Below are 111,227 nucleotides of genomic sequence, written 5' to 3'. Positions count from 1 at the left end.
TGATCAAGGTGCTGCACCCCGACATGAACGGCGGCGACCGCAGCCAGGAAGACCAGTTGCAGGAAGTGGTCTGGGCCTGGGATCAGATCAAGGACAGCCGCAATTTCAGATAAACGTCGCGCCCGGCGGTTGCGGCGGAATTCGGGTATTCGAGACCAGAAAGAAGCAGGCCTGTTCGAGTCATCGGACGGGCCGTTTCTCAGGTTCTGATATAGGCCGTCGATGCGTTCGGGTCGGGCTGATAATCCCACGCGGTCTCGTTCGCCGCCATGGCCGCGTTGACCACCTGTTTCTGTGCCAGCCGCGCCCAGACATCGCGTTCGATGGCATCCAGATCGAAGCGATCGGTGATGATCGCCGCCATCTCGCGTTCGATATCGGCGGCTTGCGGCGCTCCGGCCAGGTTGGTCCACTCGCCGGGATCGGCGTCGATGTTGAAGAGTTGTGGCCGGGAGCGGTGGCAGTAGAGGTATTTCCACGCACCTTTGCGGATCATGAAGCTGGGGCGCATGATGCCTTCGCCGTGATATTCCGAGATCACCGGCACCTCGTCCTGCGGCTCGCCGCGCAGCGCGGGCATCAGCGAGCGCCCCTCCATCGGGCGGGCGGGCGTGGCGCCGACCAGATCAAGGAAGGTGGCGGGCAGGTCGATCAGCGAAACGGGCGTGTCGACGCGGCGGTACCCGGCGCCGGGAAGGTCGATGATCAGCGGGATGCGGACGGACCATTCATAGTGGCTGCGTTTCTGGATCAGGCCCTTTTCGCCCAGCATCTCGCCATGGTCCGAGGTGACGATGACCATCGTGTTGTCGCGCGGGCCCTGTTCATCGAGCACGTCGAGCAGCTCTCCCAGCTTGTCGTCGATGTAGTGGGCGAGCGCGGCAAAGCCGCGGCGCATCGCGAGCAGGTCGGTTTCATTGCGGATGCTTTTGCGGTTGAGCCCGTACCAGCGCAAGAACGCGCGGTCGAAATCCGAATAATGCGCATCCATGTCCGCCGGGTAATGCGGCAGCGGCAGGTCGGCATCCTTGTACATGTCCCAGTATTTGCGGGGCACGATATAGGGCGGGTGCGGGTTGGTATAGGACACCGTCAGCATGAAGGGCCGGTCGGGGGCGTGGCGCAGGTATTCGAGCGCGCGGAAATGGGTTTCCTCGTCATATTGCAGCTCGGCGCTCCAGCCTGCGCCGATATTGCGGGCCTGGTACTGGGGCGCGAAATCGAAGGCCATCGCGTTGGGGTCGTTTTCATCGAGCAGCGGGTAGGACCAGATGAACCCCGAGGGGTAGATGTCGGTGTTGAGCCGCCGCCGGAAGCCGTGCAGCTGGTCGGCGCCGATGAAATGCATCTTGCCCGACAGCACGGTGTCATAGCCCGCGTTGGTCAGGTAATGGGCGAAGGTCGGGATGAAGCTGTGATAGGGATCGCCGTTGTCGTAGCAACCGGTGGTCGAGGTGTGCAGCCCGGTCATGAAACACGACCGTGCAGGTACACAGATCGGGCTGGGCGTATAGGCGGTGGCAAAGTTGACCGCCCGGTCGGCCAGCGCCTTCATGTGTCTGGTGCGCGCGACCCGGTGGCCGCAGGCCTCGAGCATGAAGGGGGTCATCTGGTCGGCCATGACCAGCAGGATATTGGGGGTGTCGTGCGGCATTGGTCTCCACCGGCAGGGGTCGGGGCGTCCGGAACGGTAGAAGTTGAGAGCAGCGCTGTAAATCCCGCGCGCGGCGGGTGGGGCACCGGTTGCGGTTCAGAACACCTTGGGCGGTTTGGCGTGCGGCACCCATGTCTCGGGGTCCGGCAGGCCCACCGATGACCAGGCTTCCTGAAGCACGCGGGAATTGGCGCAGGTGGTGCGGGGCAGATCGTCGAGGATGTCGAGCCACGGCATGCGGCTTTCGATGCCGCTATGGGCGGCGGGCGCGTATTTGCCCGGCTCGTCAAGGCTGGTCGTCATCACCACGAGATAGGCTGCGCGCCTTGGCTGCACCAGCCGGTAGGTGAGGCTTGATCCGCAATCGGGACAGAAGCCGCGCTCGCCGATGGGAGACGAGGAAAAATACCGGGGCTCAGCCCCGGGAAACCGTACGCCCGAGGCGGGAAACGCCGTCCACGCGCTCATCGCCGCGCCGGTGAACCGTTGGCAAAAGCGGCAATGGCAATAGCCGGTACTGATCGGCGGCAGGCTGATTTCGTACCGGATCGCACCACACAGACAGCCACCTGTGGCCGACATCGCCGCCAATGCGTCTTCGTCGAAATCGAACAGCCCGCGCGCGCGGTTCTCGCCATGCTCGCGCGTCATGTAGACGTGGATCGGATCATCGGAGTCCTTGACCCGCTGGTGGCCGCAATCCTGCAGCGGAAGGTCGATCTTGCCCCGGATCTGGCTCATGATCTCGCCCGACACGGCGATGCCGCCCGGTTCCGCCAGCGCCTGAAGGCGGGCAGCCTGATTGACTCCCTCGCCCAGCAGATCGCCGTCCTGCACGACGACGTCACCTACGGAAACCCCAAGCCGCAGGCGCATCGGTGTGGTGTCCCGGTCGCGCGCGCCGTTGATGGCCATGGTTCGCTGGATCGCGACCGCGCAGTGAACCGCCTCGATCGTGCTGGAAAACTCGGCCAGAAACCCGTCGCCCATGGCCTTGAACACGCGGCCGCGATGGGCCTCGACCTGCATCCCGATCACCTCGTGACGCAGCTGTTCCACCCGCCTGAGCGTTCCCTCTTCGTCGCGGACGATCATGCCGGTGAACCCAACGACATCGGCGGCAAGAATGGCCGCGAGCTTGCGGTGCATGGACCCCTCCTGTCGATATGCGCATATGCAGCGTAGACGCAGAGCGGTGGGCTGTCACGCGCCCTGCAACGGAACCTCGCGGGGTCGAAAAAAGGACGCCCGGTCGGGGCGCCCTTCTGTGAGTGGTGGGGTTTTTGGCCGTTTCAGCCGCCCTGATTGGTCTGCAGGGTTTCCAGAACCTGGTCGATCGAGAAGCTCGCGGGTTTCTGGCGCGGCGGGTATTTCTCGAACGTGCCAAGGAACTGCGCCACAAAGGCCTGGGCGGGAACCAGAAGATAGGCCCGTTCCAGCCGCCATTGCGGATAGTTGATCGCCTCGTGGTCGGCCTTTTCGAACGGATCCGAGAACATGTTGAACACCTTGGGCAACCGCAAGGGGGTCAGCGGATCCTGCCAGACATCGAAGCTTTCGGCGCGCTGTTCGGCAAAGACCACTTTCCACTGGTCATAGCGCAGGTTCATCAGGTCGCCGCCGTCGGAGAAATAGAAGAACTCGCGCCGCGGCCCCTTGTCGGCTTCGCCGCGGAAATACGGCATGAAGTCGTACCCGTCCAGATGCACCGGCTCGTTGCCCTCGCCAAAGGGGGCTTCGGTCAGCATCTTTTCCTTCATGTCCGCATCGCCCAGCGCCGACATGAAAGTCGGGAACCAGTCGAGGTGGCTGATGATCGTGTTCGACTTGCGCCCCGGCTCGATCACGCCGGGCCACTTGATGATCATCGGCACGCGGAAGCCGCCATCCCAGTTCGAGTTCTTCTCGTTGCGGAACGGCGTGGTGCCGCCATCGGGCCAGCTGAACACTTCGGCCCCGTTGTCGGTGGAATACATCACCACGGTATTGTCGGCGATGCCCAGTTCGTCGAGCTTGTCGAGCATCTCGCCGACCATGCCGTCATGTTCGACCATGCCGTCGGGATAGATGCCCAGCCCGGTGACACCCCGGCTTTCTTCCTTGAGGTGGGTGAAGATATGCATCCGGGTGGTGTTGTACCACAGGAAGAACGGCTTATCCTCGCTGACCGCGCGGTCAATGAAATCGAGCGCCCCGGCGGTGACTTCCTCGTCGATGGTTTCCATCCGCTTGCGGGTCAGTGGCCCGGTATCCTCGACCGTGCCGTCGACATTCGAACGGATTACTCCGCGCGGGCCGAATCTTTCCTTGAACTCGGGGTTCTTGGGATAGTCGGCATTCTCCGGCTCTTCTTCGGCGTTCAGGTGATAGAGATTGCCGAAAAACTCGTCAAAGCCGTGGTTGGTCGGCAGATGCTCGTCCAGATCGCCAAGGTGGTTCTTGCCGTACTGGCCGGTCATGTAGCCCTTGGACCGCATGTATTCGGCGATGGTCGGGTCCTTCTCACTCATCCCTTCTTTGGCGCCGGGCAGGCCGACCTTGAGCAGACCGGTGCGGAAACCTGACTGACCGGTGACGAAACTGGCGCGCCCGGCGGTGCAGGACTGTTCGCCGTATGCGTGGGTGAACAGCATGCCTTCGCTGGCGATGCGGTCGATGTTGGGGGTCTCATAGCCCATCATGCCCTGATTGTAGGCGCTGATGTTCCAGTATCCGACGTCATCCCCCCAGATGATCAGAAAGTTCATCGGCTTGTCCTGCGCCGCCGCCACGGTCGCGGTGAACATGCCCGCGCAAATCATCGCGGCAGATGCCGTCGCCTTCAGCCGCCTTAATGTCTTGAAAGCAGTCATATTATACTCCCCCAGATCGTCGTTGAAATAATTCATTGTAATATTACGATGTTTGCAGGAAGATGCTTAGCATTTCCGGCCAAAAAGAGTTCAGCGGCAATCTATCGATCAGTGAATTGACGTTTTCAGAAAACCGGACAGGAGAAGCGGTATGATCCGTCTCGATCTCGTATTTGCCCCTGCCCTGCGCCCGGTATTCGGTGCGGCGGACATGCCAAGCAGCAAACTGGAACGGCTGGCCGAGCGGGCCGGGCTTCCGGGAAACATCGTGGACGAACCTCATGGGTATGTCCCCCTGCACGCGACCGAACTTTTTCTGGAATTGGTACAACGGGAGAACGGGCAGAACAATTTCCTGTTCGACAGTCTTTCCATGGACCCGACAGAGCGCGCGCAGACCCATTCCGTGGCGGGTGTTCCTTTGCCCACCGGAATCACCAACCGGGAATCGCTCGAGGCCATGACGCGGGTCTTCAACGGCTTCATCACTGGCGCCCGTTTTTCCTGCGAAATCCGCGGCCAGCAGGTCTGGGTGCTGCGCACCACATCCGCGACCGATTGGTCCGACCGGTGGTCGGTGCTGCAATATAACCTGAGCATCATGCTGTCAGGGGCGCGACGCATCCTTGCGCCGGGCCTGCAGCCGGTTGCGCTTCGGCTGCCAATCGCCCTGCGCTCGGGTGACCTGCCGGAGAACCTGAAAGACCTGCCCGTGGAACCGGATACCGACCATTTCGGTCTGGCCTTCGATCTTGGCACGATCATCCGCGCCGACGTGGCCTTGTCATCCCCGGTCGCAGGGCACGGAACACCCGAGGCGCGACAGCCGGAGCAGGCGCTGAAAGCCTGCATCACCAAGTTCCTGGCCTCATCGCCTGTCGACATCTCGGCGCGCCGCGTTGCCGCTGCCTTTGGAATGAGCGAACGCAGCTATCGACGGAAACTGGCCGCGTTCGGGACGAGCCATTCGGACCTGCTGTCACATGCCCGTCTGGACATCGCACGCAGGATGCTTGCCGTGCCGGAATACAACGTCACCGATGTCGCTTATGAAACGGGTTACGGCAATCCCGGCGATTTCACCCGGTTCTTCAAACGCCGGATGGGATGCACGCCGCAGGATTACAAGCGGTTGCACAGCTAGGGTCGGCGCCGCTCAATCCAACCTGCCGTCCGCTACGGGAAAAGCCATATGGTTCTCGGTGTGCCGGTCAGTCAGCCCATAGCCCTGAAAACACTTGCCTCGTACCGCTTCAGGCAGGGCAGGCGCGTCACCGGCAGGCGCGCCGGATCGTGGCCCGACACTTCGGGAAACAGGTCTTTCAACTCGGCCACGTCGGCCCGGTCCAGCGCCATCAGGGCCGCATCGCCGGGAAACAGGGTTTCGGTCTTGAGGCCGCGGGACAGAACCACCTCGTGCCGGGCGCAGGCCACGTGGACATAGGTGACGGGGCCATCGGGCATGATCTGCCGGATGCGGCTGTCATCGACCAGATGAATGGCGGCGGCAAAAACCTGATCCGCGCCGAAATGAAGCTGCGCGCGCCATCCTTCCAGCACGATGCGGTGTTGGGGCGAGACCAACAGATCATGGGTTGGCAAGCCGGGGCCAAGCGCGTCGCGGCTGATCCGCACCGGGCACAGACGCGGCAGGGCGCAAAGCTGGTCGGGATGCAATGTGCGTTGCCCCACCCAGGTGACAGCGGCCAGCCCGCCATCCGCAAGCCGGAGTTGGTCGCCGGCGGTAATGTCTTCGACCGGGACCGGCCCTGCGGCGGTTTCCAGCAAAGTTCCAGCCACAAAGCAGGGCACGATACCATCCGGCAGCGCGACCGTGACGATCAGAGAGCCGTTGTTGCCCACTCCCGGCCCGGTCGTCGCGTTCACTCGCAGCGTAAAGGTGGCGTCGGGATCGACAAAAATGCCGGGTTCCAGCGTGACGGTCAGCAACCCGGTGCTGGAGATCGTGACCGTGTAATCCGAGGGCGACAGCCCCCCGGCATCCAGAACGTCGACGCTCCACGCCGCCCCGAATTTTGACGCGGTATATTGCGCGCTGGTGGTATTCGTGGTCGATCCGATCGAGATCGAGGTTGGGCCGAAAATATCCAGCGCCATGTTGATTTCTCCTGCGTTCAGGACGTATCTGAATTTCAGAATAGCTTGGAACAAGTTGACTTCAAACAAGACTTGGCCGGACCATGCTGCCCCCGCGGAAAACCGCCGCCGGGCATTGGCGCGATCATCGGTAAGGCCAGTTTGGAAAGAAACGCCGTATCAGTCGCCGGACCGCGCGCCTTTCCCTTGCCCTTGTCCGCAATATGTTGCACCACACACGGGCTCAAACCCGCCAGGCGGGGCACAGGATAAGGACGAGGCGCATGGCTGACGGATCGATCGACATCAACGCAAAACCCACCGAAGAGATCTCGGTCCGTGACGTGTTCGGCATCGACACCGACATGATGGTCAAGGGATTTTCCGAAGCCTCGGACCGGGTGCCGGCGATGGACCACACCTACAAGTTCGACCCGGAAACCACGCTGGCGATCCTGGCCGGCTTTGCCCATAATCGCCGGGTTATGATCCAGGGCTATCACGGCACCGGCAAATCGACCCATATCGAACAGGTCGCGGCGCGGCTGAACTGGCCTGCGGTGCGCGTCAACCTTGACAGCCATATCAGCCGGATCGACCTGATCGGCAAGGACGCGATCAAGCTGCGCGACGGCAAGCAGGTGACCGAATTCCACGAGGGCATCCTGCCCTGGGCGCTGCGCAACCCGGTCGCCATCGTGTTCGATGAATACGACGCGGGCCGTGCCGACGTGATGTTCGTGATCCAGCGCGTGCTGGAACATGACGGCAAGCTGACCCTGCTGGACCAGAACGAGATCATCACCCCGCACAAGTATTTCCGCCTGTTTGCCACCGCCAACACCGTGGGTCTGGGCGATACCACCGGTCTTTATCACGGGGTGCAGCAGATCAACCAGGCGCAGATGGACCGCTGGTCGCTGGTCTCGACGCTGAACTACCTCAGCCACGACGCCGAGACGATGATCGTGCTGTCGAAGGCGCCGCATTACAACACCGCAACAGGCCGCAAGACCGTCAGCCAGATGGTGACCGTCGCCGACCTGACCCGGACGGCGTTCATGAATGGCGATCTGTCCACGGTGATGAGCCCGCGGACGGTGATCAACTGGGCGCAGAACGCCGAGATCTTCCGCGACGTGGGCTATGCCTTCCGCCTGAGCTTTTTGAACAAATGCGACGAACTGGAACGCCAGACCGTGGCCGAATTCTATCAGCGCTGCTTTGACGAGGAATTGCCGGAAAGCGCCGCGAGCGCGAGCCTGGGGTGAAAAGGTTTGCAGCCATCGCTGCCACTTTGTCTGCGCTCCCCGTTTGGGTGGGCGCAGACGCGGAAAGTGAAGCACTAATCAATTGCGCTGCCCTAGTTAGTGCTCGGTATTCCGATCCACAGTTCTCTCAGCAAGAATACTCGTCAATTCCACTCACAGTTAGCCTTATGCTGGAAATCGCGACAGGCTCCACTACGCAATTTGATGCTCAAGAAGGCAACAAAATATTCAAGGAACGCAACAGCAATTATCGTGCTCGTTTAGGTAAGGTTGCTCCTGTGGACGCCGAGGCAGGCAATCTACCAGATTGGGCGGTTGAGGAATCCGCACTTTGTCACGAATTGATGCGCGGTTACAAAGATGAGATGAAGGCACTCATCGCGAAGAGGCTCCAAGAACAATGAGCAAATCTAACGACAACCCTGCCGATCCCTTCAAGAAGGCCTTGGCCGAGGCCACCAAGGTCATGGCCGATGATCCTGAGCTGTCGGTAACTTATACGGTCGATCCATCGGGTCTGTCGGGTGAGTCGATGCGGCTGCCGCAGGTGTCTCGGCGTATGACGCGGGAAGAGGTTCTGCTGGCGCGCGGCACGGCGGACGCTTTGGCGTTGCAGCGCCGGTATCATGATGACGCAACCCATGCGCGCTATGCGCCTCCGGGGGATATGGCGCGGGACTTGTACGAGGCGATGGAAACGGCGCGCTGCGAGGCGATGGGCGCGCGCGACATGCCGGGCACCGCGTCGAACATCGACGTCAAGATCAGCCACGAGGCGATCCGGCGTGGCTATGACCAGTGCAAGCAACCCGCCGAGGCGCCGCTGCCGGTGGCCGCGGGCTATCTGATCCGGCATCTGGCCACGGGGCGCGACCTGCCGCCCGCCGCCGAGAACGTGATGAACCTGTGGCGCGGCTTCATCGAGGAACAGGCCGGCGGAACGCTGGAAAACCTTGACGATATCCTCTCGGATCAGGCCGAGTTCGCCAGGTTCGCGCGGCAGGTGATCAAGGATCTGGGCTATGGCGACCAGCTGGGCGACGACCCGGACGAACTGGACGAGGATCAGGATGATCAGGCCGAGGACGACGCCGACGAACAGCCCGATCCCGACAGCACCGGTCAGGACGACCAGGAGGATCAGGACGCCGACGCTGACCCCGAACAGGCCCAGGAAGAACAGCAGGATCAGTCTCAGGCCCAGGTCTCGATGGACGAGATGGCCGAAGACGACATGGGCGACGAGATCGAGATGCCCGAGGGCGAAGCGCCGCAGGAACCTCCTGCCCCGCCGCCCGCCTCCGAGGCCGATCCGGATTACAAGATCTACCTCGACACCCATGACGAAGAGATCGCGGCCGAAGATCTGGCCGAGCCCGCCGAACTGGAACGGCTGCGCGCCTATCTGGACCAGCAGCTTGAGCCTTTGAAAGGGGCGGTTTCGCGCCTTGCCAACAAGTTGCAGCGCCGGTTGCAGGCGCAGCAGAACCGCAGTTGGGAATTCGACCGCGAGGAAGGCATTCTGGATGCGGGCCGTCTGGCGCGTGTTGTGGCAAACCCCACCACACCGCTGAGTTTCAAGGTCGAGAAGGATACCGAGTTCCGGGACACGGTGGTGACGCTGCTGCTGGACAATTCCGGGTCGATGCGGGGGCGTCCGATCTCGATCGCCGCGATCTGTGCCGATGTTCTGGCGCGGACGCTGGAGCGTTGCAATGTGAAGGTCGAGATTCTGGGCTTTACCACGCGGGCGTGGAAAGGCGGACAGGCGCGCGAGGCGTGGCTGAACGATGGCCGCCCGCAGCAACCCGGCCGTCTGAACGACCTGCGCCACATCATCTATAAGGGCGCCGATGCCCCGTGGCGGCGGGCGAGACCCAATCTGGGCCTGATGATGAAAGAGGGCCTGTTGAAGGAAAACATCGACGGCGAGGCGCTGGAATGGGCGCATCGCCGGATGATCGCGCGGCGGGAGCAGCGCAAGATTCTGATGGTGATTTCGGATGGCGCCCCGGTCGATGATTCAACGCTCAGCGTGAACCCCGCCAACTATCTGGAAAAGCACCTGCGCGATGTGATCGCCATGGTGGAAAAGCGCAAGATGGTCGAGCTGCTGGCCATCGGGATCGGCCATGACGTGACCCGCTATTACGACCGCGCAGTGACGATCACCGATGTCGAACAGCTGGCCGGCGCGATGACGGAACAACTGGCGGCCCTGTTCGACAGCGACCCGCGCGCGCGGGCGCGGGTGATGGGGATCAGGAAGGCGAGCTGATCCGCCCCGCCCACCAGTCGAGATGACGCCGCACACTGTTCCACAAGGTGCGGCGTTTTTCATTGACCGCCTCTTCGGCTTGTCTGGCTGCGACGCGTTCGGTGCGCGAAGGGGGCTGGTGCCTGTCGGCGGTGTGGCGAAGCAATGCGGTGTCAAACGGCGCCATCATGGTCGGGGTCCTCCAATAGTGATGCTGTCAGGATGGCGCACCTCGCCCCCCTGCCGCTTGAAGACGGTCCTTGGATTTCCCTTAGAAACCCCTGTTTTTGCGGTAACACCTTGCCGGATCGGCAAAAGACGGGTGTTATCCCGACATGCGGTACGGTTTCGACACCTATGTTCTGGACGCCAGGGAGCACCTGTTGCTGTGCGACGGCGCGCCGGTTGCGGTGGAACCACAGGTGTTCGACCTGTTGCATCTGCTGGTGCGCAACGCCGGGCGGCTGGTCAGCCGGGACGAGATCGTCGAAGAGGTCTGGCATGGCCGGATCGTGTCCGACTCGGCCATCAGCGCCCGCATTGCCGCCGCCCGCAAGGCCGTGGGCGATGACGGCAAGTCGCAACGGGTGATCGCCACGGTTGCCCGGCGGGGGCTCAAATGGGTAGCCCCTGTTGCCGAGGTCGGGCAGGACATGCCCGCACCGGCATCGGTGCAACGCATCCGGTACACGCAGACGCCCGAGGGGAAATCGCTTGCCTATGCCGTGACCGGATCGGGGCCGCTTTTGGTGCGCGGCGGATACAACACGACGGATATCGAGGCCGAGTGGAACACACCATCCGAGCGCGCGCTGTTCGAGGCAATTGGCGCGCATCACACGCTGTTGCGTTTCGATCCCATCGGGTTTGGCCGGTCGGATCGCGCGCTTGAGGAATTCTCGTTCGACGCTCTGGCCGAGAACATGATAACCGCGGCAGACGCCGCCGGGTTCGAGCGTTTTGGACTGTTTTCGGAATCCGGCGGTGCCTTGTCGGCGGTGCGTGTTGCCGTGAAACACCCCGACCGCGTGCGCCGCCTTGTCATCGTCGGCGGTTATGCCGAAGGGCGCGGGCGGCGGTCGCCGGAACTGAGTTCGGACGCGCTGCGCGCGCTGGCTGCCGAAGGGTGGAGCGCGCCTGAGATCAGCTTCGTTTCCGCCATGATGCTCAGCTATTTCCCCGAAGGGCCGCTGGACGCCGTACACGACATGGCGCGCAACATGATCGGTGCAAGTTCACAACAGACGATCCTTAAGGTGCGCGACGCCATTCACCGCGAGTCGCTGCTGCCGCTTCTGCCCCAGGTCCGCTGCCCGACGCTGATCATCCACGCGCGGCACGACAATGTTCACCCCCTGTCCGAGGCTCAGAAACTTGCGGCAGGCATCCCCGATGCCGAGCTGATGGTTCTGGAAACCGCAAACCACATACCGATGCCGGGCAACGCGGTGTGGGATGAATACCTTGGGGCGCTGCTCGGCTTTTTTGCCGAATGAGCGCACGGCTTTGCGACTGGACTTTCCCCGCGTCGCGCCGCACCTTTCGGCCGAAGACAAGTGACGAACGAGGCCTCCATGTTCCAGACATTCGAAGTGACCGCCCGCCCGGAACAGGGGCCGCCGCGGCTGGCCGCGCTGCGCGGGCAGATCGAACAGCACGGGCTGGACGGCTTCCTGATCCCGCGTGCGGACGCCCATCAGGGGGAATATGTGGCGGCCCATGACGACCGGCTGGCCTGGTTGACCGGGTTCACCGGCTCGGCCGGGTTCTGTGCCGCCCTGAGGGGCGTGGCGGGCGTATTCGTGGACGGGCGCTATCGCACACAGGTCAAGGCGCAGGTCGCAGCGGCGTTTACCCCGGTGCCGTGGCCGGATGTCAGCCTGACCCAATGGCTGAAGGAAAAGCTGCCGGATGGCGGGCGCGTGGGGTTCGATCCGTGGCTGCATGCGGCGGGTCAGATCAAGGGCGCGCTGGCGGACCTGGACGGCACCGGTATCGAACTGGTGCGCTGCGAAAACCTGGTGGACCGGGTCTGGCCCGATCAGCCCGCCCCGCCAATGAACCCGGTCAAGGCGCATCCGATCGAATTCGCCGGCGAAAGCTCTGAGAGCAAGATCGCCCGTCTGGCCGGGGATATGACCACGGCGGGGCGCAAGGCTGCGGTGATCACCCTGCCCGATTCGATCATGTGGCTGCTGAACATTCGCGGCTCGGACATTCCGCGCAACCCGGTGGCGCATGGCTTTGCCATTCTGCACGGCGATGGCCGGGTTGACCTGTTCATGGCGGCAGAAAAGCTCGGCGAGGTGCGCGGGCATCTGGGGCCGCAGGTTTCGGTACACGATCCCGACGGGTTCCTGCCCGCGGTCAAGGCCCTGGCTGGGCCGGTGCAGGTGGACATGGGCACGGTGCCGCAGATCGTGGCGGATACACTGGGCGACCGGCTGGTCGATGGCGGCGACCCCTGCGCCCTGCCCAAGGCACGCAAGAACGCCGCCGAGATCGCCGGAACTGCCGAGGCACATCTGCGCGATGCGGCGGCAGTTGTGGAACTGCTGTGCTGGCTGGATGGCCAGGCGCCCGGAACCCTGCGCGAGACGCAGGTGGTCACCCGGCTGGAAAGTTGCCGCCGCAAGGACAATGCGTTGCAGGAAATCTCGTTCGACACCATCGCTGGCACCGGCCCCAATGGCGCGATCATGCATTATCGGGTGACCGAGGACACCGACAGCGTGCTGGAAAACGGCCACCTTCTGGTGCTGGACAGCGGCGGACAGTATCTGGACGGCACCACCGACATCACCCGCACCATTGCCATCGGCGAGGTCGGGGACGACGAAAAAGCCTGTTTCACGCGCGTGCTGAAAGGCATGATCGCCATGTCGATGCTGCGCTGGCCCGTCGGGCTGGCCGGGCGAGATATCGAATGCGTGGCGCGCGCACCGCTGTGGCTGGCGGGACAGGATTTCAACCACGGGGTCGGGCATGGCGTCGGCACCTATCTGAGCGTGCACGAAGGGCCGCAGCGCCTGTCGCGCCTCAGCCACGTGCCGCTCGAGCCGGGAATGATCCTGTCGAACGAGCCGGGATATTACCGCGAGGGAGCGTTCGGCATCCGGATCGAGAACCTCGTCGTGGTGGAAGAGGCCCCCACCCTGCCCGGCGGCGATGCCGAACGCGCCATGTTGCAGTGGCGCACACTGACCTATGTCCCGATTGACCGGCGGCTGATTGTGGTGGATATGTTGAGCGCGGATGAACGGGCCTGGCTCAACGCCTATCACCGCGACGTTGCGGAAAGGGTCGGCCCGAGGCTTGGCGCACAGGCCCGGCTGTGGTTGGATGCCGCGACCTCAACGATCTGACATCTGCATGTCACAGGAAAAGGGCACGAACGAGGCTCTGATACGTATACGGAAGGAACAGGAATGACTGATCACATCAAGATTCGGAAGGCTCCCGGTAAATGGAGCGTACGTTCGGGCGGAGCAATCCTGGGCGAGACGACCAATGCGCTGGAGCTGAGCGAAGGTGATCTGCCGCCTGTCATCTATTTTCCCCGTGCCGACATCGCGATGGCATTTCTGGACCGGTCGGAAAAGGTCGCCAGTTGCAAACACAAAGGCGAGGCGACCTATTTTCACATCGTCAACATGTCGTCCGTCACCAATGACGCGGCATGGAGCTATGAAAACCCGGACGCGCCCGTGGCCGAGATCAAGGATCACGTGGCCTTCGTTCTCAGCGACTCGGTGAAGGTGGAGCAGCTCTGACCGATCACGAATGCTCCTCGGCCGCGGTGGCGGCCAGGGCGCGGTTATAGGCCTTAAGCGCGTCGATGTGATAAAGCACGCCAACCGGTGTTTCGGTGCCGTCCTCCTCGCGGATCACCACCGGAATGCAATCCACGTCGTCACGGTCGAAGAAGGGCATCGCGGCCTCAAGCGTCGAGCTGGCGCTGATGCAAAGGCCCTGAGCGGCCAGTTCACGGCACTCCCCGGCGCTTAGCGCGCGCGGATCGCCCAGCGGGCGCATCACCGCGCCCGCGCGCAGCATCGCCAGCAGATAGGCCTGCGGACCTGCGGCCAGATGCACGTCGCGCCGTTCCAACTGGGTCAGGAAAAAGGACCGGTCCACCAGCCGCGAGGCCAGCGCGGTGGACATCGAGATCGACACCATCACCGCAAGACCAATCTGCCAGTCACCGGTCAGTTCGAACACGATCAGAGTTGTCGAGATCGGCGCGCCCAGCACCGCCGCCGCAACCGCACCCATGCCCGCAAAGGCGTAAAGCGCATCGGTGCCCGACACGGCGGGCAGAAACCCGGTGGCGATATGTCCGAATGCCAGCCCGGTCAGCGCCCCGATCATCAGCGACGGGGAAAATACGCCGCCGCCCATGCGCCCGCCCATGGTGATGGCCAGCGCCACGGTCTTGACCACCGCGAACACGATGGCCGTGGTCAGGGCCAGCTTGCCACTCAGCGCAAGGATCGTCGTTTCATAGCCCACGCCGATGATATGCGGAAACCAGATGGCGATCAGGCCCAGCATTGCGCCCGACACCGCCGGACGCAGCCAGCGCGGCAGCGACAGGCGGTTCTGGATGTGGGTACCGATATCCTCGGCAAAGAAGATCGAGCGCATCAGCAGCAGCGACACCAACCCGCAGATCAGCCCCAGCAGCAAAAAGGCGGGCAGTTCGACGTAGAATTGCAGCGAACCGGGCGTGTCCAGAACGAACTCGGTCACGTCGCCATATTCCAGCCGGTTGATCACTGTCCCCGCGACAGCGGCGATGACGATCGGGGCAAAGGCGTGAACGGCAAAATGGCGCAGCACCACCTCAAGCGCGAACAGCGCGCCCGCGATGGGGGCGTTGAAGCTGGCCGAAACCGCCGCCGCCACGGCGCAGCCCAACAGGTCGCGCCCGGTAATGCCGTCGGCATGTATCCGGTCGCTGACCCAGGTCGAGATCACACCCGCCATGTGCACCACAGGGCCTTCGCGGCCCGACGAGCCGCCGGAACTGAGCGTGATCAGCGAGGCCACCATCGACGCGATCCCGGCGCGGGTTTCCACCCGCCCATCGGTCAGCGCCGAGCCTTCGATCACGTCGGCGACCGAGCGCACCCGCCCGTCATCGGTGAAATGATTCAGGATCAGGCCAACCACGAGACCGCCAATGATCGGGATGATCAGAATCCAGTACCACGGCAGCTTTTCCGCGAAACTGTGCAGATATTGCACGTTGTCGGTTCCGTACAGATTGGCCTGCAGCGCGGCGATGCCCTTGCGAAAGAACAGCGCGGCAAAGCCAGCGGCGATGCCGATCATAAGGGCGATGAACCAGAACTGGATCTGGCTGGGCCCGCGCCGGCGCAACACGCGCCAAGCATCCTTGATCGCGGCGAGGGCCTGTTGAATCTGATTGCGCAACACGGTGCGGGTGGACTGTGTCATCGCGTCCCTCGGTTCGTCGGATATCCCTTAGTAAGCCACGAGAGCCCAACAGAAAAGACGGTTCACGACACTATGGCCCGCGCGTTGCGGCAGGGTCGCGGATCAGGCATGCAGCAAGGCGCGGGCAGCCGCGCGCGCCTCGTCGGTGATAGTGTCGCCCGCGACCATGCGGGCGATCTCGTCCACCCGCTCGTCCGGGTCCAGCCGCAGCACGGTCGACAGGGTCTGGCCATCCTCGACCTGTTTCTGCACCCGCCAGTGATGCGCGGCACGCGCCGCGACCTGCGGTGAATGGGTGACGACCAGCACCTGCCCGTCCTGCGCCAGTGACGCCAGCCTGCGCCCGACGGCATCGGCGGTGGCGCCGCCGACGCCCCGGTCGATCTCGTCAAAGATCATGGTGCGAGCGCTGTCATCGCCGGACAGGCAAACCTTGAGCGCCAGCAGGAACCGGCTGAGTTCGCCGCCCGACGCGATCTTGTTGAGCGGCCCGGCAGGCGCGCCGGGGTTGGTGGCCACGGTAAAGGCCACCATATCGCGGCCCTCGGGGCCCGGCTCGGCCTCGGTCATGTCGGTCCGGAACACCGCGCGTTCCATCTTGAGCGGCGCAAGTTCGGCCATCACCGCCTGGTCAAGACGCCCCGCGGCCTCGGCGCGGGCGGCGGTCAGGGCGCGGGCGGCGGTGTCATAGGCGCGCTGCGCCGCCATCAGCGCCGCGCGGCGATCCGACAGTGCGGCATCGCCGGCCTCAAGCTGGTTCAGCCGCGCCCGCAGCGTTTCGGCAAACCCGCCCAGATCGTCGGGGGCAATATCGTGCTTGCGGGCCAGCGCGCGGATCGCAAACAGGCGTTCCTCGACCCGTTCCAGTTCGGTAGGATCGAAATCCAGCGCCTCAAGGCACGCGCCGACACCGTCCTGCGCCTCGCCCAACTCGATCAGGGCGCGGCCAAGGGCGGCGATCGGCTGTTCCAGCTGACCTCCCGCCTTGTCCGACACGCCTTCGAGCCAGCGCAATGCGTCGCCCATCGCGCCTTCGGCGCCATCGCCGCCCAAAAGGTCAAAGGCGCGGGCCACATCGTCGCGGATACGTTCGGCGCCCTGCATCATCCGGCGCCGGGCGTCCAGCTCGGCATCCTCGCCCGGTTGCGGGTCCAGCTTGTCCAGCTCGCCCACGGCATGACGCAGGAAATCTTCCTCGGCGCGGACGGCATTCACCGCCGCCTCGGTTTCCTCCAGCGCCTTGCGGGCGCGCGACAGGGCCGCCCACGCGCCGCGTACGGCGCCGAGATCGGCGTCCAGACCGGCAAACGTGTCGAGCATCGCGCGATGACCACGCGGGTTCAGCAAACCCCGGTCGTCGTGTTGCCCATGCAGTTCGATCAGCGTTTCCGACAGCGCCCGCAACACGTCGCCCGAGCAGCGGCGGTCGTTGACCCAGGCGGTCTTGCGCCCGTCCGCCGTGTTGACCCGACGCAGGATCAGCGCCTCCCCCGCCGGGATGCCTGCCTCGGCCAGCACTGCAAGGGCCGGGTGGCCCTCGGCCAAATCGAACTCGGCCACGACCTCGCCCTGTTCCGCGCCCTGCCGGACCAGCTCGGCGCGCCCGCGCCAGCCCAGAACGAACCCAAGCGAATCAAGCAGGATGGATTTGCCCGCCCCGGTCTCGCCGGTCAGTACGTTGAGGCCCGGCTGAAAGGACATCTCAAGCCGGTCGATGATAAGCATGTCGCGAATATCAAGCGCCCGCAGCATCGGCCCTAGTCTCCCAGACCCGTCGGCATGACGCTTACAACCATTGTCCCTTGATCGACTGGCGGTAGATCTGGCTGAGCCAGTTGTTGCCACTCGCTTTGAGTTTCAGCCCGCGCGAGGTCAGCAGCTTGTAGCTGCTCTCGTACCATTCGCTGGATTGGTAGTTGTAGCCCAGGATCGCGCCTGCGGATTGCGCCTCGTCCACCAGCCCCAATGACAGGTAGGCCTCGACCAGGCGGTGCAGCGCCTCGGCGGTGTGGGTGGTGGTCTGGAAATCCTCGACCACGACGCGGAAGCGGTTGATCGCGGCGGTGTAATGTTCCTTGCGCAGGTAGAACCGCCCGATCTCCATCTCCTTGCCGGCCAGATGGTCAAAGGCCAGGTCGAACTTCAGGATCGCCGAGGTGGCGTATTCACTGTCGGGATAGACCTCGATCACCGTGCGCAGCGCTTGCAGCGCCTGGAAGGTCAGGCCTTGATCACGGCCCACCTCGTCGATCTGGTCGTAATAGCTGAGCGCCAGCAGATACTGGGCATAGGCCGCGTCCTCGTCCGCCGGGTAGAAATCGATGTAACGCTGCGCGGCGGCGCGGCTTTCCTCATAGTTCTTGTCGGAATGATACGAAAAGGCCTGCATGATCAATGCCCGCCGCGCCCAGTCCGAATAGGGATAAAGCCGCTCGATCTCCGAGAAATACCACGCCGCATCGTCCTCGCGGCTTTGCGCCAGCTCGTATTCGCCACGGGCGAAGATCTGTTCCGGTGTATAGCCTTCAAGATTCTGCGTGCGGTCTGCCGACCGCCGGGCGAACCCGCTGCATGACGCCAGAGCAACCGTCAGAAGAATCGCACCCGCAAGCCTGACTGCCGCTTTGCTGCCAACCATACCGCCCATCCTTGCCTTCTACTGTCGCTGGGTTCACCCCTGATCGGGCTTCGGTCTAGCACATAAAATTCCGGTGCAAAACGCCTTATCAACGCCTTCGCTGATTTGCCGCGATCAAGATTGGGTGTCAGGCGACTTCGGGGATTTCCGCCCAGACAAGTCCCTGTCCCGGCAGGCGTGCGGCCTGTTCGGGCGTGCACAGCACGGGGCGTACCGCGCCCGGCGTCTCGAAAAGCTTGCGCAAAAGCGTGTTGGTCATCGTGTGACCGGACTTGTCACCGATGTAGTGGCCCAGAATCGGCCCCCCCGCGAGGTAAAGGTCACCCAGCGCATCCAGCATCTTGTGGCGCACCGCCTCGTCCGCGTGGCGAAAGCCGCCCGGGGTCAGCACTTCGGCACCCTGAACCACAACCGCGTTGTCCAGCGTACCGCCCAGCGCCAGACCGTTGGCACGCATCGCTTCGACATCCGAGCGGCGGCAGAACGTGCGGCAATCGCTGAGTTCGCGCGCGAATGATCCGTTGCGCATATCAAGCGTCTTGGTCTGACGGCCGATGGCCTCGTCCTCGAAATCGATGTGGAACTCGATCGTCAGCCCGTCGGCGGGCAGCAGGGTGGCCTGCGCGCCTTCGCGCTGCGCGGTCACCGGTTTGAGCACCTCGAAGGCCAGAACCGGGCTGGCCTGCTGACGCACGCCGCGCGCCATGATCCCGCGCACGAAGTCGAGGGACGAGCCATCCATGATCGGCACTTCGGGGCCGTCGATTTCGATCAGCGCGTTGTGAACACCACATCCGGCCAACGCCGCCATGATATGCTCGACCGTCGAAACCGAGGCACCGGCCTCGTTCACCAGACGGGTGCAAAGCGGCGTGCGCTCGACCACGTCGTACGAGGCCGGGATCATCGCATTGCCAAGCTCAATATCGGTGCGTTTGAACCAGATGCCGTGACCGGCAGCCGCCGGGCGCAGGACCATCGTGGCAGGCTGGCCGCCATGCAGGCCGACGCCTTTGAACGTGACCGGAGATTTGAGCGTATTTTGCAAGATATGCCTCTGCGAGCCGTGTCCAACCTCAAGGGGCTGTGTTGGCAAATCAGTTAAGGGACCGGGCAGTTACGTACAATTCACTCTTTGTAACCGAATGAAACAAGTGTGTAACAGATCGGCAGAACCCTGCTCACAGCGATATAACCATCTGAATCGCAAAGAAAAGGGGCCGCCCAGCGGCGACCCCGGATACTTAATTTGTTACCGCTTTCAGTTGGCCTGACGCCGCAGGAAGGCGGGGATTTCGATGCGCTCCTGCTCGGGATCCGCCTCGTCATGCGCGGGTGCCGTAGCGTCACGATGGCGCACGGGCGGCTGGTGGCGCACCGGCTGCGACGGCGTGTCGGCAGCGTGTCCGGTCATCCGGTCGATCAGCTTGTTGAAGCCAAAGCGCGACTTTTCGTGGGGCACTTCGGGCTTTGCCTGCACGGGGTCGACCATGGGGCGGCGCTGTTGCGACGACGGCACTTTCTTGACCGCGGCCTGAAGCCGCTGCAACGCTTCCGGAGACGGCGTTCCCGGTGCCGGAGCGCGCGGCGCGACAAAGGACTCGGCCGCTTCTTCGTGTCTGTCGACCTGCGGTTCGAATTCCGGAACCCTGGGCTGATAGGCGGGCGGCGGCAGGCCGTCGTCTTCCATCGTTTCGGGTTCGTCGTCAAAGCCGGAGGCGATGTGGGTCTCTTCTTCGGGCTCGGATGCCTCAAACAGCGACGGTTCGCGCTCGGCCACCGGCTCGGGCCGGGTTTCGGCGGCAATAGGCGCGGGTTCAGCCGCAACCGGTGCCTTTTCCTCGGCAGAGGTCTTCTGCGTCAGCGGGGCCGACATCGACCGGCGGCGGGCGACGGGAACTTCCGCATGCACGTCGGATGCGTCGATACCGGTGGCAACAACCGACACGCGCATGGTGCCTTCCATGGCCGGGTCCAGTGTCGAGCCGACGATGATGTTGGCATCCGGGTCTACTTCCTCGCGGATGCGGTTCGCGGCCTCGTCCAGCTCGAACAGCGTCAGATCGTGGCTGCCGGTGATGTTGATCAGCACGCCCTTGGCGCCACGCAGGCTGATTTCGTCCAGCAGCGGGTTGGCGATGGCCTTTTCGGCGGCCTGAACAGCGCGGTCTTCGCCATCGGCTTCGCCGGTGCCCATCATCGCCTTGCCCATCTCGTCCATCACCGCGCGGACGTCGGCAAAGTCGAGGTTGATCAGGCCCGGCCGCACCATCAGGTCGGTCACGCCCTTGACGCCCTGGTACAGCACGTCATCGGCCATCGAGAAGGCCTCGGTGAACGTGGTCTTTTCGTTGGCGAGGCGGAACAGGTTCTGGTTCGGGATGATGATCAGAGTATCGACCACCTGCTGCAGCGCCTCGACGCCGTCCTCGGCCTGACGCATGCGCTTGGCGCCTTCGAACTGGAAAGGCTTGGTCACCACACCGACGGTCAGCACGCCCAGTTCACGCGCAGCTTGTGCGATGATCGGGGCCGCGCCGGTACCGGTGCCGCCGCCCATACCAGCGGTGATGAAACACATATGCGCCCCGGCCAGATGATCGACGATCTGCTCGATGCTTTCCTCGGCCGCCGCCGCGCCGACAGAGGGACGCGCGCCCGCGCCCAGCCCTTCGGTCACCTTGACGCCCAGCTGCACGCGCGCCGACGACTGGCTTTGCTGCAGCGCCTGTGCGTCGGTGTTGGCGACAACGAAATCGACGCCTTCAAGCTGTTTTTCAATCATGTTGTTGACGGCATTGCCGCCAGCGCCGCCGACGCCGAAAACCGTAATCCGTGGCTTCAGTTCTTCTTGCCCGGGCATCGAAAGATTCAATGTCATGCTCTGTCCGCCTGTATTTTTTGCCCGCAAAACGCGGGATTTTTCTGACCTATCCACAGCCAATCCTACATATGCAATTTCCAAACGTCACGCCAAAAACGCAAATCTGCCACAAAATATGGAAGATTCAGCATCTCAACACGCGGCATTTCGCCAATTTGCGCAAATATGGGGGGAAGGTGCACACGCGGCACAACAAAAAGTTTAGCCCGCAATGCGACATTACGGGAATCAGCGATCTCTTTTCATGTTCGCGGGCCTGCCCGACCCTCTGCGGCGCCTCTTTTGCGGGCGCTCATGTGATGTGTAACATGGTGATCTTCGGCTGTCACCGGACAAATAGGGGCGCGGCGCAAAGAAATCGCCGCGCGCCCCGGTCGGAATTACGGGGTCAGATCGAGCGCCTGAACGATCTTGTCATAGGGCAGGCCCGCGGTGTCGTTCAGGCGCTTTACCTGGTCGGCGTTCTGGCCCTCGAACAGGCACATGCAGCGGCCATCCTCGGGCGCAAAGGTGGTGCGGATATAGTTGATCTGCTCCCCCTGCCCGCGCATGGATTCCGCCGTGCTGATCGCCGCCTTTTGTGCGCCGGCCAGATCCTCCATGCTGATCCCCTTGAGACTGCGTTCCACCATGAATACCGACATGTCAGTTTCCTCCCGTCCGGTGTTGCGGTTGATGCGACCATTGAAACACCGCCACCCGCCATCGACCACCGGCCCCACGTTATGGATCGATAACTGACGGTTTGGGCATTTTGCGGTATCCTTTGATGAAGGGGTCGCAAGGGGGGTCAGGTCACATGGAAATGTCTCAGGTCCGGTACGTGCTGTCGGCGGCGCGTACATTGAATTTCACCAAGGCCGCCGAAGAATGCGACGTGTCGCAACCTGCCCTGACCAAGGGCATCAAGGCGCTTGAACAGGAACTGGGCGCGGCGGTGTTCCATCGCGAAGGGCGGCGTATCCTGCTGAGCGAGTTCGGGCGGTCGATGCTGCCGCATCTGGAGCATATCCTGGAGGAAACCGAAGCCACCCGGATGCTGGCGCAGAATTTCCGCCTGCTGGACAAGGCGCCGATCCGGCTGGGCGTGATGGCGACGGTCGGCCATGTGCGGCTGGCGCGGTTCCTGGCCGAGTTCAAGCGCAACCATCCGGGCATGGAAATGGCGGTGCGCGAGGCCCCGGCCCCCGAACTGTCACGGCTGCTGGCCGATGACGAACTGGACGCCGTCGTGATGACCGTGACCGACGACGTCCGCGACCGGTTCCGGGTGCACCCGCTCTATTCCGAGCGCTACGTGGTGGTCCTGCCCCCCGACCATTCGCTGAGGGCGCGCAATGCGGTCACCCTCGCCGATCTTTCGGGGCAGGACTATGTCGATCGCCTGGCCTGCGAATTGCGGGAAATGGTAACGGAGGTCTGCGAACAGAACGGTATCGAACTTTATGCCCGCTTCCGGTCGGAACGCGAGGATTGGGTGCAGGCGATGGTTCTGGCAGGGATCGGCTTTGCCTTCATGCCGGAATACTCGGTAACCCTGCCCGGCCTCATCCAGCGCCCGCTGTCCGAGCCCGAGGTAAGCCGCGAGATCGCGATGGTCACGGTGCCGGGACGCAGGTTCCCGCCCGCCATCGACGCGATGATGCGCTCGGCCCGGTCCTTTGCCTGGCCGGGCTGAGCGCGCGTTCAGACTACCAGTTGTCCTTGAACCAGCGCACCGCCCGCTTGAACGGGCGGGTGTTGAACGTATCCGACGGCACTTCGAAATCCCACCATTCATCCTGCGGGTGCGCCGCAAACAGGCTGAGCCCCACGGCCGAGGAAAACCCCGAACCGGTGGCCGATTGCGGCAGGCCGTGAACCCGCAGCGGACGGCCCAGGCGCACGCGCTGACCAAGGATGCGGCTGGCCAGCCCGTCAAGGCCGGTGACCTGGCTGGCGCCGCCGGTCAGCACGATCTGCTGGCTGGGCAGGTGTTCGAATCCGGCGGCATCAAGGCGCATGCGCACCTCTTCGAGGATTTCCTCGACCCTTGGGCGCATGATGCCGATCAGTTCCGCCCGGCTGACGGTGCGACGGTCGTGTTCCCAGTCGCCGGTATCGCCGCCGATGTCGATCAGGTCACGGTCGTCGGCGCCGGTTGCATGCACGCCGCCATTGACTGTCTTGATCCGCTCGGCAACCGAGGCCGGGATGCCCAGCCCCATCGAAATGTCGCCGGTGACGTGATCGCCGCCCATGCGCACGCAATCGGCATAGATCATGTGTTTCCTGAGGAAGATCGACACGCTGGTGGTGCCGCCGCCCATGTCGATACAGGCCGCGCCCAGTTCCTGCTCGTCCTCGACCAGCGCCGAGACGCCCGAGACATAGGCCGAATTGGCGATCCCCGCCAGTTCCAGATCGCAGCGCTTGATGCACTGGACAAGGTTGTAGATCGCCGAGGCGTCGACGGTCAGCATATGCATGTCCACCGCCAGCGTCTGACCCAGCTGGCCGCGCGGGTCGATCAGGCCCGAACGGTTGTCGAGCGCAAAGTTCACCGGCTGGGCGTGCAGCACCTCGCGCCCTGCCCCGTATTCCGGCACGTCACAGGCGCTCAGGACACGCCCGATGTCCGCCTCGCTGACCATCTGCGTTTCCAGATCGATCTGCGCGTCCAGCCCGTAAGACCGGGGATTGGCCCCCGAAAAACAGGCGATGACATGGTCGACGCGGATCTCGGCCATCTTCTGTGCCGCCTGCACGGCGGTACGGATGGCGCGTTCGGTCTCCTGCATGGCGGTGACCTCGCCGAACTGCACCCCGCGCGAACGGGTCGTCGCGGCGCCGATCACCCGGAACCCGGTCTGGCCCGCCATCGAACCGATGGAATTGTCCTCGCTCAGCTTTCCAGCCCCGTCGAAACGCAACACCAGGCAGGCTATCTTGGAACTGCCCACGTCCAGAATGGCCACCACGCCCCGTTGCATCGCCTGCCGCCGCATCTGCCGCATGGCCCGTTGTGACTGATACAGATCCGTCATCATCATGCTATTGCCCGCTCTTTACCGTTACTTCCGTATTCCACCATTCTGCGCTGGCGGTTTCGTTCATTCTTATGGTTGGCCGCGATCCCAGACGCATGTCCACCGCCGCCACGTCGCGCTCCAGCAGATCCTGCACCTCGCTGACCGCAAGCACCCGTTCCAGCGCCTGCACCGGGCGCTCGGTCGGCAGCATGATGCGCTGGTTGCGGTCGAGGATCAGATCCCAACGCCGCTCGCCCACGCGCACCAGCCCGCGCACCCGGTCGCCCAGCGCCTGCGCCGTACGCATCAGCGCCAGCGCCTCGCCGACATGGGCATCCGCGCCATCGCCGGCAATCACCGGCAGGTCAGAGCGGTCGGTCCGCGCGGCGATGTTGTCCACATGCGCGCCGGTTTCGTCCAGCAGCTCGATCCCTTCGCGGGTGCGCCAGACCACCATCGGTTCGCGCTCGACCACGTCCACCTGCAGGATACCGCCAGGCCGGATCAGAACGCTCACCGACTTGACCGGGTCAAGCCCGGCGATAGTCTCGCGGATCTGGTCCGCATCCAGGTCAAAGGAACTGATCGGGAAATCCAGCGGCACCACCTCGCGGATATCCTCGGCCAGGTTCGTGCCCGCCCCATCAATGGCCATCAGGTTGACCATGAACTCGGGGCGCTCCTCGAACGAGGTGCGCAGATCGGCAACAAAACCATGTACTGCGGCGCGGCGCTGGTCATCGGCGAAAAACGCGGTTCCGGCCACGAACACGACGGTGAAAGGAATGCCCATGCGTAACCCCAACCGTATGCCGGGGGTCAGCATCCAGCGCTGAAAGCGAAAGCTCAGCCGTGACGGGGCCGGATCGGCCTTGCGGCCCGACCGGCCAGGCAACCGCAGCCGGAACCGGGGCTTGGCGCGGCCCTCGGACATGCCCGCCGCCTCGAATTCGGCATCCCCGGCGGTCAGCGGCTTTTCCCGATAGGCCACAAGCTCGCGATGAGGAATTACCGGTCGCATGAGGCATCCTCCACCATCCAGGCGCACAGCTCGCCGAAACTCATGCCGCAATGCTGGCCCTGCTCGGGCACCAGCGAGGTCGGCGTCATGCCCGGCTGGGTGTTGGTTTCCAGCAGAAACAGACCGTCCCGGCCCTTGCTGTCATCCCAGCGAAAGTCGGTGCGGCTGACACCCTTGCAGCCCAGAACCTCATGGGCGCGCAGGGCATGGTCCATGCACAGATCGAAAATCTCGGACGGGATGTCAGCCGGCAGCACATGGCGCGAGCCGCCGGGCTTGTATTTGGCGTCGTAATCGTACCAGCCGTCGGTCAGTATCTCGGTCACGGTCAGCGCGCGGCCATCCATCACCGATACGGTCAGTTCGCGGCCCGCCACATATTGTTCGACCATCAGCTGATCGGGCATGTCCTCCGACAGTTTCGGCGGCGAGTTTGCACCGTCGAACACCAGATATATACCGACGCTGGAACCCTCGTTGTTCGGCTTGACCACGTAAGGCGCGGCCATGACATGATCGGCCATCACCGCCGATTTCGGCACGATCACGCTGTCGGCAATCGGCAGGCCCGCGACGCGGAACGCCTCCTTGCTGCGCTGCTTGTCCATCGCCAGCGCCGAGGCCAGAACCCCGGAATGGGTATAGGGGATGCGCAACCATTCCAGCAGCCCCTGCACACAACCATCCTCGCCCCAGCGTCCATGCAGGGCGTTGAACGCCACGTCCGGCCTGATCTCCTGAAGGCGCGCATAAAGGTCGGGACCAGCGTCCAGTTCGACCACCTCAAAGCCTTCTCCCCTGAGGGCGGCAGCGCATTCGCGCCCGCTGCTGAGCGAGACCTCGCGTTCCTTCGAAGGTCCACCCATCAATACCGCCACTTTGGGGCTTGTCCTGCTCGACCTACCCACGTTCGTGCGCCTCAATGTCCCCGGACCTTATTCGATGGCCCGTGCTGCTGTGTTATGCCTTTGATCCGCCGCCTTGTTTTGCCTGTTCTGGTCGGCGGGTTCGGCTCTTATTCTTTAAGCGGATCACCGATCCGCATGATTTCCCACTCTAGCGTGATGCCGCTTGTTTCGTAAACCTTTTTTCGCACCTCTTCGCCCAGACCTTCGAGGTCTGCGGCGGTTGCGTCACCGGTGTTGATCAGGAAATTGGGATGCTTCTCGCTCATCTGCGCCCCACCCTTTCGGGCGCCGCGCAAACCGGCATCGTCGATCACTTTCCACGCCTTGAGGTCGTGCACGTCATCCTCCCGCCCGGTCGAGGAAAACCCGGCCGGGTTGCGAAACGTGGACCCGGCGCTGCGATCCCCGGTGGGCTGGGTTTCGTCGCGCTTTTGCAGTTGCGCGTCCATGCGGGCGTGCAATTCATCCGGATCGCCCGAGGGGCCTTGCAATGTCGCGGACACCAGCACCGCGCCTTCCGGCAGGTCGGACTGGCGATAGCGAAAGTTCAGCTCGGCTGCGGTCAGTTCAGCAATCTCGCCGCCGCGCGTCACCACGGTCGCGCTCCGAAACACATCGGCCACATAGCTGCCATAGCAGCCCGCGTTCATCCGCACCGCGCCGCCGATCGAGCCGGGAATGGTGCGCAGAAACGTCAGATCGACACCCGCATCCGCCGCCCTGCGCGCCACATGCGCGTCCAGCGCGGCCGCCCCGGCGGCAACTGTATTGCCCTCGACCGATATGCCGTTAAAGCCCCGCCCCAGCCGGATCACCACCGCGCGCAGACCGCCGTCACGAACGATCAGGTTCGATCCCACACCCATCGGGAACACGGCCACATCCGCGGGCAAAAGGCGCAGAAACTCCTGCAGATCCTCAATGTCGGCGGGCTGAAACAGCCAGTCGGCAGGCCCGCCCACACGCAACCAGGTCAGGTCGGACAGCGCCCGGTTGTGTGTCAGTCTGCCGCGGATCGTGTCGGTCGGGATCATGGGTCTCTTTCATATTGGCCGGTTCGGTGCATTTATCCGGGTTTGCCCTCCGGAACAACGCCCAAGACCGCCCCGACGCGGGAAAACCGGCCCTTGATCGGCAAGCCTTTGCCCGGCACGATTGCCGGCACCATGTCACGAAGAACCGGACCCGACCTGCCAGACATCGACAAGCTGACCGCCCGGCTTGCCGACCCGGATTTGGAGCGCCGGTTTCAGGAGGCCCGACGCGAGCGCGATCTGAAACGATACCGGCTGTCGGCGGTTCTGGCCGGGGCCGCCAGCCTGATCTTTGCCCTGCTCGACTGGGCCGTCATCCCGGAAAAGGCCGGCATGGCGGTACTGATCCGCCTGATCGTGGCCCTCCCCGGCGCAGGTTCCATCTATGCGATGACCTATGTCAGCGCGTTCCGGCAACGGCCCGGGATACTGGCATGGATCGCCATCGGCACCGCGACGCTGTGCTATGCTTTCCTCAACCTGATCGCCGATACCCCCGACGAATACCTCTCGGGCTTTGTGATCATCCAGATGTTTCTGTTCTTCATCCTGCCGCTGAGCTTCACCACCGCCGTCGCGATCGGATCGGTCTGCACCCTTGTCTTTGCACTCAGCTTCACGCTGGCTCGGGATCTGGCCTTCGGCAGTCTGGTGACGATCTATTTCCAGTATCTGGTGGTGCTTCTGGTCGGCGGCTTTGCCGTGCACCAGCTGAACATGCTGCGGCGGCACGAATTTCTCGGCGAGCGCGAGATCGAGCGCCAGAAGTCGCGCTATTTCGACCTGCTGACCCGTATCCTGCCGGGCAGCATCGTGGCCCGGATGGAGCGCGGCGAGGAACGCATCGCCGATACCGTGCCAAATGCGGTGGTTCTGTTTGCCGATGTCGTGGGCTTTACCGAGCTGGCGGCGCGGAAGACGCCCGAAGCGGTGGTTTCGGCGCTGGACGATCTGTTCAACACGTTTGACGGGCTGGTGGACCGGCACGGGCTGGAAAAGATCAAGACCATCGGTGACGCCTATATGGTGGCTGGCGGCGTGCCCCAGACGCACCCGGACGCCGCAGGCGCGGCGGCGGGGCTGGCACTGGACATGCTGGCCCACGCAGCGGAACTCGACGCGGCACAGGATGAGCGGCTGCAAATCAGGGTCGGCCTGCATTGCGGGCCGGTGCTGGCCGGGGTGATCGGCGAGTCGCGGTTCGGCTATGACCTGTGGGGCGACACCGTCAACCTTGCCAGCCGGCTGCAGACACTGGCCGAACCCGGAACCGCCCTGATCAGCGCCGCCATGGAGCAGGCGCTGAGAGATCGGTTCGACCTTACCTCCTTGGGACCAGCTGACATCAAGGGGCTGGGCGAGGTTCCGGTGTGGCGCCTGACAGGCTCAGCAACCTGACAACGGTCAGGCCCCGGCGCGATTGGCCAGACTGCGCCCGCCGACACCGCCCATGATCACCGCGAACAGGAACGGCAGCACGCCGCCGGTCAGCCAGACGAAGGGGGCAAAGGCGCGCTCCTCCTCGCCGGTGCCGACCGTGGTCAGCATGATGATCAGCCCAAGCGCCACCGCCGAGGTCAGGCCGATCAGCCACAGCAGGTTGCGAAATCCCATCCAGCGGCCCGCGACGAACCCGGCAAGAAGGCCGGTTACCAGCGCGATCAGCGGCAGATAGGCAAGAGTAGCGATATTCCCCATGACGAGGTCTCCGAATTATTTCTTCGCCGCCTTCGGCCCCAGCAGCTTCATCCGCACCCAGCGGGTCAGGTAGATCACCGGCCACCGCAGCATGGACATGCCAGCGGCCAGTACGATCAACCCGATCCAGGGGCCGTTTTCAAAGGTGACATACCCCACAAGCGGGATGCCGACGGCAATCAGGGCATAGGCCTTGCGCCAGTGGTTGTCCTTGCTCGGAGTCAAGGCGAGTACATTTGCCGCAACGGCCCAGATGCAGGCGAGAGTAAGGGAAATCGTCATTTCCGCCCCTCCGGTTCCAGACCGCGCCACCTGCGCCAGAAATAGATCAGCGGATTGCGGAACATCGACAGGAATCCCGCCAGCGCCGCAAGCCCCAGAACCCAGCCGTAATGAACCCAAAGGGCTGCGATCAGCACCGGCGCAGCGGCCAGCAGGATGACGCCCGGCGCATACTGGCGGCGCATCGGCAGAAACGCCACGGCGGTCGCGGCAAAGACCCAGGCGATGGCAAGAACGACCAGCAGGTTCATGCGATCCCTCCTATGGCGACGGCAAGCGCGCTTAAAGACAAGACAAGGCCCAGCACCGGAACCGCCATCGGCACGCGGAATCGGGCATCGGGTTCGCGCCGCTTCTGGACGATCAACGCGAGGTTGACCAGAGCAAAAACGCCCAGCAGAATCGCGGATGTGGTCTCTGCCAGCGTCGCAAAGGGAACGTACAGCGCGGCACCGATCACCACGGCTCCGATCAGCACGGTGGCCAGCACCGGTGTCCCCAGCCGGGGATGCGCCTGATGAAAGACGCCCAAAGCCGGGTTGCGCTTGCCAAGTCCGAACAGAACCCGGCTGGCCATGACGATCTGCGCCAGCACCCCATTCAGCGCCGCGAACACCGCGATGGCCGACAGAAACTCGCCCGACCCGCCACGCGCGGTCTGCCAGACCAGCGCCAGCGGGCTGGTCGAGGCGGACAGCTCGGCCAGCGGCACCGCCCGCACCGCGGCCCAGCTGACCAGCGAATAGATCACCGAGGTAATCGCCAGCGAAATCAGGATCGCGCGCGGCATGGTCCGTTCCGGTCGGTCCACCTCTTCGGCCATGTTGACGATGTCCTCGAACCCGATGAAGGCGAAAAAGGCCAGCACACCTCCCAGCCCGATCCCGGTCCAGACCGGGGGCGCGGCCATTGTCCAGTCCGCAGACGCCTCGCCGCTCAGCCCCGCCCAGCTGACCAGCCCCAGACCGGTCAGCTCGATCACGGTAAAAATCGCGGCCAGCGCAAGGCTTTCCAGCACGCCGAACACGGCAACGGCAGTCAGGGCGACGCCCAGCACCAGTATCGCCACCGTCGCGTTCACATCGATGGCATGGGTCAGGTATCCCACCCCACCGCGCAGCACCGCCCCAGCAGACACCGTCCCGGCGGCCACCACCGCCAGACCCACCAAAAGCGCCAGCGCCTGACTGCTCAGGCCAGTGCCCACATAGGCCGCCTCGCCCGCCGCCTCGGGCAGGCGGGTGGAAAACTCGGAATAGCTCAATGCAGTGGGCGCAGCGATGAGACCGGCCAGAACGAAGGCAAGCGGCGCCCAAATCCCGGCATCCGCGGCAATGGCACCGACAAGCACATAGATCCCTGCGCCGACCATCACGCCAACGCCATAGGCGGTCAACAGACCCAACCCTATACGGCGCTTGAGCTCCTGCGCCATATTGTACCCCTTACGTCTTTACGACTAGGCCGGATCGTTGTCCGGCGGCTACAGAATACGCGCAGAACGCGAATAATCCAACTTTATTGTTTCCGAGGCGGCAATTAGTCTCGCTGTCACAGGCACTTGAAGCGACGCGCGGCTGCCAACCCGGGCTACTGGCTCTCCAATCTCTCGGGCAGGCCATTGGCCCAGGTGCTGATCGTCCCGGCCCCCAGACAGACAACCATGTCGCCGGGGCGGGCCTGTTCGCGCACCAGGCGTTCCAGATCGTCCTCGTTCAGGATGGCGCGGGCGTGGCGGTGGCCGTGGCGGATCAGGCCCGCCACCAGATCGTCGCGGCTGGCACCTTCGATCGGGTCCTCGCCGGCGGCATAGACCTCGGCGATGGCGACGACATCGGCATCGTTGAAACAGGTGCAGAAATCGTCGAACAGGTTGGACAGGCGGGTATAGCGGTGCGGCTGATGCACCGCGATCACCCGGCCTTCCGTGGCCTGACGCGCGGCCTTGAGCACAGCGGCAATCTCGACCGGATGATGGCCGTAATCGTCGATGATGGTGACGCCGTTCACTTCGCCAACCTTGGTAAAGCGACGGTTGACGCCGCCGAACCTGGCCAATGCCTCGCGAATTTCCGCCGCCTTCATGCCCAGATGCCGCGCCACCGCCACTGCCGACAGCGCGTTCGACACGTTGTGATCGCCCGGCATCGGCAGGGTGCAACCCTCGATCACCTTGTCCTCGTGCTGCAGATGAATGTCGAAATGCGCCACACCGCCCTTGTAGGTCAGGTTCACCGCCCGCACATCCGCCTGCGCGTTGAACCCATAGGTGCGCACGCGCCGGTCGGTGATGCGCCCCACCAGCGCCTGCACCTCGGTATGATCGGTGCAGCAAACGGCAAGACCATAGAACGGAATGTTCGAGACGAATTCGTAGAATCCGTCGCGCAGCCTGTCGAAATCACCCCAATGTTCCATATGCTCGGGGTCGATATTGGTGACAATGGCGATGGTTGCGGGCAGGCGATTAAAGGAACCGTCGCTCTCATCCGCCTCGACCACCATCCACTCGCCCTGCCCCATGCGGGCATTGCTTCCATAGGCGTGGATGATGCCGCCATTGATCACGGTCGGGTCGAAATCACCCGCCACCATCAGCTCGGCCATCATCGTGGTCGTGGTGGTTTTGCCATGCGTCCCGGCAACCGCGATGTTGGATTTCAGCCGCATCAGTTCCGCCAGCATGTCCGCGCGCCGCACCACCGGCAGGCCCTGCGCCCGCGCGCCGTCCAGTTCGGAATTGCCGCGCTTGATCGCGGTCGAGACCACGACAACTTCGGCCCCTTCCAGGTTCTCGGCGCTCTGGCCGACAAAGATCCGTGCCCCAAGGCGCTCCAGCCGGTCGGTGATCTTTGACCCCTTCAGGTCCGACCCCTGCACCTGATAGCCAAGGTTCAGCAACACCTCGGCGATGCCCGACATGCCGATGCCGCCAATGCCGACAAAATGAATGGGGCCTACGTCTTGCGGCAGTTTGGTTGCGGGGGTCATGCGGTCTCCTCTCGCGCCAGTTCTTCGACAAGGGCGACCAGACGCTCGGTCGCGTCGGGCGCCCCGACCGACCGGGCGGCGCGGGCCATTTTCTGGGCGGCTTGCGGGTTGGTCAGAATCGTCGTGATTTGCTCCGACAGGGCGGAAACGTCAAGGGCACTTTCGGGGATCATGATCGCGGCCCCGGCCTGAACCAGCCCGCGGGCATTGGCGGTCTGGTGATCGCCTGCGGCGGCAGCAAAAGGGATCAGGATCGAGGGCCGCCCGATCACGGAAATATCCGCCACGCTGGACGCGCCCGACCGGCTGATGACCAGCTGCGCCTCGGACATCCGCCGAGGGATATCCTGAAAGAAAGGCTTTACATCGGCCTTGATACCATGCGCGTCGTAAAAGGCGGTGACGCGCTCGCCATCTTCCTCGCGGGCCTGATGCGACACGCGGATATACTGGCGCATGCCCTCGGGCAGCGCCGCAATCGCGCCGGGCACCGTATCGCTGAGGATGCGCGCGCCCTGCGACCCGCCCATGACAAGGATCGACATCGGATAGTCGCCGGGCGGGATGTACCCCGCCGTCTCGCGCTCCAGCACCGCCGCACGCACCGGGTTGCCGGTGTGGATGCCATGCGCCCCCTCGGGCAGCTGCGTCGGCCAGACGCCGCAGGCGACATGAGCGACGCGGGTGGCAAATATCTGGTTGACCCGACCCAGCACCCCGTTCTGTTCATGGATCATGCGCGGCACGCGCAGCATCGTGGCCGCGCCCAGCGCCGGAATCGACGGATAGCCGCCAAAGCCCACCACCACGTCGGGCCGGTCGCGCAGCATCTGGAACGCCATGCTGGTGACGCCCCCCGCGATCGTCGGCCCAACCAGCGCCTTGGCCGCCAGCCCGCCGCGCGCGAACGTGGCCGAGGCGACCTCGGCAATCTCGGTCGAATGCGGAAAGCCCTTGGTATAGCGCGCGCCGCGCGCATCCGTCGACAGGCGCACCCGCCAACCGCGTTTCAGCATCGCCTCGGCCAGCGCCTGAGCCGGAAACATATGACCGCCGGTTCCCCCGGCGGCGATCAGAAGATACGGCTTGCCCATCATCCCCGTCCGCGAAGAATGTCACCCAGTTCGCCCTGCGGCCGCGTGCGGGTAAAGGCCAGCAACATGCCCAGCGCAATGCCCCCAGCGATCAGGGACGAACCGCCATAGCTGACGAAGGGCAGCGTCATGCCCTTGGCCGGCAACAGCCGTACCGCGACACCCATGTTGATCATCGCCTGAACGCCGAACATACACGCCAGACCGGTTCCCGCCAGACGGATGAACATGTCCCGCTCGCGCATCAGCCGCAGCAGCGAGCGCACCACGATCAGGCTGTAAAGCGCGATGACGATCAGCACCAGGATCAGCCCGTATTCCTCGGCCGCCACCGCGATGATGAAATCGGTATGGGCATCGGGCAGCGACCATTTCACCTGCCCCTCGCCGACGCCAACGCCGAACAGCCCTCCCTCGCGGATGGCGTTGGTGGCATAGCCCAGCTGCGTGGTCGGATCGACGTCAGGGTTCAGAAACCCGTCGATGCGACGGGCGAAATGCTCGGAATTGGAATAGGCCAGCATGCCGCCCAGAACCACGACCCCGGCCATGCCCAGCATCAGCAGCATCGGCGCTCCGGCCACGAAATAGATCACGCCCCAGCCGAACAGCACCAGACAGGCCTGCCCGAAATCGGGCTGCAACACCAGCATCATGACAATCGCCATGCACAGCGCAAACGACCACAGACGCCCCGGCGGGCCATTGATCTCCTGCGCGGCGGCAAACAGCCAGGCGGCCACGACGATGAAGCCGGGCTTGAGAAACTCCGAAGGCTGCACCGAGGCAAATCCCAGACTGTACCAGCGCACTGCGCCCTTGCCGAAATCGGTGCCCAGAAACGGCAGCAGCGCCAGCGCCACGAAAGACAGGACAAAGCCGATCACCGCCAGCCGCCGCACCAGCACCGGCGACATCATCGAGGTCAAAAGCATCGCCACGGCGGCCAGCCCGCCGAAAAACGCCTGCCGCTCGACATAGTGGAACGGATCGAAACCATTTCGCGATGCCAGCGGCGGGGACGAGGCCAGCCCCAGCAACAGGCCGATCACGAACAGGATCAGCACACAGGACATCGTCCACTTGTCGATCGTCCGCCACCATTTGGGAAGGATCGGTTCGCCGCGCCGCTCGGGCACGGCACCATACACCATCTCAGTCATGAGATTACCGCCACTATCTGCCTCGTACACGTCCCGTTTTCGGGATCTGAACGCGATTCTACAGGCAAAATCCTTTTCAGGCCAGCCTCTTCCTCTTGTCATTGGCGTCAATCCGCGCCAAGGCCGGGGCATGAGGTTCGACACGATCATCCTGGGCGCCGGGGCCGCCGGCCTGATGTGCGCCGCCCGGTGCGGCGGGCGCACGCTGGTGATCGATCACGCGCGCGCTCCGGGCGAGAAAATCCGCATCTCGGGCGGCGGGCGCTGCAATTTCACCAACCTGTACGCGGGCCCAGAAAATTTCCTGTCGCAGAACCCGCATTTCTGCAAATCCGCACTGGCCCGCTATACGCAATGGGATTTCATCGATCTGGTGAACCGCCACGGCATCGCCTGGCACGAAAAGATGCTGGGGCAGCTTTTCTGTGACGGCTCCTCGAAACAGATCGTCTCAATGCTTGTGACCGAGGCGGAAAAGGCCGGGGCCGAGCTGTGGCTGTCCACCACCCTGACGGACCTGCATCACCGCGACGGCGTCTTTGCGCTGGGGCTGGACCGCGACGGCAACCGGGTCGAGGCAACCTGCGCCAACCTGGTGCTCGCCACCGGCGGCAAGTCGATCCCCAAAATGGGCGCCACCGGCCTTGCCTATGATATCGCCCGGCAATTCGGCCTGCCGGTCACCGATACTCGCGCCGCGCTGGTCCCCTTCACCTTTCCCGAAGGCCGGTTCAGCGACCTCGCGGGGGTCTCGCTGCCCGTCCGGCTCTCCAATGCGCGCGCCAGTTTCGACGAAGCCCTCCTCTTCACCCATCGCGGCCTCAGCGGCCCCGCCGTCCTCCAGCTGTCCAGCTATTGGCGCGAGGGCGAGGCGGTCTCGGTCAACCTGATCCCCGATACCGACCTCTGCGAAAAGCTGCGCAGCCAGCGCCAGCACTCAGGCCGCAAGGCGCTGACGACCGAACTGTCGCGCCACCTGCCGGCGCGGCTGGTCGAACACCTCAAACCGATCCTGCCGCTCGATGGCAATCTCGCCGACCAGTCCGATGCCAGGCTCGCCGCCCTCTGCGCGGCCCTCGGCGACTGGCAACTGACGCCCTCGGGCACCGAAGGTTACCGCACCGCCGAGGTCACCCTGGGCGGCATCGACACCGGTGCGCTGTCCTCGAAAACGATGCAGGCCAAATCCCTGCCCGGCCTCTACGCCATCGGCGAGGCGGTGGATGTGACCGGCTGGCTGGGCGGCTATAATTTCCAATGGGCCTGGTCCTCGGGCCACGCCGCCGGCACCGCCATCGCCGCGACCACCCGCTGAGGCCTTCATCTTTTCCCAAATACTCCGGTAGAGCCGCGCGCCCCCGCGCGCCGGGGGCAGCGCCCCTTACCCGGCCAACCGGCCTCGCACCTCGGCCGTGAAATCCTCGCCGCGCCGCTCGAAGTTGTCATATTGGTCGAAACTCGCCGCCGCCGGGGCCAGCAGAACCGTCTCGCCCTCCTGCGCCTCGGCCATCGCCCGCTCGACCGCCGCCGCCATGGTGGTGCAGACCTCGGCCTCGACCTCCAGCTGCATGGCGAACCCCGCCGCCTCGCGCCCGATGACATAGGCCTTGATCACCTCGCCCGAGGCCGCGTTCAACGGCGACAGCCCCCCGTCTTTCTCCAGCCCGCCGCAGATCCAGCGGATCTTGCGGAACGCGCCCAGCGCCTTGACCGCGCTGTCCACATTGGTGGCCTTGGAATCGTTCACATAGGTCACGCCACGCGCCTCGGCGATGATCTGGCTGCGATGCGGCAGACCGGGAAAGCTGTGCAGCGCCGCCTCGATCACCCTCGGTGCCAGACCCAGCGTGCGGCAGGCCGCGTAAGCGGCACAGGCATTCTGGTGGTTATGCGCGCCCGGCAGCCCCCGGGTTCCGCGCAGATCGATCGAGGCCGCCTGCCGTCCCTTGCGATATTCCGCCAGAAACCCCTTGCGGGCAAAAACCTGCCAGCCCGGCCCGGTCAGCTTGCGCGCGACCGAAATGCGGATCACCCGGTCATCGCCCGGCCCTTCAGACATCTGCCCCGCCAGGAACAAGCCCTCGGTCTCGTCCACGCCGATCACCGCCCGGTCCGGCCCGCCTTCGGCAAACAGCCTCCGCTTGGCGGCGAAATATCCGCCCATGCCGCCGTGGCGATCCAGATGATCGGGGCTGAGGTTGGTGAACACCGCCACATCCGGCGTCAGCGCGCGGGCCAGCTCGGTCTGATAGCTCGAAAGTTCCAGCACCACCACGCCGCCATCCTGCCCTGGCTCGATATCCAGCACTCCGCGCCCGATATTGCCCGCCAGTTGCGAGGGCCGCCCGGCCTCGGTCAGGATGTGATGGATCAGCGCCGCCGTGGTCGATTTCCCGTTCGATCCGGTCACCGCCACAACCTGCGGCGGCCGGTCGAAATTGTTCCAGTCCGGCCCCGCGAACGAGCGGAAGAACAGACCGATGTCATTGTCCACCGGCACGCCCGCGTCCAGCGCCGCGCGCACCACCGGATTGGACTCGGGGTAAAGATGCGGAATGCCCGGACTGACGATCAGCGCCGCCACATCGTCAAACGCGCCCTGACGGCGCAGATCGGCGCAGACAAAGCCCTCGGCCTCCACCGCCTCGCGCGCGGCCGGGTTGTCGTCCCAGCACACAGGCTCCGCCCCGCCCGCCCTGAGCGCCCGCGCCGCCGCCAGCCCCGACCGGCCCAGCCCCAGCACCGCCACTTTCTGATTGTCAAATCCTCTGACGGGGATCATCCACCTGCCCTCACATGTTCCGGCTTCCTCGCTAACGGATCGTCACCGATTTGAAAAGCGGGTGGGAGGTCCGAGCTCAGGGCTTTTGCGAGAGGAGCATTTTGATCCGGGAGGAATGGGTCGGACGTTACTCACCAACTCGCCTCAGCATACAAACTCCCGGCGATTGAAAAAGCGTCAACCTTCATTGATCGCGGGTAAACGCCGCGCGCCGGGATGGGGCGGAAAGTGGAAATCCTGCCAAAAGATTGACAGGGCCGACTGGTACAATTCGGTCAACACGTCCTTCAAACCCTGTACAATTCGGACAGTTCGACGCTACCGAACCTTCAGCGTCGCCAGTCCGATCATCGCCAGGATCAGCGAGATGATCCAGAACCGGATGACGATCTGCGGCTCGGCCCAGCCCTTTTTCTCGTAATGGTGATGGATCGGCGCCATCAGGAACACCCGCCTGCCGGTGCGTTTGAAATAGAGCACCTGGATGATCACGCTCAGCGCCTCGACCACGAAAAGCCCGCCAACAATCGCCAGCACCAGCTCGTGCTTGGTGGCCACCGCAATCGCCCCCAGCGCCCCGCCCAGCGCAAGCGAGCCGGTATCCCCCATGAACACCGCAGCAGGCGGCGCGTTGTACCACAGAAAGCCCAGACCCGCCCCGAAAAGGGCAGCGGTAAAGATCAGGATCTCGCCGGTTCCCGGCACGTAATGCACGTCCAGATACTCGGTAAAGTCGACCCGCCCCACCGCATAGGCGATGATTCCCAGCGTCGAGGCGGCGATCATCGCAGGCATGATCGCCAGCCCGTCCAGACCATCGGTCAGGTTCACCGCGTTGGCGGCACCGACGATGACGCAGATGGAAAACGGTATATAAAAAAGGCCCAGATTGATCAGCGTGTCCTTGAACACCGGCAGCGCCAGCTGGTTCTGAAGCTCCGCCGGGTGGTTGAACGTGGCCCAGAGCGCCGCGATCACCGCGATGATGATGCCCAGCGCCAGCCGCAGCTTGCTCGGCACGCCCTTGGTGTTCTGCTTGGACACCTTGGCGTAGTCGTCGGCAAAACCGATTGCCGCATAGGCCAGCGTCACGAACAGGACCAGCCACACGAAAGGATTGCTCAACCGCGCCCACAAAAGCGTCGAGGTGACCAGCGCGCCCACGATCAGCAACCCACCCATCGTAGGCGTTCCGGCCTTGGAGAAATGCGCCTCGGGGCCGTCGTTGCGGATAGGCTGGCCCTTGCCCTGCTTGCGGCGCAGCACGTTGATCAGCGGCTTGCCGAACAGGAAACCAAAGATGAGCGCCGTCATGAAAGCCCCACCCGCGCGGAAGGTGATATAACGGAAGAGGTTCCAGAAATCGCCTCCGTCCGACAGGGCCGTCAACCAATAGAGCATCTCGAAACCTTCCTTACGCGCGCGTCATCCCTCGACCGCGGGGCCTTGCCCCATTTTTCGTACGCCGTCAACGATCCTCGCGAGCCCCATACTGAGCGACCCCTTGGCCAGCACGGCGTCGCCAGCCTGAACAAGCTGTGCAAGGCGGTCGGCCATTTCTGCACTTGTCTCGGTCCACAAACCGCGCTTGCTGTCAGGTAATGCCGCATGCAGCGCCCGCATCAGCGGGCCGATACAGTGAACCATATCGACACGAGCCATGGCGTCGATCCCGGCCATTGCCGCGTGCATCTCCGCCTCTTGCGACCCCAGCTCCTTCATGTCGCCCAGAAACGCCAAGCGGCGCATGGTCGAGGCCGCGGCCAGAACGTCCAGCGCCGCGGCCATCGATGTCGGATTGGCGTTGTAGCTGTCATCAAGCAACTCGATCTCACCGCCGCCAGGCAGCGAGATCCTTTCGCGTACACCGCGCCCTTCATAGGGGGTCCAACGGCGCAGACCGTCAACGGCCCGGTCCAGATCTACGCCCAGCGCAACGCAGGCGGCCAGAGCACCAAGGCCGTTCATCGCGAAATGGGTTCCGGCGGAAAGGACTTCGAATTCGAACCCCGATCCATCAAACTCTGCGCGAGCGCGGGTTTCGTCACCCCGACTGATTACATTCAAAAGTCTGTAATCAGACGCTTTTTTCCCGAATTCGACGATCCGGGCACCCTGCCGTTCGGCAAAACTGCGCAGGATGCCCGCGTGATCTATGTCGGCATTGACGATGGCTGTGCCGTCCGACTCCAGCCCGTCGAAGATGGCGGCCTTTTCGCGAGCAATGTCTGCGACCGAGTCGAACGCCTCAAGATGCACGGCCGCCACGGTGGTGACCAACGCGACGTGCGGGCGGGCCTGACGGGCAAGCGGGGCAATCTCTCCGGGGTGGTTCATGCCGATCTCGATGACCGCGAATTCGGTGTCGCGCGGCATCCGCGCCAACGTCAGTGGCACGCCCCAGTGGTTGTTGTAGCTGGCGACACTGGCATGGGTTTTACCCTGACCCGCCAGCATCGCTGCCAGCATTTCCTTGGTCGAGGTCTTGCCGACACTACCAGTAACCGCCACGACCTTGGCGACTGTCCGGGCACGCGCAACCCGACCGAGTGCTTCAAGACCGGCTTGCACATCCTCTACAATCAAGAGCGGCGCATCGGCAGACACGCCTTCGGGAACGCGCGAAACCAGCGCGGCGCCTGCGCCTTTTTCCAACGCCTGCGCTACAAAGTCATGCCCGTCGCGCGCGGCCTTGAGAGCCACGAAAAGATCGCCCTTCTGCAGAGTGCGGGTATCAATTGAAACGCCATTTGCCTGCCAGTCAGCAGTTACGCGCCCTCCGGTAGCGCGAGCGGCTTCGTCTGCGGTCCAGAGCGTCATGCCACCCTCCCATCCAGCGCGGCCACGGCGATACTGGCCTGTTCGGCGTCGTCAAACGGTAAAACCTGATCCCCCACGATCTGCCCGCTTTCATGGCCTTTTCCCGCAATCAGCAGCGCATCACCCGGTTGCAGGGCGTCGACACCGCGCAGGATCGCCTCGGCCCTGTCGCCCACCTCGGTGGCCTCCGGCGCTCCGCCCATCACGGCGGCCCGGATGGTTGCGGGATCTTCGCTTCGCGGGTTGTCGTCAGTGACGAATACGATGTCGGCATTTTCCGCCGCTGCCCGGCCCATCAACGGGCGCTTGGTAGCGTCGCGGTCGCCACCGGCACCTACGATAGCGATCAGCCGGCCCATCACGTGCGGGCGCATGGCCTTGAGCGCGGTCGCCACCGCGTCGGGTGTGTGAGCATAATCGACAAAGACCGCCGCCCCGCTGTCACGGGTGGCGGCCAACTGCATCCGCCCGCGCACGGTCGTCAGATGCGGCAGGGTTTCGAATACTCGCTCAGGGTCATCACCGCCCGCAATGACCAGCCCGCAGGCCAGTAGCACGTTTTCCGCCTGAAACCCACCGATCAGGTTCAGCCGGGACTGGAACGTCTTGCCGCGCCAGGAAAACCGCAAATCCTGCCCGGTGGCGTCAAAGCGTTGGTTCAGCAGACTCACATCACCGCCCGTGCGTCCGACGGTCAGAATCTCCTGTCCGCGCGCGGCGGCCACGGCGCGCATTTCCGCGCCCTTGGGGTCGTCCAGATTGATCACTGCCGTTCCGTCGGGCGACAACACGCGGCGGAACAGACCCGCCTTGGCGGCGAAATAGGCTTCGAACGTGTCGTGATAATCCAGATGGTCCTGGGTAAAATTGGTAAACCCCGCCGCCTTGAGCCGGACGCCGTCCAGGCGACGCTGTTCCAGACCATGCGAGGAAGCCTCCATCGCCGCGTGGGTTATGCCGTTGGCCGCAGCCTCGGCCAGCGTCCGGTGCAAAGTGATTGGCTCGGGCGTGGTGTGGGCCAGCGGCGCGGTCCATGCGCCCTCGACGCCGGTTGTACCCAGATTGACAGCGCTGTGGCCCAGTTCGATCCAGATTTGGCGTATGAAAGTGGCGACGGATGTCTTTCCGTTGGTGCCGGTCACCGCCACCATGGTCTCTGGCTGGGCACCGAACCAGAGCGCCGCGGTATAGGCCAGCGCCTGACGCGGGTCCTCGGCCACGACCAGTGCCGCATCAGAAGCTGCCAATTCGTCCCTGGCGATTTCGGCCCCCTTTGCATCCGTCAAAACAGCGACGGCCCCCATGCGCAGGGCATATTGGATGAACTCGCCACCATGCACGCGGGTGCCCGGCAACGCGGCAAAGAGGAATCCATCCCTGACCTCTCGGCTGTCCACGGCCAGGCCTGTGACCGCTGGATTGCGTCCACCTCGTGCGGTCAGGGCCAATTCACCGAGAGTTTTTGACCTTGCGCCCATGACCAATCTGCCTCGTGCTGTCTAGTTTGAGGTCAGCGTTATAGCAGCGCCCGCTTCAGGCTCAAGCCGCGGTCGCAACCCCAGCAACGGGGCCACCCGCCCGATCAGTTCCGCCGTCACCGGAACCGCCGTCCAGCCCGCCGTCCGGCGCTTTTCGCCGTATGCCACGATTGAAGGTTCATCCAAAGTGACAATCAGGACATATTTCGGATCATAAGCAGGGAACAGGGTGGCAAAGGTGGCAATCACCTTGTCTTCGTAATAGCCGCCTCGCGGTTTCGGCTTGTCGGCGGTACCGGTCTTGCCAGCCACGTCATAGCCCGGCACTTCGCCAAAGCTGGCTGTGCCGCTGGTGACCACCTTGCGCAGCATCGCCCGCGCCTGTTTTGCCGCGCTTTCGGACATCACGCGGGGTCCGTGTTGTGGCCCGCGCTGCTTCAGGATTGTGGGGCTGACATAGTGGCCACCATTGGCAAGCGCGGCATAGCCGGCCGCCAGATGCATCGGGCTGGTCGACAAGCCATGCCCGTAAGACACGGTGACAGTGCTCAACTCGCCCCATTTCTTGGGCTTGAGCGGCGCGCCGCCCGAAGCTTCGACAATCTCGAAGGGGGTCGGATCGAACATGCCGAGGGATTCCAGAAACGACTGCTGCCGCTCGGCCCCGATCTGCAGCGCCAGCCGCCCGGTCCCCCGGTTCGAGCTGTGGACGATTACATCCGCCACACTGATCTTGCCATAGTTCTTGTTGTTGAACTCGCCGATCGGGAACCGCCCGATGCGCATCGGGCCGGACGTGTCGATAATGGTCTCCGAGTTCACCAGCCCAAGGTCTATGGCCTGCGCTGCCGTGAAGATCTTGAAGACAGATCCCAACTCATAAACGCCCTGCACATAGCGGTTGAACAGCGGGCTGTCCGAGGGATCAAATCCACTGGTCGGCGGTCGCGGGCGATCATTGGGATCGAATGCGGGCAATGATGCCGCCGAGATCACTTCGCCCGTGTGTACATTCATCAAGACGGCCGAGGCCCCCTTGGCGTTCATGATCTTCATGCCGCCGAGCAGTACCCGTTCGACCGCCGACTGGATTGTCAGGTCCAGCGAAAGTTGCAGTGGCTTGTTGCCGTTGGCGGGGTCGCGCAGATAGCCGTCAAACTGCTTTTCGACGCCCGCAACGCCGATAACTTCGGCAGCACTCACCCCTTCACGGCCAAAACCGGAACCGCCAAGGATATGCGCAGCAAGCTGGCCATTGGGATAAAGGCGCATTTCGCGGGGACCGAACAGGATGCCGGGATCGCCGATATCGTGCACCGCCTGCTTCTGTTCAGGCGAGATGCGCTTTTTTATCCACAGGAACTTGCGCTTGCCGGTGAAATCCTTGACGAGACGATCCTTGTCCAGATCCGGGAAAATCCGCACAAGCCCTTCGGCCGACGCGACGGGATCGATCATGTTCGGCGGCTGGGCATAGACGGAATAGGTTTCCAGATTGGTGGCGAGTATGCGCCCTTCACGATCCACGATTTCCGCCCGTTGCATGGCGATATTTGCTCCGGGCGCGGTAGCCAGCGGCTCTTGCGCCTCGGACGTCGCGAGCATCCCCATCCGGGCGCCAACCACGGCAAATGCGCAAAAAAAGAACACGCCCAATACCAGCAAGCGCCCCTCCGCGCGAGTACGAGCGCGGTCCTTCATCTCTTCGTGGCGCTTGCGGATGTTTTCGCGCTCGATCAGGTCCGGATTTTCACCACGGGAGCGGGCGTCGAGGATGCGGGCCAGAGGGCGGAGCGGTGTGCGGGTCATGGGATTTCCACCTCACCCAGCGATTCGAACTCGGTAACCGCCTGCAACTCGATCGGATCGACGATGGGCAGGTCAGGGTCTTCGCCATAGGCGATCTGATCGGCGCTTCCGAATTGCTCGGCCCGAAGAGGCAGCAAGCCCAGACGTTCGAAATTCAGGTCCGCCAGTTCACGCAGCCGATCGGGCCGATTGAGATAAGCCCATTCAGCACGTAGAATCGCAAGCCGGGCCTGTGCCGCGCCGATCTGACGCTGCAGTCCTTGAGTTTCCTTGAGCACCTGCTGGGTGCGATAGTTTTCCTGATACGCCCACAATGCCAGCCCGAACACGGCCAGAGCGGTCAACACATACATCAAACTTTTCATCTCGCTCCCCCACTAAGCTGAGGCATTCCGATGGCGCGGGCATCAATTTCCCCCGCCGGGGCGTCGGTACGTACCGCGACGCGCAACTTGGCTGACCGCGAGCGCGGATTCTCGGCCAACTCCTGATCGTCGGGGCCGACGGCCTTGCGCGTTTTCAGAATGAATTGCGGCTGATCTTCCTGTTGCTCGGGGGCGTACCGATTGGCGCGTCCGGTCTTACCCGCCCGCGCCTGTAAAAAGCGTTTAACCATCCGGTCTTCAATCGAATGAAAGGTGACGACCGCCAGTTGTCCGCCCGGTTTCAACGCCCGTTCCGCAGCCATGAGACCCAGAAACAGCTCTTCATATTCCGCGTTGACCGCAATCCGAAGAGCCTGGAACGAGCGTGTCGCCGGATGGGACTGCCCCGGCTTGGCGCGCGGCAAACAGGATTCGATGATTTCGGCAAGACGCAAGGTCGTTGTGATTGGCGCTTCGGTGCGAGCCCGGACGATGGCCTTGGCGATGCGTCGACTGGCGCGTTCCTCACCATAGTGGAACAGAATATCGGCCAGAGCCGCTTCGGGCGCGGTGTTCACCAGATCGGCTGCGCTTTCCCCATCCTGACTCATCCGCATGTCCAGGGGGCCATCCTTCATAAAGGAGAACCCGCGCTCGGCCTGGTCGAGCTGCATCGAGGAGACGCCAAGATCCAGGACGATGCCGTCGAGGCCCCCGGCATAGTCATCCATGCGCGAAAACACACCTGGCTGCATCACCAGCCGATCACCATAGGCACCAGCCCAGCTTGCCGCCATCTCAAAGGCCAGCGGATCACGATCGACTGCGATGACCTTGTCTGCCCCGGCCTCCAGCAGACCGCGGGTATAGCCACCCGCGCCGAAGGTGCCATCCAACCAAACGCCCGACACCGGTGCAACCGCAGCCAGCAAGGGGCGCAGCAGAACGGGGATGTGCGGATCATTCGAGGAGGATAGGGCAGCGGCGGCCATGCCGTCACCCATCCCTTGGGCCATCAAGGAACTGCATCGGATCGAAATCGTCTGGCAACTCGTCCAGCCACTCCTCGGTCAAAGCGAGTTCTTCATGGGTGTAAGTTTCGGGCTTCCATATCTGGAACGTGTCACCGGCGGCGATAAAAAAAGCGTCGCCTTCGAGCTTGATCTTGTCACGCAGTTTGGCCGGAAGCACCAGACGCCCCGTTTCGTCCACATTGGTCGGGAACGACAGACCGTGGAACAGGCGCTGAAGCATCCTGCGCTCCATCGAACCGCGCGGAAGTGCATCTATCTTAGCATCAACCTCGTCAATCGCTTCCATGGTGTAGCATTCAAGAAACTTTCGGCGGTGGTCACCATAGACGATTACCAGTTCGGGATTGCCGCCGGATTGCCAGTTGGGATCGCCCGCTTCAAGCACACGGCGAAACGAGGCCGGGATCGAGACCCTGCCCTTGTTGTCCACCTTGTGGTGGCTTTCGCCTCTGAACCTGCGCGCCAAGCCGACTGTCCCTTTCGCTTGCGCCCCCAACAAAATTCCGACCCCCAGAAGTTAAAAACGGCGAGTTGATCTGCTGCCACTGATCAACCCGCCGCATTTGCCCGCCTTGCGGGAAGTCCAGCTGCGCGCGCCACCTGGGGGGATGTCTGCTCGCTCGCGCGCCGGATCTCTTGGTTCGATGAAAGCGAGATGCCTGTATGAAACCTTTGGATTTATGTCGGGGTCGTTTAGCGCCCCTGCTGCCTCGTCCTCATCGGATGAACTAGGGATGCCATGGGAATTCATGGAAATCAATAGGAATTTGGGAACAACTCCCATTCGAATTGCCTGCTTCGCAGTATTTTATACAAGACAGATTGAAGAAATTTGAGTCATTGTTGCCGCATGATGTAACTAAACAACAATCGTATACTAGATATAGTACGGACAGCGTACCGGTAATTTTATCCCATGAATTCCCAAGAAAATTCAGAACGGCGAGGAACTTTTTTGATTACGTCAGGATGTTCACCTTTCACCCCACTTAGAGGGCGCGAATCACCCGGTATTCCCATGAGCGATTAGTGAGCATCCCATGCCGACTGGCTCGAATTTGAGCGCTTCCCATGAAATCCCGTATCCAGGATCAAACACGGCGCTTCGGTTTCGCTGTCCGCATTGAACAACGGAAGCAACACAGGCGGTTTGAAGTAACCTTCTCGGAGTATCTGGCGTCAACTTGGAGGCGCGCCCTGGGTAGTCGCAGCAAATCAGGTACTTTTATGGCGGCGAGAGTTGAAAAAGTGCCAGTGAATTTTGATCCCGCCGGCCCGCCAGCCGCGCAAGGGGGCAATCTATGCAATTGTCGCATACCCGCTTTGACCACGGAAGCCATTGTGCACCTGCAGCATTTGCTTATTTTCAGTCTCAAGCAACGCCGCAGCGATACGGCAGAACGAAAAAGATCAGGTTAGATACGATGGCATCAACGAGCGAACATATCACCCACAAAGGTGCGCAAGGATTTGGATTCTCAGCGCTTCTAGAGGCTGCAAAATCCCGTGTGGGCCGACATCTGATGTACCGCAAGACCGTGAACGAACTGTCGGCCCTGTCGGCACGTGAACTGGATGATCTCGGGCTGAACCGATCGATGATCCGTCAGGTTGCGCTTCAGGCGGTCAACGAACACTTCGCGTAACGGACGCAATAGAAATTGGAATTCAGCCCCGCGTCCTCCTCCCTGCGGGTCTGAACTTCAGCGGCGGTATCCTCCTCCTCCCTGGTGCCGCCGCAAAGAATACCGGCCCTGAACGCCGGGAGCTGATACACCGGGTCCTCCTCCCTGATTCCGGTGTTGAAAGCGCGCGGCGATGCCTCTCCTCCTCCCTGGCATTGCCGCGACCTCATACCGGGTCAATACCCGGGTCCGACTGCATCGGGGCTCTCCTCCTCCCTGCCTCGATGTTGCAAAGAACGGCGGTTCCCCTCCTCCTCCCTGGGAACCGCCGTTTCTTTTTTGGTTGTGCCGGAGTAGCATTTACGCCCCGGCTTCAAGAGCGAGGACGCCATGGCTGCCTATTTCATTGCCCAACTGAAGATTCACGACCCCGATGGGTATCAGGACTACCTGAAAGGCTTCATGCCGATTTTCGATCGCTACAAAGGCCGTTTGCTGACAGTGTCATCCAAGCCCGTGGACTGTGTGGAGGGCAATTGGCCCGAAGGCGGAATCGTCCTGATGGAGTTTCCGGACCTTGAGACGGCAACGGCCTGGAAGAACGATCCAGACTACATTGAACTCGCGAAAATCAGGAAAGCCACGGCCTCCACGAACATGGTGCTGGTCGAAGGCGTCTAGAACGGCACATCGTCCTTGGCCGACAGGAACCGCGCGACCACTTTCTTGGTGCCCGCTTTGTCGAAAACGACCTCGACCTTGTCGCCTTCAATGCCGATCACCGCGCCATAGCCGAATTTCTGGTGAAACACGCGTTCGCCCAGCGTGAAACTGGCCAGTGCGGTGGCGTCGATCACCGAGTTGCGGCTTTCGCGGGGTTGCGACATGCCATATTGGCCCTGCCGCGCCTGCAACCGTCTCCAGCCCGGCGAGTTATAGACATTGGCTTCGGCCGCACGTGTTTCTATGCCCGCCGTCTGATGCCCACCGCCATAAAGGCCCGGAGGCGTCAGCACCTCGACATGGTCCTCGGGCAACTCGTCAATGAAGCGTGACGGCAACATCGATTGCCAACCTTTAAAGTCACCAGAGAAAATTAATCTATTGGAGGCAAATGAAATTGTGCAAACTTCCTCCGCGCGAGTGATGCCCACATAGGCGAGGCGGCGCTCTTCCTCGAGCCCCTTCAACCCAGTTTCATCCATCGACCTCTGGGACGGAAACAGCCCCTCCTCCCATCCCGAAAGAAAAACCGCAGGGTACTCTGAACCCTTAGCTGCATGAAGTGTCATGATCGAGACCTTTGGCTCATCATTGTCCTGCTCGTTATCCATGACCAGACTTACATGCTCGAGAAAACCTTGCAGATTCTCAAATTCGCCCAAATGGTTGACCAACTCCTTCAAGTTTTCCAACCGTCCGGCAGCCTCGTGATCACGTGGACTACGTGGCGGGCTTGGGTCCATTCTTAGCTCTTCATCGGAAAGTGGTTTTAAGTAACTTTCAGTGTAACCACTTTCATCTAGGATCATCTGAGCCAATTCAATATGTGAAACCTCAGGATCGCCATACCGGACAGGTTCGGCACCGTTATCAATCACTGAATCATCATCGATTTCTATCTGTGGGCCGCGGGTCATCGCATTCCAGCGCGCCAGCCCATCGACCAATTCGCGCAAAGCCACGCCACCCTTGCCCTTGATCAACCTCTGCTCGACCGCGATCCGCGCGCCTTGAAGCAGAGACACACCATGGTCCCGCGCGGTGCGCTGGATCGTCTGTTGCGCCTTCTCTCCTAAACTGCGCTTAGGCGTGTTTACGATTCGCTCGAAAGCCAGATCATTGTCAGAACTGACCACGACGCGGAAATAGGCAATTGCATCCCTGATTTCCAATCTACGGTAGAAGGGCACCCCACCAACAACTCTATATGGCATGCCGATCTTCAGAAACCGATCCTCAAGCACTTTCATTTGGTGGGTAGCTCGAACCATTATCGCTATTTCATTTAGCTCAAAGGGTCGCATACCTCGGGTACCGCTTCGCATTGCATCGATTTCCTCACATATCCAGCGGGCTTCCTCTTCGGCGTCCCAATGGCCGATCAGACGGACCTTTTCGCCCTCGGGCTTGTCGGTCCAAAGCTCTTTACCCAAACGGCTTTCGTTGCCCCGAATGACGTTCGACGCAGCCGCCAGAATATGCGGGGTTGAGCGATAGTTCTGCTCCAGCCGCACCACGTAGGCTCCAGGAAAGTCCTTTTCGAACCGCAGGATGTTGCCGACCTCGGCCCCGCGCCAGCCATAGATTGATTGATCGTCATCACCCACGCAGCAGATGTTCTTGTGCCCCCCGGCCAGCAGGCGCAACCACAGGTACTGGGCGACGTTGGTGTCCTGATACTCATCCACAAGGATGTAGCGGAACCAGCGCTGGTATTGTTCCAGAACATCCGGGTGGGTCTGGAAAATCGTGACCATGTGCAAAAGCAGGTCACCAAAATCCACCGCATTCAGCTCGTGCAGGCGGATCTGGTACTGGGCATAGAGCTCAATGCCCTTGTTGTTATAGGCCCCGGCATCCGCCGCAGGCACCTTGTCGGGCGTCAGCGCACGGTTTTTCCAGTCATCGATGATCCCCGCCAGCATTCGTGCCGGCCAGCGTTTGTCGTCGATATTGGCGGCTTGAACCAGTTGCTTGAGCAGTCGCAGCTGGTCGTCGCTGTCCAGAATCGTGAAGTTCGATTTCAGATCGACCAGTTCCGCGTGGCGGCGCAGCAGTTTTACACAGATCGAGTGGAAGGTGCCCAGCCATGGCATCCCCTCAGCGGGCTGACCCAGCAAGCGGCCCACACGCTCTTTCATCTCGCGCGCAGCCTTGTTGGTGAAAGTCACCGACAGAATCTCGTTCGGGCGCGCACGTGCCGTGTTGAGAAGGTGTGCGATTCGGGCCGTCAGCGCCTTGGTCTTGCCCGTCCCCGCCCCGGCCAGCATCAGAACCGGGCCGTCCAGACGTTCGACCGCGTCACGTTGCGCCGGGTTCAGATCATCCAGATAGGGCGAAGGACGCACGGCCATAGCCCACGCCGACAGCGATGCGCCCTCGAAAGCGTCCATTTCGTCAAAACTGCTCATGGTCGCAAACTACGCGTTTCAAGGGCTAAGGGAAAGGGTTTGTTCACTCCTTGTTCCATTCTTTCTGCGCCTTCCTGAGATCGAGAAAATTTGAGCAATACAGTGGGGGTCCGGCGGGAGCGCGTTAACCTTTTGTCAAACCACGGTAACGATCCTTGTTCCGAATTGGGAGCGCGGGACATGAGATTTTTGAAAATACGTGCAGGATCATGGCAACTCAGGTGGGCCATGGTCGTTGCAGGGCTGGTTGCGGCCACAGGGTTGGCTGTATGGGGGACGATGCAGCTTCCCAATGTGATCGTCGACAAGATGCTTGAAGCGGATGTGATGCACCAGGCAAACCTGTGGAACCGGCGGGTTGTACTGCATCTGGAGGATGCCGAAAAGACGTTTCGAAGCGGCACTCTTGATTCGCACGACCGTGAATTTCTGAGTCTGATGCCCCAGGCCTCGGATGTGTACCGGTTCAAGTTGTTCGACGCGGACGGGCGCGTGTTCTGGTCGACGCGTTCCTCGGACATCGGCACTGTGACATCCAAACCTTACTTCCAGGACGTCGTCGCAACCGGAGCCAGTTATTACGATCGTGCAGAAAAACCGGTGGCGGAAATCGACAATTTTATGCCTCAGGGAGGACAGGCAATCGACCCGTTTCGCCATGTGGCAGAGATTTACACGCCTGTCATGAAAGAAGGGCAGTTTCTGGGGGCGGTCGAGTTCTACACGGACATTACCAATATCCGGAATATCCTGATGTCTCGCGTCCGCCTGTCGTTGGTGATTGTCTGCGGAATCGCATTGCTTGCGTTGGCGGGGGTGTCAGCCATGATTTTTCACACCAACCGGATAAAAATGCAGACGTTGAAAGCACGAACCAACAAGGAGCGTGAGCTGATGGCCGACCAGCTGCGTCTGGTGCGCGAAGTCCGGCTGTTGGGCGAACTGAACGAATGGCTGCAGTCGAGCCGCTCGCTGGAGGAGCTGTTCGACATGGTGGCACGGTTCATGACCCACATCCTGCCCGATGCCGAAGGCAATGTGTATGTCTATTCCAACTCGCGCGATGTGCTGGACGGCTGCGCCAGCTGGAATGGTGGCACGCACAAATCTCATATCCATCCCGAAGGTTGTTGGGGCCTTCGCCGGGGGCGAACATATGAGTTCGGTGCCTCGGAAATCGATTTCGTCTGCGAACATGCCGAACCGCATGACGGGCGACCCTATTTCTGCTTTCCCATACTTGCCCACGGCGAAACCGTCGGTCTTTTGCATCTGCGCGCACGGGGGGGACACAGTCAGAACTTTCATTCAAACAAACAGCTGGCGCAAATGTGCGCCGAACAGATCAGCATGGCGATTGCCAATGTCCGGATGCGCGACCAGTTGCACGACCAGTCCGTGCGCGACCCGCTGACGGGGCTGTTCAATCGCCGCCACATGACCGAATGCCTGCGCAAGAGCATCGGGCGCAGCCAGAAAACCGGTGCGCCGCTATCGCTTGTGGCGGTGGATGTGGATCATTTCAAGAAATTCAACGATACGCACGGGCATGATGCTGGTGACATGGTGCTCCGCGCTGTGGGCTCGACCCTTGCTCATAGCTGCGATGGCGACGAGGTGGCCTGCCGAATTGGCGGCGAGGAGTTCATGCTGATCCTGCCAAACATCGCGCCTGATGACGTGCTTACCCGGGCCGAACACTTGCGACAAGCGGTCGAATCCATCAACGTCCGTTATGGGGAAAAGACCTTGCCCCGGATCACCATTTCTGCAGGCATCGCCCATTACCCGTCACATGGCACCATGCCCCAGGAACTGATGCAGACTGCGGATGAGGCCTTGTATCGCGCCAAGGATAAGGGCCGCAATCAGGTCTGCGTGGCCGCGCGAGCATCGCTGAACGCATCAGAATATGCAGAAGCGCAGCCAAAGAAGAACTCTACCTCTTCGGAAGCGTTGAAGAAATCCGGGAAAGCAGCCTGAACGCTTGCCGAATCGCTGTGCAAATTGGATCAATCGGCATGGATTTGCAAAGCACCCATCCCGGCATTGACGACCTGAAATGGCGCGCCCGACGCCGGTTGCCACATTTTGTCTGGGAATACCTGGACAGCGGCACCGGGGCCGAGGCCACAAAATCTCGAAACCGCGCGGCGCTGGACTGCATTGGATTTGAGCCGTCGATTCTGAATGGTCCGATGGATTTCGATCTGCGCACTTTGCTACTGGGGCACGAGTTGCCCCTGCCCTTCGGGATTGCTCCGATAGGCATGTGCGGGCTGATCTGGCCGGATGCCGAAGGAATCCTTGCACGCGCAGCCGCAAGAGCCGGAATTCCCTATGCCCTTTCCACGGTCGCCAGCCAAAGCCCCGAAGACTTGGCCCCACATCTGGGAGAACATGCCTGGTTCCAGATGTACCCGCCAAAGGATTCCAATATCCGAAAGGACATGCTGGACCGCGCACGCGCTGCCGGCTTTTCGACACTGATCCTGACTGCCGACGTCCCCGTGGCGTCACGCCGCGAGCGTCAGACCCGATCCGGGCTGACCCAGCCACCCAAGCTGACACCCCGCCTCCTGTCGCAAATTGCAATCCGGCCTGCCTGGGCTCTGGGGATGGCGCGGGTGGGAATGCCTCGGATGAGAACACTCGACAAGTACATATCGGGTGCTCAAAAGAACCTGCCGCCGACTGCGCATGTCGGCTATCTGCTGCGGACTTCGCCCGACATGGAATACGTGAAATGGCTGCGGGACAATTGGGAAGGTCCATTCGTGGTGAAGGGTGTGATGAGGGCTGCAGACGCTGCCCTATTGGCAGAAATCGGTGTCGATGCGCTATGGGTTTCGAATCACGGCGGACGTCAGTTTGACGGCGCGCCCGCAAGTATCGAAGCCCTGCCATCGATCCGCGCCGTGACTTCTCTGCCTCTGATCTTCGACAGTGGCATCAGCGGGGGGCTCGATATTCTGCGCGCGCTTGCACTTGGGGCCGATTTTGTTATGGCAGGCCGGGCATTTCTTTATGGGATTGCCGCGCTGGGGCAGGCCGGCCCGGCCCATGTCATCGAAATCCTTCGCAAGGACATGGAAGCGAATATGGGTCAGCTTGGCGCAGCTCGCCTGGCGGATTTGCCAGCGCCCGTTTACTTCGCCGATGCCGCGCCGCGGCAATGATAGGGTAAATATATCGCATTTGCGGCGCTTGCGAGCGATAACATGCCGGTTCTACCCCGAATTACAGATATACGTGCGCGTATTGTCCGCTTAAAACACGGCCACCCGCCAACTACCGGAACCTGCCAATGACCGATTTCAAAAAGATTCTGATCGCCAACCGCGGTGAGATTGCAATTCGCGTGATGCGCGCGGCCAACGAGATGGGCAAACGCACCGTCGCCGTTTTTGCCGAAGAGGACAAGCTGGGCCTGCATCGCTTCAAGGCGGACGAAGCCTATCGTATCGGTGAGGGGTTGGGACCGGTTGCGGCCTATCTCAGCATTGACGAAATCATTCGCGTCGCCAAGGAAAGCAGCGCAGATGCCATCCATCCCGGCTATGGCTTGTTGTCGGAGAACCCAGATTTCGTGGATGCCTGCGCCAGCAACGGTATCACCTTCATCGGTCCAAAAGCCGAGACCATGCGCGCTCTGGGAGACAAGGCCAGCGCCCGAAAGGTCGCCATTGCGGCGGGCGTTCCGGTGATCCCGGCCACCGAGGTTCTGGGCGATGACATGGACGCCATCCGCAAGGAGGCCGCCGAGATCGGCTACCCGCTGATGCTAAAAGCCTCCTGGGGCGGTGGCGGACGCGGCATGCGCCCGATCTACTCCGAAAAAGAACTGGCCGAAAAAGTGATGGAAGGCCGCCGTGAGGCGGAAGCCGCGTTTGGCAATGGCGAAGGCTATCTGGAAAAGATGATCACTCGCGCCCGCCATGTCGAGGTTCAGATTCTGGGCGACAAGCACGGCGAGATCTATCACCTTTATGAGCGTGACTGCTCGGTCCAACGACGCAACCAGAAAGTCGTAGAACGCGCGCCCGCCCCTTACTTGAGCGAAGAACAGCGCGCCGAGATTTGTGAGCTGGGCCGCCGGATTTGCGCCCATGTGAACTATGAATGCGCCGGAACCGTCGAGTTCCTGATGGATATGGAAACCGGCAAGTTCTATTTCATTGAAGTGAACCCCCGGGTGCAGGTCGAGCATACCGTCACCGAAGAAGTGACCGGCATCGACATCGTGCAAGCGCAGATCCTGATTGCCGAAGGCAAGACGCTGGCCGAGGCGACGGGCAAAGCCAATCAGGACGAGGTTCAGCTGAACGGCCATGCGCTGCAAACACGGGTGACGACCGAGGACCCGCTAAACAACTTCATCCCGGATTATGGCCGCATTACCGCCTATCGTTCGGCTACGGGCATGGGCATCCGTCTGGATGGCGGCACGGCCTATGCGGGCGGGGTGATCACGCGGTATTACGACTCGCTCTTGACTAAGGTTACCGCTTGGGCGCAGACCCCGGAAAAAGCGATCGCCCGGATGGACCGCGCCTTGCGCGAGTTTCGGGTGCGTGGCGTCAGCACCAATATCGCATTTGTCGAAAACCTGCTGAAGCACCCGACGTTCTTGTCGAACGAGTACACCACCAAGTTCATTGACGAAACGCCAGAGCTGTTTCACTTCAAGAAGCGTCGCGACAGGGGCACCAAGGTTCTGACCTATATCGCGGATATCACTGTGAACGGGCATCCAGAAACCAAGGACCGCCCCCTGCCGCATCCCGACCTGAAAGTGCCCAGACCACCCGCAAAAAAGGCGGAACCCCAGATGGGCACTCGCAACCTGCTGGAACAGAAAGGCCCGCAGGCGGTGGCCGACTGGATGAAGGCGCAGCGCCAGCTGTTGATCACCGACACGACCATGCGCGACGGGCACCAATCGCTGCTGGCGACCCGGATGCGTTCGATCGACATGATCCGCGTGGCGCCGACCTATGCCGCCAACCTGCCGCAATTGTTCAGCGTCGAGTGTTGGGGGGGCGCCACGTTTGACGTGGCTTACCGCTTCCTCCAGGAATGCCCGTGGCAGCGCCTGCGCGACCTGCGCGAGGCGATGCCCAACCTGATGACCCAGATGCTGCTGCGCGGCGCGAACGGGGTGGGTTACACGAACTATCCCGACAACGTGGTACGCGAATTCGTGCGCCAGGCGGCCACCGGCATCGACGTGTTCCGCGTCTTTGACAGCCTGAACTGGGTCGAGAACATGCGCGTCGCGATGGATGCAGTGGTCGAGCAGAACAAGATCTGCGAGGGCACGATCTGCTATACCGGCGACATCCTGAATCCCGAGCGCGCCAAGTACGACCTCAAATACTATGTCTCTATGGGCAAGCAGCTGCGTGACGCGGGCGCCCATGTTCTGGGGCTCAAGGATATGGCGGGCCTGCTGAAACCGGCTGCTGCGCGGGTATTGATCAAAGCGCTGAAGGAAGAGGTTGGCTTACCGATCCACTTCCACACGCATGACACCGCCGGGATCGCCAGCGCCACCATCCTTGCGGCCTCGGAGGCTGGGGTCGATGCGGTCGATTGCGCGATGGACAGCTTTTCGGGCAACACGTCACAGGCGACACTGGGTACCGTGGTCGAGGCGCTGCGGCATACGGATCGCGACACCGGGCTGGATATCAAGGCGATCCGCGAGATCAGCGACTATTTCGAAGCGGTGCGCGGCCAGTACGCGGCATTTGAATCGGGCCTGCAGGCCCCTGCCTCCGAAGTCTATCTGCACGAGATGCCGGGCGGTCAGTTCACCAACCTAAAAGCGCAGGCGCGCAGCCTGGGTCTGGAAGAACGCTGGCACGAAGTGGCCCAGATGTATGCCGACGTTAACCAAATGTTCGGCGATATCGTCAAGGTGACGCCGTCCTCGAAAGTCGTTGGGGACATGGCGTTGATGATGGTCAGTCAAGGCCTGACCCGCGCGCAGGTCGAAGACCCGAATTCCGATGTGGCCTTCCCCGACTCGGTCATCGACATGATGCGCGGCAATCTGGGCCAACCGCCGGGAGGGTTCCCCGATGCGATCATCAGCAAGGTGCTGAAAGGCGAAAAACCCAATACCGAACGTCCGGGCAAACACGTCGAACCTATCGATCTGGACGCAACCCGTGCCGACCTGTCCAAACAACTGGAAGGTAAAGAAGTCGATGACGAGGACCTGAACGGATATCTTATGTATCCCAAGGTGTTCCTTGACTACATGGGGCGCCATCGCCAGTACGGACCAGTGCGCACCCTGCCGACACGGACGTTCTTTTACGGCATGGAGCCGGGCGAAGAAATCACCGCCGAGATCGATCCAGGCAAGACGCTGGAAATCCGATGCCAGGCCATTGGCGAGACGGATGAAAATGGCGAGGTCAAGGTGTTCTTTGAACTCAACGGCCAGCCCCGCGTGATCCGCGTGCCCAACCGTCTGGTGAAATCCTCCACCATCCAGCGGCCCAAGGCCGAAGTCGGAAACCCCAATCATGTCGGGGCACCGATGCCGGGTGTCGTGGCAACCGTCGCGGTCTCGGCTGGTCAGGAAGTCAAGGAGGGCGACATGCTATTGACCATCGAGGCAATGAAGATGGAGACCGGCATCCACGCCGAGCGTGACGCCACGATCAAGGCCATACACGTCCAACCCGGCGGCCAGATCGACGCCAAAGACCTGTTGGTGGAACTGCAATAACAGTTCGGGCGGCCACAAGAGCCGCCCGCCGCAATCCAAACGCCGCCACGACCCACGGCGGCGTTTTTTTCAGTCCAGAAGCAGACCGTTCAGTTCTCTTTTGGCCTCTCTGGACAGGTCCTCACCTCCGGGCAGGCCGGACAGTGTTTCCTGAGAATACTCCTTAGCCTCTCTCACGTCGTGACGGGCCTCGATGACGTCCTCTTTGGCGTCATAGACGGCATCCTTGGCATAGTCGACTTCGTCTTCGGCCTTGGAAACCGCATCCTGAGCATCCTGAACAGCCGCGTCATAGGCCTCTTGCGAGTCGAATTGTTCGTCGATTTCCTCCTGCGACAAGGATTCCAGATCGTTCAGGTGATCTTCGGCGTCGTTCAAACCACTCCGCGCGGTGTCAAGATCCATCAGCGCATCGCGGAAGTCCTCTTTGCTTTCGACGAAATCGTGTTTGGCGTCACGCAGATCAAACAGCGAATCCCGATAAACCGAAATCCGCCCAACCATGCTGTTGGGGCTGGCGTTTGCAAATGCCTGAGGGCTGGCATGAGCCGCATTCAGGCCCTTGAGTTCCGACGCGATTTTACCGTGCTTGTTCGGATGGTCGTATTCGTCATCGTAGCTGTACTTGTCGTGGTAACCGTATTTGTCGTGGTAACCGTATTTGTCGTGGTAACCGTATTTGTCGTGGTAACCGTATTTGTCGTGGTAACCATAGCTGTCCGGATAATCGTACTTGTCCATGTGGTCGTAGTCGAACCGGTCATAGTAGCTATGATAGTCGTGCCGAATATCCTTGTCGTACTTGTCGTGATGATCATAGTCGTCATCATCATCGTACCGGTCGTGATAGCTGTATGAGTGATAGTGCTCGTATTCGTGGTGCTTGCGAGAATAATAGTCGCGCTTGTCCGTATAGTCGTATGTATCGGGATACTCGTACTTGTTCAGGTGATCGTAGGTTTCATAGCGCGCCGGATACTCCGTGGCATAAGCAGTTGTCGCCAACGAGGCGGTTGCGACGCTGCGCGCGGCGTAACTCTTGGAACTCTTGCGTGACCCGTCATAAGATTTTGTTTTTGACCTTCCGCGGGACTTTGTACCGCCAAACAGATCGGACATCGCTTGCGCGAACGCGCCTTTCTGGCCGCCATTCTTTCCCCTGTCCTTTGACCTGGAGCCATTGAAGCCGGCAAAGAGACCCTTTTTTCCCTTCGATCCACCTTTGCCAAACCCGTGCTTTGAACCGCCCTTGCTTGTGGATTTGGTGCGGCCACCTTTGCCAAATGAACTTTTGTCTGTGCCGCTATTACCATGGGCGCTCTTTCCTTTGCCGCCCTTGTCAGGCCCACCCTTGCCGTGACCACCTCCACCTTTGTCTCCGCCGTGGCCACCACCTTTACCGCCGCCTTTGCCACCGCCATTTCCGTTCTTGGCGATTGCCATGTCCGGAATTGCGATGTTGGCGGCAAATCCCAAAGCACCGGCCAGCATCAGGGATGTGGCTGTAACGCGTAATGCGAACCTAAGTTTCATAAATCTTCCCCCACATTTGCACCGATCGCGAACTTGTCGGCCCAAATCGAAGGATCATAGGCGTCAAGAACTCAATACCCACCGCCACGACTATACGTCAGTTTCACGTTGAGACAAAACTAGCCGGCAACCTCTTGGCAATTGCCCGCCAAAAGACCGGGTCTGACGACCGTGGGGGAATTCACACAAAAGAAAAAAACAGGGCGGCCAAAGCCGCCCGTTATTATTCTATCGCGCCACCCAAAACGCGATGATACATTAAAGTCAATCGGTTAGCATTCCGTTGAGTTCGGCAACAGCCTCGTCCGACAGGTCTTCGCCGCCTGGAAGGCCGGCAAGCGACTCCTCCGAGATTTCCTGCGCCTCATCCACAGCGTCTTCGGCATCGGCAACATTGGTTTCCGCGTCTCCTATGGCGGTTTCCGCGTCGGAGACATCAGTCTCCGCATCACTTACCGCGCTTTTTGCGTCGGCCACCGCATCATTATAGGCATCTTCCGATTCAAATTCCGCCTCTCTCTCTTCCTGCGACAGGCTTTCAAGATCGGCCAGATTCTGTTGTGCATCCATCAGGGATTTTTCGGCATCGGCCAGATCGCTTACAGCATCGCTCAGCGCCGTGTTGGCTTCGGCCAAGGCGTCCTCAGCATCAGCAACATCGGCCAAAGCCTCACGATATTCCGCCAAACGCCCAACCATGCTGTTCGGCGATGCATTTGCAAAAGCCTGAGCACTGGCATGCGCAGCGTTCAATCCTTTGAGTTCTGACGCAATCTTGCCTTGCGAGTTTGGGGCCACTTCCGATTTGGTCGCCTTCGCTACGCTCTTCGACGCAGGGCTTTCGGCCTGGGTTGAGGATTTGGTCTTGGATTTGCCGCCAAACAGGCCCGAGATCGAATCCGCCAACCCCTTGCCTATCCCGTTCCCCTTGCTTTTGCCGTCGCCCAGCCCGGCAAAACCGCTTTTGCCATGACCCTTGGTTCCGCCAAAGCCACCTTTGCTGGTTCCGGAACCGCCTTTTCCAGCGTTTCCACCGCCATGGTCGCCACCTTTACCGCCGCCATTTCCGCCGCCGTTGCCACCACCGTTACCGCCACCATTGCCGCCCTTGGCAAAGGCAGCGTCGGGGGCCATCACACCGGCGGTGAAACCAACCGCACCCGCCAACATGAATGTCGTGGCCGCAATGCGAACGGCTGACTTGAGCTTCATCTCTCTCTCCTCCGACTACCAGTCTCAGCATGTGTTTCTAATCCAAAAGGAACTGTTGTGGATTGCAATCAGAAACATTTCGGAAAATCAGTACTGCGAAACTATGGCAAAAGCGCGCCCAATATCTGCCTCATTTTTGCCCCGGCGGATTCCCGCTTGAAAGGAGTGCACCCGTATTCTTCACATCTGTACGAAGTCAGGTTATGCCTGCGCATTGCTCAGTTCTGAAACGGTGCAGAATCGTCAGGCTGTTTTTGACCAGCACACCGCTGTCCGCCAGTGGCAAGAGCAATCGTCACCCGAAAAACACCAGAAGATGTAATTAATTGAATACGTATAGGAAATGGTGCCCCCACACGGACTCGAACCGCGGACCTACTGATTACAAATCAGTTGCTCTACCAGCTGAGCTATAGGGGCACGCGGTTGAATTACTGAGTTCGATCGTCGACTTCAAGACACTTTTTTCTGTTGCCGAAAAGGATGGGCTTTTAGCCACCTGATGCCCACAACTTTCCGAAGCAAAAATTTTGCCGGTTCTCCAATAACCGAGAGATTCGTTGTTTTCATGACGCGGACAAATGCTTGATTTGACTGTCCTGGCCAAACATGCCACCCGAGGCGAGGAAACTGACGATCGGTCGAAGACGCATGACGCAGCTGGTTTTTCATACGGGGGCTCACGCAACCGATGGCGGACGCCTGATCAAATGCCTGCTACAGAATACCGAGGAATTCGGTCGGCACGGTATCGCCATTCCACGACCTCGAAAGTACCGCAAGCTGTTTCAGACAACCTTTCAGGCACTCAAGAATGTGCCCGTTCAACCAGAGGCAGGCGAAGCAATTCTCGAAACCGTCCTTCAGGGTGAAATGCCCCGGCGCGTACTTTTCTCCGACCCAAACTTCTTTGGCACGGAATGGTCTGCCATTCGCGACGGCCAGTTTTACCCACTGGCCGGGCCGCGGATGACGCAAATTTGCGCTCTGTTCCCCGGATCGCAAATTGATCTGTGCATCGGGCTGAGAAACCCTGCCAGCTTCATTCCCGAAGTCCTGTCTTCCCTTCCCGAGCGCAGGCAGAACGAGATTCGTTCGACTTTCGACCTAAGTCGGTTGTCCTGGTCACAGGTCATCGCGCAGGTCCACGAACAGGCGCCAGAGGTCAATGTCACTGTCTGGTGCAACGAAGATACGCCGCTGATCTGGGGAAAGGTTTTACGTGCCGTGGCGCGTCTGGCGGATAGTGAACCGGTGATTGGTGAGTTCGCAGTTTTGCCAGAAGTACTGTCAGACGAAGGCCTCGCAAGGTTCCACGTTCAACGGTCGCTATCGCCCGACATAAACGACCGTCAAGTCAGCAACTTGATCCGAAGGCATCTGGACGAGTTTGCTGCTCTCGAACAGATCGAGGAAGAGCTCGATCTGCCGGGCTGGACCACCGAGGTGGTCGACGCTTTTACACAACTCTATGACGACGATGTAGGAACCATACAATCGATGCCTGGGGTAACGTTCATCACCCCATAAGCGTTGCGAATCACATCCCCAACGCTTCTTTGTACATTTCCAGAACTGCCTCTTCCTCGGCAATGTCGTCCTTGTCCCGTTTGCGCAGCGCAATCACCTTACGCATGACCTTGGTGTCGTAACCGCGTGCTTTGGCTTCGGCCATCACTTCCTTTTGCTGGTCCGCAATGTCCTTCTTCTCTGCCTCCAGGCGCTCGAAGCGCTCGATGAACTGACGCAACTCCCCTGCTGTCACGCGATAGTTGGAATCGGCCTGTGTTTCGATCATTTCGTCCATCTGCATCACTCCCTCGGGCTGAAATCGGGCAAAATGCGGGATACATCGGCGATGGGCAGGCCGCAAGCGGCCAATGTCTGGATCCGACAAAACCTTGCACCTGCCGCAACGATCCGCTAACCGCGAACCGGTTCGGAACACGAAAACGGGCAAAACATGTTCGACATTATCATTTGGTCTGGCGCCGCCATATCCCTTGCCGGTCTGGTTGGGTTGGTCTGGTGCATTCTGCGTGTCATGAAAGCGCGCAACGCGGGACTTTCGGATGAAGAACTGCGCGCAGCCGTCCAAGGCGTATTGCCCTGGAACCTAGCCTCGCTTTTTCTGTCGGTTCTTGGACTGATGATGGTGATTCTGGGAATATCGCTGGGGTAAACCCAGACTCAGACCGGCATATTGTCGAATCGCGCTTCGATCGCATCCTCACACAACGCAACGTCCAGCCTGCGCAATCGCGAGGGAACACGAATACCTTGCGTCCGCATCTGCCGAACCATCTGGCTGACCGTTGGCTGCATTTCCAAGCGTTTTTCGATACACGCGCCCTTGAGCGTCCTCTCCAATCGTTCAACTTCACGATAAAGTTCTTGTGCAGTCATCTGACTCCTCCCCTATACGTTGAGCCTGACAGAGTTCAGTAACAACCGTAAGAAATTCATGCACCGAACATGGAGTACCTGCGAATTTCCGCCCGTCGTGCCTGTTTTTTCGGCGGGGAAACGCTACTCTGGCAGAGTCTATCATGGTTTGAGGAAATTGCCTTGACCGACATCAAAGCAGCCGGGGAATCGGTGTGAGGAGACGGGGCGGTTGAATCACATTCAAACTTATTTATATGATTAACACATGAAATGCGGAGGATCCGATGACGCCATTCGTAAAAGCCTTCTTTGACGAAGCCACTTTCACGGTGTCTTATCTGGTGCGTGAACCCAAAGGGCGTGCGTGCGCGATCATCGATAGCGTGCTGGATTTTGATCACGCGTCGGGTCGTACCAATACCGCATCGGCGAACGCAATCGTCGACTATGTCAAATCCGAGGATCTCAAGGTCGAGTGGATTTTGGAAAGCCATGTTCATGCCGATCACCTTTCGGCAGCTCCCTATCTGCAAGAAAAACTTGGTGGCAAAATCGGGATCGGGTCAAACATCACCGTTGTTCAGGATACATTCGGCAAAGTTTTCAATGAGGGCACTGAGTTTCAACGGGACGGTAGTCAGTTCGACTCCCTGTTCACAGAGGGCGACAGTTTTCACACCGGGCAGATGCGCGGCGATGTTCTGCACACTCCGGGCCATACGCCCGCCTGCCTGACCTACGTTATCGGTGATGCCGCGTTTGTGGGTGACACGCTTTTCATGCCGGATTTCGGAACCGCACGCTGCGATTTCCCCGGCGGCTCGTCGGCGACTTTGTACAATTCAATCCAAAAAATACTGACACTTCCGGATGATACGCGGATATTTGTCGGACATGATTACAAGGCACCTGGCAGGGATGAATATGCTTGGGAAACAACGGTAGGCGAGCAAAAAGCGCTGAACATTCACATCGGTCAGGGCAAATGTATCGAGGATTTCGTCAAGATGAGAGATGCGCGCGACGCAACCCTTGCAATGCCGCGACTGATCCTGCCGTCGCTGCAAGTCAATATGCGAGCCGGGCAAATGCCGCCCGCTGATGAGCAGGGCGACGTCTTTCTGAAGCTTCCGATCAACAAGATCTGACGAGCTTGCGCAAACAGGGGAACATCAACCTATGGAAACGGACTGGATCTGGGGACTGGTCGGCGGCGTGTTGATCGGCACGGGCGGTGCGGTCTATTTGCTGGCAAACGGCCGGATCATGGGGGCGAGCGGCATCCTTGGCGGGCTGGTGGATGGCAGCGAACGCCGAACAACCCTCGAACGCCTGGCATTCATTCTGGGAGTGATAGTTGCTCCCTTGGCGTTGTGGCCAATGTACACTGTCAAGATCGACACCCATCTAACCAATAGCGTTACAATCGTAATTGCCGCAGGATTGCTAGTGGGCGTCGGCACGCGCATTGCCAACGGTTGCACTTCGGGTCATGGCGTTTGCGGTATATCGCGACTTTCCCTGCGGGGCATCGTGGCCACCGTTTTCTACATCATTGCAGGTGGGCTAACCCTCGTTTTCTTTCGTCACCTGATAGGAGTGATCTGATGCGTTTTGTATTCGCATTGATTGCGGGCGCACTGTTCGGCGCGGGACTGTTCGTGTCCGGCATGACGGACACCACCAAGGTTCAGGGGTGGCTTGACGTTTTCGGCGACTGGGACCCGACCCTGGCTTTTGTGATGGGTGGCGCGCTTATCCCCATGGCCATCGCGTGGCGGATTGCAGCCCACCGCAAGCCAATCCTTGGCGGTGACTTTCCTGCCCCGCCGCAGGTGGAAGTCGATCACCGGCTGGTGACTGGATCGATTATGTTCGGAATGGGGTGGGGTTTGGCTGGCCTGTGCCCCGGGCCAGCGCTGGCCTCAATTACCTATGGCGGGATTGGCGGTGCGATTTTCCTTGCATCAATGATTGCAGGAATGATGGTGGCTCCTAAAGTTGGCGCACAACTGGACAGATTCGCGACCGCCGCATAAGGAAGCTGCATGCAGATTCGACAGATCACCCCCCGCTATTCCGTTTCGCCTCAAATCTCGGTCGAAGATGTTCCGGCGATAGCAGCGGCCGGTTTTTCCAAGGTCATCTGCAACCGCCCAAATATCGAGGTTCCGCCCCAACAGCAGGCCGATGCAATTGGCGCAGCGGTGCGTCAGGCTGGAATGGAGTTCGAGGTTCTCGAACTGACGCATCAGACGATGACGCCGGAAAACGTGGCGCGCCAGATGGAACTGGCGGAAAGTGAGACGGGGCCGGTTCTGGCCTATTGTGCCTCTGGCACAAGATGTTCGGTGGTCTGGGCATTGGGGCAATGCGGTGTGATGGACCCCGATGAGATTCTGGCAAAAACGCAGGAAGCAGGATATCAGCTGGATGGCCTGCGGCCGACACTGCAACAATTGCGTGAAGAAGCCGGACGACGTCGCTGACGTAATAGCTTTCTCAGATTGCCCCTGAAATCCCGTTTCCCGAATTCGGTTCTGTTTTCGCAGGCGTGTTGACCTCCTTTGCAATCCCATCATGCTCGATTGCTGGCGCGTCCAAGTCGGTGCGCGATGCGTTTTCCGCAGCAGGAGAAACGTTGTGCTTCTCGAAAGTGCGGGCCGCAGGAAGAACAGCCCGGTTTTCGGTGCCGGTTTCATTCAGGCGCACCGCGCGCATTCCGTCGCGCTGACCCAACCGGCCTACTGCGACTTTCTTTTGGTCGATCGTCTGCAGCTCAGTCCGGTCAAGGCGCAATCCGTGCAGCGGCAGAAAATCCCCTGCTGTCAGAGACGAAAACACCACAAGCGGCAATCGCAACTGACCAATCACCGCATTCAGATCGGCAACAATGACCTCGGCTGCACGTTCCAGTCGGCCCTCAGTTTCCGCCCCAACGCCATCGACCACAACCTCTTCTTTATCCACTTCCGGCAGAACAAGCTGCACCTTGCCCTGCCGCTTTCCACCGGCGATGTCGACGGTTAGGTCGATGACGCAATAGTTTTCCATTTCCAGCGCCAGAAGTAAGCTGCGCCGGTCAGGCAAAGATGACAGGAATTCAAACCCCGCGACGCGCGCACGTTCAACCGGGGCATCAACCAACCCGACCACCCGCGACAGCGTCCCTTCGATCAGCGGCGCAGACATGGCGGCGTCGGTGCCAGTGTAGGGCCGCGCTTCGGCGTCACCCTTGGAAAGCTGCCCCAACGTTTGCTGCTGAATGATCGATGCGACGCAGTGCCGGTCAAGACAAGCCGCGGCAAGAACTTCAGTCTGCGATGCAAACAGAAGAAACAGGCGTCCTTCTTCAATCGCCTGTGGCAGCGCATCGTGTGAGCACAGGCGCTGTGTGGCACCAATGACCGCCAGCGGCAGCTTTAATAGATCGTCCGCAGATCTGGCCAACGCAAGCCGAATTGCCCGCAAAAGCGAACGAGGTTTGTCATCGACCTGAAAACGACTGTCGAGTTTGCGCGCCAGCGCTGTCTTGGGGTTCTTACCGGTCGCCATTTTCCGGATTCTGTTGCAAGGGACACTTCAGTTTTCTGGTGTATCCCAGCGACGGTTACGAATGTCTTTACCGACGCTGTTACTGCGCAGCCTGTTTGTGGGTCAGCGGCAAACTTACCCGAAACGCGCCGCCCCCCTGCCCGGCAAGATAACTCACTTCGCCGTTCAGGCGCTGCATGATCTCTCGGCAGATCGCCAACCCCAGCCCGGCTCCACCGGCCTTGTCCGACCCGACCCGAGCAAACTTCTCGAACACCATGGCTTGCGCCTGAGCCGGAATACCACTTCCGTTATCCACGAAATCAACCACCACCTGCCCGCCAACATCATGAACCGAAATCGTCAGAACCGGTTCCGCTGCATCGCAATACTTCTGGGCATTGGCGATCAGGTTGATAAAAACCTGTTTCAGCCGGTCCAAGTCCGTATGAAGGTAGATATGTTCAGCACTTCGGTTGCGGCGTACGCGAACAGCTCGCTCCGTTCCAGTAAGCGCCGTAGAAACGGCACGGTCCATGACGTCATGAAGGCTTCCATCGCCCATGTTCAGGTTGACCTGGCCGTTCTCAAGAACGCTTAGGTCCAGCAGGTCATCCAACAACCGGGTCAGCCGCAGCGCTTCGTCATGGATGATCGTCGCATACTTCGCGCGCTCTTGGACGGTGAGGCCCTCCGTATCGCGCATAATTTCAGAAAACGCGCGAATCGAGGTCATAGGGGTGCGCAACTCATGGCTGACCTGGCTCAGGAAGGCATCTTTCTGCAAGGAAATCTGGGTCAGCTTTTCGTTTGCCTCTCGCAGCTTGCGCGCGGTTCTGGTCAACTCGGCCGATTTCGCCTCGAGCTGACTGGAATACTCAAGAAGTTGAGCGGATTCATCGGCCACCGCCAGAAGGTCTTCGACCGAGACGGACGACCCGCCCACAATCTGCCCGATCATGGCATGAGCCGTGGCCGCGCCCACGGAACCGCTCAACTCCCGCTCAAGCCGTTCCAAAAAGGCTGGTGTCGGCTCTGGTAGATAGCCGCGACCGCCCTGACGTTCTGCCTCTGCGTGAAAGAAGTCATGCGCTTCGGAACTGCCAAGTATCCGCTGGGACATGATCATCAGATCCTCGCTTTGCGCCACCGACCCGGTCCACCCACGCGGACCGGCGGAATGTTCGAAGACATTGACGAATTGCGCCCCTTGCAACCTCTCCAAAGGGCTGGGAAAGCTCGCAAGCGATGCCGCGCAAAAGGCTGCAGTGTTCAGCGTCAAAGACCACATCACCGAGTGAACCATCGGATCGATTCCTTCGATCCCGAAGAGGGCGCGGGGTCGCAACCAGCCAAATCCGAACGGCCCTTCGGTCAACAAGCGCTCAGACACGATCCAACCGCTCATATCCGGCAGCAACAGGGTGTAGGTCCACAGAACGAAACCGACGGTCAACCCAATCAGGGCTCCGGTACGGGTCGCTCCGCGCCAGAACAGGCCGCCAACCAGTGCTGGCAGAATCTGGGCGATGCCTGCAAAGGCGATCAGACCGATCGAGGCCAACGCTGCGCCTCCACCGGACATCTGGTGATAGAAGAACCCCAGCGCCATGATGACCGCAATCGAAACCCGGCGCGAAAACAGGACGATGCTGCGAACATCCCCGGACACCGAGGCGCGTACGCCCTGCGCGCTCAGCCAGATCGGCATGACGATATGGTTCGAAACCATTGTCGAAAGCGCCATTGCGGCGACGATGACCATGGATGTTGCGGATGAAAACCCACCGAGGAAGGACAACATCGCCAAAGCATCGTTTCCCTGCGCCAGCGGAATGGTGAGAACGAAAAGATCCGGGTTGGCACCTTCCGGCATCAGGTCCAGCCCAACAACCGCGATCGGCACCACGAACAGGCTCATCAGCAGCAGGTAAAGTGGAAAAGCCCAAGCTGCTACACGCAAGTGTCGTTCGTCATCGTTTTCGACAACCATCACCTGGAACATTCGCGGCAGACACACAAAAGCGGCGGCGGACAGAAAGGTGATCGCGGCCCAGCGCCCGTGGTTGACCTGCCACTGCCCGATTTCCGACGCGTCAATCCGCGCCATGATCGGCCCAATTCCGCCGCCGATCCTCCAGACAACAAAGATGCCGACAGCAAGTAGCGCGATTAGTTTGACGATCGCCTCGATGGCAACTGCGGTCACCACACCATGGTGACGTTCATTTGCATCCAGATTGCGGGTGCCAAACAGAATGGCGAATACGGCCAGACCTGCGGCCACCCAGAACACACTCGATCCTTCGCGATAGATACTGGACGGATCGTTCTCGGCAAAAATGCTGAATGACAGAGTGATCGACTGGAGTTGCAGGGAGATGTAGGGCGTCACGCCCAGAACCGCCAGAATGGTCACGCAGATCGCGAGGGTATTGGATTTGCCGTAACGGGACGAAATCAGGTCGGCAATGGAGGTCACCCGCTGGCTGCGCCCAACGCGAACAAGCTTTCGCAGTCCCCACCACCACCCGACCATGACCAGCGTAGGCCCAAGATAGATGGTGACGAACTCCAGCCCGGAACGCGCCGCATATCCGACCGCGCCATAGAAGGTCCAGGCAGTGCAGTAGATGGACAGGGACAAGGTGTAGACCAAGGGCGAGCGCAGCCAGGTGCTGCGACCCGTAGCGGCCAACCGGTCGGCGGCAAAGGCCACGCCGAACAACAGTACAACATAACCTAGGCACACCAAGATCAACAGGTTGAGCGTCGCCATCAACCTTCGTCTCCGTCCTGGCCCTCTCGCACTGACAATCGCCGCGCCGCAATACCGAAGCCGAAGCTAAGGGCTATCAGTCCCGCCCAACAAAGAAACACATACGAGATCGCGGAAGAGGTCGGCACGGTTTCCGTATCGGAGGTGCCCGATGGCCAGAGCAGCGGAATGGCAAACAGACCAGCACCTAAAATGGGCAGCAGCCGGGCCGCGTCAGACAGCCTGCGTCGGCGATAGCTTTGCCGTTCAAGAAATACCGGTGGCGGCGCCACCGTATTGCCGGATTCGGGCTCGGACCCGCCCGTCATGTCCGAGACGCCTGTGCGTGCAGGTCGCGAACAGCAGTCACCACCTCGGTATTGGAAAATGGTTTGGTCATGAAACGGCTCACCCCAGCTTTTTCCGCCATTTCCCTATCTCGACTTTGACCTCTAGCGGTCAGCATCAGTACCGGCAGATTTTCCAAATCGGCCTCCTCCCGCAGATCACGCAGGATGTCCATGCCGCTTTTGCCGGGCAGCATCACGTCGAGTATCACCAGATCCGGGTTCGCGTTTTTGATGACTTCGACCGCGTCGGAGCCTTCGGCATGGGTTTGTACCTGCCAACCTTCTCGGGTCAGCAAAAAACGGATCGCCTCGGTAATGTTGGGTTCATCCTCTATAAGCAGAACCTTGCGGCTCATTCTTGCGCGTCCTCCCCCGTCTTGCCTTTCGGCGGCAATGCCGCTCATTGTGTATAAACAGACTATCCCTGCGTTCACCGAACTGTCAAAAACCTTCGCTCAAAATCGAAGGTTCGCGACGGGCGTTACAGGTCGGGTGTGGGCAAACTCTGCAACTGCTCCCGACCGGCAATGTCTCGCTGGTTTGGTGCTCCGAGCGATCCCGGGACAGGATCAGCATAACCGAATGATACACCGGGTCTTGACCGAAAGCCGTTATTTCCCGCGGCCAGGCGACAGCAAAACACTCGAATTCAGCTGCCGTCCGGCCGAGTTGTGACACCCTGCGGTGCACTGGGACCAACGGTCGATTCAAAGCAACAAACAAAGGCCAGAGCGGACAGGATTCCCCGTGGCGTGGCAAGGCGAAGCCGGACACCGGTTTGCGAAACAGGATGCTACCCGAGGCGTCGCAGATCACCAGCCCTGTGGGCCTGGGCAATACATCCTCTGGTAAGCACCCCAACCTCCTGAGAACCGTTGGCAGATCAGTATCGAAGCGGCGCATCAGAGCAAGTGGATCGGGATCACCTGCCTCCAAAGCCTGACGTAGTTCGTCGAGCGGCATGGCCAGGGCGTCGGCGGCATAAGTTCTCAGCATGTCACGCCCGATCGCTCGAGCTGCTCCGGACGGCAATGCATCAAGCGCGACATCACTCACCTCCCCGCCTGTCTCGATTACCGGAAAATGATGACCGTTCTCGACGAAAAAGGCTTCAACCTGTTCCAGCGGAACGCCCCGGTGATCCTCGGACGATTCGCTTTCGTCTAGGTAGTTGACCAACGCCTTGGAGCTGCCAGCGAGGCGTTCGGCGTCCTGATTGAGGTTTTTGTGGAAGCGATCGCGCCATTCCGCCTCCAACTCGCCGGGCTCAGCTAGAATGGCCGCTGTCGATCTAATTGCGGCCGCGGTCGAGAGAACCTCGTGCAATGACGCAGCAAGCCGAGGATCGTGTGTCAACCGATCAGACAATGTCTCGACGGTGCGCTCAAGAGATTTGATCCGCCTGTGCATCTGAGACATGACGCTGGCCCAGCCGGGAAAACGCCCGGCAAACTCATCTGCGCGATCTGTCTCGGCCTTTTGGTTCACTGCATCCGCTGCCGCTTCGCGCAGAGCCGCTATCAACGCAGCCTCGGCGCCTTCAGTCAACATCGATGGCTCCACGCCCAGAACCGAAGCAATATTAACCAAGAGCTTTCCGCCGATTCTGCGCCGGTTGTGCTCGATCAAGTTGAGATAAGAAGCTGAAATCCCCACATCGCGGGCCAGCTCGGCTTGGCGCAGGCCAACAATCTGCCGTCGCTCGCGAATTCGGCTGCCAGTCAAAGTGTCCCGGGCCATTGGTTATTGCTTTCCTTTATTGCGCATTTTCAACGGCTTTCTGCAACGCGACATAAGATACTTTACAAGTATCACGCATATTGTGTTGATATATTTTCAGAATTATGCAGCAATAAAAAGGGTTTATTGCGTGATTTTCCATATTGCCTCCATACTCGCTTTGCACATACCGTGCCCGCGCCCTGCGGAAGAGGAGCCAAGGGGCGCATACAGGGAAATGGGAGGAATGAATGTCCAATAAATCCGTTACGCGTCGTGGCGTGCTGAAATCGGGTGCCGTTGCCGGTGCCGGTGTCGCCCTGCCGACGATCTTTACCGCGTCGTCCGCATCAGCATTCACGAATGAACCGACCGGCGGAACCGTGACGCTTGGTTTTAACGTGCCGCAAACCGGTCCTTACGCCGACGAAGGTAATGACGAGCTTTTGGCACAACAGCTTGCCGTCGAACATCTGAATGGCGAAGGAGACGGCGGATGTCTTAATACCTTCACGTCGAAGGCGCTGCAGGGCAACGGCATCCTTGGCAAGAAAGTCGCATTCGTTACCGGTGATACCCAGACCAAATCGGATGCCGCGCGTGCTTCGGCCAAGTCGATGATTGAAAAGGACGGAGCCATCATGATCAACGGCGGATCGTCCTCGGGCGTGGCCGTCGCTGTGCAGGGCCTGTGTCAGGACGCCGGCGTCATGTTCATGGCTGGTCTGACCCACTCAAACGATACTACCGGCAAGGACCGCAAGAAGAACGGCTTCCGTCACTTCTTCAACGCCTATATGTCCGGTGCGGCGCTCGCACCTGTGCTGGCAAAAGAATACGGCGCCGACCGCCGCGCCTATCACCTGACTGCCGACTACACCTGGGGCTGGACCCAGCAGGAATCGATTGCAGCCGCAACCGAAGCGATGGGCTGGGAAACCGTCAACAACGTGCTAACCCCGCTGGCGGCAACGGACTTTTCGTCCTATATCGCGCCGGTTCTGAATTCGGGCGCGGACGTACTTGTTCTGAATCATTATGGCGGCAACATGGTCAACTCGCTGACCAACGCCATCCAGTTCGGCCTGCTTGACAAAATTGCCAACGGCAAGGATTTCAAGATCGTTGTTCCGCTGTATTCGGAACTGATGGCCGCAGGTGCTGGCGACAACATCAAAGGCGTTCTGGGTTCGATGAACTACAACTGGCAGCTGGACAACGAAGGTTCGAAGGCGTTTGTCAAGTCGTTCGGTGAAAAGTACGGCAAACCGCCGTCCAACTCGGCGCAGACCTGTTATGCGCAGGTTCTTCTCTATGCTGATGCCTGCGAACGCGCCGGAACATTCAACCCCTGTGGCGTGGGCGAAGCGCTCGAAGGCTTCGAGTTCGACGGGCTGGGCAACGGGAAGACGCTGTATCGTGCCGAAGACCACCAGTGCTTCAAGGACGTTCTGGTCGTGCGCGGAGCGGCAAACCCCTCCAACGCCTACGACACGCTGGAAATCGTTGAAATCACACCGGTCGATCAAGTCACCTATGCACCGGACCATCCGATGTTTGGTGGTGCCGAGGCAACTCTGGGCGAGTGCAACGACGGCGCATAAGCGACTTTCTACCCGGACCCTGAAACAGGGTCCGGGTTTCGCGCCCTTTTCAAATTCGGACGCGCCCTGACGCCCCCTGAAACGGATGGGTGAAAGCGGCAAGACCCAAACGACGGTGGGTAACGATGGACGCATTCCTTCTGCAAATTCTCAATGGGCTGGACAAGGGATCGGCATATGCTCTGATCGCTCTGGGCCTTACGCTGATCTTCGGCACGCTGGGGGTCGTAAATTTCGCACATGGCGCGTTGTTCATGATCGGCGCCTTCTGTGCTGTTACCTTGCAAAGGCTGCTGGGCCTGTCCTATGAAATGGTCGACGAGACCCAAAAGGACTTCTTGGGCAATCCTCTCAAGGTCAAGGTCCCTTATGTCGAGGGCTGGTTCGGCCCGGAGGTTGGCGCGTCGATCATCGACTGGTCCGTTCCCCTGGCCGTGCTGTTCACGATCCCGATCATGCTGTTTGTCGGCTACGCCATGGAGCGGGGCTTGATCAAACACTTCTACAAGCGCCCCCATGCCGATCAGATACTTGTGACATTCGGTCTGGCCATCGTCCTGCAGGAGATCATCAAGTATTTCTTCGGCGCTAATCCGATCCAGACACCGCCGCCCGATGCGTTGCGCGGCTCGCTGGATCTTGGTGTGATGATCGGGTTCGATCCTAACGCCATCATCTACCCGATCTGGCGGCTGATCTATTTCTGCTTCGCTGCACTGATCATCGCCGGGGTCTTCTGTTTTCTTCAGTTCACTACATTCGGCATGGTCGTCCGGGCCGGTATGGCAGACCGTGAAACCGTCGGATTGCTGGGCATCAACATCGACCGGCGGTTCACGATTATGTTTGGCGTCGCCGCCGCCGTCGCAGGACTGGCCGGGGTAATGTACGGGCCACTCAATCCACCGAACTACCACATGGGCATGGATTTTCTGGTGCTCAGCTTCGTTGTGGTCGTGGTCGGTGGCATGGGATCGCTGCCAGGCGCCGTATTGGCCGGGTTCCTGCTGGGCATTCTGGAAAGCTTTGCGTCGACCACCTGGGCCACCACCACGATACCCGGCATCAACCAGATCATCATCTATCTGGTCGCAATCATAATTCTGCTCACCCGTCCGCGGGGTCTGATGGGCCGCAAAGGCGTGATGGAGGACTAAACCATGCTGGGTCTGGACAAGAAAGATACCACCCTTCTGATCATCGTGGCCATCCTCGCTTTGTTTGCGCCACTGATCCTGAACCCCTTCCCGTCTGGCAGCGCCATGGCGCAGTTCAACGCGGGTTACCCGGACTTGATGCAGCGGTTCGTCATCTTCGGCATCTTCGCAATTGGTTTCAACATCCTGTTTGGACTGACCGGATATTTGTCGTTTGGGCACGCCGCGTTCCTGGGTATCGGATCCTATTCGGCAGTGTGGGTATTCAAGCTGTTCACCTATAACGTGGTTCCGGCAATCGCGTTGAGTGTGATCATCGCGGGGCTGTTCTCGCTGCTGATCGGCTTTGTCAGCCTGCGCCGGTCTGGGATCTATTTCTCGATCCTGACGCTGGCCTTTGCACAGATGAGTTTTGCGCTGGCCTATTCGGTTCTGTCGAACCCGAAGTTCAACCTGACCAATGGCGAAACCGGACTGCAGGTCTATGCCAACGACCCTCAGATGTTCCACCGCGACAGCCTGCCTGATGTCCCGCATTTTTTTGGTATCGCAATGCGCGACAGCTTCTGGGAGCCGAGCGTTGGAGGTTGGACCTTTACGTTCAACAATGGCTACTACCTTTGCGCCGTCATCATGATCATTGTCTTCTATCTGGCAATCCGCATCTTCCGTTCGCCCTTCGGCATCATGTTGCGTGCCGTGAAATCCAACCAGCAGCGGATGAACTATACCGGGCTGAACTCGCGCCCCTATACACTGGCGGCATTCGTGATCTCGGGAATGTATGCCGGTCTGGCCGGCGGCCTGATGGCGGCGATGGACCCACTGGCCGGCGCCGAGCGGATGCAATGGACCGCCTCGGGCGAGGTGGTGCTGATGACCATTCTCGGCGGCACCGGCACCCTGATCGGTCCGGTTCTGGGCGCAGGTTTCATCAAGTATTTCGAGAACATCTTTTCGAAGATCAACGACAACATTCTGCACGGCTGGTTCAGCTTTCTGCCGGACGGAATGGAGGATTTCATGGTCTTCATCGTACATCCTTTCATTGGCAAGGGTTGGCACCTGACACTGGGCATCCTGTTCATGCTTGTGGTTATCTTCCTGCCGGGTGGCCTCGTCGAAGGCGGTCAACGTTTGTTGAACTGGGTGCGCGGCAAGCGCTCGGGGTCTGACGACAAGACCGCACGCAAGACCGAACCCGCGGAATAAGGAGACAGAAAGATGGGTATTCTCGAAGTCAAGAACGTGGGCAAACGGTTCGGCGGCCTTCAGGCGCTGAGCGACGTGAACCTCAGTGTCAAGGAAAACACCGTCCACGCGATCATCGGGCCGAACGGAGCCGGAAAATCGACCCTGCTAAACTGCCTGGTCGGCAAGCTGATCCCGGACACAGGATCGGTCATGTTCGATGGCCAATCGGTCTTGGGTCGGGCGCCGTTCGAAATCAACCAGATGGGCATCAGCCGCGTGTTTCAGACACCCGAGATCTTTGGCGATCTTTCGGTGATGGAGAACATGCTGATCCCGATCTTCGCCATGCGCGACGGAGCCTTCCGCCTGCACGCTTATGAAACTGTCGCTAACGAGCGTGAGGTCATCAAGCAGGCCGAAGAGATGCTGGAAGAAATGGGCATGGCCGACAAGCGCCACATGCACTCGGCCTCGCTGTCGCGCGGTGACAAGCGCAGACTGGAAATCGCCATGTGCCTCAGTCAGAAACCGCGGCTGCTGTTGCTGGACGAACCCACCGCCGGGATGGCGCGTGCCGACACCAACAACACCATCGACCTGCTCAAGCAAATCAAGGACGAGCGCGACATCACCATCGCCATTATTGAACACGACATGCATGTGGTTTTTAGCCTGGCCGACCGGATTACCGTTCTGGCACAGGGCACACCATTGGTCGAGGACGACCCGCAGAACATCCGTGGCAACCCCAAGGTACGCGAAGCCTATCTGGGCGAGTCGGCGTAAGGAGGATCAGATATGAACGTCAAACCCGATTTCTCCAAAAACGCCAACGTGGCGCAGACAGCCCCGGCATTTCTGTCGGTCTGGGACATGCACTCGTACTACGGCGAAAGCTATATCGTTCAGGGCGTCAGCTTTAACGTTCACGAAGGTGAAATTCTTGCGCTGCTGGGCCGGAACGGCGCTGGCAAGACGTCAACTTTGCGCTCGATCGCGCGTGTCGGCGATCCCGAAGTTCGCCATGGCGAGATCTGGTTGGATCACAAGCCGCTGCATCGGATGACCAGCTATGAGGCCGCAGCCGCCGGTTTGGGACTTGTGCCCGAAGACCGTCGTATCATTCCTGGCCTCACGGTCGAGGAAAACCTGCAACTGGCCCAGATCGCCCCTCCAATCGGCTGGTCTCTGGATCGCCTGTATGAACTGTTCCCCCGTCTCGGCGAACGCCGCAAACAGGAAGGCGTAACCCTGTCCGGTGGTGAACAGCAAATGCTGGCGATCGCCCGCGCTCTTGCCCGAGACATCAAAGTGCTGCTTCTAGATGAACCCTATGAAGGGTTAGCCCCAGTGATCGTAGACGAGATCGAAAAGACACTCATCCACATCAAGGAACAGGGCATGACCACCATCATCGTCGAACAGAACGCTGTCCGCGCGCTGGAACTGGCCGACCGGGCCGTCATTCTCGACACCGGTGGGATCGTATTCGACGGCACCGCGTCAGAAGTTCTGGAGAACGAGGAACTGCGTGCCGAATATCTGGCTATCTGATCAATTCTCCCCGTCGCATGGCCGGTTGGCCGTGTGGACCAACTTGGGTGCCGGTTCACATTGAGCCGGCATTTTTTTACTTTAAAGCGCGCCTTGTTTTTGAGGGGTTTTTATTAATTTGACTTCGCCATCTGCTCCAAAAGCTTGCGCAGCTCGGTTTTCAGGACTTTGCCATAATTGTTCTTGGGCAGTTCGCTGAGAGAGTAATAGGCCTTCGGCCGCTTGAACCGCGCGATGTTGTCACGGCATAGAAGGTCCAACTCGTCCGGATGAGCATCGCCAACGATGAAGGCGACAACTTCTTCGCCCCAATCCGGATGCGACCGTCCGACCACCGACGCTTCGGAGACCTTGGGGTGAGACAGCATCACTTCTTCGACCTCTCTTGGATAGACGTTCGAGCCGCCCGAAATGATCAGGTCCTTGGATCGATCCTGAAGCGTGACATACCCGTCTTCGTCCATGTAACCCATGTCGCCGGTTAGCAGCCAACCATTCACGAGCGTCTTTGCCGTGGCCTCGGGGTTTTGCCAATAACCCGGCATAACAACATCGCCGCGAACCATGATCTCGCCATGACTTCCAGGCGGCAGCGCATTGCCATCCGCATCGCCGATGCATACTTCGACAGTCGATTGCGCACGCCCGACGCTGGCCAGCCGTTCTTTCCAACGGAAATGGGTACGGTCCGTCACGTTGTCCCGCGACAGCGCGGTGATCCCCATCGGGCATTCCCCCTGACCGTAGATCTGTACGAAGACCGGCCCGAAATGCGCGACAGCTTCAGTGATGTCGGCCAGATACATAGGCCCGCCCGCATAGACGATGGTTCGTAGTCCGGTTCCTGTTTCCCCCATGCTTTTCGCGACGTCGGTCATGCGTTTGACCATCGTCGGCGCGGCAAACAACTGGATTCGATCAAAATGACGGGCGAGGTCAAAGATTTCCGCCTCATCAAACCCGCCTGATCCGGGGCAAACGTGGCGCGCGCCGGCAAGCACATGCACCATGCTGTAAAGACCCGCGCCATGACTCATCGGGGCGGCATAGAGGATGGCATCTTTCCCTGAAACCTTGTCGACATCGGCCCTGTAGGTCAGCGAAACGGCCATCAGCATGCGGTGCGTGATCATCACCCCCTTGGGCTTACCTGTGGTTCCCGAGGTGTAAAACAACCAGGCCAAATCATGCGGCGAGCGATGTGCCACCTCGGCAATCGGCTCGTGTTCCATCGCCGATGAATAATCCGCACTGGAAATATCGATGACACGGCCTTGCACATCTGCCTCCAGCAAAGCCTCGGTCAGACCGGGAGAGGTGAACGTAATGCCGGTACCGGAATTTCCCAGGATATAAGCCACCTCACGCCCATGCAGTTTGGCATTGACCGGCACGGCCGCCGCACCGGCATACCAGATCGCGTATTTGGCAATCAGGTAGTCCGGACAATTCTTCATAAAGATCGCAACCCGGTCGCCAGGCCTGATCCCCTGACTCAGCAACCAGCCCGCCAATCGTGCTGCGCGGTCATGAAACTCCTGATAGCTGGCCACCCTGTCCCGCCCCAGATAAAGTGCTGGCCGCGATCCGCTAATTTGTGCCTGGCGTGCAAGCCAAAGACCAATATTCATTCCCACCCTCCCACAACATCACCGAACCCGAAGGCGATCGGCTGCGGTGTTTTCGCCGTGATCTCGCCGCTTGCCCATTCCGATAGTTGCAAAATCCTAGTCATCCAAACCTTTTCGCTTCAATTCCGTAGAAATACCCGTCACCATGAATACATGAGCGACGCCGCCTTTGAATATGCCCCGATCGGCCTGGTCGAATTGGAAAACCGGGTCATCCGGCGCTGCAATCTGCAGTTTGCCCGCATGTTTGGCGGTGGGGAAGAACAATATCGTAACATGCCACTGCTGCACCTGTATCCGTCGGTTGCCGATTGGGAAAGGATCGGCGCACGTGGCCTGCAGGTGATGAAGGAAACCGGTTATTATACTGACGAACGTGTCATGCGTAGGCGCAATGGCGATCTGTTCTGGTGCCGCGCACGTGGTCGCTCGTTGACCCCGGATGATCCTTTCCGTCACAGTATCTGGAGTTTTTCTGACATATCCGAAGAGCGCCCGATCGTGGAATTAACCACCCGAGAGCGCGAAGTTGCGATCCTGTCCTGCCGTGGCCTGTCCGCCAAGGAAATTGGCGCTGAACTTGGACTCAGCTATCGCACTATCGAGGCGCACCGAGCGCGACTTTTGGAGAAATTTGGTGCGCGCAAGTTGCCGGAACTGGTCGCGAAGATGTCTGGCATGCCTCTTTGAGGCCCTCGGCCACTGGTATTCTTTGAGGTTTTCCCCCATCTATCGGCCCATACGGCGCTTTTCATGGCTGATTTCATGGCCTATAACGCCGGGTAATTTACCAGAGCCCGCAAGAACAGACGGGCCAAAGGGGAACCGTCGAGGACACTCATGACAGACAACAAACACGAAGCGGACGTGGCGTTCATCAAGGCTCTGGCCGAGTTGCTGCGTGAAAACGATCTGACCGAGCTACAGGTCAAGCGTGAATACGGCGAAGAGGACAGCCTGAATGTTCGCGTCAGCCGCGTTTCACAGACCGTGGCCGCGCCGGTTCAGATCGCGGCACCCTCGCACGCTCCGGCAGCAGCACCTGTTGCGGTACCGGCCGCCCCATCTGCCGCGGCACCGGCGCCCGCCGAAGACCCAGCCAGCCACCCCGGCGCGGTGACCTCGCCCATGGTCGGAACTGTTTATCTGCAAGCCGAGCCCGGGGCGGCACCTTTCGTGTCTGTTGGGGCCAGTGTGTCCGAGGGCGACACTCTTCTGATCGTCGAAGCCATGAAGACCATGAACCACATCCACGCTCCCAAGTCTGGAACCGTCAAGCGCATACTCGTGGGCGATGGCGATGCGGTCGAGTTCGGCACGCCCCTGGTCATTGTCGAGTAAGGGTGCGGGATGTTTGACAAAATCCTGATTGCCAACCGAGGCGAGATCGCCCTGCGCGTGATCCGCGCCGCGCGCGAGATGGGGATTGCGACGGTCGCCGTGCATTCCACCGCCGACAGCGATGCAATGCATGTGCGTATGGCCGACGAATCCGTCTGTATTGGCCCGCCCCCCAGTCCGAAAAGCTATCTGTCAATGCCCGCCATCATCTCAGCCTGCGAGATTACCGGCGCTCAGGCAATCCACCCCGGATACGGCTTTCTATCTGAAAACGCGGATTTCGTTCAGATCGTCGAAGATCACGGTATCACATTTATCGGCCCCACCGCCGAACATATCCGGATCATGGGCGACAAAATCACCGCCAAAGACACGATGAAGGCCCTGGGTGTGCCCTGCGTGCCCGGTTCGGATGGTGGCGTTCCCGACCTGGAGACTGCGAAAAGGATTGGTGAAGAGATCGGGTATCCGGTCATTATCAAGGCCACAGCCGGCGGAGGCGGGCGCGGCATGAAAGTGGCAAAAACTGCCGCTGAAATGGAAAGCGCATTCCTGACCGCGCGGGCCGAAGGCAAAGCCGCTTTTGGCAATGACGAAGTCTATATCGAAAAATACCTGACCACGCCGCGCCATATCGAAATTCAGGTCTTTGGCGACGGCAAGGGCAACGCGGTTCATCTGGCCGAACGAGACTGCTCGCTGCAACGTCGCCACCAGAAAGTCTTTGAAGAGGCCCCCGGCCCATGTATTTCGCCGCAAGAACGCACGAGGATTGGCAAAGTCTGCGCGGACGCAGTGGCCAAGATTAATTATATCGGCGCAGGTACCATCGAGTTTCTCTATGAAAAGGGCGAGTTCTACTTCATCGAGATGAACACCCGCCTGCAGGTCGAACATCCCGTCACTGAAGGCATATTTGGGGTCGATCTGGTGCGCGAACAGATCCTTGTTGCGGCAGGACAACCGATGTCATTTGGTCAGAACGATCTGAAGATCAATGGCCACGCCATCGAAGTGCGGATCAATGCCGAAAGATTACCGAATTTCTCGCCTTGCCCGGGCAAGATCACGGCCTATCACGCCCCCGGCGGTCTGGGTGTGCGGATGGATTCGGCGCTTTATAACGGTTATTCGATCCCACCCTACTACGACTCTCTGATTGGCAAACTGATCGTACAGGGGCGTGACCGGGACGAAGCTCTGGCCCGTCTTCAACGCGCTCTGGGTGAACTGATCGTGGACGGTGTGGACACGACCGTTCCCCTGTTCCACGCCCTGCTGCAGGAGCCGGACATCCACAGCGGCGACTATAACATCCACTGGCTGGAACACTGGCTTGCGGAGAATTTGGCCCAATAGCAAAACAGGTCGGGCGACTCGTCCGACCTTGGGGCATCCGTCATGAGCCTGTCGCCAGAACTTTTGTTGCATGGCTATTCCATCGGAATTTTTCCGATGGCCGAACATCGCGACGACCCGGAACTGTTCTGGGTCGATCCGCAGCACCGCGGTGTATTCCCGCTGGACGGGTTTCACATCTCACGCTCACTCGCACGTCGCATCCGTCGGGCGGACTATCGGGTCACCATCAATCAGGACTTTCAAGGTGTGATCGAGGGTTGCGCAGATCGGGCAGAAACCTGGATCAACGCCGAACTGAGGCACCTCTACCAATCGTTGTTTCAACGCGGCCATGCCCACTCGGTCGAAGTGTGGCAGGATGAGCGGCTGATGGGCGGTGTCTATGGCGTGGTTCTCGGAGCAGCTTTTTTTGGTGAAAGCATGTTTTCTCGCCGTGAAGACGCATCAAAAATTGCACTGGCCTATCTGGTCGATCGTCTGCGACAGACGGGTTACAAACTGTTTGACACTCAGTTCCTGACCGCCCATCTTGCCTCGCTCGGGGCAATCGAAGTTCCGCGCGCGCAATACCGACGCGAACTGAAGGAAGCGATTGAGGGCAAAGCTAACTTTGCCGCCGAGATCGAGCAGACCCCTCAGGGGGTCATACAACGGATAACCCAGACATCGTAACGCGCATGATCCAGCGCGTTCAATGCGGGTGACGTTGCAATCATCCAACCATCGAACAACTCGTCGGATTTCTCCTGTTCCCATATGGTGAGATAGGCGAAAGCGTCGCCCGTGGGATTGTCCGGAGGATACCGGCAATCGCCAAGCGCGACTTCCAATCCAAAAACCGGCGCCGTTTCACCTGACGCCACTTTCACGTCGATAGTCTGACCGTTTACCTTGTCCAAGCCGCGTAAAATGGCACCGGTACCAGAGGTTACCGCTTCCTGCGTCAGTGCTCCGCCGCAGCATGAAAAGGCAAGGATTAGGGCAGTCGCACGGATCACTCGGAACTGCTCCCATCTCCGGCGACGAATTTGACGAGCAGGGAAATCAGGCTGACCGCGCCTTGCGTGTCCTCGACTTCGTCGCCCGGTTCAAAGAAAAATGGCGAGCCGCCAGGCATCACCTCGACAAAGTTACCCCCCAACAGCCCTTCGGAGGAAATCACAACCGCACTGTCGTCGGGGATTTGAATGCCGTCGGCGACAGAAAAAAGCGTATCCGCGCGATAGCTTTCCGGGTTCAGCATCACATCCGTTACGGTACCGATCTTGACCCCGGCCAAGCGGACATCGGTGCCAACGGTCACTCCTTCGAGCGAACGGAAGGATGCGCCCAACTCGTAACCGGAGCGGTTTTGCGACAGCCCCGCCGACTGGCTGGCATAGACACCGAATGCGACCGCAAAGGCCAGTACGACCCCGCCGACCACGACTTCGGTCATGTTGTGGCTAGACATTGCTCTGCCTCTTCTTATTCCGGGCTCCACGCCTCATAGTCGCTGCGTTTGATCGGATCGGGACGGCGAAGCGAACCGGCCGGCGCATAGGCCAGTGCCGAACCGGTCATGTTTTCCTGGTGCGGTTTTTCCCAGGATTTGTGTGCAAGTGGCTTGTCGGTCGGCGGCTCGTCCCAGGTCCGGTGCAGCCAGCCGTGCCAATTCGGGTCGATCCGGCTGGCCTCGGCCTCGCCGTTGAAGATCACCCAGCGCTTGCTGTCATCGGCATTGCGATAAAACACGTTGCCCTGGTCATCCTCGCCAACCTTGACGCCCTTGCGCGCAGTATAGATTTGCGTGTTCAGGGTCGCACCGTTCCACCATGTTACGGCTTTCAGAAGAGTATTCAGGATTCCCATCGGCTGCCTCCGGAATTTTGTCCTTGGCAGGTATGGACCAAAGGCGCGCCAAGGTCCAGTGCGACAAAGGCCGCAAACCTCATTCCGGCAGAACTGCGGTGACTTCAATTTCGATACGGTATTTCGGGTCGATCAACCCACATTCGATCATGGTCGCAGCTGGCGGATTTTCGCCAAACGTTTCCGCCAGAATGGGCCAACACGGCGCGAACTCGTGACGGTCGGACAGCATGTAGGTCACGCGTACAACGTTATCGAAGGTGGCTCCCCCCTCGGCGAGCGCCTTTTCAATGATGCCCAACGCCGATCGGCATTGTTCGACGATCGTCTCACCCTGCCCAACCGTGCCAGCCACATGAATAAAGCCGCCCGCCACCACCGCGCGGCAATAACCGACTTTCGCTTCGAACTCGCCCCCGGATGAAATGCGTTTGATCACTTCGATTACCTCACAAGAAAACGGCGCGGATCAATCCGCGCCGTTGAAGCTGTTGTATCCGGCAGATCAACCGGCAGAGGCCGATTCCTTACCCGCGTCTGCATAGATGATCAGCGGCTGCGCGTCGGAGGTCACGGCCTCTTCGTTCACCACGACCTTTGTCACATTTTTCATGCCCGGCAGTTCAAACATGGTGTCCAGCAGGATGTCTTCGAGGATCGAGCGCAGCCCGCGCGCGCCGGTCTTGCGCTGGATTGCCCGTTTGGCGATGGCCTTGAGCGCGTCATCGGTGAAATCAAGCTCGGCAGCTTCCAGTTCGAACAGGCGTTGGTATTGCTTGACCAATGCGTTCTTGGGTTGAGTGAGGATTGTCACCAGAGCATCTTCGTCCAGATCTTCCAGTGTCGCAAGAACCGGGAGGCGACCGACAAATTCCGGAATCAGTCCGAATTTCAGCAGGTCTTCGGGCTCCAGATCCTTAAATATCTCGCCTACACCGCGCTCATCATTGTCACGCACATCGGCACCGAACCCCATCGCGGACCCCTTGCCACGCTGCGCAATGATCCGGTCAAGACCAGCAAATGCGCCGCCGCAGATGAACAGGATGTTGGTCGTATCCACCTGCAGGAATTCCTGTTGCGGATGCTTGCGCCCGCCCTGCGGCGGAACGGAGGCCACAGTGCCCTCCATCAGCTTCAGCAATGCCTGCTGAACACCCTCGCCCGACACGTCGCGTGTAATCGAGGGGTTTTCGGACTTGCGGGTGATCTTGTCGACCTCATCGATATAGACGATGCCGCGCTGCGCGCGCTCGACATTGTACTCGGATGCCTGCAACAGCTTGAGAATGATGTTCTCGACGTCCTCACCTACATAACCGGCCTCGGTCAGCGTTGTGGCGTCGGCCATAGTGAAGGGCACATCCAGAATGCGCGCCAACGTTTGAGCCAACAGCGTTTTGCCACAACCCGTCGGACCAATCAGGAGGATGTTGGATTTTGCCAACTCGATATCCCCGCCCGACTTCTGAGCGTGGTTCAAACGCTTGTAATGATTGTGAACCGCGACCGACAGCACGCGTTTAGCAGTGGTTTGTCCGATTACATAGTCATCCAGGACTTCACAGATATCCTTTGGTGTTGGCACACCGTCGGTGGATTTCAGGCCGCTTGCTTTTGTTTCCTCGCGGATGATGTCCATGCAGAGTTCGACACACTCATCACAGATGAACACGGTCGGTCCTGCGATCAGTTTGCGCACCTCGTGCTGGCTTTTGCCGCAGAAGCTGCAGTAAAGCGTGTTTTTGCCGTCACCGCCTGAATTCGTCGCCATGATTTACCTTTCGGGCTCCGTCTTTGCCACCCTGTCCAAGGGCGGCGCTCTGCTGCGTGTGTACCCAGCTTAGGCCAGCACACCGACCGCTACAATCTCAAATTGCCACCCCGCGCCGCTGATGGCCTGAGGTTTGGCGAAATGCCGTGTCAGGCTTCGTCATCGCCTGCCTTGGCACGGTTTTCGACGATTTCGTCGATGTGCCCCCATTCTTTGGCTTCTTCCGGCGACATGAAATTGTCGCGGTCCAGCGCCTTTTCAACCGCTTTTTTGGTTTGTCCGGTGTGCTTTACGTAAATGTCATAAAGCCTGTCTTTGAGTTTTTGCGTCTCGGCGGCATGGATCATGATGTCACTAGCCTGTCCTTGATATCCGCCCGATGGCTGATGTACCATGATGCGGCTATTGGGCAGCGAGAACCGCATTCCCTTCTCCCCGCCAGCCAGCAGAACCGACCCCATCGAAGCGGCCTGACCGATGACCAATGTTGAACATTTCGGTTTGATATACTGCATTGTATCGTAAATGGACAAACCACTGGTCACAACGCCGCCGGGAGAATTGATGTAGATCGAGATCTCTTTGTTCGGGTTTTCCGCTTCAAGATGAAGCAATTGCGCCACCACCAGATGACTCATGCCGTCATGGATTGGGCCATTGATAAAAATAATCCGCTCCTTGAGCAGGCGAGAAAAGATGTCATAGGCCCGCTCGCCGCGGCTGGTTTGCTCGACGACCATGGGGACGAGGGTGTTCATGTAGGTGTCAACTGGATCGAACATAGAAACCTGCCTGCTCTTTGCGATTGGATCGGGACCGTACCCGACAAAGGATTACACGAGTCTTAGTGCCGCCTCTGAGGGGCCGCAAGGCCCGCAGATAGAATTCCTGCGTTTCGGATGTTTCGATGTCTGTCGCAACTCTGTTGCAAGACGTCGCAACGTTGACGATCGGCATTCGAGTTACCAGTTTAGAGAAGCCCAAACGACGTCACGTCACACAATCGCGGCGCAGACCGATCTGATGTCGCCAAAACCGGTGTCGAAATCATGTCACGAGATCCTTTTATTCAGAAAGGAGCGTCCGCCAATCTCAAACTTGCTTTTGATGGGCCTCCGCAAAAGTTCTGCTTTCTGCTGCTTCCGCGCACCACGATGCTTGCCTTGGCTGCAGCAATCGAACCGTTGCGCATCGCTAATCAACTGACCAAGAAACAGCTTTATACATGGCACACAATGACAGAAACCGGCGAGCCGATAACCTGTTCCAACGGGTTGCGGATTACACCGGACAAAGTACTGGAACCACTACCTTCTGACGCGCTGGGGTTTGTCTGCGCCGGGGTCGAGCCGGAACGGAGCTACTCGCCAGCAGTCCTGAATTGGCTGCGCAAGGAATACCGGTTTGGCCGGTCGCTGGGCGGAATTTGCACGGGTGCATTTGCGTTGGCGAAGTCAGGGTTGCTTGAGGGACGGAGATTCACTCTGCATTGGGAAAACCAGCCCGGTTTCGTCGAAGCGTTTCCAAACCTGACACCGACACCGAATATATTCGAAGTTGATGGGCGCATCACCACGTGTGGTGGAGGAAACTCGGCCATTGACATGATGCTGGCCCTGATCGAACAGCGTCATGGGGTGGAACTGGCGATCATGGTCGCGGACATGTGCATTCACATGCGATCTGGAAACCGATCACCGCAGCGATCGGCACAATCCGTAATCATCGGCAGCCGAAACCCTGCGCTTCTCAAGGCGATCCAGTTGATGGAAAAGGAGTCTGAAGATCCTCTTTCAAGCATCGAACTGAGCGAGCGGCTCGGCATATCGAGACGCCAGTTGGAACGGTTGTTCAAGCGGTATCTACAGCAGGGGCCGATGGCCTATTATCTTGATCTGCGCCTGTCCCGGGCATTTACATACCTCAACGAAACTAACATGACGGTGGCCGAAATTGCAGCAGCTACCGGTTTTGCCAATACCAGTCACCTGTCGCGACAGTTTCGCGCCAAATACGGTGCGCCGCCGCATTCCTTTCGCAAGGCGTGGTCGTAGGTTCGTGACCTAGCCAAACATATCCGCGGTGATACCTGCGTACCAGCCAACGCTTTCCTCGTATGTGGCCCGCCGCAGTTCCGCCCCTTCTCCGGTCTGGCTGATAAAGCCGTCGTCCTTTGTGATTTCTCTTCGGTCGCCTCATAAGTCGCGCCAACCTTGACCCCATCATTGGTATCGATTAGCGACCAGCAGGTGTTCGAGAACTTCACCAGGAACGGCTTTGAACCCGTAAGCGCCGCGCGAACAGCCATGGCCGCGACTTTAGCCTGCGACTTGACGGAAAACCCGGATTTGCGCATGTCACATTGCGCGCACGCGTCACCTAGAACACAGATATTCTGCGCGGTCAGGTCCCAGCCTTCGACAGAACCACCGACGAAACCGGTCCCGGGCGACAGGACCGGCCGGTCATAACTCAGCGTTCCGCCTCCTGAAAGGGTCACGGCTATGGCATCCGTGGAATCTTTGGCGATATAACACGCGGTGGTTGCCCCACCTGCACCACCGCCGACCACGATGACGCATGCTTTTCCCTGAACCATACAATCGCGGCGTGCGCGATAGTTGCCTTCGGAATAAGTGAAATCATCGAATTGGGCGATAATGCGATCAAAAAACGTTGTTCAGGTGCGGGCGGTGCCTTCTTCGGCACCGTGCTCGGCGTTTTCACCCACTTGGTGGCAGCTTCCGCATTTCTGGAGGAACAGCCGCTCGCCCCGTCAGACGTCGCCGATCGCGATCGCTGTTTCATCAGCCTGAGCGGACATGTTGAATACCACCCAGACCAACAATGCCACTGCTGTCCAGCGCATTGTTCAGTTCCCGAAGCTTTGGATATAGGCGATGACCGCCTCGACATCCTTTTCCTTCTTCAGTCCGGCAAAGGACATCTTGGTGCCCTTCATGTAAGCTTTTGGCTTGGCTAGAAACGCCGCCAGCTCCTCCTCAGACCAGATTAGGCCACCCTCGGCGGCTGTTTGCAGGGCCTTGGAATACTTGAAACCGTCGGCTCTCGCAGCGGCGGCTCCGACAACTCCGTTCAACGCCGGTCCAACCTTGTTCTGCGCACCTTCTCCGACCTGGTGGCAGGCTTTGCATTTCTTGAATGTTTTCTCACCATGTTCAACCAAAGCCGGATCAAGGGCTGCTTCCTGAACCGGTTCATCCACGACCGGTTCGGACGGCGATGCTTCCACAGCTTCACCTTCCTCTTCAGGCGTTACATCCAGCACCATGGCGCGCATGGTGATCTCAACGCTGTCCTTGCAGTTTTCCATGCAGGGTTCGATGTCCCAGAAATGCGCCTCGGCCTCCTCCCGATCATCGACGATGAACCCGTTCGCATTGGGCATTTCGACTTCAAGGAAGTTCTCGTTCGACAGGACGAAATCATCCTCGACCAAGTCGTTGGAGTAAAGGATGTAGGCCACTATTGCATAGGTATCGTCCACGCTCATTGTCTGGGCGTCGCCGAATGGCATGGACCGATGGACATAGTCCCACGCGGTCGACAGATAGGGCCAATAGGACCCAACTGTCTTGAGCGGGTCCTTGTCGGCAAGAGTGCTTTCACCGCCTGCCAGCTTGGGCCAGTTGTCGACGCCTTCGGCAAAATCGCCATGGCAGATAGCGCAGTTGTCAGCAAATACCATTTCGCCGTCTTCCACTGAACCGGATCCCGCAGGCAGGCCGGTACCGTCTGGCGAGACGTCCAAATCCCAGGCAGCAATTTCCTCGGGCAGTGCCGGGCGGCCAAGACCATATGTCCCAGCCAATACCGGCGCGGCGACACAAATAGAGCCAAGCACGGTTCCGACAAGAACATTAAGAAACTTCGACATTCTCGGCCTCCCCATTCGCCTTGACCCACCAGGTCTGGATGCAATTGTTGTGGTAGATCGAGTTTTCGCCCCGCACCTCGCGTAATTGCGCCTTGCTGGGTTGCACATATCCGGTCGAATCTTTGGCGCGCGCTTGCAGCAACATTTCAGAACCATCCCAGTTATGATCGAGATAGAACCGCGTCAGCGCCTTGTCGGTGCCCGGCGCGGCCAGACGAGCGGGCATCCAGTTCTTGCCACCGTCAACCGACACATCAACACCCGTGATCGCGCCCCGGCCCGACCAGGCCAATCCGGTGATCACCAAGGGCCCCGGACCATGGGTAATCGGCGCCTGCGGACTCGGCGACGTGACTACGGATTTGGCGTCCATCACCCAGGTCCATTTGCGGCTGATCCCATTGGCCAGAGTATCGGTGTATTTAGAGGTTTCTTCGCGACTTTCCACTGGACCTTCTGTCACTTCGACCCGGCGCAGCCACTTGATCCACATGTTCCCTTCCCAGCCGGGAACCACAAGACGGACAGGATAGCCGTGTTCTTTGCGCAGCGCTTCGCCATTGGCCTTGAACGCCACCAATACGTCATCCATAGCCTTATCCAGCGGGATCGACCGACCGTTCGAACTGGCGTCCGCACCTTCGACATAGATCCACTTGCCTTCCAGCTTCACTCCGGCTTCTTCCAGCAAGGTGCGCAACGGCACACCGGAGTACTCCATGTTGTGTATCATGCCATGAGTGAACTGCGCGCCATTCAGTTGCGCACCGGCCCATTCCATCCCGGTATTGGCGGCACATTCACAGAAATAGACGTGGTTTTCGCGCGGAAACCGTTCCAGGTCGGCATAGGTGAATACCAGTGGTGTATCCACCAGACCGTTGATCATCAGCCGGTAGTCCTGCTTGTTCAACTCAATGGCACCGGAATGGTGGCGTTCAAACGCGCATCCTTGAGGCGTTATGGTGCCGTCAAGGGCATGGATCGGAGTGAAATTGATGGAACTGATCGTATCCGCCGTCAGCCATTCCACGTTCCGGCGCACGACGTCAGATTCAAACTGTATAGGCAATCCGTATGGGGTGACATCCACGCCTTCACCTGTCGAGCGCGCCCATTCCTGAATTTCCGTGATCAGCGGGTCAGGCTCTGCCGCCCGCACCACACCCGCAGAAAACGCCCCTGCCCCGGCAGCAGCAGCGCCGGTAAGAAACTGACGGCGGGACGGGGCGTTTTTTAGGAAGTTCTCACTCATCTCAAACTTGCCTCCTTAAACTTCATCACACCTGTTGTCTTGGGTGCGTAAATGAGCTGGCGGGCGCTCAGGCACCCACGACATTGACCGAGTTTTTGGGGTTGACCGTGACGGTTTCCTGCTTGCGGATGTGGCTCTCTACCACGTCCCATATCATCGGACCTTCGGTGCCTTCGTTGACGCTGGCCCATCCGGCGACGACATAAATTTTGGCTGGATCGATCGCCTCACCGGTCTTGAGTAGCGTCATTTCACTGATGCGTTCGCCCTGCGATTTGTTTATGTCGATCCGGTACCCCATCCCACCGATCCGCACCATATCACCGCCCTGCTGATAGTATGGGTCAGGGTTGAAGATGTTGTCGGCCACGTCTTCGAGGATGACCTTGATAAACTCGCCAGTCATCTCTGACCGATAAGCCTGCCCGTAACTCATCGAGGTGACGTTCCAGATATCTTCGCGGGTGATATCGTCGCCGGGAACAAGGCTCGGCCCCCAACGAACGCCGGGGGACATGGCGATATCGGCCTCTCGTTCCGAGATCAGCGCGTCGCAGATCAGATCGTCCCAGGTGCCGTTGAAATTGCCGCGCCGGAAAAGCAGCGAGTCGGTCTTGCCGATCACCTCGGCCAGATCGGCCGCAAACGGTGCGCGCTGTTCTTCGATCAGCGCCGTCATCGCCGGGTCGGGCGCAATTACGTTTGAAAAGACTGGAATCAGTTTGTGGCGCAGTCCCATCAACTGGCCATCGCGCACATCCATGTCTACCCGGCTGACGAACTTGCCATTCGATCCGCTCGCGATGATATGGGTCTTTTCGACCAGCACCGGGTCGGGCAGCGCATCATGCGTGTGGCCTGACAGGATCACGTCGATCCCCTGCACCTTGCCCGCCATCTTCTTGTCGACGTCAAATCCGTTGTGGGACAACACGACCACCACGTCGGCGCCGTCGGCGCGAACCTCGTCGACCGTGGCCTGCATGTTTTCATCGCGTATGCCGAACGAATACTCGGGAAACATCCAGCGTGGGTTGGCAATGGGCATATAGGGGAAAGCCTGCCCGATTACGGCTATCTTGGCCCCGCCACGTTCTAAGAACTTGTAGGGCTTAAACAACTCGGCTGGTTCGTCCCATTCGGCATCGAATATGTTCTGTCCCAGTGCGGCAAAAGGCAGGCTTTCGACAATCTCGTTCACCCGCTCGCTGCCTAAAGTGAACTCCCAATGGAAGGTCATGGCATCGGGCTTTAAGGCGTTCATGACGTTGACCATGTCCTGACCCTCGGTCTGGTAGCACGTGTAAGAGCCGTGCCATGTGTCCCCGCCATCAAGCAGAAGAGCATCAGGTCGATCGGCGCGAATGGCGTTGATGACAGTAGCGACACGATCCATGCCACCCACGCGACCATAGGCCTTGGATAGCGCCGAAAAGTCATCATACGTCAGGGCATAAGCAGACGCGCTTCCATCTAGGATCCCGTAGGCCTTGCGGAAATCTGCGCCGGTAATGTGAGGCACGTATCCCTTGTTTTCTCCAACGCCCAGGTTGATTTCGGGTTCACGGAAATATATCGGCTTCAGCTGGCCATGAATATCCGTGACATGGATCAGGCTGATGTTTCCGTAGGTTTCGAACTCCAACAACTGGTCCTGCGTCAGGTTTTGCTGCGCGGCCAGTCGGGCCCAGTTGCCGAAACCCGACGCCCCCACAAGGGCCGAAGCCGCCATTGAGACCTGAAGAAAATCACGACGCGAGATCATCTGGACCAACTTTCCCTATTAACCTTGATTGCATTCGCTTTATTGAATTTGTTGATACGGAAAAACCCCGCGCACAATGACGCGGGGTTTTTCGGTTTCAGTTACGGACAGACGGACCTTCGACCGACAAGCCATTGCCGCGCGAAGCAACGTAAAGCTCCAGAGCGACGAACTCATCGCTACCCGGTTTGAAGGTCTCGGCACGGGTGTCACGCACACAACCCTTGAAGCGTGCGTGTGCATTGTTCAACTTGGCATTTTTTAACCGATAGGTCGGGAACCCGTTGATTTGCCCCTGACTCAGGTGGTCGGCACGGATCATGTTGCCATAGTTTTGTTCGTGGCAATTGGCGCAACTCAACTCCAGCTGGCCGTACCGCGTATAGTATACTTCCTTGCCCTTTTCCCAGGTTTCCCGGGCGGGGCCGTCGATGGCCACGTTGACCGGCATTCCACGGGATTGCACAGAAATCAGAGCTTCCATTGCGGTCATTTCTCCGCCGTCATACTTCCATTTTTCTGCCCCCATCTGGTTCTCGCGGCAATCATTCACCTGCATCACCAGAGTGCGGACTTCGCCTGCTTTTTCATTCCACTTTGGATACACGGCCCGCACACCGGCCATGCTCTCTTCGACAGCTCCATGACAGGACGCACAGGATTTGCCTTCGCTTCCTTCGACCGTGTCCCACGCTTCCTGCGCCTGATCCACAAACACCATTGCGGGATTGTCAAAATCATCCATCTGAAGCGCCTGAGTTTCATCCGAACGAAAACGCCAACCCGAATAAATCTCATCCATTGCATCGGAAAGATGCGCCGGTGCTGCAGTTTTTGTGACCATCTCGATCTCGCCATTCACAACGAGGTTGTCCTCGTCAGGACCGGCACCCGCTGCCAGCGGCGCGGCGACCAATGCGGCAATCGCACTCATTGCCCTGAAATTCATTCAATATCCTCCCTTGGGTGGTCGGCCGCGCCGGTTCCGTGCGGCATGGCCATTGTTCTCGCGCCCTGTATCATGCGATGGCGATCGACTTTTTCTCGTCGTAGACCGAGCCGTCATCGTCATGCCAGGTAAAGGCAAACTCCCCTGCCTCCGGCACGGTCGCCTCGAACTGGAAATACGGATTGGTCGAGATTGCCGGTTCCATTTTAACGTCAATCACAAGCTGCCCGTTGAACTCGCAGGTGAAGCGGTTGATGATCGAACGCGGAATGACGTTGCCTTCCTTGTCCTTCCGCTGACCACTTTCCATCTTATGGCTGATCAGAGTCTTGATTGTCACTGCTTCGCCCGCAGCCGCGCTTTTCGGGACCTTGACGCGGGGTTTAACACCAGATGCCATTGTGAATTCTCCTGTTTATCGGATGGACGGCAATCAACCGCCGCACCCCCCGATGGTCACTTTCACGGTCGCGCTGGCCTTGGCGAAAGAGCCGTCGGCCAGTTTGGCGATTGCAACAACATCCTGCGTTTCCGCCAGGCGGATGCGCGTAGATGCCGCTTGCGACCCGGCCAATGGCCCAAAGTTGAAGGTCGCGACACCCGGTGTCGGGTTGCCGGTAGCCAGAACCATGATCGCCGATGCGCCCGGCGCCGACACCTCGATCGGAACGGTATTGCCATTCTCTGCGATTTCCGGTGCGGTCAGGGTTACTCCGGCATCCGCAAGTTCGGCGCCTCCGGTGAATTCCGCAATCAAATCCTCGGCCGCCGCATTTGCGCGGAAGGGCAGGACCGAAAGGGCCGCTGCGCCTAGGGCAAGGCCCAAGGTGTCACGACGTGTGAATTCCATCGTTATTCTCCTTTGCATGCTGAAAGACACAGGCGACGCGCCTCACTCTTCCTTCAGGGTCGCCAGGAATGCGACCACATCCTCGATATCCTGCGCGGCCAAGATAGGCGGCAGCGGCCCTTCTGGCGCATTGCCCGTGTAGGCGTCACCGGGCCGAACGAAGCCATCCGTTTTATAGAAGGCAGGCATGACCGTTCCTTCGAAGGTCATCTTCGCATTTGAGACGAGACCGCGAAGCTCGGCTTCGGTCCAGCGATCCCCTGCGCCGTCAAGCGACGGGCCAACTTCACCTTGGAAAGGCACGTCGGACAGGGCCGAAACCTGATGGCAGGCAACGCAATTTCCCATGGATTTTTCGCCTACTACCATCGCACCGTTGGACGCGTCGCCGGGCTTTCCGGTCAACGAAGCCTCGACAGCGCCATCCTCCGTGAAAGCAACGTCGTTGGGGCCGGTTTCTGCAAGCGCGGCGCCTGCAACCACAATTGCGGCCAATGTCAGTGAAGCAGTTTTCATGTGTCCTCCCCTTGGCTGCCGCGCAGGGCGCGGCGAAACTCGCTTTGCATACCGTAGGCCACCGAACAGATGGAACGCAACAACAAATTCATGTTTGTGAATTTTTTGTTTTATTTCACGCCTCAGCCGTGAATTCGATTGAAAATTCTGTACAGAGTTCTTTCAGCCCGCGCGTCTCAGCGTGTATCACCATCGTTTCGTTCACGAATCATGCGGGCGTGATAGCGCTGGAAATCTTCCTCGGACTGATCCAGATAGCGCTCCTCGGCAACCCAGGTCAAAAGATCCAGCGTGGTTCCCGGAGAAAACGCCCCGGGCATAACGGCAACCGCCTGTTCCGCTGCCGAGCGTTCGGCGTCCATCTCGACTGGCAAAAAGATCATTGTGGGCGTGAACAAAACACCCCATCGGCGGGTTGCCTGTTTTTCCGACAAAACCTGACCATCGACATCGACGATTTCGGTATCTCCATGCAGGTTGATCTGCACCGGGAAATAGGTGTCCTCCAACATCGCCATCACCCGCGGGTCGGGGAAAGTGTTGTCGTGCATATCCTTGCAATACAGACACCCGCGCTGCTCGACCAGCAGCAGCAAGCGCTTTCCTTCGGATTGGGCCTCGGCAAAATCCTCGCTCAGGTCCTTGAATGTATCCCGCATCCAGTCTGCCTTATGCAGACCGTCATCACCCAGTTCAGCACTCAACACGGGTACAGCAAGCAGGGCGGCAAAAAACACGGCAACCAGTCTTGTCATTTCTCTCTCCTATTAAGTCAACCTATGCTGGCAAATCCTGGAACCCACCGGATCATTGCATCGGCGATCAAGTTGACCCCGCCGGTTGCAATCAACACAGCAAACAGGATCAGCATCGCGCCCATGGCCCTTTCGACCCAGGCAAACGCGGCTCGGTGACGCTGCACCCATGCCAGAAACGGTTTGGCGAACAACGCGGCGATTACAAATGGCGCCGTCATGCCCGCTCCGTAGACGAACAACAAAAGCGCGCCGCGCCAAATATCCCCCATCCCCGAGGCAATCATCAGGATCGATGCCAGTGCTGGCCCCACGCAGGGCGTCCAGCCGAACCCAAAGGCCAGCCCCATCAGATAAGCCCCGAACACGGTGGACGCCTCGGCCGAGCTTTCCAGCCTGGCCTCGCGATAGAGAAAGGGAACTCGGATTATTCCTAGAAAATGCAGGCCGAATACCAGTAGAACCGCCGCTGCAATATAAGACAGCGCGTCGATGTGCTGCCCAAACAGCTTGCCCAGCGCAGTGGCCCCCATCCCCAGCAGCATGAATATAGTCGTCACGCCAAGGGCAAACATCAGAGCAGAAACAAGCAGCCTCTTCTGCGCGCCAGAGGCAATCCTGCCATCGCCGCGCAACTCTGCAATGCTCAATCCACCAAGATAGGACAGGTAAAACGGGACCATTGGCAGAATGCAGGGCGTAAAAAAGCTGAGCAATCCTGCGGTCAATGCTCCGACCAGAGAAATTTCAAGCATTGCACCATCCAAGCAATTGGCAGGCCAAACGGCAGGTTGCAAAATTCATACATTCAAATTATATTATGGGAAAGATCAGGTCAACAACTGCACATGCTGATACGCCGCCTCTTGCTTTCGATTGCTTTTGCTCTGCTGTGGGTCCTTCCCGCAGCGGCCGCTGAGTTGGTGATGGTCGAACAGAAAGGGTGTAGTTGGTGCGCCCGTTGGGACGCCGAAATCGCGCCGATCTATCCAAAAACGCACGAGGGCAAGTTTGCTCCATTGCGCCGTATCGACATCCGCACCGTGACTGATGAGTTGCAGATCAATCGCCCCGTGTCCTTTACCCCCACCTTTTTGTTGGTCGACCAAGGCCGCGAATTGGCGCGGCTCGAAGGATACCCTGGTGAAGATTTCTTCTGGCCGCTGCTTGAACGGTTGCTGGTCGAGTACACGGAGTTCCGAATCGCATCCCTGGCAGGTGGGTGAGCCCGAACGGTCGCGCATTTGCAACAATATTGGACTTGTAGCTGGAAATGTCTGGACAAGAAGAGTAACGGATTTGACCACTGGACCGAGGCGGAGGGGAGCCGCTCGAAGCGTCCACTGGGAATGTAGGGAACTCGAAAGATGGCGCTGCCAAAGTTTTCAAGCGATATGGCCGAAGACGAACTCGACAAGATGGTCGATAATGCGACCAAGGCGTCGAATTTTCTAAAGGCAATCAGCCACGAGGGGCGGCTGATGATCCTGTGCCATCTGGTGTCCGGCGAGAAATCTGTCACGGAACTGGAAGAGTTGCTCGCGGCCCGTCAGGCAGCAGTCTCTCAGCAATTGTCGCGCTTGAGGCTTGAAGGGCTGGTTGTACCGCGCCGCGATGGCAAGGCAATCTATTACCGTCTTGCTGACGACCGCCCCCGGCGCATGCTGGAAACGGTTTATGACCTTTTTTGCAAAGACACTGACTGAAAAACTCGGTTTCTGCCAGCGCACCCAGCTTTTGTGACCGCTTGCGGTGGCCGGGCTATTTCTGCATGCTCCAAGTCAATTCCACATGCGATCAAGGGGAGATGGTCCATGTTCGAGTTACTGACCGACCATCAAATCGTCACCGCTATCGGTTTCGGCGGCGGCATTCTGTTGGGTCTGGCCGCCCGATTGGGGCGGTTTTGCACACTGGGCGCCATTGAAGACCTGCTTTATGGCGGCTCTGACCTGCGACTGCGGATGTGGGCACTGGCCATCGGCAGCGCCGTGATGGGAAGTTTTGCTCTGGCCGCACTCGGTCTTTTTGACCCTGGCAACAGCTACTACCTGTCTATCCGTTGGAATCCTTTGGCGTCCATTGTCGGCGGGCTGATGTTCGGATACGGCATGGCGCTGTCCGGCAATTGCGGTTACGGCGCGATTGCGCGGTTGGGCGGGGGTGACTTGCGCGCCTTTGTTATCGTGCTGGTCATGGGGGTATTTACCTATGTCACACTTAGCGGCCCACTGGCCCCGATCCGAAACTTCCTGTTCCCTCAAATCCCGGTGTCTGGTGAAACCCTGCCTGGCCTTGCCCATCACGCAGCCAACGCGACTGGTCTGCCGTCAAATACCATCGGTCTAGCGATGGGTGCAGCGATTTGCATCGCCGCCCTGTGGGCGCCGTCGCTGCGGCAAAACCCGAAATCCATCTTTTGGTCTTTGATTGTGGCGCTTGCCATTGTGTCCGGCTGGGCCGGAACTTTCTGGGTTACTCAGCACGGGTTCGAGGCACTTCCCGTCGTTTCACACAGTTTCTCGGCCCCTCTTGGGGAAACAATTCTCTTCGCCATGACCGGCAGTTTGCGCCCCCTCTCCTTTGCTGTGGGATCGGTGGCGGGTGTCTGGACCGGTGCGTTGATTGGATCGATGATCCGGGGCCATTTCAGGTGGGAAGCCTGTGAAGATCCGCGTGAGTTGCGCAGGCAAATTCTCGGTGCCGCAATCATGGGGATCGGAGCGGTGCTGGCAATCGGCTGTACCGTCGGTCAAGGCATGTCCGCGTTCAGCGTGCTGTCACTCAGCGCACCGGTCACGTTTGCCGCGATCTTCGCAGGGGCAGCGCTTGGACTGCGGCAGTTGATCGAAGGTTTCCGGATCGCCTGACAGCCAGTCAGTTGCCATTGGCGCAAGCAAAAAAACTGTCTTTCATCTGGTTCAGAATAGCGGAATACATCCCCACGCCGGGTTCAAGCTTTGTTCCCAACGGGTCGAGGATATACACACTCACCTCAGCTTCCTCGGCCACGGCATCCACCAACCGTGTGTCAAATTGGGGCTCGGAAAATACGCAAGTCACGGAATTTCCTTGCACATGTTCCCGAACTTCCGCCAGGTGCGCGGGGCCGGGAGAACCGGCGTCTCCGAGGGTGATCGATCCGGTGTGGTTGAGCGAGAACCGTTGTTCGAAATACTGATAAGCATCGTGATACGTCACAAATGGGCGATCCTGCATCGGGGCAAGATGCAAGGAAATATCCGTCTCCAATTGTATCAACCGTTTTTTGGCCACCGCCGAGTTACGCTGATATGTCTCCGCGTTTTCCGGATCGGCCTCGGCCAACGCTCTGGCGATGTGGTCCACCCAAACCTGCGCATTACGCGGATCCAGCCAGGCATGGGGGTCTATCCCTTCGTGACCATGCCCGTCATCTTCTTCGTGCGCCTCGCGAAGCTCGTGCAGGATGGTTCCATCCATTTCCAGCAATTCCAGTTGCTCCGCATCACCTGCCAGTGCCGCCAATGGTTTCTCCATCCAGGGCGTCAGGCTCTCTCCGATCCAGATCACCAGATCTGCCGACTGCAGCACACGCGCCTCTGACGGGCGCAGCGCATAGGCATGAGGCGATACTCCGGGGCGGATGATCAGTTTTGGCTCTCCTACGCCTTCCATAACCTGCGCAACCAAAGAATGAACCGGTGCTATGTCCGTTGCGACGACCGGCACTTCAGCCGCTACGGAACCGGCATAGAAGGGCAACGTCACCAGGATCGGGAATCTAAACATGGCGCCTCAGTTGATATGTTATTACATTCAGGTCAGCTTGATAGTTCCGACGTTATAACATATCAACCACTAAAATGACGGAGAGCCCCTTGACCGCCATAGGATTTCACAACCACGATCACGGCACCTGCATTGCGACCGCGTTGCATGAAGCGGAAGCGAAATGCCGGCAACAAAAATTACAACTGACCCCCGTCAGGCGTCGCGTACTGGAAATCCTGCTGGAAAAGCACCGTGCGATGGGGGCTTATGACATCCTCGAAATCCTCGCGTCTGAGAGGTTGGGTTCGCAACCGCCAGTCGCGTATCGGGCACTGGATTTCCTTGTGCAAAACGGCTTCGTCCACCGAATCGAACAGTTGAACGCCTACACCGCCTGTGCCCACCCCACCCATGCCCACGTCCCGGCCTTTCTGATCTGCCGAGAATGCAAGGCTGTAGCCGAAGCTGAAACGGAACTGAAACAAGGCCGGTTGGGTACCGCTGCGGACAAGACCGGGTTTGTCATCGAACGTGTCGTTGTCGAAGCCGAGGGTCTTTGCCCCACTTGCGCAACAGGTGTGGCATGAGCCCTCCGGTCATTGCCGCCGAGGGCGTCAGGATCGAGTTGGAGGGCCGCACGATCCTTGACAATATCGACGTCGCAATTTCGGCGGGTGAAATCGTCACCATCGTGGGACCAAACGGGTCGGGCAAATCCACCTTTCTGAGGGCCTTGATTGGCGCGGTACCCCTGGCGCAAGGACACATTGTCCGGGCACCTGGGCTGCGCATCGGATATGTACCCCAAAAACTTGCGTTGGATGCGGCCCTGCCGATGACCGTAGAGCGCTTCCTGAGCCTGCCCCGGCGCATCGCGTCCACGATAGCTTTGGATGCGCTTGAACGAGCCGGAGTTTCGGACATCCGACACCGCCAGATGGCAGATCTTTCCGGCGGCCAGTTCCAGCGTGTTCTTTTGGCGCGCGCCCTGCTGGAAAGGCCGCAACTGTTGCTGTTGGATGAAGCAACACAAAGCCTGGATCAACCCGGTTCCGCCGCGTTCTATGAGCAGATCGAGCAGGTTCGGCACGATTTGGGATGCGCGATTTTGATGGTCAGTCATGATCTCCATGTCGTCATGGCCGCATCAGACCGCGTTCTGTGCTTGAATGGCCATATCTGCTGCGAAGGTTCTCCGCGGATGGTTGCCGACGCGCCGGAATACCGCGCGCTTTTCGGAAGTGGCACCAAGGGAACCATGGCACTTTATCGGCACGAGCACAGCCACTCGCATGATCACGACCACCCGCACTCGCATGATGAGACGCACTGATGCTCGATGATTTCATGGTTCGCGCAACTCTCGCCGGATTGGGCGTCGCAGTCGCGACCGCCCCCTTGGGCTGTTTCGTTGTCTGGCGCCGGATGGCCTATTTTGGAGAAGCAACGGCCCATGCCGCGATCCTGGGCGTGGCGCTTGCGCTCAGCTTTTCTTTACCACTTTTACCCTCAGTGATCGCGGCGGCGCTTGCAATGGGCCTTGCAATTACTGCTTTCCGCGGCCGCGGATACGCGATGGACACGTTGCTGGGAGTTATGGCCCATACCGCGCTGGCAGCGGGAATGGTAGCGGTGACCTTGCTTTCGGATGTCCGCCTGGACCTTAGCGCGTTCCTGTTCGGCGACATTCTCGCCGTAACCCGCGCCGACCTCGCCGCTATATGGGGCGGGGCAATACTGATCGTCGGAGGAACCGCATGGCGCTGGTCTGCTCTGCTGGTGTCCACGCTAAACCCGGACCTCGCCCGCGCTTCGGGTGTGAATCCAAGGCGTGAGGAGCTGTGGCTGACGCTTTCCCTCGCCCTGACGGTTGCTGTTGCAATAAAGGTCGTTGGGGTCTTGTTGATCGCCGCTTTGCTTGTCATCCCGGCAGCGGGTGCACGGCCCTTGGTCAGAACGCCAGAGGCCATGGCCATGACCGCAGCTCTCCTCGGCGGTATGGCTGCCGTGGGTGGGCTAGGCGCAGCTTATCTTGGTGATGCTCCGGCGGGGCCTAGTATTGTTTGTGCTGCGGCGCTTTTGTTCATTTTGACAGCTTTGTTTGCGCCGTTGTTTCGACAGAAGTGACGGCAGCGCGACAAAGCTGGATTTGTTGTACAAGAGGTGCTACGGGATCGGCAAACAGAAGAAACGGAGAGCAGCATGATCCGCGCGATTTTGGTTGGCATTGCCCTTATTTCATTGGCCGCTTGCGAGACCGCCAAGGGGGCGGGGCGTGATGTACAGAAGGCCGGGGACGCGATCGAGGATGTGGCCGAGGATATTCAGAAGAAATTCTGACCCCGGCTCCGGGCAACCGGACGGCCTGTTGCCCTGACGCCTCATCCAACAAAATATGGTCACCAAAACCGCATGGCCCGCAATATGTGGTTGTACCATTCCCACAAACCGGGTAGCCATGGCATCATAGGTGCATGGACGCGGTAATGCATCAGCAGACGCTGACGACGGGGATTGACTGCTCATGCAGTTGATCCCCGTTTCTTTTCAATGGGTTACGAGTGGTGGCCTGTATGATCCCGACCTGAAAAAGGAAAAGGCGTCAGGTGCTCAGACGCGGTCTTCGCATGCATCCAGACGGATACCCCTGACGCCTTAGTGGCCTGGCTTCCTCCGAAAAGTACACCTGACCGTTTGCCCCGATCCCGAAGGACCGGTGCCGCCGCATGAGACCCGAGGGACCCCACACGACCCGCACAACCCTTATGAAAAACCGATCCTTCGCCATGAGCCCGAAGACCCCTCGCGACCGACCTGTTCCCGGTAAGCCTTTGCGATGAAACGCAAATCCTGAGACCTGCCTTCCGTCAACTCCGACCCCCTTGGCCTGTGCGTCCCGCTCCGGTTCCTAAGAACCCTTGCGATGGACCAACTGTTGCACCGGCCCTGCCGCCAGACAAGAAAATAGCACTGCAGCATGAAAATTAGACGGGGATAACGTGTTGATATCCACTTGTACGAATATGTGGACAACCTGAAAACCGGTGCTGCCACGCGCGGTTAAAACCGGAAAAACCGGCGCACCTTTTCTGCGCCTGAAAATCGCGTCTTTCTGCAGGTGCAAAGGCGATCGTACGCCGCGGCAGGGCCGAATTTACCGAAATGTCCCAGTTTCAGACCCCCGATTGTCCGAATCGTACAAAGGAGATTCGCCCATGCTCATCCCGATTTCCCGCGCCCGCGCCGAGCTGAGCCAGCTTGTGACCTGCGCCCAGGACCCGCGCGAGGTGATCATCCTGACCCGGCGCGGGCGGGCGCTGGCGGCGCTGGTTTCGATCCCCGAGGCAGAGCACATCTGGGACCTGTCGGACAACGAACAGATCGGCTGGCGGCACCCGCTGAGCGGGCTGCGCGGCTGGTGGTCACGCGGCAGGGGCATTCCGGGGATGGAGCCGGGGCCGGACGGCACCTATGTCACCGCGCGCGAGGCGGCGCTGCGGGTGCGCGAGGTGCAGATGACCCGCGCCGAGGAACGGCGCATCCTGCAGCGCGGCGGGCTGGACCCGGTGGAGGGCGGAGAGGTGATGCAGCGCGACCAGATCCGATGGTGGCGCCGATTGATGGGACGCGCGGCGGGGTGACGCCGCACGCCCCCCTTGATGCCGGTGTCAGTTGAGGCCCAGCATCTCTTTGGCCTGGGCCAGCGTCTCGACCGAGGCGCTGTGATCGCCCGCGTCATGCAGTTGCTGCCCCTCGTCGCGCCATGCCTCGACCTGTACGATCTGCTCGTCGGTCAGGTCGGTGCCCGCGTCCAGCGCGGCGTTGATGGCGGCAATGTCGGTGGGGCATTGCCCGGCAAGGGCGGGCATGGCCAGCAGGCAGAAGGCGGCGGCGATTGTCAGATGTTTCATCAGGGTATCCTCCCACAAAGGTGTCGGAATGATACCACTTTTCCGGCGGGCGGTTCTGCCGACTTTGGTCGGAGGGTTTGGGATCGGCGGTGGTTGGCTTATGGGGGTAAGGCCCGTCCTGGAAACGGCCCAGTGGACCGTTGCAGGGCCGAACGGGCGCAGCGTCATTAGTGATCCGGTAGCGTAGGGCAGGCTTCAGCCCGCCAATATGTGCCGCCGATGCATCGGATTGGCGCCTGTTGCCCGGGTTGGATGGCGGGCTGAAGCCCGCCCTACGGAGATAAATGCAACGGGTGTGGTCGGAACCGAGGGCCGCGACCGGGCGAAGCCCCGGGGCGCAAACGCGCCGCCCGTTTTGCCCCAGGCAATCCTTCGGTTTGTTTCGCCAAAGGCGAACCTTCGGTTCGACGGGCGTGTCATGCCAGAGGCATGCTTTCAACATGACGCGGCCCGGCGGTGCCGCCGGGCGGGTGGGTTGTTAACTTTTGGATGTTCTCGATTTAGAGGTACTAGAGAATAAAACTAAGTATCGTTTTGCTCGAGCGCCTCGAACCCTTCAGCCGTTACATAGTAGATACCTGACCCAAACGAGCGTTCTTCAATAAGACCGTACTCTTCTAGTTTTTGTATAGCGCTTCTCGCTTCTGCATCTTCTCTTCCCGATCCATTAGTTTTCAATACAAACTCGCCAGCAGAAATTTCCGCGCCCCCCAAAAAATTCCGGACATAAAGAATGCCGTCTTTTGCTACCGCGCCTTTTAGCATATCAAGTGCAATCTGGGGAAAACTGACTTTTTTCAAACCAGATTTTTGTTCTTCCTGAATCGCATCAAAGCGCGCCAACTCCTCTTTCACATAGGAGTTTTCACCTATCGTTATTCTGAGTTGCCGCTGCAACTTCCGGCGCAGATCATCATCGTCAGAAAATGGTTGGTACAAACCCTTTGGCTGACACCATTCCTTAAATTCTTTCAGCAATTTGAATTGCTCTCCATCAAGCATTTCAGGAGCGACAGGGCGCTCTGAAAAATACAGTAGAGCCGGCTTTCCCGCTGAATGATGGCGCTTTATTTCTTCTACTGAACCAGACACCTCGTTTCCTGTCGGAGAACCAATCTTGGTCCAAAATATCCCAACCAAAATATCACAGCGATCAACCAAACGTTCATTGATTTGATCTTGAGGAGCCATTCCCAACTCGGGCGAAGAGTGTGTTTCCCAGCCAATAGGTAGCAAAACCAAGCTACTACGAAACGAATCCGTGTAGTTTATCTCGTAAATAACGTCGCGGACGATATCACGTTCTTTAGCCACATCCCCTGGAGACGCAATAAGTATCGGAAGGACTTTGGCATTGTACATTTTCGGAAGCCTCAATTGGAAAAACTTGGTCGCGATAAAGCTAATAATAGTTAAAAATAACCTAATGAGTTGCTCGTACTAGGTTCCAAACCATGGTGTCCTGATGAGCATCAATGCGGAGATGATCAGCCTTAGCTGTCCATCTTCAACGCTGAAATAAACGCCTCCTGCGGAATATCAACCTTCCCGAACTGACGCATCTTCTTTTTACCCGCCTTCTGCTTGTCCAGCAGTTTGCGTTTCCGGGTGGCGTCGCCTCCGTAGCATTTGGCGGTCACGTCCTTGCGCAGGGCGGACAGGGTCTCGCGCGCGATGACCTTGCCTCCGATGGCGGCCTGGATCGGGATCTTGAACATGTGGCGCGGGATCAGGTCCTTGAGCTTTTCGCACATCGCGCGGCCCCGCATCTCGGCCCGGTCGCGGTGAACCATGGTCGACAGCGCATCGACCGGTTCGTCATTCACAAGGATCGACATCTTGACCAGGTTGTCCTGACGGTAGCCGGTGAGCTGGTAGTCGAAGCTGGCATAGCCCTTGGTCACCGATTTCAGGCGGTCGTAGAAGTCAAAGACGACCTCGTTCAGGGGCAGGTCATAGACGACCATGGCGCGCTGGCCCGCATAGGTCAGGTCCATCTGGATGCCGCGGCGGTCCTGGCAGAGTTTCAGCACGTCGCCGAGGAATTCGTCGGGCACAAGGATGGTGGCCTTGATGCGCGGTTCCTCAAGGTGGTCGACCTTGGACAGGTCGGGCATGTCGGCGGGGTTGTGCAGTTCGATCTTTTCGCCGTCCTTCATGAAGACGTGATAGATCACCGACGGCGCGGTGGTGATCAGTTCGATATCGTATTCGCGTTCGATGCGGTCGCGGATCACCTCGAGGTGGAGAAGGCCCAGAAAGCCGCAGCGGAAGCCGAAGCCCAGCGCGGCGGAGGTTTCCATCTCGAAGCTGAAGGAGGCGTCGTTCAGCGCCAGCTTGTCGATCGCGTCGCGCAGGTCTTCGAATTCGGCCGAGTCCACCGGGAAGAGGCCGCAGAACACCACCGGCTGCGCCGGTTTGAAGCCGGGCAGCGCCTTATCGGTGCCGTTGCGGTCATTGGTGATGGTGTCGCCGACACGGGTATCGCGGACCTGCTTGATCGAGGCGGTGAGAAAGCCGATTTCGCCGGGGCCAAGCTGGTCGACCACCTGCATGGCGGGGCGGAAGACGCCGATGCGGTCGACATGGTGCAGGGTGCCGTTCGACATGAACTTGACCCGCATGCCCTTTTTCAGCACGCCGTCCATGATGCGGACCAGAACGATGACGCCGAGATAGCTGTCGTACCAAGAATCCACCAGCATCGCCTTGAGCGGCGCATCAAGCGTGCCCTTGGGCGCGGGCAGATGCGCGACGATGGCCTCCAGCGTTTCGTGGATGCCCTGCCCGGTCTTGGCGCTGACCCGGATGGCGCCGGATGCGTCTATGCCGATCACGTCCTCGATCTGTTCGGCCACGCGGTCGCAATCGGAGGCAGGCAGGTCGATCTTGTTGAGCACCGGCACGATTTCATGATCGGCGTCGATGGCCTGATACACGTTCGCCAGCGTCTGCGCCTCGACCCCTTGGGTGCTGTCCACAACCAGCAGGGAGCCTTCGACCGCGCGCATGGAGCGACTGACCTCGTAGGCGAAGTCGACATGGCCGGGCGTGTCGATCAGGTTCAGCACATAGGCCTCGCCATTGTCGGCGGTATAGTCGATGCGGACGGTGTTGGCCTTGATGGTAATGCCCCGCTCGCGCTCGATATCCATGGCGTCGAGCAGTTGTTCCTTCATGTCACGATCCTGCACCGTCCCGGTCTCTTGAATGAGCCGGTCGGCAAGGGTGGATTTGCCATGGTCGATATGCGCGACGATGGAGAAATTGCGGATATGAGCGAGGTCTGTCATGGTCCGCGTATTAGCGGGTTTTTTAAGGCGGTCAAGGTGGAGAACGACGGCGCACCGACCCTGAGCAACGAAACGATTGATACTTGGCTGCTGAGCGCCGATGAAATCAAGCTGCGCGATGTTCTGAGGCGCAATGCCCTCCGGTCGGTGCCTGCGGCGGCTGCGGTTGCGTCGCACCTGTCGGGCGACAACAAGGTGCAGCGTCTGAATGATTTTCTTTGCTCATACCTGCGCCTTCTGGTCAGCGTGGTGGGGTATGAGGGCAAGGATTTGCCAAAGACGTTGGGGCGTCGTGGCGAAGAATTCGACCGCGCCTTTAGAGAAGAGGTCGGCGCGTTTGATTTTCGGTTCGGCGCGATTGGCGAGGCCGTTTTGGCGCTGAGCGGCGAGCGCGCGCCGGAGCCTTGCTGTCGTGCTTCGATCAGCAGATTGAACAACTACTTTCGCGGCGCGGCCAATGCCGATGGTGATCTTCGCAATCTGGCCACAGAATACCTGCATCACGCGCTCAACGACGATTTCAACGCAAACAATCCTTTCCTTCTCCAACTGTGGTTGCTGGAAAGCCCTCATGCGTCCAAACGCGCAGCATTTTTCTTCGACATTGTCGCACGTGAAATCGGGACCGACTGGTTTCAGAACTGGTACGCCGGTTTCCTTGATGGCAAACCCCTCGACTGGGACTTGCAGCGCCGTGTTGCGCTGATCGACGATGCCGTTTGGGAGGCCGGTCCCGAAGCTGTCGCTGGCGAAATCGAACAAATTCAGGCGCGGTGGGACGTCGAGAAAGCCTTATCGGACATGAAAGACAGCCTGACGGTTCGAACGTCTGCGCGCCACGGTATCGGAGGCAACAACCCTCCTGAGAGCATCGAAGATGAACGTTTGTCCGGCGCGATAACCTTGATCTGGGAAGCCACCGAAGAACTCTCGACGGCTTTGGAAGAGGAAAGCCCTGCTCGTGAGCGGATTGAAGCAATTCTTGCTAAGTTTAAATCTGGGTTGGCAAGCTTTCTCAAATGGTGCGCAGGCAAAGGCGATCTTGCGGTCGATACTTTGATCAAGTGGGGTATTCCGGCGACCGGAGCGGGGTATGCTGCAACGTATCCGGAAAAAATCGAAGCGTTAATCAAGGCGATTGAAAGGTGGCTCCCCTTCCTGTCCTGACCGGTGCCGGGCTGAAGCCCGGCCTATGGGGGATGGTGGGAATGTATCGTTTCCGGATCGAGTAATCACTTTTTCGCAACGTATGATTGATCCACGCGACCGTTTAATTCATACTTTGCCCACGGCCGAGAGGGGCACAGATTCCTCCGGGCAGGCAAAACGAGAGCAGAGTCATGAAACATCTCTTTACCATCGCATTCGGCGCAGCCTTGCTGGCATCGGCGATTCCGACCGCCTCTGCGGCGCGCGGCGACATCCAGCGGGCCTGCATGGCCTCGGGCAGTCAGGCGGCAACGCGTCAGCGGTGCAACTGTATTCAGGGCGTGGCCAACGACACCTTGTCACGCGGCGACCAGCGCACCGTGGCCAAGTGGTTCACCGACCCGCATCAGGCGCAGGAAGTGAAGATGTCGAAAACCGCCGAGGACGACACACTGTGGGAGCGGTATGAGGTCTTTGGGCAGTTGGCGCAGGCCGCCTGCCGCTAAGGTTTGATCCCAGCGTTGACGGGTTTGCCCGGCCACCCCAGTGCGGTGTGCCGGGTTTGAGTGCTTGACCTGACGCCGGGGGGCTTTCAGAAATGGCGCAGCGGAAAGGGACGGTTGAATGGTGATCAAGGGTGTGACCCTGCGGGGGCTGGAAGTGTTCGCGGCGCTGGCGCGCACCGGCTCGGTGGCGCAGGCGGCCGAGGTCACCGGGCTCAGCCAGCCATCGGTCAGCCAGCAGCTGCGCAATCTGGAACAGGCGCTTGGCGTCGATCTGGTCGATCACACGCGGCGGCCGATGCGGCTGACGCAGGCGGGGCGCGGTTTCCAGACCCGCGCCGAGGCGGTGCTGTCGGAACTGCAACAGGCCCAGAGCGAGCTGATGGTGATGGATCTGGGCCACCTGAGCATGCTGTCGATCGGGCTGATCGACGATTTCGACAATGACCTGACGCCGCGGCTGGCGACGTTGCTGGCCGACAGCCTGACCCGCAGCAAGTTCAAGCTGGTCACCCTGCCCAGCCTCGAAATCTTCGAGGCGCTGGCCTCGCAGCGGCTGCATCTGGCGGTCTCGGCCCATAGCGGCGAGATGCTGGAAGGGGTGGTGGAATATCCGCTGGTCAACGACCCCTTCATTCTGGTGGCGCCCAAAGGGGCGGTTCCCGAGGGCGGCGATGTGGCCGGGGCGCTGGCGGACCTGCCGTTTCTGCGCTATGCGCGCGAGCAGCTGATCAGCCGCCAGATCGAGGCGCAACTGGCGCGGCACAAGCTGGAATTCGAGGAGCGGTTCGAGATCGGCTCGCATCTGGCGCTGATGGCGATGGTGGGGCGGCGGCTGGGCTGGGCGCTGACGACACCGCTGGGATATATGCGCGCCGAACGGTTCCACGACGATATCGACGTGTTTCCGGTGCCGTTCGGGGATTTCTCGCGCCGGATTTCCCTGTACACCCGGTCGGACTGGTCCGATCAGGTGCCGCGCGACGTGGCCGAGATGATGCGCCGCCTGATGCAGGCGCATATGATCGATCCGGCGGTGGCGCGGCTGCCGTGGCTGAACGACCGGCTGACGATCATTCCGGGTTAGGTGTTCAGGCCTGGGGGCGGCCAGCCCAGTACTATCTGACCTGCCCAGCCAGACCCCGCCGGACGAGCCGATCGGCACCGTGATCGCCGATGGCGCCTGCGACACGCGCCGCTGTAACAATGCCATCATCGAGCGCGATGCCGTTCCAATCTTTCCGATCCGCAAGAACAGGGGCTTGTGGAAAGAAGGGTGCTGTCAGACTGATTCCAACCAGTTTCAACAAGGGCCGTGACGCTGCCCCTTGCCGCGAGAGCGGGTTAGTCCGTGAGCCCAAACTGTACCTTGGAGATTTTCGCTGCGCGCGCTCGCAGCATAGGTTTTATCACATGTGCATCATCGTTGGCGCGGCACTGCGGCATGAAGACGGACCATTCATTCCGGGCGCAGCAAGCGTTTGTCCGGCAATGAGCAAGACACAGACAAAGCGTGCTTTAGCAACGGCTCTGGTGCTCTTTATCCTGACTTGAGCCAGGGAGATTCAAATCCTCTGTTTTACTCCACTGAATCAAGGCTTGTATCGTGCGTACTCGAAGTCCATATACATTAGGCTTACGTTTTTCTTTTTCGACCTGCTGTCTCCTCAATTCGGCGTTCAGTCTTTCGATTCAGACCGACCACGCCGAGTCGCCGCAATCATGCGGGCGGCAAGTATTAGGAGACTACCACCATGGCAAATGGCACAGTAAAATGGTTCAACTCGACCAAAGGTTTTGGCTTCATCGAGCCTGAAGACGGTAAGCGCGATGTATTCGTGCATGTCTCGGCACTTGAACGTTCCGGCATCAGCGAATTGAAGGATGGCCAGAAGGTGACCTTCGACGTTGAAGCGGGCCGCGACGGACGCGACAGCGCCGCCAATCTGGCACTGGCTTGATCTTTTTCGGGCACCCTTTTGGGGGTGCCCGTTTGCACAATGGACTACTAAAAGCCGTTGGAGAACACGTAAGTTGCAACCAAAAGACTGGACGCGGGTACTCGCGCAATATCGTGTGGCCGATGCGAAGCGCAGTGTTTTTGAACTTTCGGTCACTGTTGTCCCATTATTTGCGCTATGGGCTATAGCGTGGTTTGCGTTATCTTTTAGTGTCTGGGTCGCAATATTACTGTCCATCCTGAATGCCGCGTTTCTGGTCCGTATCTTCATCATTATGCATGATTGTGGTCATGGATCTTTCTTTAGAAACCGAACCGTTTGCAATTGGACAGGCCGGGTTCTGGGTATTCTTGCCCTGACACCCTACGACGTTTGGCGACAAAGCCACGCGATTCACCACGCCTCAACGGGTAACCTTGATCGACGTGGCATGGGTGACATCCCTACATTGACTGTTGAGGAATACCTGAAGCGGAAATGGTTCGGGCGTGCCGCTTATCGTCTGACCCGGAATCCCATTTTCCTTTTGGGTATTGTGCCGATCTATACGTTCTTTCTTCAAAACCGCTTACCTCTTGGTTTCATGCGGTCGGGCTGGCTGTATTGGGCAAGTGCGATGGGAACAAACGCCGCGATTGCAGGGTTATTGCCTCTGGTTATTTGGGCCGGAGGCTTTGACGTGTTGGCGTATGTTTATCTGCCAACCATGATTGTCGCATCATCGATTGGTATTTGGCTATTCTATATTCAACACCAGTTTGAACACACGACCTGGGAGCGGGAAGAAGTGTGGAATCTTCAGAACGCCGCATTCTATGGAAGTTCTCACTATGCCCTGCCAGGCATCCTGCGATGGTTCTCTGCCAATATTGGTGTGCACCATGTTCACCACCTTGCCAGCCGCATACCGTTTTATCGGCTAAACGAGGTTTTGCGTGACCATTCCGAGTTGGAAAACTGCCAGCGTATTACTCTGAATGAGAGCTTTCACTGCGCGCGATTGCATCTTTGGGATGAAGAAAGTCAGCGCCTGCTGACGTTTTCCGAGGCTTTGTCGAACGCCAATCCCAACAAAAATTTAGTGTAGCCTGGCGCGCACCAAGTAGGCTTCGACAGTGTCTCCTCCGAGGGCGCGAATGGCCTCTAGTCGGTGAAGGCCTTCAATCAGTACGAACCTTTTGTTGTCCGCGCGTATCTGAATCGGGGTTTTCTGGCCGTTCTTCAGGATATCTTCGGCCAGCGACAGGACTTTTTGCTGATCAAGTGTTTTTGCACGTTTCACAGGTACATAGATCAGGTCGAGCGGGTATGATTTTTTCTTCAGCATAAGCTATGCGTGCAACCTTTCGTGCATTTGGAGCGGTCAGGAACTCTCTTCGTATTTAGGTGCTTGATTTTTCGTCATAGAATAGAACGCACGGCGTCGCGCAGTTCCTGATGCATGATCCAAGTGGCTGGTTTATCGTCATTTTCGACGTGAGAAAATGCCAGGACTTGAGCAGCGCCATCATTCTGAGCAGACCCGCCTTCGGGAAGTTCGAGTTCCAGATATTCTGCGATCAAAAACCCGATTTTCTTGAAGACCTTGACGGACGCCTCGCGCGATTTGTAACCGGCCGCCTGAGACAAGTGACCAATGGTCAGACCTTCCTTGCCTGCTATTGTCAGTGCTTTGAGCATTGTAACCTGTGCAGGGGTCAGCCTGATCTGGCGCAATGCCTCGGCATATTCTCTTTCACTGGGAACGAAGGTGCCAGAGTTTCCCTCCAAACGGCGTTGACCGCTTCGTTTTCTGTCTCGCTCTTTGAGAGTGTTTTTTAGTGCTTCAATGGCCAATGCGGGTGTTTCACCAACTGCGTCGGCGATCATTGCCTGCGTTTTAGCAGGCGGCTTGGGGAATGCGCGCGCAACGCTGTTACCGCTCAGCATTCCTGCCTTAATCAAGTACTTTCCGAACTCTTCTTCAATCACTCCCGATACGTCAGCGTTCCGCGTCTTACGAACATTGCGGTCCTGAAATGCTCTTTGTTCCAGACCACGAGCTGACATCTTTGAGCCCGGAAGTGTTACTTGAGGGGCATTTTTACGCATCAGAGAAACACCACTACAATTATCGCCGCAACAAACACCGCTGACGCAATAGATATCTTAATCCCGTGGGACCGGCGACGAGCCTTTTCGGCTTTGAGGCTTTTACCCAGATTTTCATCAATCGAGTTATGGTTCACGGCTTCGTCCTTCCGGATATGTCAGGAGGTATTGATTTCCACCGACCTATTGTCTCGGCACATTTTCGGTGCACTTGTCGTTCTGTCGTGTGAACGACCGATTGCATTCCCATCCGTCACCTCTTCGATTCAAGTGAGCGTTTGAAGGGACAAGGATCGCAACGCACCTGTCCCGGTTTGCGCGAAAACCGCGTTCGCATTTCCATCCGGAAAAAGTTCCAGATGCTAGATATGCATGCTTTGGAATAGCCACAGGCTCACAGCCGCTCTCTGCTGCCCTGTAACCTCTGAGGCATACCCAACCATCCGCGCTGTTTTTGTCAGTCAGACGGCCGTTGCTTGGGACATTAATTGCAACACATTCCTGGTCCTCCTTACGAAATCCCCAGTTGCAGTGTATTTCCTGTGCGCCAAACCGGGTTTCGACGTACCCATTTTGAGGCGCAATCAGTTCTTCACATTCTTCTCCGACTCGGCGGAAGAGCCGATTGCACTCCCATCGATCTCCGGTTGATGCAAGATAGGCATTCTCAGGAACATTGATTTCCTCGCAAAACTCCCCGACATGCTGGAAACCATGATTGCATTCCCAGCCACTGCCATAGGAACTGCCCGTCAGATATGCGTTTTCTGGTACGTCTGTTCTTTGACACGATCCATTCTTGTTTTCGAAACCTTCGTCACAAACCGATCCGTCGGCATTGCCTGTGGCTTGGGCAGGAAGCTGCGTTCCTGTGAACAACAACAAGAATGCCGGGATTAAACAAAGAACGCCGTGCGAAAACACGATGAATGACTGATTGAAACGGAGCCTGAGACCTGATCTATCGGGCATCAAGCACGCTATTTATTAGCCATGTGCTGTTCATACAGCGCCTTCTTTCATGAGTCACGCGATGACTGGGGCTTGTCAGGTGACAGTTGCGAATGCTTGCGAGGAACGAGCTCATAGCGAAGACCCCAGCCAAACCCGTTCCTATGCTGGGGCACATGCTACAATTGGTCTGAAGGCCATTGGATCATCGAAGCCGGCAGCATCGCGGCTACGAGTAATTTTCACCAATACACTCTTGTGGTTCTTAGCCAGCATAGAGTCAAGGAAGTTGGCCCAGTCGCTGTGCTGGCACCGCCAAGACAGATAGTTTTTGAGACTGCCAGTAGCCAAGTTGCGTCGTGAAACACCGAAATATTCTGTCCAGCGTCAATCTGCCGTTGTGGTGATTTAGGGTCGGACCAGCAGGGAACGGCAACTTAAGTCTGAGCAGCCCTATCTGACGGGTCCAATGTTATTGTTAGTGCATGATCGGCCTGTGTTCCATCGGGATGATGGTCTCGGGCGCTGGTGGGTGATAGCCCAGTGCACTGTGTG

108 protein-coding genes, 1 tRNA gene and 2 pseudogenes (1 of these 111 running past the window's edge) are annotated in these 111,227 nt (G+C 59.7%); 47 read left to right on the top strand and 64 right to left on the bottom strand.

All coding sequences use genetic code 11. The features are described from left to right. On the top strand, nt 1-113 hold the end of the coding sequence (locus ACR0LZ_RS07570) for a J domain-containing protein (protein ID WP_480749185.1). 511 nt of this gene lie to the left of the window's left edge; 113 of the gene's 624 nt are visible here — the last part of the coding sequence; its start codon lies beyond the left edge, outside the window; its stop codon occupies nt 111-113. Nucleotides 114-199: 86 nt separating this feature from the next. On the opposite strand, the gene betC is transcribed toward ACR0LZ_RS07570, so the two are convergent. From betC to ACR0LZ_RS07555, 3 genes are all read right to left on the bottom strand, one after another. Beyond that, nucleotides 200-1,654 carry a choline-sulfatase gene (betC, locus tag ACR0LZ_RS07565; RefSeq protein ID WP_480749184.1) on the bottom strand — a complete coding sequence of 485 codons (1,455 nt, stop codon included), beginning with the start codon at nt 1,652-1,654 and terminating at the stop codon, nt 200-202. Nucleotides 1,655-1,750: 96 nt separating this feature from the next. Next, nucleotides 1,751-2,803: a GFA family protein gene (locus ACR0LZ_RS07560; protein ID WP_480749183.1), complete on the bottom strand. Its 1,053-nt coding sequence runs from the start codon at nt 2,801-2,803 to the stop codon at nt 1,751-1,753. A gap of 143 nt (nt 2,804-2,946) precedes the next feature. Then, the gene (locus ACR0LZ_RS07555) at nt 2,947-4,506 is read right to left on the bottom strand and encodes an arylsulfatase (protein WP_480749182.1); all 1,560 of its coding nucleotides are present in this window, start codon (nt 4,504-4,506) and stop codon (nt 2,947-2,949) included. 151 nt (nt 4,507-4,657) lie between these two features. On the opposite strand from ACR0LZ_RS07555, the gene ACR0LZ_RS07550 reads away from it, so the two are divergent. Beyond that, complete coding sequence (locus ACR0LZ_RS07550; protein WP_480749181.1) at nt 4,658-5,650, top strand: helix-turn-helix transcriptional regulator; 993 nt, start codon at nt 4,658-4,660, stop codon at nt 5,648-5,650. A 71-nt stretch (nt 5,651-5,721) separates the two neighbouring features. Here ACR0LZ_RS07550 and ACR0LZ_RS07545 read toward each other — a convergent pair whose 3' ends face one another. Then, entirely contained in the window at nt 5,722-6,624 is a 903-nt protein-coding gene (locus ACR0LZ_RS07545) for a Hint domain-containing protein (protein WP_480749180.1), read from the bottom strand. 263 nt (nt 6,625-6,887) lie between these two features. Here ACR0LZ_RS07545 and cobS point away from each other — a divergent pair, with 263 nt between their 5' ends. The 3 genes from cobS to cobT all read left to right on the top strand — a co-directional run bounded on the left by cobS (nt 6,888) and on the right by cobT (nt 10,152). Beyond that, nucleotides 6,888-7,874: a cobaltochelatase subunit CobS gene (gene cobS / locus ACR0LZ_RS07540; protein WP_480749179.1), complete on the top strand. Its 987-nt coding sequence runs from the start codon at nt 6,888-6,890 to the stop codon at nt 7,872-7,874. Between the two features lie 167 nt (nt 7,875-8,041). Continuing rightward, nucleotides 8,042-8,278, top strand: a complete 237-nt coding sequence (locus tag ACR0LZ_RS07535; RefSeq protein ID WP_480749178.1) for a hypothetical protein — start codon at nt 8,042-8,044, stop codon at nt 8,276-8,278. Continuing rightward, nucleotides 8,275-10,152: a cobaltochelatase subunit CobT gene (gene cobT, locus ACR0LZ_RS07530; protein WP_480749177.1), complete on the top strand. Its 1,878-nt coding sequence runs from the start codon at nt 8,275-8,277 to the stop codon at nt 10,150-10,152. The genes ACR0LZ_RS07535 and cobT overlap by 4 nt, the downstream gene beginning before the upstream one ends. Here cobT and ACR0LZ_RS07525 read toward each other — a convergent pair. Continuing rightward, nucleotides 10,136-10,321, bottom strand: coding sequence for a hypothetical protein (locus tag ACR0LZ_RS07525; protein ID WP_480749176.1), 186 nt, complete (start codon nt 10,319-10,321; stop codon nt 10,136-10,138). The genes cobT and ACR0LZ_RS07525 overlap by 17 nt on opposite strands. A 145-nt stretch (nt 10,322-10,466) precedes the next feature. Here ACR0LZ_RS07525 and ACR0LZ_RS07520 point away from each other — a divergent pair, with 145 nt between their 5' ends. From ACR0LZ_RS07520 to ACR0LZ_RS07510, 3 genes are all read left to right on the top strand, one after another. Next, the gene (locus ACR0LZ_RS07520; RefSeq protein WP_480749175.1) at nt 10,467-11,627 is read left to right on the top strand and encodes an alpha/beta hydrolase; all 1,161 of its coding nucleotides are present in this window, start codon (nt 10,467-10,469) and stop codon (nt 11,625-11,627) included. A gap of 78 nt (nt 11,628-11,705) precedes the next feature. Then, nucleotides 11,706-13,496 (top strand): aminopeptidase P family protein, encoded by a 1,791-nt coding sequence (locus tag ACR0LZ_RS07515; RefSeq protein ID WP_480749174.1) that lies wholly within the window; start codon nt 11,706-11,708, stop codon nt 13,494-13,496. 63 nt (nt 13,497-13,559) lie between these two features. Then, a complete protein-coding gene (locus ACR0LZ_RS07510) occupies nt 13,560-13,904 on the top strand; it encodes a DUF427 domain-containing protein (protein ID WP_480749173.1) in 345 nt (114 codons plus the stop codon). A gap of 4 nt (nt 13,905-13,908) precedes the next feature. Here the strand turns inward: ACR0LZ_RS07510 and ACR0LZ_RS07505 are convergent, their stop codons facing one another. From ACR0LZ_RS07505 to ACR0LZ_RS07480, 6 genes are all read right to left on the bottom strand, one after another. Next, the gene (locus tag ACR0LZ_RS07505; RefSeq protein WP_480749172.1) at nt 13,909-15,594 is read right to left on the bottom strand and encodes a chloride channel protein; all 1,686 of its coding nucleotides are present in this window, start codon (nt 15,592-15,594) and stop codon (nt 13,909-13,911) included. 102 nt (nt 15,595-15,696) lie between these two features. Beyond that, nucleotides 15,697-17,346 (bottom strand): DNA repair protein RecN, encoded by a 1,650-nt coding sequence (gene recN / locus ACR0LZ_RS07500; RefSeq protein WP_480749171.1) that lies wholly within the window; start codon nt 17,344-17,346, stop codon nt 15,697-15,699. Nucleotides 17,347-17,380: 34 nt separating this feature from the next. Then, nucleotides 17,381-18,232 carry an outer membrane protein assembly factor BamD gene (locus ACR0LZ_RS07495; protein WP_480749170.1) on the bottom strand — a complete coding sequence of 284 codons (852 nt, stop codon included), beginning with the start codon at nt 18,230-18,232 and terminating at the stop codon, nt 17,381-17,383. A 127-nt stretch (nt 18,233-18,359) separates the two neighbouring features. Next, nucleotides 18,360-19,280: a UDP-3-O-acyl-N-acetylglucosamine deacetylase gene (gene lpxC / locus ACR0LZ_RS07490; RefSeq protein WP_480749169.1), complete on the bottom strand. Its 921-nt coding sequence runs from the start codon at nt 19,278-19,280 to the stop codon at nt 18,360-18,362. A gap of 213 nt (nt 19,281-19,493) precedes the next feature. Further along, on the bottom strand, nt 19,494-21,113 hold the full coding sequence (gene ftsZ, locus ACR0LZ_RS07485; RefSeq protein ID WP_480749168.1) for a cell division protein FtsZ: 1,620 nt from the start codon (nt 21,111-21,113) through the stop codon (nt 19,494-19,496). Nucleotides 21,114-21,496: 383 nt separating this feature from the next. After that, the gene (locus ACR0LZ_RS07480; RefSeq protein WP_480749167.1) at nt 21,497-21,760 is read right to left on the bottom strand and encodes a DUF4242 domain-containing protein; all 264 of its coding nucleotides are present in this window, start codon (nt 21,758-21,760) and stop codon (nt 21,497-21,499) included. Between the two features lie 155 nt (nt 21,761-21,915). Here ACR0LZ_RS07480 and ACR0LZ_RS07475 point away from each other — a divergent pair, with 155 nt between their 5' ends. Beyond that, complete coding sequence (locus ACR0LZ_RS07475; protein WP_480749166.1) at nt 21,916-22,794, top strand: LysR family transcriptional regulator; 879 nt, start codon at nt 21,916-21,918, stop codon at nt 22,792-22,794. A 13-nt stretch (nt 22,795-22,807) separates the two neighbouring features. On the opposite strand, the gene ftsA is transcribed toward ACR0LZ_RS07475, so the two are convergent. The 4 genes from ftsA to murB form a co-directional block, all read right to left on the bottom strand. Next, the gene (ftsA, locus tag ACR0LZ_RS07470; protein ID WP_480749334.1) at nt 22,808-24,142 is read right to left on the bottom strand and encodes a cell division protein FtsA; all 1,335 of its coding nucleotides are present in this window, start codon (nt 24,140-24,142) and stop codon (nt 22,808-22,810) included. Nucleotides 24,143-24,149: 7 nt separating this feature from the next. Beyond that, nucleotides 24,150-25,148, bottom strand: a complete 999-nt coding sequence (locus ACR0LZ_RS07465) for a cell division protein FtsQ/DivIB (protein WP_480749165.1) — start codon at nt 25,146-25,148, stop codon at nt 24,150-24,152. Next, nucleotides 25,136-26,056 carry a D-alanine--D-alanine ligase gene (locus ACR0LZ_RS07460; RefSeq protein WP_480749164.1) on the bottom strand — a complete coding sequence of 307 codons (921 nt, stop codon included), beginning with the start codon at nt 26,054-26,056 and terminating at the stop codon, nt 25,136-25,138. Before ACR0LZ_RS07460 ends, ACR0LZ_RS07465 begins: the two co-directional genes overlap by 13 nt. Nucleotides 26,057-26,163: 107 nt before the next feature. After that, entirely contained in the window at nt 26,164-27,090 is a 927-nt protein-coding gene (gene murB, locus ACR0LZ_RS07455) for a UDP-N-acetylmuramate dehydrogenase (protein WP_480749163.1), read from the bottom strand. Between the two features lie 93 nt (nt 27,091-27,183). Between murB and ACR0LZ_RS07450 the strand changes: the two genes are divergently transcribed. Further along, the gene (locus ACR0LZ_RS07450) at nt 27,184-28,488 is read left to right on the top strand and encodes an adenylate/guanylate cyclase domain-containing protein (RefSeq protein WP_480749162.1); all 1,305 of its coding nucleotides are present in this window, start codon (nt 27,184-27,186) and stop codon (nt 28,486-28,488) included. Between the two features lie 6 nt (nt 28,489-28,494). Here the strand turns inward: ACR0LZ_RS07450 and ACR0LZ_RS07445 are convergent, their stop codons facing one another. The 7 genes from ACR0LZ_RS07445 to ftsW form a co-directional block, all read right to left on the bottom strand. Next, nucleotides 28,495-28,788: a hypothetical protein gene (locus ACR0LZ_RS07445; protein ID WP_480749161.1), complete on the bottom strand. Its 294-nt coding sequence runs from the start codon at nt 28,786-28,788 to the stop codon at nt 28,495-28,497. Nucleotides 28,789-28,803: 15 nt separating this feature from the next. Further along, on the bottom strand, nt 28,804-29,070 hold the full coding sequence (locus ACR0LZ_RS07440; RefSeq protein ID WP_480749160.1) for a DUF2484 family protein: 267 nt from the start codon (nt 29,068-29,070) through the stop codon (nt 28,804-28,806). Next, on the bottom strand, nt 29,067-29,321 hold the full coding sequence (locus tag ACR0LZ_RS07435; protein WP_480749159.1) for a DUF2484 family protein: 255 nt from the start codon (nt 29,319-29,321) through the stop codon (nt 29,067-29,069). Before ACR0LZ_RS07435 ends, ACR0LZ_RS07440 begins: the two co-directional genes overlap by 4 nt. Next, complete coding sequence (locus ACR0LZ_RS07430) at nt 29,318-30,505, bottom strand: APC family permease (protein WP_480749158.1); 1,188 nt, start codon at nt 30,503-30,505, stop codon at nt 29,318-29,320. Before ACR0LZ_RS07430 ends, ACR0LZ_RS07435 begins: the two co-directional genes overlap by 4 nt. Before the next feature lie 155 nt (nt 30,506-30,660). Continuing rightward, nucleotides 30,661-32,061 (bottom strand): UDP-N-acetylmuramate--L-alanine ligase, encoded by a 1,401-nt coding sequence (murC, locus tag ACR0LZ_RS07425; protein WP_480749157.1) that lies wholly within the window; start codon nt 32,059-32,061, stop codon nt 30,661-30,663. After that, nucleotides 32,058-33,155 carry a UDP-N-acetylglucosamine--N-acetylmuramyl-(pentapeptide) pyrophosphoryl-undecaprenol N-acetylglucosamine transferase gene (locus ACR0LZ_RS07420; RefSeq protein ID WP_480749156.1) on the bottom strand — a complete coding sequence of 366 codons (1,098 nt, stop codon included), beginning with the start codon at nt 33,153-33,155 and terminating at the stop codon, nt 32,058-32,060. Before ACR0LZ_RS07420 ends, murC begins: the two co-directional genes overlap by 4 nt. Beyond that, nucleotides 33,155-34,318, bottom strand: a complete 1,164-nt coding sequence (ftsW, locus tag ACR0LZ_RS07415) for a putative lipid II flippase FtsW (protein WP_480749155.1) — start codon at nt 34,316-34,318, stop codon at nt 33,155-33,157. Before ftsW ends, ACR0LZ_RS07420 begins: the two co-directional genes overlap by 1 nt. A gap of 130 nt (nt 34,319-34,448) precedes the next feature. Here ftsW and ACR0LZ_RS07410 point away from each other — a divergent pair, with 130 nt between their 5' ends. After that, nucleotides 34,449-35,633 carry a BaiN/RdsA family NAD(P)/FAD-dependent oxidoreductase gene (locus ACR0LZ_RS07410; protein ID WP_480749154.1) on the top strand — a complete coding sequence of 395 codons (1,185 nt, stop codon included), beginning with the start codon at nt 34,449-34,451 and terminating at the stop codon, nt 35,631-35,633. A 66-nt stretch (nt 35,634-35,699) separates the two neighbouring features. Here the strand turns inward: ACR0LZ_RS07410 and murD are convergent, their stop codons facing one another. The 8 genes from murD to mraZ form a co-directional block, all read right to left on the bottom strand. Continuing rightward, nucleotides 35,700-37,100 carry a UDP-N-acetylmuramoyl-L-alanine--D-glutamate ligase gene (gene murD, locus ACR0LZ_RS07405; protein ID WP_480749153.1) on the bottom strand — a complete coding sequence of 467 codons (1,401 nt, stop codon included), beginning with the start codon at nt 37,098-37,100 and terminating at the stop codon, nt 35,700-35,702. Nucleotides 37,101-37,418: 318 nt separating this feature from the next. Then, nucleotides 37,419-38,501: a phospho-N-acetylmuramoyl-pentapeptide-transferase gene (mraY, locus tag ACR0LZ_RS07400; protein WP_480749152.1), complete on the bottom strand. Its 1,083-nt coding sequence runs from the start codon at nt 38,499-38,501 to the stop codon at nt 37,419-37,421. A gap of 24 nt (nt 38,502-38,525) precedes the next feature. After that, complete coding sequence (locus tag ACR0LZ_RS07395) at nt 38,526-39,920, bottom strand: UDP-N-acetylmuramoyl-tripeptide--D-alanyl-D-alanine ligase (RefSeq protein ID WP_480749151.1); 1,395 nt, start codon at nt 39,918-39,920, stop codon at nt 38,526-38,528. Continuing rightward, on the bottom strand, nt 39,917-41,398 hold the full coding sequence (locus ACR0LZ_RS07390; RefSeq protein WP_480749150.1) for a UDP-N-acetylmuramoyl-L-alanyl-D-glutamate--2,6-diaminopimelate ligase: 1,482 nt from the start codon (nt 41,396-41,398) through the stop codon (nt 39,917-39,919). Before ACR0LZ_RS07390 ends, ACR0LZ_RS07395 begins: the two co-directional genes overlap by 4 nt. 21 nt (nt 41,399-41,419) lie before the next feature. Beyond that, nucleotides 41,420-43,207: a peptidoglycan D,D-transpeptidase FtsI family protein gene (locus tag ACR0LZ_RS07385; RefSeq protein WP_480749149.1), complete on the bottom strand. Its 1,788-nt coding sequence runs from the start codon at nt 43,205-43,207 to the stop codon at nt 41,420-41,422. Continuing rightward, entirely contained in the window at nt 43,204-43,572 is a 369-nt protein-coding gene (gene ftsL / locus ACR0LZ_RS07380) for a cell division protein FtsL (RefSeq protein WP_480749148.1), read from the bottom strand. The genes ACR0LZ_RS07385 and ftsL overlap by 4 nt, the downstream gene beginning before the upstream one ends. Then, nucleotides 43,569-44,588, bottom strand: a complete 1,020-nt coding sequence (gene rsmH, locus ACR0LZ_RS07375) for a 16S rRNA (cytosine(1402)-N(4))-methyltransferase RsmH (protein ID WP_480749147.1) — start codon at nt 44,586-44,588, stop codon at nt 43,569-43,571. The genes ftsL and rsmH overlap by 4 nt, the downstream gene beginning before the upstream one ends. Continuing rightward, the gene (mraZ, locus tag ACR0LZ_RS07370; protein ID WP_480749146.1) at nt 44,569-45,072 is read right to left on the bottom strand and encodes a division/cell wall cluster transcriptional repressor MraZ; all 504 of its coding nucleotides are present in this window, start codon (nt 45,070-45,072) and stop codon (nt 44,569-44,571) included. The genes rsmH and mraZ overlap by 20 nt, the downstream gene beginning before the upstream one ends. Before the next feature lie 605 nt (nt 45,073-45,677). Here mraZ and ACR0LZ_RS07365 point away from each other — a divergent pair. The 3 genes from ACR0LZ_RS07365 (at nt 45,678) to ACR0LZ_RS07355 (ending at nt 46,912) form a co-directional block, all read left to right on the top strand. Beyond that, complete coding sequence (locus ACR0LZ_RS07365; protein ID WP_480749144.1) at nt 45,678-46,025, top strand: hypothetical protein; 348 nt, start codon at nt 45,678-45,680, stop codon at nt 46,023-46,025. A gap of 5 nt (nt 46,026-46,030) precedes the next feature. Then, nucleotides 46,031-46,252, top strand: a complete 222-nt coding sequence (locus tag ACR0LZ_RS07360; RefSeq protein WP_480749143.1) for a DUF1127 domain-containing protein — start codon at nt 46,031-46,033, stop codon at nt 46,250-46,252. Between the two features lie 369 nt (nt 46,253-46,621). After that, complete coding sequence (locus ACR0LZ_RS07355) at nt 46,622-46,912, top strand: DUF1330 domain-containing protein (protein WP_480749142.1); 291 nt, start codon at nt 46,622-46,624, stop codon at nt 46,910-46,912. Here the strand turns inward: ACR0LZ_RS07355 and ACR0LZ_RS07350 are convergent. Beyond that, nucleotides 46,909-49,365, bottom strand: coding sequence for an ATP-dependent helicase (locus ACR0LZ_RS07350; RefSeq protein ID WP_480749141.1), 2,457 nt, complete (start codon nt 49,363-49,365; stop codon nt 46,909-46,911). The two genes, ACR0LZ_RS07355 and ACR0LZ_RS07350, sit on opposite strands and share 4 nt — an antisense overlap. A 180-nt stretch (nt 49,366-49,545) precedes the next feature. Between ACR0LZ_RS07350 and ACR0LZ_RS07345 the strand changes: the two genes are divergently transcribed. The 3 genes from ACR0LZ_RS07345 (at nt 49,546) to ACR0LZ_RS07335 (ending at nt 56,110) form a co-directional block, all read left to right on the top strand. Next, complete coding sequence (locus ACR0LZ_RS07345) at nt 49,546-51,348, top strand: sensor domain-containing diguanylate cyclase (protein WP_480749140.1); 1,803 nt, start codon at nt 49,546-49,548, stop codon at nt 51,346-51,348. Nucleotides 51,349-51,386: 38 nt separating this feature from the next. After that, nucleotides 51,387-52,544, top strand: coding sequence for an alpha-hydroxy acid oxidase (locus ACR0LZ_RS07340; RefSeq protein WP_480749139.1), 1,158 nt, complete (start codon nt 51,387-51,389; stop codon nt 52,542-52,544). Between the two features lie 128 nt (nt 52,545-52,672). Continuing rightward, nucleotides 52,673-56,110 (top strand): pyruvate carboxylase, encoded by a 3,438-nt coding sequence (locus ACR0LZ_RS07335; RefSeq protein WP_480749138.1) that lies wholly within the window; start codon nt 52,673-52,675, stop codon nt 56,108-56,110. A 69-nt stretch (nt 56,111-56,179) separates the two neighbouring features. On the opposite strand, the gene ACR0LZ_RS07330 is transcribed toward ACR0LZ_RS07335, so the two are convergent. The 3 genes from ACR0LZ_RS07330 to ACR0LZ_RS07320 all read right to left on the bottom strand — a co-directional run bounded on the left by ACR0LZ_RS07330 (nt 56,180) and on the right by ACR0LZ_RS07320 (nt 59,275). Continuing rightward, the gene (locus tag ACR0LZ_RS07330; RefSeq protein WP_480749137.1) at nt 56,180-57,643 is read right to left on the bottom strand and encodes a hypothetical protein; all 1,464 of its coding nucleotides are present in this window, start codon (nt 57,641-57,643) and stop codon (nt 56,180-56,182) included. Nucleotides 57,644-57,907: 264 nt separating this feature from the next. Next, the gene (locus tag ACR0LZ_RS07325; RefSeq protein WP_480749136.1) at nt 57,908-58,855 is read right to left on the bottom strand and encodes an RNA polymerase sigma factor; all 948 of its coding nucleotides are present in this window, start codon (nt 58,853-58,855) and stop codon (nt 57,908-57,910) included. Nucleotides 58,856-59,199: 344 nt separating this feature from the next. After that, nucleotides 59,200-59,275, bottom strand: a tRNA-Thr gene (locus tag ACR0LZ_RS07320). A gap of 231 nt (nt 59,276-59,506) precedes the next feature. Here ACR0LZ_RS07320 and ACR0LZ_RS07315 point away from each other — a divergent pair. Beyond that, nucleotides 59,507-60,385 carry a hypothetical protein gene (locus tag ACR0LZ_RS07315; protein WP_480749135.1) on the top strand — a complete coding sequence of 293 codons (879 nt, stop codon included), beginning with the start codon at nt 59,507-59,509 and terminating at the stop codon, nt 60,383-60,385. 10 nt (nt 60,386-60,395) lie between these two features. On the opposite strand, the gene ACR0LZ_RS07310 is transcribed toward ACR0LZ_RS07315, so the two are convergent. Continuing rightward, nucleotides 60,396-60,653, bottom strand: a complete 258-nt coding sequence (locus ACR0LZ_RS07310; protein ID WP_480749333.1) for a DUF2312 domain-containing protein — start codon at nt 60,651-60,653, stop codon at nt 60,396-60,398. Nucleotides 60,654-60,818: 165 nt separating this feature from the next. On the opposite strand from ACR0LZ_RS07310, the gene ACR0LZ_RS07305 reads away from it, so the two are divergent. Beyond that, a complete protein-coding gene (locus tag ACR0LZ_RS07305) occupies nt 60,819-61,037 on the top strand; it encodes a hypothetical protein (RefSeq protein WP_480749134.1) in 219 nt (72 codons plus the stop codon). Nucleotides 61,038-61,045: 8 nt separating this feature from the next. On the opposite strand, the gene ACR0LZ_RS07300 is transcribed toward ACR0LZ_RS07305, so the two are convergent. Next, entirely contained in the window at nt 61,046-61,261 is a 216-nt protein-coding gene (locus tag ACR0LZ_RS07300) for a hypothetical protein (RefSeq protein WP_480749133.1), read from the bottom strand. Nucleotides 61,262-61,527: 266 nt separating this feature from the next. Between ACR0LZ_RS07300 and ACR0LZ_RS07295 the strand changes: the two genes are divergently transcribed. Genes ACR0LZ_RS07295 through ACR0LZ_RS07280 form a run of 4 tightly spaced genes read left to right on the top strand, consistent with a single transcriptional unit; the run spans nt 61,528 to nt 63,732 of the window. After that, entirely contained in the window at nt 61,528-62,391 is an 864-nt protein-coding gene (locus ACR0LZ_RS07295) for an MBL fold metallo-hydrolase (protein ID WP_480749132.1), read from the top strand. 31 nt (nt 62,392-62,422) lie between these two features. After that, a complete protein-coding gene (locus ACR0LZ_RS07290; protein WP_480749131.1) occupies nt 62,423-62,851 on the top strand; it encodes a YeeE/YedE family protein in 429 nt (142 codons plus the stop codon). Then, complete coding sequence (locus ACR0LZ_RS07285) at nt 62,851-63,282, top strand: DUF6691 family protein (protein WP_480749130.1); 432 nt, start codon at nt 62,851-62,853, stop codon at nt 63,280-63,282. The genes ACR0LZ_RS07290 and ACR0LZ_RS07285 overlap by 1 nt, the downstream gene beginning before the upstream one ends. Nucleotides 63,283-63,291: 9 nt before the next feature. Then, nucleotides 63,292-63,732, top strand: a complete 441-nt coding sequence (locus tag ACR0LZ_RS07280; RefSeq protein ID WP_480749128.1) for a protein tyrosine phosphatase family protein — start codon at nt 63,292-63,294, stop codon at nt 63,730-63,732. Between the two features lie 13 nt (nt 63,733-63,745). Here the strand turns inward: ACR0LZ_RS07280 and ACR0LZ_RS07275 are convergent, their stop codons facing one another. From ACR0LZ_RS07275 to ACR0LZ_RS07255, 5 genes are all read right to left on the bottom strand, one after another. Next, nucleotides 63,746-64,798, bottom strand: a complete 1,053-nt coding sequence (locus ACR0LZ_RS07275; protein WP_480749127.1) for a FliM/FliN family flagellar motor C-terminal domain-containing protein — start codon at nt 64,796-64,798, stop codon at nt 63,746-63,748. Nucleotides 64,799-64,877: 79 nt separating this feature from the next. After that, a complete protein-coding gene (locus tag ACR0LZ_RS07270) occupies nt 64,878-67,556 on the bottom strand; it encodes an ATP-binding protein (protein ID WP_480749126.1) in 2,679 nt (892 codons plus the stop codon). Further along, nucleotides 67,556-67,864 carry a hypothetical protein gene (locus ACR0LZ_RS07265; RefSeq protein ID WP_480749125.1) on the bottom strand — a complete coding sequence of 103 codons (309 nt, stop codon included), beginning with the start codon at nt 67,862-67,864 and terminating at the stop codon, nt 67,556-67,558. The genes ACR0LZ_RS07270 and ACR0LZ_RS07265 overlap by 1 nt, the downstream gene beginning before the upstream one ends. Next, nucleotides 67,861-68,241: a response regulator transcription factor gene (locus ACR0LZ_RS07260; RefSeq protein WP_480749124.1), complete on the bottom strand. Its 381-nt coding sequence runs from the start codon at nt 68,239-68,241 to the stop codon at nt 67,861-67,863. The genes ACR0LZ_RS07265 and ACR0LZ_RS07260 overlap by 4 nt, the downstream gene beginning before the upstream one ends. Before the next feature lie 85 nt (nt 68,242-68,326). After that, on the bottom strand, nt 68,327-69,625 hold the full coding sequence (locus ACR0LZ_RS07255; protein WP_480749123.1) for a helix-turn-helix domain-containing protein: 1,299 nt from the start codon (nt 69,623-69,625) through the stop codon (nt 68,327-68,329). A gap of 230 nt (nt 69,626-69,855) precedes the next feature. Here ACR0LZ_RS07255 and ACR0LZ_RS07250 point away from each other — a divergent pair, with 230 nt between their 5' ends. From ACR0LZ_RS07250 to ACR0LZ_RS07230, 5 genes are all read left to right on the top strand, one after another. After that, complete coding sequence (locus ACR0LZ_RS07250; RefSeq protein ID WP_480749122.1) at nt 69,856-71,208, top strand: substrate-binding protein; 1,353 nt, start codon at nt 69,856-69,858, stop codon at nt 71,206-71,208. Nucleotides 71,209-71,333: 125 nt separating this feature from the next. Next, nucleotides 71,334-72,365 carry a branched-chain amino acid ABC transporter permease gene (locus ACR0LZ_RS07245; RefSeq protein WP_480749121.1) on the top strand — a complete coding sequence of 344 codons (1,032 nt, stop codon included), beginning with the start codon at nt 71,334-71,336 and terminating at the stop codon, nt 72,363-72,365. Nucleotides 72,366-72,368: 3 nt separating this feature from the next. Continuing rightward, nucleotides 72,369-73,577, top strand: a complete 1,209-nt coding sequence (locus ACR0LZ_RS07240; RefSeq protein WP_480749120.1) for a branched-chain amino acid ABC transporter permease — start codon at nt 72,369-72,371, stop codon at nt 73,575-73,577. A gap of 12 nt (nt 73,578-73,589) precedes the next feature. Beyond that, nucleotides 73,590-74,345, top strand: coding sequence for an ABC transporter ATP-binding protein (locus tag ACR0LZ_RS07235; protein ID WP_480749118.1), 756 nt, complete (start codon nt 73,590-73,592; stop codon nt 74,343-74,345). 12 nt (nt 74,346-74,357) lie between these two features. Further along, complete coding sequence (locus ACR0LZ_RS07230) at nt 74,358-75,113, top strand: ABC transporter ATP-binding protein (protein ID WP_480749117.1); 756 nt, start codon at nt 74,358-74,360, stop codon at nt 75,111-75,113. A gap of 113 nt (nt 75,114-75,226) precedes the next feature. Here ACR0LZ_RS07230 and ACR0LZ_RS07225 read toward each other — a convergent pair whose 3' ends face one another. Next, a complete protein-coding gene (locus ACR0LZ_RS07225) occupies nt 75,227-76,744 on the bottom strand; it encodes a class I adenylate-forming enzyme family protein (RefSeq protein ID WP_480749116.1) in 1,518 nt (505 codons plus the stop codon). A gap of 153 nt (nt 76,745-76,897) precedes the next feature. Between ACR0LZ_RS07225 and ACR0LZ_RS07220 the strand changes: the two genes are divergently transcribed. From ACR0LZ_RS07220 to aat, 4 genes are all read left to right on the top strand, one after another. Then, nucleotides 76,898-77,434, top strand: coding sequence for a LuxR C-terminal-related transcriptional regulator (locus tag ACR0LZ_RS07220; protein WP_480749115.1), 537 nt, complete (start codon nt 76,898-76,900; stop codon nt 77,432-77,434). A gap of 150 nt (nt 77,435-77,584) precedes the next feature. After that, nucleotides 77,585-78,085 carry an acetyl-CoA carboxylase biotin carboxyl carrier protein gene (accB, locus tag ACR0LZ_RS07215; protein WP_480749114.1) on the top strand — a complete coding sequence of 167 codons (501 nt, stop codon included), beginning with the start codon at nt 77,585-77,587 and terminating at the stop codon, nt 78,083-78,085. Nucleotides 78,086-78,094: 9 nt separating this feature from the next. Further along, nucleotides 78,095-79,444 carry an acetyl-CoA carboxylase biotin carboxylase subunit gene (accC, locus tag ACR0LZ_RS07210; protein WP_480749112.1) on the top strand — a complete coding sequence of 450 codons (1,350 nt, stop codon included), beginning with the start codon at nt 78,095-78,097 and terminating at the stop codon, nt 79,442-79,444. A 42-nt stretch (nt 79,445-79,486) separates the two neighbouring features. Beyond that, on the top strand, nt 79,487-80,119 hold the full coding sequence (aat, locus tag ACR0LZ_RS07205; protein WP_480749111.1) for a leucyl/phenylalanyl-tRNA--protein transferase: 633 nt from the start codon (nt 79,487-79,489) through the stop codon (nt 80,117-80,119). Here the strand turns inward: aat and ACR0LZ_RS07200 are convergent. The 6 genes from ACR0LZ_RS07200 to ACR0LZ_RS07175 form a co-directional block, all read right to left on the bottom strand. Beyond that, nucleotides 80,083-80,445, bottom strand: coding sequence for a DUF2155 domain-containing protein (locus ACR0LZ_RS07200; RefSeq protein ID WP_480749110.1), 363 nt, complete (start codon nt 80,443-80,445; stop codon nt 80,083-80,085). The genes aat and ACR0LZ_RS07200 overlap by 37 nt on opposite strands. Then, nucleotides 80,442-80,900 carry an outer membrane lipid asymmetry maintenance protein MlaD gene (gene mlaD / locus ACR0LZ_RS07195; RefSeq protein WP_480749109.1) on the bottom strand — a complete coding sequence of 153 codons (459 nt, stop codon included), beginning with the start codon at nt 80,898-80,900 and terminating at the stop codon, nt 80,442-80,444. The genes ACR0LZ_RS07200 and mlaD overlap by 4 nt, the downstream gene beginning before the upstream one ends. A gap of 14 nt (nt 80,901-80,914) precedes the next feature. After that, a complete protein-coding gene (locus ACR0LZ_RS07190; RefSeq protein WP_480749108.1) occupies nt 80,915-81,298 on the bottom strand; it encodes an NADH:ubiquinone oxidoreductase subunit NDUFA12 in 384 nt (127 codons plus the stop codon). A 79-nt stretch (nt 81,299-81,377) separates the two neighbouring features. Continuing rightward, on the bottom strand, nt 81,378-81,737 hold the full coding sequence (locus ACR0LZ_RS07185) for a RidA family protein (protein ID WP_480749107.1): 360 nt from the start codon (nt 81,735-81,737) through the stop codon (nt 81,378-81,380). A gap of 66 nt (nt 81,738-81,803) precedes the next feature. Next, nucleotides 81,804-83,072 carry an ATP-dependent Clp protease ATP-binding subunit ClpX gene (gene clpX / locus ACR0LZ_RS07180; protein WP_480749106.1) on the bottom strand — a complete coding sequence of 423 codons (1,269 nt, stop codon included), beginning with the start codon at nt 83,070-83,072 and terminating at the stop codon, nt 81,804-81,806. 149 nt (nt 83,073-83,221) lie between these two features. Further along, a complete protein-coding gene (locus tag ACR0LZ_RS07175; RefSeq protein ID WP_480749105.1) occupies nt 83,222-83,854 on the bottom strand; it encodes an ATP-dependent Clp protease proteolytic subunit in 633 nt (210 codons plus the stop codon). A 267-nt stretch (nt 83,855-84,121) separates the two neighbouring features. Between ACR0LZ_RS07175 and ACR0LZ_RS07170 the strand changes: the two genes are divergently transcribed. Continuing rightward, a complete protein-coding gene (locus ACR0LZ_RS07170; protein ID WP_480749104.1) occupies nt 84,122-85,126 on the top strand; it encodes a GlxA family transcriptional regulator in 1,005 nt (334 codons plus the stop codon). Between the two features lie 9 nt (nt 85,127-85,135). Here the strand turns inward: ACR0LZ_RS07170 and ACR0LZ_RS07165 are convergent. From ACR0LZ_RS07165 to ACR0LZ_RS07120, 10 genes and pseudogenes are all read right to left on the bottom strand, one after another. After that, nucleotides 85,136-85,467, bottom strand: a pseudogene (locus tag ACR0LZ_RS07165) (FCSD flavin-binding domain-containing protein); the annotation flags it as partial. A 477-nt stretch (nt 85,468-85,944) separates the two neighbouring features. Further along, nucleotides 85,945-86,970 (bottom strand): c-type cytochrome, encoded by a 1,026-nt coding sequence (locus ACR0LZ_RS07160; protein ID WP_480749103.1) that lies wholly within the window; start codon nt 86,968-86,970, stop codon nt 85,945-85,947. Further along, entirely contained in the window at nt 86,954-88,225 is a 1,272-nt protein-coding gene (gene soxC, locus ACR0LZ_RS07155) for a sulfite dehydrogenase (protein WP_480749102.1), read from the bottom strand. Before soxC ends, ACR0LZ_RS07160 begins: the two co-directional genes overlap by 17 nt. 67 nt (nt 88,226-88,292) lie before the next feature. Then, entirely contained in the window at nt 88,293-89,990 is a 1,698-nt protein-coding gene (gene soxB, locus ACR0LZ_RS07150; protein WP_480749101.1) for a thiosulfohydrolase SoxB, read from the bottom strand. A gap of 97 nt (nt 89,991-90,087) precedes the next feature. Next, complete coding sequence (gene soxA / locus ACR0LZ_RS07145) at nt 90,088-90,939, bottom strand: sulfur oxidation c-type cytochrome SoxA (RefSeq protein ID WP_480749100.1); 852 nt, start codon at nt 90,937-90,939, stop codon at nt 90,088-90,090. A gap of 70 nt (nt 90,940-91,009) precedes the next feature. After that, nucleotides 91,010-91,339 (bottom strand): thiosulfate oxidation carrier complex protein SoxZ, encoded by a 330-nt coding sequence (gene soxZ, locus ACR0LZ_RS07140; protein ID WP_480749099.1) that lies wholly within the window; start codon nt 91,337-91,339, stop codon nt 91,010-91,012. 33 nt (nt 91,340-91,372) lie between these two features. Next, nucleotides 91,373-91,789, bottom strand: a complete 417-nt coding sequence (gene soxY / locus ACR0LZ_RS07135) for a thiosulfate oxidation carrier protein SoxY (protein WP_480749098.1) — start codon at nt 91,787-91,789, stop codon at nt 91,373-91,375. Nucleotides 91,790-91,831: 42 nt separating this feature from the next. Beyond that, on the bottom strand, nt 91,832-92,305 hold the full coding sequence (gene soxX / locus ACR0LZ_RS07130) for a sulfur oxidation c-type cytochrome SoxX (RefSeq protein WP_480749097.1): 474 nt from the start codon (nt 92,303-92,305) through the stop codon (nt 91,832-91,834). Between the two features lie 176 nt (nt 92,306-92,481). Next, nucleotides 92,482-93,060, bottom strand: a complete 579-nt coding sequence (locus ACR0LZ_RS07125) for a thioredoxin family protein (RefSeq protein ID WP_480749096.1) — start codon at nt 93,058-93,060, stop codon at nt 92,482-92,484. A 17-nt stretch (nt 93,061-93,077) separates the two neighbouring features. Next, nucleotides 93,078-93,815 carry a cytochrome c biogenesis CcdA family protein gene (locus ACR0LZ_RS07120; RefSeq protein WP_480749095.1) on the bottom strand — a complete coding sequence of 246 codons (738 nt, stop codon included), beginning with the start codon at nt 93,813-93,815 and terminating at the stop codon, nt 93,078-93,080. A 93-nt stretch (nt 93,816-93,908) separates the two neighbouring features. Between ACR0LZ_RS07120 and ACR0LZ_RS07115 the strand changes: the two genes are divergently transcribed. The 3 genes from ACR0LZ_RS07115 to ACR0LZ_RS07105 all read left to right on the top strand — a co-directional run bounded on the left by ACR0LZ_RS07115 (nt 93,909) and on the right by ACR0LZ_RS07105 (nt 95,930). Continuing rightward, nucleotides 93,909-94,286, top strand: coding sequence for a hypothetical protein (locus ACR0LZ_RS07115; RefSeq protein WP_480749094.1), 378 nt, complete (start codon nt 93,909-93,911; stop codon nt 94,284-94,286). A 141-nt stretch (nt 94,287-94,427) separates the two neighbouring features. Continuing rightward, on the top strand, nt 94,428-94,766 hold the full coding sequence (locus ACR0LZ_RS07110) for an ArsR/SmtB family transcription factor (RefSeq protein ID WP_480749093.1): 339 nt from the start codon (nt 94,428-94,430) through the stop codon (nt 94,764-94,766). Between the two features lie 108 nt (nt 94,767-94,874). After that, complete coding sequence (locus ACR0LZ_RS07105) at nt 94,875-95,930, top strand: YeeE/YedE family protein (RefSeq protein ID WP_480749092.1); 1,056 nt, start codon at nt 94,875-94,877, stop codon at nt 95,928-95,930. Nucleotides 95,931-95,937: 7 nt separating this feature from the next. On the opposite strand, the gene ACR0LZ_RS07100 is transcribed toward ACR0LZ_RS07105, so the two are convergent. Beyond that, nucleotides 95,938-96,831, bottom strand: a complete 894-nt coding sequence (locus ACR0LZ_RS07100; RefSeq protein WP_480749091.1) for a zinc ABC transporter substrate-binding protein — start codon at nt 96,829-96,831, stop codon at nt 95,938-95,940. Nucleotides 96,832-96,920: 89 nt separating this feature from the next. On the opposite strand from ACR0LZ_RS07100, the gene ACR0LZ_RS07095 reads away from it, so the two are divergent. The 5 genes from ACR0LZ_RS07095 to ACR0LZ_RS07075 all read left to right on the top strand — a co-directional run bounded on the left by ACR0LZ_RS07095 (nt 96,921) and on the right by ACR0LZ_RS07075 (nt 100,454). Further along, on the top strand, nt 96,921-97,400 hold the full coding sequence (locus ACR0LZ_RS07095; protein ID WP_480749090.1) for a Fur family transcriptional regulator: 480 nt from the start codon (nt 96,921-96,923) through the stop codon (nt 97,398-97,400). Continuing rightward, entirely contained in the window at nt 97,397-98,146 is a 750-nt protein-coding gene (locus ACR0LZ_RS07090; RefSeq protein WP_480749089.1) for an ATP-binding cassette domain-containing protein, read from the top strand. The genes ACR0LZ_RS07095 and ACR0LZ_RS07090 overlap by 4 nt, the downstream gene beginning before the upstream one ends. Next, nucleotides 98,146-98,940 (top strand): metal ABC transporter permease, encoded by a 795-nt coding sequence (locus ACR0LZ_RS07085; protein ID WP_480749088.1) that lies wholly within the window; start codon nt 98,146-98,148, stop codon nt 98,938-98,940. The genes ACR0LZ_RS07090 and ACR0LZ_RS07085 overlap by 1 nt, the downstream gene beginning before the upstream one ends. Before the next feature lie 75 nt (nt 98,941-99,015). Continuing rightward, nucleotides 99,016-99,153, top strand: a complete 138-nt coding sequence (locus tag ACR0LZ_RS07080; protein WP_480749087.1) for an entericidin A/B family lipoprotein — start codon at nt 99,016-99,018, stop codon at nt 99,151-99,153. Nucleotides 99,154-100,028: 875 nt separating this feature from the next. Next, nucleotides 100,029-100,454: a type II toxin-antitoxin system prevent-host-death family antitoxin gene (locus ACR0LZ_RS07075; protein ID WP_480749086.1), complete on the top strand. Its 426-nt coding sequence runs from the start codon at nt 100,029-100,031 to the stop codon at nt 100,452-100,454. Nucleotides 100,455-100,481: 27 nt separating this feature from the next. On the opposite strand, the gene ACR0LZ_RS07070 is transcribed toward ACR0LZ_RS07075, so the two are convergent. From ACR0LZ_RS07070 to lepA, 3 genes are all read right to left on the bottom strand, one after another. Beyond that, the gene (locus ACR0LZ_RS07070) at nt 100,482-100,724 is read right to left on the bottom strand and encodes a hypothetical protein (protein WP_480749085.1); all 243 of its coding nucleotides are present in this window, start codon (nt 100,722-100,724) and stop codon (nt 100,482-100,484) included. A 522-nt stretch (nt 100,725-101,246) separates the two neighbouring features. Further along, nucleotides 101,247-102,086: a hypothetical protein gene (locus ACR0LZ_RS07065; RefSeq protein WP_480749084.1), complete on the bottom strand. Its 840-nt coding sequence runs from the start codon at nt 102,084-102,086 to the stop codon at nt 101,247-101,249. A 131-nt stretch (nt 102,087-102,217) separates the two neighbouring features. Next, a complete protein-coding gene (lepA, locus tag ACR0LZ_RS07060; protein ID WP_480749083.1) occupies nt 102,218-104,017 on the bottom strand; it encodes a translation elongation factor 4 in 1,800 nt (599 codons plus the stop codon). Between lepA and ACR0LZ_RS07055 the strand changes: the two genes are divergently transcribed. The 6 genes and pseudogenes from ACR0LZ_RS07055 to ACR0LZ_RS07030 all read left to right on the top strand — a co-directional run bounded on the left by ACR0LZ_RS07055 (nt 104,000) and on the right by ACR0LZ_RS07030 (nt 108,717). Continuing rightward, nucleotides 104,000-105,184, top strand: a complete 1,185-nt coding sequence (locus tag ACR0LZ_RS07055; RefSeq protein WP_480749082.1) for a hypothetical protein — start codon at nt 104,000-104,002, stop codon at nt 105,182-105,184. The two genes, lepA and ACR0LZ_RS07055, sit on opposite strands and share 18 nt — an antisense overlap. 173 nt (nt 105,185-105,357) lie before the next feature. Then, a complete protein-coding gene (locus ACR0LZ_RS07050) occupies nt 105,358-105,672 on the top strand; it encodes a hypothetical protein (protein WP_480749081.1) in 315 nt (104 codons plus the stop codon). Nucleotides 105,673-105,790: 118 nt separating this feature from the next. Next, nucleotides 105,791-106,756: a LysR family transcriptional regulator gene (locus ACR0LZ_RS07045; RefSeq protein WP_480749080.1), complete on the top strand. Its 966-nt coding sequence runs from the start codon at nt 105,791-105,793 to the stop codon at nt 106,754-106,756. 22 nt (nt 106,757-106,778) lie between these two features. Then, nucleotides 106,779-106,949 (top strand): annotated as a pseudogene (locus ACR0LZ_RS07040) (IS5/IS1182 family transposase); the annotation flags it as partial. Nucleotides 106,950-107,423: 474 nt separating this feature from the next. Continuing rightward, nucleotides 107,424-107,630, top strand: a complete 207-nt coding sequence (locus tag ACR0LZ_RS07035; protein ID WP_480749079.1) for a cold-shock protein — start codon at nt 107,424-107,426, stop codon at nt 107,628-107,630. Nucleotides 107,631-107,703: 73 nt separating this feature from the next. Further along, nucleotides 107,704-108,717, top strand: a complete 1,014-nt coding sequence (locus tag ACR0LZ_RS07030) for a fatty acid desaturase (protein WP_480749078.1) — start codon at nt 107,704-107,706, stop codon at nt 108,715-108,717. On the opposite strand, the gene ACR0LZ_RS07025 is transcribed toward ACR0LZ_RS07030, so the two are convergent. Both ACR0LZ_RS07025 and ACR0LZ_RS07020 read right to left on the bottom strand, forming a co-directional pair. After that, nucleotides 108,709-108,957: a ParB N-terminal domain-containing protein gene (locus ACR0LZ_RS07025; RefSeq protein ID WP_480749077.1), complete on the bottom strand. Its 249-nt coding sequence runs from the start codon at nt 108,955-108,957 to the stop codon at nt 108,709-108,711. The genes ACR0LZ_RS07030 and ACR0LZ_RS07025 overlap by 9 nt on opposite strands. A gap of 74 nt (nt 108,958-109,031) precedes the next feature. Next, nucleotides 109,032-109,721 (bottom strand): hypothetical protein, encoded by a 690-nt coding sequence (locus ACR0LZ_RS07020; RefSeq protein ID WP_480749076.1) that lies wholly within the window; start codon nt 109,719-109,721, stop codon nt 109,032-109,034. Nucleotides 109,722-111,227 lie beyond the last annotated feature (1,506 nt).

The organism is Ruegeria sp. CI1, assembly GCF_056536925.1.
Note: the sequence above shows the minus strand (reverse complement) of the source record. Positions and strands in the feature narration are given on the sequence as shown.

Excerpts from the sequence above, each read along its gene's own strand:
- betC (WP_480749184.1), bottom strand. The coding sequence starts at position 1,654 with ATGCCGCACGACACCCCCAATATCCTGCTGGTCATGGCCGACCAGATG.
- ACR0LZ_RS07560 (WP_480749183.1), bottom strand. The coding sequence starts at position 2,803 with ATGCACCGCAAGCTCGCGGCCATTCTTGCCGCCGATGTCGTTGGGTTC.
- ACR0LZ_RS07555 (WP_480749182.1), bottom strand. The coding sequence starts at position 4,506 with ATGACTGCTTTCAAGACATTAAGGCGGCTGAAGGCGACGGCATCTGCC.
- ACR0LZ_RS07550 (WP_480749181.1), top strand. The coding sequence starts at position 4,658 with ATGATCCGTCTCGATCTCGTATTTGCCCCTGCCCTGCGCCCGGTATTC.
- ACR0LZ_RS07545 (WP_480749180.1), bottom strand. The coding sequence starts at position 6,624 with ATGGCGCTGGATATTTTCGGCCCAACCTCGATCTCGATCGGATCGACC.
- cobS (WP_480749179.1), top strand. The coding sequence starts at position 6,888 with ATGGCTGACGGATCGATCGACATCAACGCAAAACCCACCGAAGAGATC.
- ACR0LZ_RS07535 (WP_480749178.1), top strand. The coding sequence starts at position 8,042 with ATGCTGGAAATCGCGACAGGCTCCACTACGCAATTTGATGCTCAAGAA.
- cobT (WP_480749177.1), top strand. The coding sequence starts at position 8,275 with ATGAGCAAATCTAACGACAACCCTGCCGATCCCTTCAAGAAGGCCTTG.
- ACR0LZ_RS07525 (WP_480749176.1), bottom strand. The coding sequence starts at position 10,321 with ATGATGGCGCCGTTTGACACCGCATTGCTTCGCCACACCGCCGACAGG.
- ACR0LZ_RS07520 (WP_480749175.1), top strand. The coding sequence starts at position 10,467 with ATGCGGTACGGTTTCGACACCTATGTTCTGGACGCCAGGGAGCACCTG.
- ACR0LZ_RS07515 (WP_480749174.1), top strand. The coding sequence starts at position 11,706 with ATGTTCCAGACATTCGAAGTGACCGCCCGCCCGGAACAGGGGCCGCCG.
- ACR0LZ_RS07510 (WP_480749173.1), top strand. The coding sequence starts at position 13,560 with ATGACTGATCACATCAAGATTCGGAAGGCTCCCGGTAAATGGAGCGTA.
- ACR0LZ_RS07505 (WP_480749172.1), bottom strand. The coding sequence starts at position 15,594 with ATGACACAGTCCACCCGCACCGTGTTGCGCAATCAGATTCAACAGGCC.
- recN (WP_480749171.1), bottom strand. The coding sequence starts at position 17,346 with ATGCTGCGGGCGCTTGATATTCGCGACATGCTTATCATCGACCGGCTT.
- ACR0LZ_RS07495 (WP_480749170.1), bottom strand. The coding sequence starts at position 18,232 with ATGGTTGGCAGCAAAGCGGCAGTCAGGCTTGCGGGTGCGATTCTTCTG.
- ftsZ (WP_480749168.1), bottom strand. The coding sequence starts at position 21,113 with ATGACATTGAATCTTTCGATGCCCGGGCAAGAAGAACTGAAGCCACGG.
- ACR0LZ_RS07480 (WP_480749167.1), bottom strand. The coding sequence starts at position 21,760 with ATGTCGGTATTCATGGTGGAACGCAGTCTCAAGGGGATCAGCATGGAG.
- ACR0LZ_RS07475 (WP_480749166.1), top strand. The coding sequence starts at position 21,916 with ATGGAAATGTCTCAGGTCCGGTACGTGCTGTCGGCGGCGCGTACATTG.
- ftsA (WP_480749334.1), bottom strand. The coding sequence starts at position 24,142 with ATGACGGATCTGTATCAGTCACAACGGGCCATGCGGCAGATGCGGCGG.
- ACR0LZ_RS07465 (WP_480749165.1), bottom strand. The coding sequence starts at position 25,148 with ATGCGACCGGTAATTCCTCATCGCGAGCTTGTGGCCTATCGGGAAAAG.
- murB (WP_480749163.1), bottom strand. The coding sequence starts at position 27,090 with ATGATCCCGACCGACACGATCCGCGGCAGACTGACACACAACCGGGCG.
- ACR0LZ_RS07445 (WP_480749161.1), bottom strand. The coding sequence starts at position 28,788 with ATGGGGAATATCGCTACTCTTGCCTATCTGCCGCTGATCGCGCTGGTA.
- ACR0LZ_RS07440 (WP_480749160.1), bottom strand. The coding sequence starts at position 29,070 with ATGACGATTTCCCTTACTCTCGCCTGCATCTGGGCCGTTGCGGCAAAT.
- ACR0LZ_RS07435 (WP_480749159.1), bottom strand. The coding sequence starts at position 29,321 with ATGAACCTGCTGGTCGTTCTTGCCATCGCCTGGGTCTTTGCCGCGACC.
- ACR0LZ_RS07430 (WP_480749158.1), bottom strand. The coding sequence starts at position 30,505 with ATGGCGCAGGAGCTCAAGCGCCGTATAGGGTTGGGTCTGTTGACCGCC.
- murC (WP_480749157.1), bottom strand. The coding sequence starts at position 32,061 with ATGACCCCCGCAACCAAACTGCCGCAAGACGTAGGCCCCATTCATTTT.
- ACR0LZ_RS07420 (WP_480749156.1), bottom strand. The coding sequence starts at position 33,155 with ATGGGCAAGCCGTATCTTCTGATCGCCGCCGGGGGAACCGGCGGTCAT.
- ftsW (WP_480749155.1), bottom strand. The coding sequence starts at position 34,318 with ATGACTGAGATGGTGTATGGTGCCGTGCCCGAGCGGCGCGGCGAACCG.
- ACR0LZ_RS07410 (WP_480749154.1), top strand. The coding sequence starts at position 34,449 with ATGAGGTTCGACACGATCATCCTGGGCGCCGGGGCCGCCGGCCTGATG.
- murD (WP_480749153.1), bottom strand. The coding sequence starts at position 37,100 with ATGATCCCCGTCAGAGGATTTGACAATCAGAAAGTGGCGGTGCTGGGG.
- mraY (WP_480749152.1), bottom strand. The coding sequence starts at position 38,501 with ATGCTCTATTGGTTGACGGCCCTGTCGGACGGAGGCGATTTCTGGAAC.
- ACR0LZ_RS07395 (WP_480749151.1), bottom strand. The coding sequence starts at position 39,920 with ATGACGCTCTGGACCGCAGACGAAGCCGCTCGCGCTACCGGAGGGCGC.
- ACR0LZ_RS07390 (WP_480749150.1), bottom strand. The coding sequence starts at position 41,398 with ATGGGCGCAAGGTCAAAAACTCTCGGTGAATTGGCCCTGACCGCACGA.
- ACR0LZ_RS07385 (WP_480749149.1), bottom strand. The coding sequence starts at position 43,207 with ATGACCCGCACACCGCTCCGCCCTCTGGCCCGCATCCTCGACGCCCGC.
- ftsL (WP_480749148.1), bottom strand. The coding sequence starts at position 43,572 with ATGAAAAGTTTGATGTATGTGTTGACCGCTCTGGCCGTGTTCGGGCTG.
- rsmH (WP_480749147.1), bottom strand. The coding sequence starts at position 44,588 with ATGGCCCAAGGGATGGGTGACGGCATGGCCGCCGCTGCCCTATCCTCC.
- ACR0LZ_RS07365 (WP_480749144.1), top strand. The coding sequence starts at position 45,678 with ATGAAATCCCGTATCCAGGATCAAACACGGCGCTTCGGTTTCGCTGTC.
- ACR0LZ_RS07360 (WP_480749143.1), top strand. The coding sequence starts at position 46,031 with ATGGCATCAACGAGCGAACATATCACCCACAAAGGTGCGCAAGGATTT.
- ACR0LZ_RS07355 (WP_480749142.1), top strand. The coding sequence starts at position 46,622 with ATGGCTGCCTATTTCATTGCCCAACTGAAGATTCACGACCCCGATGGG.
- ACR0LZ_RS07350 (WP_480749141.1), bottom strand. The coding sequence starts at position 49,365 with ATGAGCAGTTTTGACGAAATGGACGCTTTCGAGGGCGCATCGCTGTCG.
- ACR0LZ_RS07345 (WP_480749140.1), top strand. The coding sequence starts at position 49,546 with ATGAGATTTTTGAAAATACGTGCAGGATCATGGCAACTCAGGTGGGCC.
- ACR0LZ_RS07340 (WP_480749139.1), top strand. The coding sequence starts at position 51,387 with ATGGATTTGCAAAGCACCCATCCCGGCATTGACGACCTGAAATGGCGC.
- ACR0LZ_RS07335 (WP_480749138.1), top strand. The coding sequence starts at position 52,673 with ATGACCGATTTCAAAAAGATTCTGATCGCCAACCGCGGTGAGATTGCA.
- ACR0LZ_RS07330 (WP_480749137.1), bottom strand. The coding sequence starts at position 57,643 with ATGAAACTTAGGTTCGCATTACGCGTTACAGCCACATCCCTGATGCTG.
- ACR0LZ_RS07325 (WP_480749136.1), bottom strand. The coding sequence starts at position 58,855 with ATGAAGCTCAAGTCAGCCGTTCGCATTGCGGCCACGACATTCATGTTG.
- ACR0LZ_RS07315 (WP_480749135.1), top strand. The coding sequence starts at position 59,507 with ATGACGCAGCTGGTTTTTCATACGGGGGCTCACGCAACCGATGGCGGA.
- ACR0LZ_RS07310 (WP_480749333.1), bottom strand. The coding sequence starts at position 60,653 with ATGATCGAAACACAGGCCGATTCCAACTATCGCGTGACAGCAGGGGAG.
- ACR0LZ_RS07305 (WP_480749134.1), top strand. The coding sequence starts at position 60,819 with ATGTTCGACATTATCATTTGGTCTGGCGCCGCCATATCCCTTGCCGGT.
- ACR0LZ_RS07300 (WP_480749133.1), bottom strand. The coding sequence starts at position 61,261 with ATGACTGCACAAGAACTTTATCGTGAAGTTGAACGATTGGAGAGGACG.
- ACR0LZ_RS07295 (WP_480749132.1), top strand. The coding sequence starts at position 61,528 with ATGACGCCATTCGTAAAAGCCTTCTTTGACGAAGCCACTTTCACGGTG.
- ACR0LZ_RS07290 (WP_480749131.1), top strand. The coding sequence starts at position 62,423 with ATGGAAACGGACTGGATCTGGGGACTGGTCGGCGGCGTGTTGATCGGC.
- ACR0LZ_RS07285 (WP_480749130.1), top strand. The coding sequence starts at position 62,851 with ATGCGTTTTGTATTCGCATTGATTGCGGGCGCACTGTTCGGCGCGGGA.
- ACR0LZ_RS07280 (WP_480749128.1), top strand. The coding sequence starts at position 63,292 with ATGCAGATTCGACAGATCACCCCCCGCTATTCCGTTTCGCCTCAAATC.
- ACR0LZ_RS07275 (WP_480749127.1), bottom strand. The coding sequence starts at position 64,798 with ATGGCGACCGGTAAGAACCCCAAGACAGCGCTGGCGCGCAAACTCGAC.
- ACR0LZ_RS07270 (WP_480749126.1), bottom strand. The coding sequence starts at position 67,556 with ATGGCGACGCTCAACCTGTTGATCTTGGTGTGCCTAGGTTATGTTGTA.
- ACR0LZ_RS07265 (WP_480749125.1), bottom strand. The coding sequence starts at position 67,864 with ATGACGGGCGGGTCCGAGCCCGAATCCGGCAATACGGTGGCGCCGCCA.
- ACR0LZ_RS07260 (WP_480749124.1), bottom strand. The coding sequence starts at position 68,241 with ATGAGCCGCAAGGTTCTGCTTATAGAGGATGAACCCAACATTACCGAG.
- ACR0LZ_RS07255 (WP_480749123.1), bottom strand. The coding sequence starts at position 69,625 with ATGGCCCGGGACACTTTGACTGGCAGCCGAATTCGCGAGCGACGGCAG.
- ACR0LZ_RS07250 (WP_480749122.1), top strand. The coding sequence starts at position 69,856 with ATGTCCAATAAATCCGTTACGCGTCGTGGCGTGCTGAAATCGGGTGCC.
- ACR0LZ_RS07245 (WP_480749121.1), top strand. The coding sequence starts at position 71,334 with ATGGACGCATTCCTTCTGCAAATTCTCAATGGGCTGGACAAGGGATCG.
- ACR0LZ_RS07240 (WP_480749120.1), top strand. The coding sequence starts at position 72,369 with ATGCTGGGTCTGGACAAGAAAGATACCACCCTTCTGATCATCGTGGCC.
- ACR0LZ_RS07235 (WP_480749118.1), top strand. The coding sequence starts at position 73,590 with ATGGGTATTCTCGAAGTCAAGAACGTGGGCAAACGGTTCGGCGGCCTT.
- ACR0LZ_RS07230 (WP_480749117.1), top strand. The coding sequence starts at position 74,358 with ATGAACGTCAAACCCGATTTCTCCAAAAACGCCAACGTGGCGCAGACA.
- ACR0LZ_RS07225 (WP_480749116.1), bottom strand. The coding sequence starts at position 76,744 with ATGAATATTGGTCTTTGGCTTGCACGCCAGGCACAAATTAGCGGATCG.
- ACR0LZ_RS07220 (WP_480749115.1), top strand. The coding sequence starts at position 76,898 with ATGAGCGACGCCGCCTTTGAATATGCCCCGATCGGCCTGGTCGAATTG.
- accB (WP_480749114.1), top strand. The coding sequence starts at position 77,585 with ATGACAGACAACAAACACGAAGCGGACGTGGCGTTCATCAAGGCTCTG.
- accC (WP_480749112.1), top strand. The coding sequence starts at position 78,095 with ATGTTTGACAAAATCCTGATTGCCAACCGAGGCGAGATCGCCCTGCGC.
- aat (WP_480749111.1), top strand. The coding sequence starts at position 79,487 with ATGAGCCTGTCGCCAGAACTTTTGTTGCATGGCTATTCCATCGGAATT.
- mlaD (WP_480749109.1), bottom strand. The coding sequence starts at position 80,900 with ATGTCTAGCCACAACATGACCGAAGTCGTGGTCGGCGGGGTCGTACTG.
- ACR0LZ_RS07190 (WP_480749108.1), bottom strand. The coding sequence starts at position 81,298 with ATGGGAATCCTGAATACTCTTCTGAAAGCCGTAACATGGTGGAACGGT.
- clpX (WP_480749106.1), bottom strand. The coding sequence starts at position 83,072 with ATGGCGACGAATTCAGGCGGTGACGGCAAAAACACGCTTTACTGCAGC.
- ACR0LZ_RS07175 (WP_480749105.1), bottom strand. The coding sequence starts at position 83,854 with ATGTTCGATCCAGTTGACACCTACATGAACACCCTCGTCCCCATGGTC.
- ACR0LZ_RS07170 (WP_480749104.1), top strand. The coding sequence starts at position 84,122 with ATGTCACGAGATCCTTTTATTCAGAAAGGAGCGTCCGCCAATCTCAAA.
- ACR0LZ_RS07160 (WP_480749103.1), bottom strand. The coding sequence starts at position 86,970 with ATGTCGAAGTTTCTTAATGTTCTTGTCGGAACCGTGCTTGGCTCTATT.
- soxC (WP_480749102.1), bottom strand. The coding sequence starts at position 88,225 with ATGAGTGAGAACTTCCTAAAAAACGCCCCGTCCCGCCGTCAGTTTCTT.
- soxB (WP_480749101.1), bottom strand. The coding sequence starts at position 89,990 with ATGATCTCGCGTCGTGATTTTCTTCAGGTCTCAATGGCGGCTTCGGCC.
- soxA (WP_480749100.1), bottom strand. The coding sequence starts at position 90,939 with ATGAATTTCAGGGCAATGAGTGCGATTGCCGCATTGGTCGCCGCGCCG.
- soxZ (WP_480749099.1), bottom strand. The coding sequence starts at position 91,339 with ATGGCATCTGGTGTTAAACCCCGCGTCAAGGTCCCGAAAAGCGCGGCT.
- soxY (WP_480749098.1), bottom strand. The coding sequence starts at position 91,789 with ATGGAATTCACACGTCGTGACACCTTGGGCCTTGCCCTAGGCGCAGCG.
- soxX (WP_480749097.1), bottom strand. The coding sequence starts at position 92,305 with ATGAAAACTGCTTCACTGACATTGGCCGCAATTGTGGTTGCAGGCGCC.
- ACR0LZ_RS07125 (WP_480749096.1), bottom strand. The coding sequence starts at position 93,060 with ATGACAAGACTGGTTGCCGTGTTTTTTGCCGCCCTGCTTGCTGTACCC.
- ACR0LZ_RS07120 (WP_480749095.1), bottom strand. The coding sequence starts at position 93,815 with ATGCTTGAAATTTCTCTGGTCGGAGCATTGACCGCAGGATTGCTCAGC.
- ACR0LZ_RS07115 (WP_480749094.1), top strand. The coding sequence starts at position 93,909 with ATGCTGATACGCCGCCTCTTGCTTTCGATTGCTTTTGCTCTGCTGTGG.
- ACR0LZ_RS07110 (WP_480749093.1), top strand. The coding sequence starts at position 94,428 with ATGGCGCTGCCAAAGTTTTCAAGCGATATGGCCGAAGACGAACTCGAC.
- ACR0LZ_RS07105 (WP_480749092.1), top strand. The coding sequence starts at position 94,875 with ATGTTCGAGTTACTGACCGACCATCAAATCGTCACCGCTATCGGTTTC.
- ACR0LZ_RS07100 (WP_480749091.1), bottom strand. The coding sequence starts at position 96,831 with ATGTTTAGATTCCCGATCCTGGTGACGTTGCCCTTCTATGCCGGTTCC.
- ACR0LZ_RS07090 (WP_480749089.1), top strand. The coding sequence starts at position 97,397 with ATGAGCCCTCCGGTCATTGCCGCCGAGGGCGTCAGGATCGAGTTGGAG.
- ACR0LZ_RS07085 (WP_480749088.1), top strand. The coding sequence starts at position 98,146 with ATGCTCGATGATTTCATGGTTCGCGCAACTCTCGCCGGATTGGGCGTC.
- ACR0LZ_RS07080 (WP_480749087.1), top strand. The coding sequence starts at position 99,016 with ATGATCCGCGCGATTTTGGTTGGCATTGCCCTTATTTCATTGGCCGCT.
- ACR0LZ_RS07075 (WP_480749086.1), top strand. The coding sequence starts at position 100,029 with ATGCTCATCCCGATTTCCCGCGCCCGCGCCGAGCTGAGCCAGCTTGTG.
- ACR0LZ_RS07070 (WP_480749085.1), bottom strand. The coding sequence starts at position 100,724 with ATGAAACATCTGACAATCGCCGCCGCCTTCTGCCTGCTGGCCATGCCC.
- ACR0LZ_RS07065 (WP_480749084.1), bottom strand. The coding sequence starts at position 102,086 with ATGTACAATGCCAAAGTCCTTCCGATACTTATTGCGTCTCCAGGGGAT.
- ACR0LZ_RS07055 (WP_480749082.1), top strand. The coding sequence starts at position 104,000 with ATGAGCGAGGTCTGTCATGGTCCGCGTATTAGCGGGTTTTTTAAGGCG.
- lepA (WP_480749083.1), bottom strand. The coding sequence starts at position 104,017 with ATGACAGACCTCGCTCATATCCGCAATTTCTCCATCGTCGCGCATATC.
- ACR0LZ_RS07050 (WP_480749081.1), top strand. The coding sequence starts at position 105,358 with ATGAAACATCTCTTTACCATCGCATTCGGCGCAGCCTTGCTGGCATCG.
- ACR0LZ_RS07045 (WP_480749080.1), top strand. The coding sequence starts at position 105,791 with ATGGTGATCAAGGGTGTGACCCTGCGGGGGCTGGAAGTGTTCGCGGCG.
- ACR0LZ_RS07035 (WP_480749079.1), top strand. The coding sequence starts at position 107,424 with ATGGCAAATGGCACAGTAAAATGGTTCAACTCGACCAAAGGTTTTGGC.
- ACR0LZ_RS07025 (WP_480749077.1), bottom strand. The coding sequence starts at position 108,957 with ATGCTGAAGAAAAAATCATACCCGCTCGACCTGATCTATGTACCTGTG.
- ACR0LZ_RS07020 (WP_480749076.1), bottom strand. The coding sequence starts at position 109,721 with ATGCGTAAAAATGCCCCTCAAGTAACACTTCCGGGCTCAAAGATGTCA.